The following is a 115,343-nucleotide window of genomic DNA, read 5'->3' as shown; positions in this document are numbered from 1 at the left end:
GCCTGCAGCCAGCGTCGGCCACGATCGCCTGGTTCGAGCAGGCGTCGCAGGCAGACCGGCTCTTGGCGCAGAACCGAGAGGTTCAACAGACCATGCAGGCGGTCTACGAAGACCCGGACGGGCCCGGACTCGACTTCCCCCGCCACTTCTAACGGCTCCGGCCGGTGCGGGAATCGTCCCGCAGCCTGTGGGACGAACCGGCTAACGGGCTGTTGACCGAGTGCGCAGCAGCGTGTTGCGCGATTGCCCGGAGCTGGCGGCTACAGCACGCCGATGGAGACGCCGGCGGCCTGCGCGACCCGCATCAGGGGGTCGGTGCGCGGCCACAGCTTGCCGTTGAGCAGCGGCCACAGCGTCGCCTGCCCGACCCCGGCCCGGCTGGCCAGTTCGCGCTTGGACACCGACGTCAGGTCGCCGTCGGTGAACTGCTCGAGCAGCGCGACGGCGACGTCCTGCACCAGCTCGCACGCCGCCCGCAGGCCTATGTCCTCGACGCCGGCGAAGGTCATGTGCGGCCACGTCCCGGCTCCGTGGGCTGCGGGACCGGGCACGGGCGGACGGTAGGAACACCCACTGCCTGCAGTCCCGCTCCGCGGTCTCGTCATGTCAGGGTGCGCTCCGCCGGCCGGAGCCGTCGGCGGAAGCGCGGCCCTGGTAGGTCGGGAAGGCTCTGTCGACGAAGCTGCGCACCGCGGCGGGCCCGGGAGAGGGTTCCCAGCCGACCCGGCACAGGTCCCGCAGCGCTTGCTCCACGCTCCGACGACCGAGCAGGGCGAACCCCGCCTCGTCCCCGTGCCGGACGCAGGCCCGGTCGGCCGCCTGGAAGGTGACGCTGCTCGCGGTCACGTCCGGCAGTTGAGCCAGACCGGCCTTCGCGAGCAGCCCGTCGAGGGTCTGCTGGACGAAGGCAGTGGCGTTCTGGCGGGGCCCGTCGATGACCAGCGGCTGCCGGCTGAGCCCGGCCGCGGTGCGCTGCTGAACCTGACCAGCGACGATGCGGCTCTGCCAGCTGTCGAGGGGGAGGAACCGGCGGTCCCGGTCGCGGTTGCCGGGCGCCCAGAAACCTGTGGGAAAGGTCGGGTTGTCCAGGTCGGCGGACGTCACGGTCGTGCTCTCCCCGGGCACGGCGCCGGCTTCAGGGAGCACGTAGCGGGTCGCCGCGAGCAGCGCCCGCGTGCCGCCCGTGAGCCACCGGTGGTGGACCAGGAGTCGGAGCAGCAGGCGTTCGTCGTCCTCCAGCGGCCGTCCGGGACGTAGCCAGGTCCGCCGGCCCAGGTGTGGCAGCGGCCGGAGTGCTGCGTCGGGGGCGCGGCCGCGTAGCAGCGCGTCGGTGGCGAGGAGGGATCCGGCGAGGTTGCGGTAGAGGTGCAGGTGGTGGGCGGCTGCGTCGTCGTGCTCGCCGGTGAGGCTGGTGGCGCCGGACAACGGTAGGAGCACCGGAGCGAGGCGGGCGCACAGGGCGTCGAGGTCCGGGACATCGCACCGGGAGGCCCGCTCGATGAGCAACTGCAGCGGCGGGAGGTAGGTGGGCAGCTCGTCTTCAGTGATCAGCCCTTCCCGCAGCCAGTACGAGATGGCCGCCCCCGGCAGGTCCGGTCGCGGCGTAGGAGGCGCACCGCGAGATCGCGGAGGCATGGGCGGCGAGTCACCGTCGTGGCGCCTGCCCCCGCTGGGAGGGCCGAGGGCGCCAGGGCTGCCAGGAGTCGGGGTGCCGTTGCCAGGTCTGCGCGTTGACGATCCGTGAAGCGGCGAGTTGGTCGAGGGTCTGAAGGTTCGGATCTAGGTGCGCGGCGCGGCCGTAGTGCGCCATCCGCGCCTTCGCCGAGTTGTTGCAGGCCTCCGCGGTGCTGCGGCGCCCGTGCTGCATCTGGAAGGGGTCACTGCCGCGGGGAGCGGGCCGCATGTGCGCGATCACGTTGCGGCCGCAGAGCTTGTCCTCGGACGCGTTCTGGCGCCCGGTGGGCGCCCACACCTTCTCGAGCACCCAGTCCCCGGACGGGCAGGGCACCCGCCACGAGGTGCGTCGCGCCCAGGTGCCGGCCGAGGTGCGTTCCCGTGTCGAGCGCATCGTCTCGCAGCGCGCGCCCTTACAGCCGTCGTCGTCGAGCAGGAACAGTGCCTCGTCGTCGAGGACGAGCCGCTCCGGGTGCAGGACCTGACCGTCGCACTTGTGGTCCTCGCGGATGCGGAGGGGCTCGCTGTCGATGACGTCGTATCCGCTCGAGGTCGGATAGATGCTGATCCCGGGCGGCAGGTGGCCGTCGTTGAGCAACTGCTCCGCCAGCCTCCTCACCGCCACCTGGAGCTCCGGCGCCGACAGCGGCTTGGGGTGGCGCGGGAAGGCCTCGGCCTGGGCCCGCTCCCTGAGTCGTCGCAGCGTGGACTTCTCCCCTTTGGGGCGGGCCACGGCCTTGTTGATCACTTCGATGCCGTACCGGGCCAGCAGATAGCCGAGGATCCAGCCCGTCACGGCACGGTCGTAGACGAGGGTGTGCAGCCCGTCGCCGGCCTCGGCCGCCACCGACTTCACCAGCGACCGTGCCACCGGGCCCTCCGCGCCCAGAGCGTGGTCGATGGCGAGCACGATGCACCCGCGCAACGTCCAGGTGTACAGGCTGACGAAGTTGATCCCGGGCGCCGGCTTGCCGTCGGCACCTCGCTGGCGCTGGGTCATCTGCACCCGGGCCCGGTTCGGGTCCCGGGCGCGGCTGCCCAGCCCCACGAGGATGCCGGTAGTCGGGTCCGGCACCATTCGGATGCTGCTGTAGGGGTCGAAGATCGACCCGTCACCGAACACGGTGTGCGCGGGGTCGGGATGGGCCCAGTCGGGTTCCACGCCCGGCAGCAGGTTGCCGTGCCAGCGGCTGTGCGCGACCTCGACGGCCACGAAACCGGTGCAGGATCTCGGTGATCGCGTCCTGGTCTTTGGCCAGCTGTAGGGGCACCGAGCGGATCTGCTCATAGCGTGGCGGGGTGCGGTTGACCGTGCGCCCTGTCATCGCCTTGTAGCAGTTGCGGAGCACTTGGTATAGGTCGTCGTCGTGTTCGAGGAGCTTGGCCTGCTCTGGCTCGGACCGCAGCACACGACTGCCCTGCCAGCAGACGAACAGGAAGTCGGTCGGGAACTCCTGCGGCCGGCGGTCCTTCTTCCCCTCGGTCCAGACCGAGTCGAGCACGTCCTTGTCCTCGTAGCAGCCGGGGTAGGCGGCGAGGTCGGCGATGATCTGCCGATCGAGCAGCTTCGGCGAGGGCTGCCCGCAACGCCAGGTCTCCGGTGCGTTGGGCATGCCTCCTCCTTGTTCAGCGCATGAAGTACTGACCCGCGCGTGCCCCGGGTCCGGGCACCGAGGGAGGCGCGGGTGGTCGCCTCTGTTGGACGACGGCGGCCGGCGGTCAGGTCGGCGCTGGGTGGAGTCGAGGGGGCGGCCGACCGGGACGGCCAGCGTCAGCGTGCGGCGGTATCCCCGTCGGCAGTGAGCAGCGCGGCGGCCTCCGCACTGAGCTCGTAGCGTCCGGGGGCGGTGTGCCGCACCCCGCCTAGCTGAGTGAGCCGGTTGAGTGCCTTCCGCACCGTCTCCTGATGGAGTGACTGACCGTTCCCCTGCAGCTGGTGTGCGAGGTCGGCCGCCGAGAAGTCGCGTGAAGCCCCGTTGCGCCGTGCTGAGGTGACGACGCAGTCCCAGACAGCTCGTTGCGCCGGTGCGCCGAGGTGGTCGGCGATGCGTTCTGGCGAAGGACGAGGGGGCGGCGCACTTGCTGCGGGCTTCCACGCCGCGCGCCTTGCCAGGAGGCCGTCGGCTGCGCCCGAGCCCAGCAGCTTGCGTCGCGTCTCGAGGACCAGCTCGGGGAGGAGCCCCCGGATGGTTTCGGCGGGCACCCCCAGGACGCGGAGCACCCCGATCAGGTGATCGATGAGTTCGCTCAGGGTGCGTTCGGCCCTACGGATCTCCTCGAGCCTCAGAGCCGCAACGCGCAGCCACTCCTTCACTCGGTCGACCTCGATCGGGCTCTCGTCGGCGGTCACGGCGTCCATGCGTTGCCACCCGCTACACCGCCTTGCGGAGTCGCCGCGCGGAGCGGCCGGGGCGTCGCCGAGTGCCGCACCGGAGTCCGGTTCTGAGTCGGTGGAGCAGATGCGCCAGACGGTCCGCGTGCAGGCACAGCAGAACCGGTCGAGCGGGAGCGCCCGTCGGCGCGCCGCGGCACCGACGCCGCGAACGTAGTCGGGGCTGCAGCCTTCGGCGGGGGCGGTCGTTGCCGGTTGATGAGGCCGGAGCCCCTGTCGGCTAGACCGCTTCTGGGTGAATGGACCGACCCGGTCGCGAACGCCGTGAGAGTGCACTGCAGCGCCATTTCTGGCCCTCCTTCGCGGCCAAGAATCGTGCGTCTACGTTGCCGCCGGTCCCGGGGAAGGCAGGTCCAGTGGTCGAACAGTGAGTCACGACGAGCCGGGCTTGTCAAGAGGAGTCAAATAGGGAATCGCGGCTGATCATCATCGTGCTGAGGTGTGTTCCACTACGGGGTCGCTGCGGCTGGCCACGGACTGCTGCTGCCATTCCTTCTGCACGACCTCATCGTCACAATGGCCGAGATGGGTGCACCCTGTCGTACCGGTGAACTTCCCTCTGATGGGGCCATAGCAAGGGGAGTTGATCGCGCTCCGGACGACGTCGGCGCACTGCGGGGACCGGGTGCGTGCGCGCTTGCGGGAGGCCTCGGTGGGGCGGTGCGGGACGGGGTGCGTGCGGGCTGCGGGCCTGGGTGCGTGCGCGCTGCGGGAGGCCTCGGTGGGGCGGTGCGGGACCGGGTGCGTGCGCGCTTGCGGGAGGCCTCCGTGGGGCGGTGCGGGACGGGGTGCGTGCGCGCTGCGGGCCGGGGTGCGTGCGCGCTGCGGGCCGGGGTGCGTGCGCGCTGCGGGAGGCCTCGATGGAGCGGTGCGGGACCGCCCTCCAATGCCACGCTGAGGCCCAATGAAACGTTCCCTGCGGCGCTTCGTGTCCCGCATTTCTCGCGCTGCGCGCAGCTCCCACCAGCACCTATTCGGGCAAGCGGAGAAGTGGCGATGTGTTGCCGCGCCGGGGTTGGAAGCGACCTCGTGCTCCGCCGAACCATGCCCCACAATCGTCAAGCGATGGCCGTGAGCCTTCCTCTCTGAGCGGCAATCTGCAGTAGCGCATTACGGCTTTCAGTGTGTTCCGCAGTGCGTGCGGGACGGCTCCGCAGTGCGTGTTGCGCGGTGTTCCGCAGTGCGTGCGGGACGGCTCCGCAGTGCGTGTTGCGCGGTGTTCCGCAGTGCGTGCGGGACGGCCCCGCAGCGCACGTGTGAGGGCTGATCCACGGGTCGGGACGCCAACTGCCCGTCTTCCTGTTCACCGGCACGCAGCCCGGCTCCCCGCTGTTCGTCCCCGCCGGCGACACCCCACCTGGACGCCGGAACCTCGCCGCGCTCAGCGGGGTTCAGCGGTCGCTCGCTTTGGCCGGCGTCGATACGACCAGCGTGTAGGAGCCGAGCGGTCCCGGTGTCCAACGCCGGCGGCGCGTTCGGCGCCGGCACGCCATTGCGCTGGCGAGCTCTGGTCGGACAGCGTGCCGTGCCGGTCTACGGCGGCGGCCTGCCGGTCCGGTGCATGCTCGCTCACCCGGCTCATCGACCAGCCCGGGTCCGGGACCGCCTCCTCCTGCCGCGACTTGGGCCCCAGGACGTTCCTGGCCGTGTTCTTGTCGGTGGCCGCTCGTAGCCTGCGCTGGTGACCGCCGAGCCGATCGAGCCTTGCCGGCGCTGGCGGCGGACCGGCGACCCGGTGGTGGTACTGGAGCAGCCGGGAGTGCTTACCGCGGGCGATCTGCATGACATAGGCGGCGCGGTCATGGTCTTCCACGGCGCCCGGCCCGCGCGGTGCCTGGTCTGCGGCGCGTCCGCCCGGTTCGGGCGCGTCCTGCTCAAGCACCCGCCGCCCTCCGTTCACCCCCTGCGGCTGACCCGGGGCGCCGCGAGCCACGCTGAGGTCGATGCGTCGACCGGCCGGGCCGGCGTCGCAGGCCGCTCGATCCGCGAAGCCGCGGACACCCGCGCCCTGACCGAGGCGGGGCGCGCCTACCTCCAGCACCTCCCCCGCGGGCTTTGGCAGGACAGCGACGGGCAGTCCGTCGCCGCGGCGACCCCGGGTGTCCTAGCCGACGACCAGGGAAGGCAACCATGACCGGCGCCGACCTGGACGCCCTGCGCCGCTACGCCTTCGACCGCCACGGGGTGGTCACCGGCGCCGCCGCTGCCGTCCTCGGCGTGTCCGCGGCCGAGATGTCCGACCTCGTGCGCCGTGGGTGGCTCGAGCACCTCGCCGGCGATGTCTACCGGCTGAGCGAGATGGTCACGCCGCTGACCGAGTACGCCGAGGCGGTCGCCCTGGCCGGACCCGGGGCGGTCCTCGTCGACGACGTGGTGCTCGCCCTGCACGACCTGGCGGGGGCGGACCCGCGGCGGATCCGCGTCGCCGTGCCCGCCCCGCTGCCCGCCGGCGCGCAGCTACCGGGCACCGTGGAGGTGGTCGTCCGTGAGTTGGCCGCCGGCGACGTCACCGAGGTCGAGGGGATGCCGACGATGACCGTCGCCGCCGCCCTGCGCGCCTGCCGGCACGGGCGGATGACCGGGCATCTGCTGCTCGGTGTCGAGCGGGCGCTGGAGGAGGGCCTCCTCGACGAGGCCACCGCCCAGGGCCTGCGGGCAGAGTTCGTGCCGCCGACCGGGACGCTCGAGGAGCTGATGGACGAGCTCGAGGAGGCCCGTCAGCCCTGGGCAGTGCTCCGGTCCGGCGGCTGGCTGTCGCTGAGCGAGCTGGCCGCGCGCCGCGGCGAGGCCGACACGGCCGCCATCGGCGCATGGGCGTACGCCCGGCGCCGGGAGCGGGCGCTGATCGTGGTGCAGGCCCCGGGGTCCCGGTCGATCGTGGTGCCCGCGTTCCAGCTCACCGCCGCCGGCGACCCCCGCCCTGACCTGCGTCCGCTGCTGCAGGTGCTGCTGGGCGCCGGCGGGCTCGACGGCTGGGCCATCTGGACCTGGCTGACCTCGGCCAACGGCAATCTCAACGGTGACAGCCCGGAGCGGGTCGCGGTCACCGACCCGGAGCGTGCGCTGCGGGCGGCCGCCCGATTCGCCGCAGCCACCGAGGAGCCCACCGCGTGACCGCCGTGATCTGCCTGCACCGCGCGGCCGGCCGATGACGCCCAGCCCCGGTTCCGGGGCCGGGACGCGAAACGACCACCCACGACACCTGTGGCCACACCCTGCCCGCTGAGCTGTCCGACCGTTCCGCTGGTGACCGGCCATGACGTCGGATCGGTGGCGCGAGCTACCCGCCGGTGTGCAGCGGGCATCACGGCTCGCGGGTAGCGACCTCGGCGCGGTACTCGTACCAGGTACGCCCGCGGCCATCGCGGGTCTCCTCCTGGCCGGTCACCGAGAGGGTGTCCCAGGCGGGCAGCTCACCATCCTCGGCCGCCAGACGCCGTAGCTCCCCGCGCAGGGCGGCCGTTGCCCGCTCCACGTGCGGGTACGGCAGCGCGGCGGTGGCCGCGTAGATGGGCACGGCGCCCATCGTGACCGGCGACGTGCCGGCCGACCGGCTCGCGGGCGTCGCCGTCATCCCACCGGGGAGCGCTGACCGGCACGCTTCAGGCAGCCTGCGGGTCTTCGCCGGCCGACAGAACGCGGTGCGCGGCCGCCGCGGCCTGCTGTTCGGCGGCCTTCTTGGTGCGGCCGCTGCCGGTGCCGTACACCGTGCCCGACAGCCGCACCGCGGCGGTGAAGGTCTTGGCGTGGTCGGGGCCGGCGTCCTCGGTGTCGTAGACGGGCGGACCCAGCCCGAGGGCGGCGCCCAGCTCCTGCAGGCTGGTCTTCCAGTCCAGGCCGGCGCCGCGGGTGGCAGCGCTAGCCAGCAGCGGGTCGCACAGCCGGTGCACGATCGCCGCCGCGGCGTCCAGCCCGACGCCGATGTGCACCGCACCGATGAGCGCCTCCAGCGTGTCAGCGAGGATCGAGTCCTTGTCCCGGCCGCCGGTGGTCTCCTCGCCCCGGCCGAGCAGCAGGCGCGGGCCGATGCCGCCGTCACCGAGGGACCGCGCCACGCCGGCCAGCGCGGTCATGTTGACCACCGAGGCCTTCAGCTTGGACAGCTTGCCCTCGGGCAGATCCGGGTGACCGCGGTAGAGCTGGTCGACAACCACGAGCTCGAGAACGGCATCACCGAGGAACTCCAGCCGCTCGTTGGTCGGCAGCCCGCCGTTCTCGTAGGCGTAGCTGCGGTGGGTCAGCGCCAGCGCCAGCAGTCCGCCGGGGAGTGCCACGCCGAGGGCGTCGAGCAGCCAGGCGGCCGCGCGCTCGGCGTGGGCGGGGCCGGCGGGTGAGCTCACCGGCGCCGGCTGAACGGCGCGGCTGACCTGCTGCTCGGCTACGTCGACGGGCCACTGCATGGGCACCTCCTGTACTTCGGGCCGCGTGGTTCGGCGACCGCGTCCAGGAGATCGGCAGCGCAGCGAGCGGGCCGTAGTGAAATCCCTCGGAGGAGCGGGCGAGGCGCGGCCACGGTGTGCGTCGGCGGCCGCGGCGGCGCGGTCGAGCGGATGGGTGGTCGGCCTTCCCGGCTGGAGCAACAAGGGCTGAGGTCTGCGCGGTGACGGGACCCAGCCCGAGGCTGGAACCGCTACCCGTCCTGCGGCGGCCGGTCGCGGAGAGCGGCGGCGCCGACCCGGTGACGCCGGATGCCGTGCTTATCCAAGACCCGGCGCACTGCGGTCTGGCTACGGTCGACCAGCTCGGCGATCTGGCGCAGCGATCTCCCCGCCCGATACGTCTCCACGATGAATGCCTCCAGGGCGGCCTGCACGTCGTTGGCGGCAGCGGTACCCGTCCGGGCGGTGCCGGCGAACTGCGGCAGGGCCCGCAGCTGCGGCCTGGGTGGATACGGCACGCCGTCGATCGTCTCCCCGCGTGCGATGCGGCGGCCCCGGCGCGCGGAGGAACTTCCCCCTTCCCGGTGACCCGATCGGGCTCGGTACCGGCTCACCGCGGATGGGCGCCTCCTTGCACGGTGATCGGTGGCGGCCTCCGCTGCTGCACGCCGTCACCCTCCGGCAGGCGCGCGGCCTACCTGCCCCGCCGCAGCCCGACGGCCGGTGCGGCAGCGAGGCCGCGACCGTCGCCCCGCCGCGGTCCGTCGACACGGTGCGGCGGCTCCGCGTCAGGCTCCAGCACCGGTGGGCGGGCGGGTGCGACGGCGTCCACGCCGTCGCGAGCTGGGGTCGCTCGTCGTGCGGGGCAGTGCCCCGAGGTGGTGCAGCAGCGCGCTCATGACCGTCTCGCCCATCCACCGGTCGCCGAGCAGGCAGCGGCTCCACACCGAGGAGGAGACCCCGAAGGCCGCGGCGTCCCGGGTACCCGACCGGGGAGGCTGGCGAGCTCGCCAGGCGAGCGCGAGGGCGTGCTGGACGTGCGCGATCCTTGCCGACACCTCGTCGCCGCCATCGGGCACGTGGAAGCGCGCGGTGACGCTCTGGCCGAAGCCGTTCGGGTCGATCGCGTAGTCGCGCGGCAGCAGGCGGCGTCGGCGGTCGGCGTGGTTGCCCCCAGGCCTGTTCATGGTCCCGGCGGTGCCGGGGCCTGCCGCGAGCGGCATTCGCCCGTCACCCCGGATCACTCCAACGGCTGAACTACCAGCGGATTTGCCCGGCGATGGCCGGGCAACCCCACCGGCTCCTGCTTGCTCGGGCGCGGTGTGTGCGCGCAGATCGGCGGCGGCGCCGCTGAACGGCAGCGGCCGAGTGAGAGGACAAGCGCATGCCGGACACCCCGCCGAGCGGCGGACCGACCGAGCAGCCGGGCGCGGCCGAGAAGGAGCCGACGGGAGCGGGCGACGCCGGCCCCGAGGAGCGCGTCGGGAAGGAGGCGCCGACCCCGGCCGAGGACGACCGCGTGCGGGACGAGCCCGCGCCGCAGGCGCCGACCACCCCCGCGCCGGCGCCGACCGCGGACACCGCGGTGGAGCGCGGTCAGCGGCGCATCACCCGCGAGACGCACACCACCACGACCCGCTCGCACAGCGAAACGACGACGCACGAGACCAGCACCACGGTGGAGGACATCGCCGTGGCGCCGCCGGTCTACGCCGCGCCGCCGGTCTACGCCGCGCCGGCGGGCGAGCACCCGCGGCCGGTCGGCTGATGGACACGCCGACGGCGGTCACCGCCCCCGCGCCCTGGTGCCGGGCGTACCCGGAGGTGTGGCGGGCCGAGACCGAGGCGCTGACCGCCGCCGGCGCGTCCTGGGCAATGCAGCCCGGCGGCGGCCCGGATGATCCCGCCGAGCAGGATCCCGGGGCGCCGGCGCCGTTGACGCTGCGGGTGGAGTGGCCGCACCCGGCCCCACGGCCGGGCGACCCGGCGGTGCTGACGCTGGTCGTCACGTTCAACGCACACCACCCGTGGTTCCCGCCGCGGGTCCAGCTGCCGAAGCCGCTGCCGGGCCTGCGGCGGCACCGCAACCCGATCGACGGCGGGCTGTGCCTGCTGGCCGGGGACGAGGACTGGCGGCCCGGCACGACGCTGACGCAGCTGCTGGAGCAGCAGCTGCCCCGCCTGCTGGCGGCCGGCCGGGCCGAAGGAGCCGATCCGGCGCTGATGGCGCTCGAGGCCGGCGCGGAGGCGGCCTGGACGCAGGTGCGCCTGTCTCCCGGCGGGCTGCTGGTCGACTCCTACTGCGTCCCGCCCGCCGACGTGCTGGGCGGCTGGGCCGACGTGATCCGGGTCCGCGGCGCGCTCTACCCGGTGTCCGCACTGGTCACGCTGCTCGACCCGGGCCACCGGCTGCTGTGGGAGAGCCGCGCGTTCGGTCTGCGGGAGGCCGCCCGCATCCGCTGGATACGCCTGCCCGCCACGCTCGGCGAGGAGCTCGACGCGACGCAGCTGTGGTATCGCGCCCTCGAACGGCACGCCGACCTCGTCGCCGCCGAACACCCGTTCGAGTCCGACGAGCCGAACGCCCTGGCCGTGCTGCTAGCGAGCGAGGGCGCCGACCGGCGCCCCTGCGAGGAGTGGCTGCTGCTCACCCGCGGTGCGCCCCGGCGGAAGCACGCCGACGCGACCGAGGGTCCGCGCGAGCTGACGCGGCCGGACGGCCCGGCCCCGGGCGCGGAGGCCGGCGAGCAGCTGGCGCTGTTCGACACCCCGGAGTCGCCGGTGTCCGCCCCGCCCGGCGGCAGCCCGCGTCCGGCGGCCGTCCCGGTGCGTGTGCGTCGGGGCTACCCGATCGGCCGCGACGACCTCATCGCCCGGCTGCCCGGCGACACCGTCGGCCTCGCGGATACCGCGGTCACCGTCGTGGGCGTCGGCGCCCTGGGCGGCGCCCTCGCGCTTGAGCTGGCGCGCGCCGGGGTGGGACGGCTGCACCTCATCGACGGGGACCTCCACGACCCGGCCACCGGATCCCGGCAGCTGCTGACCATCCGCGACGCCGGCAGCCCGAAGGCGCTCGCCCTCGCGCTGCGGATCCTCGACACCAACCCGCACGTGCAGCTCACCGTCGGGCTGCGGTACCTCGGCGCCCACGACGGCCGGGAGCTGCCCGGCCTCGCCGGCAGCACCCTGGTCGTCGACTGCACGGCCAACCCGGCCGCCACCCGCTACCTCGCCGCGCACCTGCGCGCCACCGGCACGCCGCTGCTGATCGCCGCGGCCACCGCCGGCGGCTGGGGCGGCACCATCACCACGCTGCCCGCGGCCGGTGGCGGCTGCTGGGAGTGCCTGCAGTGGCACCGCGCCGGCCGCACGGTGCCGTGGCCCCCGGCGCGCCCGAACGCTGCACTGACCCCGGTCGGGTGCTCGCATCCCACCTACGTCGGCGGCTGGTTCGACCTCGGCGCGGTCGCGCTGCAGGCCACCCGCACCGCACTGGCCCTGCTCACCGCCGACCCCACCGACACCCCAGGTGCAGGCTCGCCCTTCGGCGACGTGCAGGTGCTCAGCCAGTACCGGCGCGGCCGGCCGGTGCATCCGCGCTGGCAGGCCCGCGAGCTGACCGTCCATCCCGCCTGCCCACTGCACCAGCCCACCGACGACCGGCCGGCTGTCCACGCCGACCTCTCGGCAAGCCCCGATGCCTGACCGCACGCTCAGGACCGTCGCGACGGTCCTGAGCGTGCGCACCGCGAGCGGCACCACCTACCTGCTGGACGCGCTGACCCCCGACCGGCCGCGCCGGGCCCGCGCGAGATCCCCGCCGCGACCAGGCCCGGTGTCCGGTCTCCGGGGGCTGAACGCATGGGCACGCCGCTGGCGCGCCCTCGACGAGAGAGGAACCAGATGACGCTCAACTTCAACGGATTGCTCCTCGCGGGCACGCTGTGGATGCTCGCCGCCGTGCTGGCGTGGCCGCTCGCGCGGGCCAACGTCGCGGCCTGGCTGCTCATCGGGCAGGCCGTCGGGCACATCGCGCTCGCCCTCTGGGGTGACTGGCTGGCGTCCCGCCCCGCCGGGGGTCGCGATCCGCGGACCGGCCGATGGCGGCCCTGAGCCGTGCGCGCCGGGCCCCGGCCTCGTGGCGGGGACGCCCGGGCCCTGGCCGGGGGAGCGGTAGATGCCCCGCCGCGTAGCCCAGCTCAGCCGCACCAGCCCGCCCCGCGCCACCGCACTTCCCGTCGACGTCGCCCTGACCGCGGTGCTGGCCTCCTGGCACTCCGAGGGCCTGCACAGCGAGCAGACCATCGCCCGGGTCGGGGAGACCGCGGCCCGCTTCACCGCTCGGCTGCAGGCCAGCGGGGTGGCCACCTTCGCCGAGGTGACCCCGGCCGACGCCGTCGGCTTCATCGACGCCCGCACCCGCGCCGGTGCGCCGCCGGAGCTGGCCACCCGGCACGCCCGCCGTACCGCGGTGCGCATGCTGTTCCGGACCCTGCGCGCGCTGGGGCAGCCGGTCGGCGACCCGACCCTGGACCTGCGGCTGCCGCCGCGGGGGCTGCTCGCCGCGCGGCCGCTGACCGACGACGAGGTCATGCTCTGCCGCGCTACCGCGCAGTTGGGCTGGCCGGCCGCGGCCCGGCTGCGGGCGGTGGTGTGGGCGCTGGGGGAGACCGGCGCGGTCACCAGCGAGATCACGACGCTGGCCCTCGCCGACCTGGACGATCCGGCGGCCCCGGCGACCGTCCGGCTGCCCGGCACCGCCCGGCACGATCCCCGCTCCGGGAACCTCAGCCCGTGGGGCGCGCGGCTCCTCGCCCGGCACGCCGCGGACCTGACCGGCCGCGGCGCCACACCGGCCACGCCGCTGGCGTACGCCGGCGCCGCGCCCCCCGGTGGGGCGAAGGCGCAGGCCGCCGCCTGCAACGCCCTCCGCGTCGTGCTGGACCGGGCCGGCTTCGGCGACGACGCCGACGTGCGGCCGGCCAGCCTGCGCAACTGGGCCGGCCGCCGGCTCTACGACGCCGGCACTCCGCTGGAGCAGGTGGCCCGCGCCCTGGGGCACCGGTCGCTGGACGCCTGCGCCGAGGACATCGCGTTGGCCTGGCGGGAGGGCACCCGGTGAGCCGGCTGCGGGCGGTGCCCGCGCCGCGCCGGCTGTCCACCGCCGAGCAGATCGATGCGGTGTTCTCCCACCCCGCGCTGTACGAGCTGGCCCAGCTGATCCCCCGCCCGCCGGTGGGCCGGCCCCCGGCCAACCCGGCCTACGTGGTGCTCGGCTACGGGGTGCTGGCCCGGCTGTTCCGCTCCGGCATCCGGGTGCAGGCCGAACTGGCCCATCCCACGACCTGGCGGTTGGTGCGCGACACCGTCGCCCGCGCGGCCGAGCGGCTGCCCGCCGAGCTGGTGCCGCGGCTGCCCGGCGACCAGCCGGCGACGTTCGAGGCCTTCCGCAACGCCCGGGACCGCTACCTCACCGACCCCGACATCGCCGCCGAGATGCGGCAGCGGTTCATCGCCGCCGCGGTGCGGCAGGCCCGCGACCTCGGCCTGCTCGACCCCGCCGGGCCCGGCTCCCTGTCGCACCCGGACCGCTCCCGCACCATCTACGGCGACGGCACCGTCGTGCGGCCGCTGTACCGGCCGCCGGCCGCCCGCCGGGAGACCGACCCGGCCACCGGCGAGACCCGCGTGATCTACCTCGACACGGCGGGCGAGCCGATCGCCGCCCCCGCCCGCCGCTTCGACCCCGACGTCGCCGAGTACCACGGCCACACCGGCAGCGTCACGGGACAGAACTTCGTCGCCGTCTACGTCCGCGGCGATGCCCCACAGCAGCGGGTCGTGCTCGGGGTCGACCGTGTGCCCCGGCCCGGGCTGGAGGCCGACACCGCGGTCGAGCTGATCAAGCAGATCCACGCCGTCGCCGGCGGCGGCATCCAGGCCGTCGCCTACGACGGGGCGTTCCAGGGTCCGCAGATCGACGAGATCATGACCCGCACCGGCCTCATCGTGGTCAACAAGGTGGCCGCGGCACCCCAGAGCAGCGAGCAGAAGGAGCGCAGCGGCGGCGCGAAGGTCCCGCGCTGGTTCCCGCTCGGCGTGTGGGAGCACGACACCGACGCCGGCCCCTGCGGGCACACCCTCGCCGCCGTGAACGGCGCGGTCAGCGAGATCGGCCTCGATGAGGCCGGCGCACCCGTCGTACTCGCCCGGCTGGAGCGCACCCAGGTCAAGCGCTCACGCCGGTCGACGGGCCTGTACCACTTCAACGTGGCCTACCGGGTGCCCTGCACGGCCGGGGCGTTCACCGTGTGGGTCACCCCGCACGGCGAACCCGGCGACGCCGACCACCGCCGCGCCGGCCACGTCCGAGTCATCGCCGAAGGAGAACCCGCGTTCACCCGCCTGTACGGGCTGCGCAACGACGCGGAGAGCTGGAACTCGATGCTCAAGCGCAGCCTGCTCGTCGAGCGGGCCATGTCTCTGGGCGGGGCCCGGCAGTTGGTCGACGTCCTCTGCTTCGCGCTGCTGCACAACGCCGTGACCGCCTGCCAGGCCGCGGTGCGAGCCGACCGGATCGTGCGACCCCGCCGGACTTCGTCGTCCCGTGCGAAGCCGGTGCTCGTGTCCTGACCGTGCGCATCCGCTGGTGCTGCAGGAGAAGCCCCTGGTGCCGTCCACGGACACGCGCGCCGCTGTCCCGCGGCGGGCTGGCCTGGGGCGTCCTCGCCCACGCAGCGGGGGACGCCCGGCGGACGGTGGACGAGCCCCGGAGCGTGCCCTAGCCTTTGCTCAACGCGTGACCTAAACGAAAGCGATTAGTTCACGCGTTCACAGCTTGACAGGGTCTCGCGCGTGGTTCACGCTTTGCCCATGACGCAGACGCGGGCCCGAGCGGCCACCACCCGGGCGGCCGGCTCGCCGGTCCGCACCCTGCACGCGATCGACATCGAGAACCTCGCCGGCACCGGCCGCCCGACGCACGCTGCGGTGACGGCGCTGCGAGCCGCCTACATCGGCGCGGTCGCGGTGGCGCCGATGGACCAGATGGTCCTGGCGTGCAACCCCGGCTGCCTGGTCGACGTGGGGGTCGGCTGGGGTCCGGCCGGCGCCCGCTACCGGGTCGGCGCCGGCCATGACGGCGCCGACTGGGAGCTCCTCGACGTGCTCGAGCACGAGCGGGTGGCAGAGCGCTTCGGGCAGGTGGTGATCGCCTCCGGCGACGGCATCTTCGCGCCGATGGCCGCCCGGCTGGCCGCCACCGGCTGCGGGGTCACGGTCGTCAGCCGGCGGACCAGCCTCTCGGCGCGGCTGGCCCTCGCCGCGCACCGGGTCATCCACCTGCCCGAGTCCCTCGCAGCGGCCATGCCCGCGGCGACCCGGGGGAGCGCCGCGTGACCGAGGGTGGCGGTGCGGACCGGCCCGGCGAACTGCTGACGATGGGCGACATCGCTGAGCTGGCCGACGTCGGCCGCTCGGCGGTCAGCAACTGGCGCAAGCGCTCACCCGACTTTCCCAAGCCGGTCGCCGGCACGGCGGCGAGCCCGCTGTTCGATCCCCGGCAGGTCAAGGACTTCCTGCAGGGCAGGGGCCGCTCCGTGGGGCGTCCCGGCCTGGAGCGCCGGCTCGCCAGGGCGATGGATCTGCTCCGGGACGTCGCCCCCGTGACGGCCGCGGTGGAGGGCATCTGCTCGGCCGTCACCCTGCGCTATGTCGCGACGGTTCCGCAGCGGGCCCGCAACCTGGCCGAAAGCGTGCCCCGGCCCCGGCCGGACCTGTGGGCCGGGGCATGGGCGACCCCGAAGCAGCAGCGCGTCATGGCCCTGGCGCGGGCCGCCGGGACGATCGAGACGGAGATCCCCCGGCTGCAGGGGCTGCTCGAGCCCCCGCTCCGGGCGCTGCCGCCGGAGGCCTCCGCGCTGCTGGACGTCCTCGACGAGGCCTCGGTGAACGACACCGCGGAGCTGTTCGAGGCCACGATCGGCGCGCTGCGCCGCTCCACCGGGCGCGGCGGCGGCGAGCTGATCACCGCCGCGCCCCTGGTCGACCTGATGCTCGGCCTCGCGGCCCCGGTGACAGACACGGTGTACGACCCGGCGGCCGGGCTCGGAGGGACGCTGCTGGGGGCCGCCCGGATGGCGAAGCAGCCGGTGCAGCTGCGAGGGCAGGAAATCGGCGAGGCCGCCTGGCGCCTGGCCAACCAGCGGCTCATCGTCCACGGCCTGAACGGGTGGGTCTCCCGCGGCGACACACTCCTGGAAGACGCTGATCCCGGTCTGCTGGCCTCGGTGATCGTCCTCGACCCGCCGTACGGCCTGAAATGGCGGGGCGACCCGGTCGCGCACGACCTCCGGTGGCGTTTCGGGCCGCCGACGTCCGGCAGCGCGGACATGGCCTGGCTTCAGCACGCCGTCGCCCATCTCGCGCCGGGCGGCCGGGCGTTCGTCGTGCTGACGCCCGCGTCGTTGTTCCGCGCCGGGGCGGACGGACGAGTCCGGCACGAGCTGGTGCGATCGGGCGCGGTGGAAGCGGTAATCGGGCTGCCCGGCGGCCTTGCGCCTTATACGGGCATCCCGCTGGCCCTGTGGGTGCTGACCCGGCCGGGGGAGTCCGCCGGGGCCGACCGCGTCCTGCTCATCGACGCCGCGGCAGGGGACCGGAGCGAGTTCACCGCGCGGCTGCCCCAGGTGGCCGAGCTCTACCACCGGTGGCGGCGCACCGGGCAGCTGAGCGAAGTGGACTGGGCGGCCGCGCCCACCGTGCTCGACCTACTCGCCATCGACTCGACCCTCGTGCCGACCCACTGGCTGCCCAGCGCCCTGCACAAGACCGACGCCGACCAGCTCATCGGCGAACTCCGCGACGACGCCGACCGGCTCGCCGACGTGCTGCGCGGACTCGGCCGCGCCCGACCGGTGCGGGTCCACGAGGTGGCCGGCCGCGCCGATCACGACCTGCGCCGCCCGACCGTCGACCGGCTGGCCGCCGATGGACTGGTCCAGGTCCTGCGCGGCAGCCGGGTGCCCCGGGAGGAGCTGGACGAGGCGGACGGCGAGATCCCGGTGATCACCGCGCGGCACATCCGCGACGGCGCGGTGCCGGCGCCGGCCGACTGCCCGCGCGTTCCGGCCGACATGCTGGAGCGGCGGATCGAGCGCACCGAGGCCGGCGACGTCCTGGTGCTGTCCGAAGGAGAGCGCATCCGCACCGCCGTCGTCGAGGAGGGCGGCGCCGTCGCGGCCACCCCGCTGTGGATCCTGCGCCCACGGGATGCCTGGCTCGACCCCCAGTACCTGGCGGCCTGCCTGGCCAGCGAGTGGAACACCCGGCACACCCGCGGTACCACGATCCCGCGGGCCAACGTCCGCAACCTCGAAGTGCCCCTGCTACCCCTGGCCGAGCAACGGGCGCTCGCCGCGCGGGTGCAGCAGCTTCGAGAGCTTCGCCGCCAGGCCGACCGGGCCGCGGCGCTGGCTCGCGCGCTGTCCGACCGCCTGGTCGACGGCGTCGCGGCCGGCGTCCTGACCGTCGACGAGCTCACCGACACCTGACCACATCACAGACGAGATGTCCGCGCGACGGCGCACGCCCGATCGGGTGACGCCGCCCGGCCGGAGCCCCGTCCCTGGGCGGAACTGTCCGCCGCCGTCCCTACCGTCCCTGCGCCTGCCCCCGAACGAAGGAGTTCCGTGTCCATTCCGTCCGCCACTGACGGCATCCCTGCTGGCGGCGCCGCCGCCACGACCGGCGCGCCGTCCTCACCGGCACCGGTCGGCCGGGTCCTGGGCACCGAGGACGCCACCCCGCTGAAGTTCCACGTCGCCCTGCACGAGGACCACTACCTGCAGCTGGACGACGTAGTGATCACCACCCGGACGGTGCCGGGCCGGGAACCGGTCGCGGTCGCCGGCGTGGTGACCGAGGTCCGCGCCCGGCACGAGGGCGCCACCTTCGCCTCCGATGTCCACCTGATCAGCGACGGCATCCTGCCGGCGGCGGTGCAAGAGGTCGCCGAGGTGACCACCACCCGGATCGAGCCGGAGGTGTACGTGCCGCCGCGACCGGGGGAGTCCGTGCGCCGGGCGACCGGAATCGAGCGGGCGCAGGCCCTGTACTTCGACCGGATGGACCGGCGGGTGCCGGTCGGGCTGGGCCGCGACGGCCAGCTCGTCTACGTCAACCTGGACTTCGTCGACGGCACCCGCGGCGCGCACATCTCCATCTCCGGCATCTCGGGGGTGGCCACCAAGACCAGCTTCGCGCTGTTCCTGCTGCACTCGCTGTTCCGCTCCGGCGTTCTCGGTGCCGCCGCGCACAACGCGAAGGCGCTGGTCTTCAGCGTCAAGGGCGAGGACCTGCTCTTCCTCGACCACGCCAACACCCGCCTCGACGACCCGCGCAGCGGCCACGACCTGCGCGCCGCGTACGCCGAGCTCGGCCTGCCCGCCCGGCCGTTCGAGTCGGTCGGCTTCTACGCCCCGCCCACCCCGGGCGACACCAGCGGCCGCCCGCACATCGTCGGCCGCACCTCCGGCGTCGGGGCGTTCTGGTGGACGCTGGCCGAGTTCTGCGCCGGCGACCTGCTGCCCTACGTGTTCGCCGACGCCGAGGACGAACGCGCCCAGTACACGATGGTGATCCACCAGGTCGCCGCCCAGCTGCGCGCCCAGGCCACCCCCGCCGGCCGGGACGGGGCGGTGACCATCGACGGAGTCACCTGCCGCACCTACGCCGACCTGGTCGACCTCGTCGAGGACCGGCTCACCGACGACGCCACCCGCCCGGTCTGGGCCGGTCCGGTCGTCGGGCAGGGCACCGTGAACGCATTCCTGCGTCGGCTGCGGTCCTCGCTGCGCTCCCTCGGCGCGGTCATCCGCGGCGACCTGCCCGACCCCGGCGCCCCGCGGCGCATCTCCACGGCCAACCAGCAGGTGACCGTCGTCGACCTGCACAACCTGCCCGAGCGGGCGCAGCGGTTCGTCGTCGGCGTCGTGCTGGCCGCCGAGACCGCCCGCAAGGAGGCCGCCGGCCCCGGCAGCCTGCTGTTCACCATGATCGACGAGCTGAACAAGTACGCGCCGCGGGAGGGCAACAGCCCGATCAAGGACGTGCTGCTCGACATCGCCGAGCGCGGCCGCAGTCTCGGCATCATCCTCATCGGCGCCCAGCAGACCGCCAGCGAGGTCGAGCGGCGGATCGTGTCCAACTCCTCGATCCGCATCGTCGGCCGGCTCGACCCGGCCGAGGCGGGCCGGCCGGAGTACGGGTTCCTGCCGGCCAGCCAGCGCATCAGGGCCACGCTGGCCAAGCCCGGCACCATGTTCGTCTCCCAGCCGGAGATCCCCGTGCCGCTGGCGGTGGAGTTTCCCTTCCCGGCCTGGGCGACCCGGGCCAGCGAGTGCGGCAGCGCGCCGGCGCCGGCGTCCCGCCCCGCCGGCTCCCCGTTCGGCCGGCTGCCGTCCGCGCCCGCCGACGCTCTGGGCCCCGACGACGATCCGCCCCCGTTCTGATCACTGTCCCGGTGCGTGTGCCGCGGCCCTGCCGGCCCGCCCCCTCGTCGTCCCGCACCCCCCAGACACCACGCCCGCGCCCGCCGTCCACCCCTCTCCGTTGAGCCCGTCCGCCCTGGGAGCTGACCGACCGTGAAGCTGCTGCACACCTCCGACTGGCACGTCGGCAAGACCCTGCGGGGGCGCAACCGGCTGGAGGAACAGACCGCCGTCCTGCGCCAGATCGTCCGCATCGCCCGCGACGAGGCCGTCGACGCCGTCCTCATCGCCGGCGACCTGTGGGACACGACCACCCCCTCGGCCGAGGCACAGTCCCTGGTCGTCCGCACCCTCTTGGCCCTGCGCGACGACGGCGCGCACCTCGTCGCCATCGCCGGCAACCACGACCATCCCGGCAGCCTGGACGCGTGGCGGCCACTGGCCGACGTCGCCGGCATCACCCTGGTCGGCACCGTCCGCGACGCCGACCACGGCGGCGTAGTGCGGCTGACCAGCCGCGACGGGCGGGAGACGCTCAACGTCGCGGTGCTGCCGTTCCTCTCGCAGCGGTACGCCGTGCGAGCCGCGCAGCTGGTCGCCGCCAGCCCGGCGGAGAACTCCGGCGCCTACGACCAGATGGTCCGCGACGTGCTCGCCGCGCTGGCCGACGGGTTCACCGACGACGCGGTCAACGTGGTCATGGCCCACCTGACCGTCACCGGCGGGCAGCTCGGCGGCGGCGAGAGGGAAGCCCAGTCGATCTTCGAGTACTACGTGCCCGCCTCGGCGTTTCCGGCGCAGGCGCACTACGTGGCGCTCGGACACCTGCACCGCCGCCAGACGCTGCCCGCGCCGACCCAGGTCGTCTACTCCGGCGCCCCACTCGCCGTCGACTTCGGCGAACAGGACAACACCCCGGTCGTCTGCCTGGTCGAGGCCACCGCGACCACCCCGGCGCGGGTCACCGACGTGCCGATCACCGCCGCCCGCCGGCTGCGGACCGTCACCGGCACCGTCGCCGAGCTCCTCGCCCGGGCCGAGGAGTTCGGCGAGGACCTGCTGCGGGTGGTCGTCCGCGAGCCGGCCCGCGCCGGGCTGCGCGAGGACATCACCGACGCGCTGCCCAACGCCCTCGAGGTGCGCATCGACCCGGAGTTCGCCGCGCCGCTGCACGCCGGACGGGCGTCGATCGAGCGGATCGGCCGCTCACCGGCCGAGCTGTTCGCCGAGTTCTGCGCCAGCCACGGCGTCGCCGACGAGCGGGTGCAGAAGCTGTTCGACGAGCTGCACGACGAGCTCACCACCAACGGCCCGCAGGCCTGACCGGCCGCCCACGAGACAGGAGAACCCGCAATGCGCCCGGTCCGGCTGCACATGGACGGCTTCGGCAGCTTCCGCGAGCCGACCACCGTCGACTTCACCGACACCGACTACTTCGCCTTCCTCGGCCCGACCGGGGCGGGCAAGTCGACCGTGATCGACGCGATCACCTTCGCCCTCTACGGCACCGTGCCCCGCTGGGACGACCGGCGGGTGGTGCGCTGGGCCCTGTCCCCGAACGCGGCGCGCGGCGTCGTCCAGCTGGTCTTCGACGCCGACGGCGCCCGCCACGTCGTCGCCCGGGAGCTGCGCCGGACCGCTCAGGGAAACGTGCTGCAGCGCAACCAGCGGCTGGAGCGCTTCGCCGATCCCGCGGACGCGGGCGACCCGGACTCGGCGCTGCACGCAATCACCGAGTCGCTGGCCACCGACTCGGGGGTGACCCCGGCCGTGGAGGAGCTGCTCGGCCTGTCCTTCGAGCACTTCACCCAGTGCGTGGTGCTGCCGCAGGGCGAGTTCGCCCGGTTCCTGCGGGAGAACCCGGCCAAGCGTCGGGAGACCCTGCTCAAGCTGCTCGGCGCCGACCTGTACAAGGACATCGGGCAGAAGGCCAACGCCCGAGCCGCGGTCGCCGCCACCCGCGCGACCACCCTCGACGAACAGCTCACCGGCTTCAGCGACGCAACGGCAGAGGCGCAGGCCGCCGCCGAGGCGCGGGTCGCCGACCTCGAGGTCCTCGCCGGCGCGGTGACCGCCACGCTGCCCCGGCTGGCCGACGCCGACACCGCGCTCGTCGACGCCCGGTCCGCCGTCGCCCGGCTCACTTCCGAGGCCGACCAGCTGACCGCGCTCGCGCCGCCCGCCGGCCTGGACGGGCTCGACGCGCAGCTGCGCGCCGCCACCGCCGACGTCTCCGCCGCCGCCGGCGCCGAGGCCGCGGCGGAGGCCGCGGACGACGATGCCCGCAAGGCGCTGGCCGCCGCGCCGGCGAAGGCACCGCTGGAGCGGGCCCGCGCCGACCACGCCGAGCGCGACCGCCGCCGGGCCGCCCTGCCGACGGCCACCGAGCGGGCGCAGACGGCAGCGGCCGCCCTCGCCGACGCCCGCGCCGTGGTCACCACGGCCGAGACCGCCCTGGAGGCCGCCCGCACCGACCGCGCGGACGCCGACACCACCGCGCAGGCGGCCACCGCCGAGGCGACCCGGCTGGAGGAGGAGCACGCCCGGCTCGCCGCGGTCGCCGTCCCCGACGACCTGGCCGCCCACGACCGGCGCACCCGCGCCGCGGGCGAGCAGGCGGCCGCCACCGCCGAGCGCCTGGCCCGCGCCGAGGCAACCGAGACCGGGGCCCGCGCCGCCCTGGGCGCGGCCGGTCCGCGGACGCCGCTGGAGCGGGCGCAGGCTGCCTTCGATGAGCTCGACCGGGCTCGCGCCGCCCTCGATCCTCGCGAACGGCACCGGCACGTGGCAGAGGCCGACCTCGGCGAGGCCCGCGCCGGGCAGCAGCGAGCCGACGCCGCCGCCCGGTCCGCGCACGAGGCGCTGGAGGCGGCGGCGCTGGCCCACCGGGCCGCCGCGCTGCGCCCGCAGCTGGTCACCGGAGAGCCGTGCCCGGTGTGCGAGCAGCCGGTGACCGCCCTGCCGGCGCCGGCCGACGCGCCGGAGCTGGCGGCCGCCGAGCAGCGCTCCCAGGACGCCGCCGCCGCCCGCGACCGGGCCGCCGAGGAGGTGCGGGCCGCCGAGGCCCGCGCCGCGCACGCCGAGGCACAGCTGGCCGCGGCCACCGACACCGCCGACGCCCGCGCCGCGGCGCTGGCCGAGGCGCTCGCCGCCGCGGGCCTGCCCGGCGACGCCGACGCTCCGGCGGTCCGCGCGGCACTCGCCCGGCTCTCGGAGCTGGAGCAGGCGCTGGCCGAGGCGGCCACCGGTCTGCGGGAGGCCCGCGCCGCCGACACCGCCGCCCGCGAGCAGCTGCGCCGGGCCGAGGCCGCCGGCGGTGCGCTGCGCGCGCAGTTCACCGCCGAGCGTGACCCGCTGGTCGGCCTCGGCGCTCCGGCCGCCGCCGGTGACCTGCTCACCGCGTGGACCGAGCTGGCCGGCTGGGCCGGTGAGCAGGCCGCCACCCGCGCCGCCGCGCTCACCGGCACCCGCGCCCGGGCCGCCGAGGCGCAGACCACGCTGGCCGCCGCCGGCCGGGAGTTCACCGCCGCCGAGGCCCGGGCCGGCGAGGCGCACCAGCAGGCGTCGGCCGCCGCCGGCGACGCCGGGCGAGCCGCCGCCGAGCTCGAGCAGCTGCGCGCCCGCCTCGCCGAGCTCGACACGGCGCTGGCCGGCGCCCCCACCGACGCCGAGGCCGCCGCCGCGCTCGTCGAGGTCACCCGCCTGGAGGTGGGCGCGGCCGGCGCCGCCGAATGCCTCACCGCCACCCGGGCGGCCCACCGGCGGGCGAAGGCGGCGCTCGCGGAGCTGTCCGGCCGCGTCGACGCCGCGTGGCGGGACATGCGCGCCGCCCGCGACCGGCTGGTGCCCCTGGGCGCCCCGGAGCTGCCCGACGGCGACGTGCTCGCCGGATGGGCGGCGCTGGCCGGGTGGGCGACCGCCGAGGCCGACGCCCGGCGGACGGCGCTGCCGAACGCGCAGCAGGCGGTCGCGGTCGCCGCCGCCCACCGCGACGCCGTCGGCACGGAGATCACCCAGGCCCTCACCGCGGCCGACGTCAGGCTGCCACCCGCCGGCCTGCCGCTGTCCACCGCCGCCCCGGCCGCGCTCGCCGCCGCACACGCGCAGGCCGCCGGGGAGGTCCGGCGGATCGCCGAGCGGCGCGAGGAGGCCGCGGCGCTGACCGGCCGACACGCCGCCGCGGTCGAGGCGGAGCGGGTCGCCCGCACCCTGGGCAACCTGCTGCGCAGCAACCAGTTCCCCGCCTGGCTGGAGGCCGCCGCGCTGGACTCCCTCGTCCTCGCCGCCTCCGCCAGCCTCGCCCAGCTGTCCGGCGGGCAGTACGAGCTCACCCACGAGAACGGCGACTTCTACGTCGTCGACCACGCCGACGCCGACGCCACCCGCAGCGTCCGCACCCTCTCCGGCGGCGAGACGTTCCAGGCCTCCCTGGCACTCGCGCTAGCCCTGTCCGACCAGCTGTCCACGCTGGCCGCCTCCGGCACCGCCCGGCTGGACAGCCTCTTCCTCGACGAGGGCTTCGGCACCCTCGACGAAACCACGCTGGAGACGGTCGCGGCCACGCTGGAGAACCTCGCCACCAGCGGCGACCGGATGGTCGGCGTCATCACCCACGTCGCCGCCCTCGCCGAGCGGGTGCCGGTCCGCTACGCCGTCCGCCGCACTGCCCGCACCTCCACGATCACCCGGGAGACCACATGAGCAGCCCCACCGGCACCACAGCCGGCGACCCGACCGCCGAGCAGGCTCGGCCGCGGATGCGGTTCACGGTCGACCCCTGGGACCCCGGCTACGGCAGCTCCACCGAGTTCGACGCCGAGCTCGGCGAGTCCAGCGCCCGCATCGACGTCGACGTCGAGCAGCCGGCCGCCTCATGGGCGCCCATCCGGCCGGAGCAGGACCATCCGCGACCGGAGGCGGTCCTGTTCGTCGACGGGGTGCGCCGGATCGAGGCGCGGCTGTGGATCGACGAGGTCGCCATCGACGGCCCGGCGACGGACGCGACGCTAGGCCTGGCCGCGTCCTACGCGGCCGGGGTGGTGTGCTGCTGCCGGTCCGGCGCCCACCACCTGGTCAGCCAGACCCGTCGCGGCCTGTTCACCGTCGCCGCGCACGCCGTGGACGTGACCACGACCGCGGGGGTGTACACCGTCTGCCGGACCACGGCCAACCCGGCCGTGCCACAGCCGGCCACGCTGTCGTTGGCGCTGCAGCGCCGCCTGGCAGACCTGGAGCTGCAGGTGGCCGTCGACGCCCGCGCCGGTCTAGCCGACCACGGCGTCGGCGAGGACACCTTGCTGGTCATCGACGGCCCGCTGCGCGGGCGCACCCATCTGCCGCAGGCGCTCGGATACATCAAGTCGCACCGCACGACCTACCTCCCCCCGACGCTGCACGCGCTGGTCGGTCGGCTGGCCGCTGGGGAGCGCACCCCGGTGTTCCTGATGGGCACCAGCTGGGACCGGCACGCCTGGTACCTGCGGCTGCCGTGTCTCCCTGGCTCCCCGTGGGCGGGCGTGGTGCGGGTCGAGTGCTCGGCGGACCTGCCGGTCACCGAGGTCATCGCCCTGGCCAACGCCAGCCAGGTGACCCTCTGCCGGTACGCGACGGTGGAGTACAAGGACACCCGCGCGCCCCAGAACCTGCTGCCGATCGCCGGGCTGGAGCGGGAGCTGCGCCGCCGCCTGGGGGATCCCCGCCTGCTCGCCCGGGCGCTGAGGAAGGCCGCCCGATGAGGCGCACCCAACGTCCATGCGGCGCCCGTGACGGCAGCGCTAACCGTCGGTCGGCCAACAGCCCGACGCCACACCTCGCGGTCAGCTGACTGTTGCAACGGTCGCCGGCACCTGCGAGGGCGGGCTCCCATCGACGAGATGCTCGCCGCGGCCGGCTTGGTGGTGCAGAGCTTCCACGCCGGGCGGTGCTGGCATGCGGCGTCAGCGGCCACTCAGTCCCCGTCGGACAGCGGACAGATGGGTGGCATCTCCCGGCGTAGCCAAAGTCCTCGGCCTGCCCCTCGTGAGGGCCACCGCGAGGAGGACAAGTCCTGGGGAGCGACCACACCTTCAGGGCACCGGCGCATGTCCTCGCTACCGTGCAGAGGCATCCACTGAGGGTCAGCTCGGCCAGCAGGGTGATGATCGTCGCGTCCGCAAGAAGGAGCACCCTTGCCGTCTGTCCAGTCGAACGCCACGGCTCTTGCCGCGGCAATCCTCGAACTTGATCCCGATGGGCGGTACGTCCGGCTCGATCCGCTTACACAGCAGGTCTTCTACGCCGACGAGATCCATCAACACGAGCTCATACGGGACTACACCGGGGATGAGGAGCCAGTTCGGGCCTACCTCGTGGCCTGGCTGTGTACTCGAGGCAACTACGCACCCGAAGCCCTAACCCTTGAGCGTCGGTATAGCCACGGCCGTGAAGGCCACACGGAGGTGGACATCCGTGTGGCCCGCGAGAGCGCGCCGGACGACGCGTTCGCTTTGATCGAGGTCAAGGCGCCAGGGGACTTCGGCGGAGCCGAGGATGCCCGCATTGATGGACAGTTGTTCGCGCCCGCCGGGGATGAACCCGAGGCAACTGTCCTTGCGCTCGTGACGGTCGAGGTTGGGTCCGACGGCGCGCCGGCCATCAAGTCAGTGACGATCGCCTATGAGCCCACGCTGACCTATCGCCGGTGGGTACGCGAGGGGCGGCGGCACGTTGACGAGTTCCCGGTCAACTACAACATTCCTCGGCAAGAGCCCTTTAGTCCTGGCACAAGCCGTGACCTTCGCGTTGATGTAGACCGCTCCGAAATGGAACGGTTGCGGCGCCAACTCCACGACACGCTTTGGGGCGGGTCGCGGGACGACAATCAGATCTACGCCTGGCTAGTGCGCCTGTTCTTGACGAAGATTCATGATGAGTACGTCACGAACGAAGGGGAGCCGTTCAGCTTCCAGGTCATGCACGTCGGCAGCCGACGCGAAGCCCCAAGTGCTACGCTCGAAAGAATCAATCAGCGGTATCTCGATGCCTACCGCCGCTACGTGGTCGCGGACTCTGAACAGCGTGTGGAGCCGCTGGACACATCCCTATTTTCGGCACAGGAAACGCAATGGGTTGTGGAGCTCCTGCAGGGGATCTCGCTCACTGCAGCGGGTCGGCAGAGTGGGGACATCCTCGGGGCCTTCTTTGAGGGGATCACCCGCGAAGGATTCAAGCAGAGTAAGGGTCTTTTCTTCACTCACTACAACATTGCCGTCTTTATGCTGGAAGTCCTTGACATCGGCCAGTTGGCCGAGGCGAAGTTGCGAAGCAATGCGCATCCAAACGATCGGTTGCCGTACATCATTGACCCGTCATGCGGGAGCGGCAGCTTTCTGCTTGCCGCCATGCGCATGATCACCAACCATGTCCAATCCCACCGCGAGACTCTTGCGCGGAACCAGGATGTGCGCCAACAACTCGCTCTTCGGTTCCCAGAGGGGTCACCCAACAACTGGGCAAAGGACTTCATCTACGGCATCGAAAAGCGCGAAGACCTAACGATCTCCACGAAGGTCAACATGGTTCTTCATCGCGATGGCAATACGCACATCTACAATGATGACGGCTTGAAGCCCCTCGGGCAGTTGGCGACGAGTCACGGGGAGGAGAAGTTCCGTCCACAGGCTGACGCCGACGGTTCATACGACAAGCCGGTCGCAGAGACCTTCGACGTCGTCGTGACCAATCCCCCTTTCAGTATCAACTTGGATGGCTCCGTGCGATCTCAGCTCGGGGGGACCTTTCAACTAGCCTCTGATCGCAACTCAGAGAACCTCTTTCTCGAGCGTTGGTATCAGATGCTGAAGCCAGGCGGTCGACTGGCGGCAGTCCTGCCGGAGAGCTTCTTCTCCACGACAGAGAACCTTTCGGCCCGACTCTTCCTTTTCGAGCGCTTCAACGTGAGGGCCATCGTTAGCCTTCCATCGCACGCATTTCAGCCGTGGACACCGACGAGAACGAGCCTGCTGTTTGCTCAGAAGAAGACGGCGGAGGAGGAGCGCGCTTGGATATCAGAGTTCACCGCGCACAGGACGGAAGTCGCCCATGATCGCAGGGCCGTTCTTGAGGCCACGCGGAGGATCCTGAACCCGGGTAGGCGAACCACCTCCGAGCAGTTGGCCGCCCATGCGAAGATTGCCGCTGAGGCGCTCCATCGACTCTGCCTGGACACCCCGGTGGATTCGGCGGCCTCGGACTGGGCCCAGGTTGCGCGAGAAGCCGTTGAAGCCACGAATGAGGACGTCCTGGCATTTCAGCGCACCGTCGGCTCTGGCTTGGGCGAAGACTACATCGGCCTCGTTGTCGGAGAAGTGGGCTACAGACGTACCAAGCGAGCAGAGAACGCTGCGCGAAATGATCTCTTCCGGGCAGAGGCAACACTCGAGAACGGCACTGTAGTGCACTTGCGGAATCTGAACGACGCATCGGATCATTGGCGGATCGTGACGTTCGACGGCAACGAGGACGCCCTCTCCATGCTGAAGGTGGAGAGCCTGTGGCGGTGACCCAGGTTCGCGTCTCTTCAGCTGAGGTCGGCGCTTCCGGAACCCTACGGTTGGATCCTCGATTCCACTACCTGAGTGGTATCGCGGCACCCGTCTTTGATTCACTGGTCAAGCCGAGTTCGTTGGGGCGGGTTGCGACCTTCTCGAACGGCGTGAACCTTCCGCGAAGCGCGTATGCGGACGAACCTGATGGCGACTCTCCCCTATACGCATCTGTAGCTGCCATTGCGTCGTTCCTGCTTCGACCTGAATCCTGCGTTCCTCTGCTGCGCGATTCCCGCAATGCGGACAAGATTGCGGGCACCCGAATCTCCCTCGATCGGTCGAGGCTGCGGCCCGGGGAGGTGCTCATAACAAGGTCACGTGCGAACGCCCCGGGCGTTGCCTGGCCCGCTGACCTCGCGCCCGAAGGGGCGGAGGTGATTCCCGCAGGATTCCTCATCCGTGCAGCGCTCAGGGATCCTGCGATGCCGGCGGCATTCGTCGCCGCCATCTTGAACCATCCGGCGTGGAGGCTCCTGACAGCCGCCGTCGCTGCAGGTAAATCGCAGGACAACCTGAGTCAAGAGCTCCTGGCGCCCATCCCTATTCCCTCCGTGCGGACGGACGTCGCCACTCAGATAGCCGACGCCTACGCGGCCACACTTGACCAGATCGACCAGCTCTACCGCGAGGAGACTGCGTTCACGAACGTCTGTGACGGCGTGCTGTATAGCGTGCTGAACGTGCGCCCCCCGTTAGCGACGCATGGGCGAGTGCAGTTGACGCGGGTGCCCCTGGCAGCGGTCGCAGCAACGCGAAGCGTCCGTGCGGACAACCGCTGGCACGGTCAGGCAAATGTGGCGATCCTGCAAGCCTTGCGTGCTATGCGAGTGCGCCGGCTTGGTGAATACCTCAGTGGCCTGCCGGCGAAGGGTCGTCAGCCCAAGTGGGCGTCGGAGGAAGAAGTATCGGAGGAGACGCCCTACGCCATTGCAACCGTCAGTATCCAATCTGGCGCTGTGGCCTGGGACCGAGCAAAGCCCACCACAGAACTGTCGGTCCAGCGGTTCCCCGTTCAGCGCGGTGACCTGCTGGTTGCGATGGACGGCGACGGATCGTTGGGGAAGGCTGCGGTCTACGACGGTGACCGAGAGGGAACCGTCGATAGCCATGTGGCGCGTTGCCGTGTGACGGGCGGTGATGATCTCGCGTCTGCGCTTAGTTGTTATCTCAACAGCACCTGGGGGCGGATACAGACGACGAGTCTCATGACAGGGGCTACGGGACAGACGCAGTTGAGCCCTCACGACTTGTCGGACGTGCTGGTCCCTGCCGATGTGGCGGGCCGAGCACCGGACATTGCCGCGGCCTACCAAGCGGCCCTGCGTACGTTCGAGCCGGTATCCCACCGGGCCCGGCGGATCCTGTGCGTTGGCGCTGCTGGCGTCACTGCTGCTCTGATCGAGCACGGTGCGCTCTCGGAAAGCGAGATGCTGCGTTCCTTTGTTGACCCTAATGCGCTCTTCGCTCACCTCAACCGTCTCTACCCCATTACGCGGGTGAGATGACGACACCAACCGCCGGCATCAGGAGCCGTGGCACCTGTGTCGGGACCTTCAGCACACCGCGGCCAACCCATCGCGGGTTGGTGCCGTCGGCGCCGGTACGACTGACATGAGCGCCGCTCCGGCCGCCCGCAGTGCCGATCAACTCCCGCTGTCCGTGCTGCTTCCAGACAGCCCGACGGCGCCGGCGCTGCTGTACGACACCACCGCCGCCCTTGCGATGGCCGTGGTCGACCGCACTGCCGTCGGCGAGCTGACATTCGACTGGGATGCCCCAGGCGTCTACGTGCTGCTGGATAGGCACGAGTCCGACGGCACGTGGGGGTGCTACGTCGGCAAGGCGCCGGGTGGCGTCCGAACGCGCCTTGCACAGCACTTGAAGGGCAAGGATCACTGGACCCGCGCTCTGCTGATTCGCCGGGACACCACCTTTGGCTTCAACAGCGCGCACGTCGGGTGGCTCGAGGGCCGGCTTTTCGATCTGCTCGACGCTGCCGCCGACACGCAGTTGCACAACGGCAACCGGCCGCGGGACGAGACGCTGCCTCCTTATGAGCGCGCGGCGTTGGAAAGCACCATCCCCCCAATCCGGCGGGTACTGCGGTTGCTCGGCTACGACACCGAGACCCCCGACGACCCGAGCGCCGCTCGGCCGGCAGCGAGGACGCGCAGCAACCGGTTCTACGGCATAACCGTCAAGCAGCTGCTCGACGCGAAGCTGCTCACCGCGGGCGAGACCCTCGCCTCCACAAACGGCGTCTGGCCGGCCACCGCCGTACTGCTGGCCGGTGGTGAGGTCGAGTGGAACGGCACTCGCTATCCGAGCCTCAGCAAGGCTGCCGGCTCGGTGAAGGGAGGGCTGGCCGCGAACGGCTGGGACTTCTGGGCCGTCGACCGTCCCACTGGCCGGGTGACCCTGGCGACCCTGCGCGCTCGGTGGCTCAGCCAGACCCGAGAGGTGAACAGCGGTGGCCGATGAGCGACGAGGCCCGGCCGGGCCACCGACCATGCGATCCGTCCTCGCCAACCTGGTCGGCGCGATCGAGCCGTTTCGGCCCGGACCGAGGCTCACGACGCTCGCGGACTGGTTCATCACGCCGGACTTGCGCAAGCTCATCCTCGCCGTCCGGCCCGGGGCCAGTGCGGAAGAGGCGTCGACGGCCGTGGCGCATGCTGTGGCCTGGCAGCACGACCGCGAACTGCTTCTCCTGCTGCCACATGCCGTCGTGGAATCGGTCGCCGCCCGGCTTGCGTTCGTCGGCACCCGGATCAGCATCTGGTCAACCCGTGACGACCTCACGGTCGCCGAGGTTGTGATCCCGACAGTCGACGACGTTTTCGCCGCCGCACGCCAGCGACGGCTGCGTGGCGAGCCGCAGCACGACCTGGGCCCGGGCGCGGACTGGGTTGCCGACCTGACAGCCACCGCGAACGGGCACTGGGCCCTTGATGCGGCGCACCGGGGCAGCTACCTTGCCTGGCACTGCGCCGGCCGCCAGGTTCTCAAGCTGACCCGCACCGGCAGCGGTGTGCTCGTCCAGGCCGGCGTGCAGTACCGCACCCCGCCGCCGGACCGCCCGCCGGTGGCGTACACCGCCACCGCCCCGCTGACCGAGGCACAACGCGCGCAAGCCGAGGCGGCGATTTGCGTCGCCGTGGCGGATCGGCTTACCGGGCGTGACAACACCCATTTGGAGCACCAGTTGCAGGCAGCGCTCGGCCGCACCGGCCTGCGCCAGCTCGGCATGCGCCAGCTCGCTCGCGAGTACCCAGCGTGGCGCGGCGACGGGGCCCCCGGCTACATCGACTTCCTCGGTCTCGACTCCGCCGGACACCTCCACGTCGTCGAGACGAAGATTGCCCCGACGACATGCTGGTCTTCCAGTCGCTGGACTACCTGAGTTGGGTGACCGCTCACGCTGAAGCCATCCGGGCCGATCTGGGATGGCCGACCGGTGATAACACGGTGGTGCACATCGACTTCGTGGTCGCGCCGAAGACCGGAGACCGTCCCGCACCAGCCGTTGGCCCGTACACCGCCGGTCAACTCGCCGCCCTGCGGGTTGACGTCCCCTGGCGCATCCACCTGATCGACGACCCACGCGCGGAAGTTCCAACCATCACCTCGTTGCCCGCGGGACACCTGCCGCCGCCTCGACCGGGGCTCGTTGCGACACCTGTTGGGTGACAGCGGAGTCGAACGAAGTGCGTTGAAGCCCTCGGGCGCGGCGCTGCACATTTTCGGGAGCTGAAGTAGCCACGCAGTTCGCCGGGGCCTCGCGGCTCGAGGAGGCGACCGGGTAGATGAGGATCGCCCGATGGTTCCGTAGGCACTGCTGCGCCTCGGGTGCCGGCCGCCTCGGTTTGGGGTGCCGCTCCCGTGTCACGGTGAGGGCAGCGGCAGGATCTCGTGCTGGTCCCCGACGCCGGCCAGGCAGGGAGCGCAGGACAGGATCGAGTCGGCGCGGCCTGTTGATCGCACCGCGAACGCTGGTGGCCCGTGGCATTCCTTGCACCTCGGGATGGGTGGCGGGCATGGGACGCCGGCGTTGTCCGCGAGCAGCGACAACCCGAAGCGGCGCATCGCCTGCTCCAGCGTGTACGGGTCGCCCTGGCCGGCGTAGGCCAGGAGTTGCTCGCCGAGCCGGCGCTCGTCGGCGGTGAAGACTGTGAGGTCCTGGACCAGCTGCCAGGCCCGCTCGTCATCGTCGAGGCTGCCCTCTCGGGCCTGCCGGACGGCGGCTGTCGCCCACGCCGAGCCGGAGATGCTCCGCTCGCACCGCAGGTGGGCCACTCCCGCGCCGGCGAGGGCGACCATCACGTCGCCGCGCGAAGGACCGTCGACCCACTTGACCGTCACTTCACCGGCGGCGGGGCGCACGGCGAAGCGCGTGCGCGGGAACTGCCGACCCAGCTGGGCGCGAGCGAGATCTGCCTCGGGGACAGCTGTCCTGGGGTGGTCGTCGAGGACGCGAAGCACGTAGCTGTGCGGAGAGTCGGTCCAGACCGCGGCCCCGTCCGGGCGGGTCAGGCTCAGGATGACGCGCGACCGAGCCGGCTGGATCTGCTCGATCCTGCACCACTGCATGCTCGCCCGGCCCGCGGGGCGCAGGTACACGAACTGCCCCACACGCAGCTCGTCGACGCGAAGGAGTGTGCCGGCCGCATGAACCTCGGCCGGCGGAGAAGTTCCATCAGAGCGGGTCATGAGCAGGACTGGTGTCCGCGCTGTCCCTGGGGTCAATCGCCCGAGCGCCTCCACACCGTGCTCCGGCGCGCTCACCGGAGCGGAGCGTCGCGCCGACGAACGTGGCACCCGGATGTCCATTGACCCGGCGTCGCTCGAGGAGTGCCACCTCAGCATGTAGCGCGAGCATCTCTCCAGGTGACCGGCTACGACTGGCACCTTGCCTGGCGCGGCGACGAGTGCTTGTGGAGCCTCCTGCGAGCATCCGCGACGCTGTGGGCTGTCCAGCGCAGCCGCGGAGTCCCCCCGAGGGTGTTGAGCTGCCGTAGGCTCCGCGGTGGCGGATCCGAGGCCCAGCCGGCCGGGTGAGTTCCACGGAGGGAAACCCCGAGGACAACACCGATAGAAGTACGGATCCCCCCGGGCCTCTAGCTCAATTGGCAGAGCAGCGGACTTTTAATCCGCGGGTTGTGGGTTCGATCCCCACGGGGCCCACGCCTCTGACCTGCGCTTTTGCGCGTCTTCGACTCCTCCATCGGTGCCGGCGCCCACATGGTGCCCACACGCGCTTCCGCGGCCGCCCGCGCCGCCGCGTCCATCCGTGCGGCCAGATCGCCGAGATCGTCGTCGAAGAGACCGGAGTAGACGTCCAGAGTCATGGCCGCCGAGGCGTGGCCGAGCATCCGTTGGACGGCCTTCACGGTGGCGCCGCTGGAGACGGCGAGCGAGGCGGCGGTGTGGCGGAGGTCGTGCGGGGTGACGTCGACCAGGCCGGCCGATCGGACGGCGGGGTCGAACACGACCCGGCGCCAGTTCCGCAACCGAAGAGGCGTGCCGGCCGACGTCGTCATGAGGAGCTCGTCGGCGCCCTTGCCCTCGCAGCGTCGGGCCAGGCTCTCCCGGACGGCGGCGGGCAGCGGCACGGTCCGCTGCTGGTGGGTCTTGGGTGTGCCGAACTCGAGCTTGCCGGCCACCTCGGTAGCGGCCTCGGCGATGACCAGCCGCTGGCGGAGAAAGTCGACCCGGCGCACCCGCAGTGCGGCCATCTCGCCGAACCGAAGACCGGTGTAGGCGAGCAACCGGATCACGTCGCCGTCTTCGCCAGCTGCCTCGGCGAGCTGCTCGACCTGATCGTGGGTGAGGAACCTCGGCTCGTCGCGGCTCACCCGCGGCAACGGCACTCGCATGGCCGGGTTGCGGGGGATGCGGCCGTCTCGGACGGCGAGGTCCAGCAGGAGGGAGAAGACGCGGTGGGCCTGTCGGACGGTGGACGGCGCCGAGCCGTTCGAGCGGAGCGACGCGACCCACGCGGCGACCTCGGCGTGGGTGACGTCGGAGAGTCGGTAGCCGCCCCAGGAAGGCAGCACGTGCGCGCGCAGGAGGGAGCCGTACCGATACCGCGTACTGGGCTTGATGCCGGTCTGGGCGGCGAGCCACTGTTCCGACCAGGCGGCGACCGTCACGCGACCTCGCTCCGGCGCCGTCCAGGTCTGCGTCACGAGCGCCGACGTGGCCTCGTCGAGCCAATGTTGGGCGTCGACCTTCCGGGCGTAGCGCTTCTCGTGCTGCCGACCGCCCGGATCCCGGTACCGGGCGCGGTAGCGCCGGCTCCCGTCGCTCAGCTTGACGACGGTTATCGAGCCCGCCATGGCATCCCTCCGCACCGAGGCCGTTCTGCAGTGGACCCGGAACCCGAGTGTCGCGGGAGAGCTCACGTCGCACCGGCGGATTTCCCCAGACTTTCTCCAGTACGTGCGAAGCGCCTGGGGCTGGCGGTAGCCCCAGTTCGGCGGACGCAGGCCGGGGAGGCGTTGCGCGTGATCAGCCCTGCGGAGACACCTCCAGGCCGAGTTCTCCAGCGATCTTCGAAGCGACTTCGGGCAAGGGCAGCCGGAGGCGATCGGCCGCGGCCCGGCTGTAGAGGACGACCGCCGAGACGGCGTACGTCCACAGCCTCGGATCCCAGCCGCCGGCCTCCATCAGGAGGTCGGGATGCAGTCCACCGCGCATGCAGGCGGCCGCGTAGATGGCGTACTGCGTCCGGCGGCGCACGGTGCGGCTGGCGAGCATCAGGTCCGCGAGGTAGCGATCCGTCAGCCCCTCGTACTCCAGCCGCTCGCTTCCCGGCGGGCAGGCCAGCCCGAGCGCTGCCGCTGCTACCTCGAGCAGTGCGACGTCCGGCGTGAAGAGGCCTCGGACGTCGTACGGTCGGACCGACAGCATGAGCTCAAAGGCGTCGTCGTTGCCGCCGGCGAGGCCGGCCAAGATCGCAACCTGCGCATTGCGATGCAGGACGTCCGGATCCTCGCCCCGACGCTTGGCCACGGCGGGATCGTGCCCCGCCAGCGGGACGGCGACCACCCCTTGGCGTACCGCCAACTCGTCACAACGAATTGGCGAACCCCGGGTGCATGAGGTGTGATCCTTCGCGATCTTGATCGCAGCCCTTGGCGATCTTCATCGTCGATGATGGCCGCGGAGGGCGTTGACACGGCTGGCGACGATGATGGCGGCATCGGCAAATCGAGGACGGCTGGCTCTCTTGCGGCTTGGTGCCCGGGCCAGGCAGTGGTCGATACCAAAGGGATCCCCGGCCGCTCACCGCGACAGGCTGGATCACGGCCGCGCCAACCGTGACCGAGGCGCGCTGCGCGCCCAGATCAGCGTTGCGCGCAGCGGTCCGTCGGCCGGACCGGCGCACGTGCGTTCCCGCCCAACGTCCATGACCGCTGGCGACCGCGACGCCGGCGCCTGTTGCCACCTTCTAATTGCCAACACCAGTCAGTCGTTCCAATCACGTCACCCCGCCCACTGGGGCCGGATCGCTGAGAGCGTCGCCGGGACTACCGAGTCGGTAGCATGCGTGCCGATTCGCGTGAAGGCCTGATTGGCGCTATTGCGGGGCTGAATCCGGCGGATTGTTCGAGGTCCATGTGGCAGGCGGGTCCATCATCGGTATCGCCCACGGAAGTCAGTCAGTCTTGACTGCGCCTCCGTCCGCGCGGCGCTCTTCTCCAGTGGAGACAGGGCTCCGGGAAGGGTGTGCATGGCCCGAGTGGGTTCCTGCTCCTGTCGCGGCCTCGGGTCCCAGCGGCAGCTGGCGGCGAGGCTGCCGCTATTGGGCTGCCAGCAGTGCCCGTCGTGTCCATCAGCCTTGGCCCTGACCACTACCGGATCGCCTCGCGGCGCGGGCTCCCGAGCGGCGACTGCGCAGAGATCGCGATCCGGAGACGTCCCCACTCCGAACAGGGGAGACCGCGAAGGTGCTGTCCACTTCGGATGGACAGTCACGGTACGTTGCCGACACTGTGAAGTACAGTGTGAAGCACATGGAGGCGAGGAGCATGGCCGAGTTCAGCCTCACCCCTGTCGAAGAGGTGCATCTTCAGCACGCCCCGCTGGAGAAGGTTCTGACGCAGGTGCAGTTCAGTCGGACGCCTCAGCTGGTGAGTGACGCAGCCGAGAGCCAGATCGCCGAGGCCTTGGCGCGATATCCGGTCCGACGGCGTGCACTCCCCCCGACCGTGGTGATCAACGGGCAGCAGATGCCCATGCCACAGGCTCCTGCGGTCGTGGTCTCGCTCTCGGACCCGGCTGGGACATGGCAGGTGACCCTCACGGACACGGCGGTCGCACTCGAAACGAGCAAGTACGAGTCCCGCGACGACTTCTGCGAACGTGCGCTGGAGGTCTTCCGCGCCGTCGCCTCTGTCGCCTTACCGCCCGTTGTGGACCGGGTCGGGCTCCGGTACATCGACCGCCTGACTGGTGACGCGCTGGATCGAGTGCCCCGGTATGTCACTCCCGAGCTCCACGTCATGTTCGGACATGTCGCGGACGGGCTCGAACTGCAGCACAGCGTGACGGATTCTCTCGTGAAGATCTCAGGAGAGGATGTTCTGCAGATCCGCTCAGGCTTCCTCCCGCCCCAAGCGAGTTTCGACCCTGCGCTCTCACCACTGCCTGTGGCCTCGTGGGTTCTGGATATGGACGCCTACACCACAAACGCGGGCTTCCCGTTCGACCCGGACGCGCTCGTCGCGCGGTTGCGCAACTACAGCGAGGCCGTATACGCGTGTTTTCGCTGGGCTACCACGGACGAGTTCGAAGCCGATCACATCGGAGAGCCCGCGAGTGCTGAGGATCTCAGATGACCGCTACCACCAGCTTGGCCGAACCCGCGCCTCAGCCGATCTTCGGGACGCCCCCCGGGACGTCCGTGCCCACGGTGCGTCGCCAACCAGGGCGTTGCTTCGTCGTCGCGGGGCTCATCGCGGGCGCGTCGGTGTTCGGCACGCTGCCAGTGCCGACGCCCGCCGATGCCGAGGCTCTGCGCGCAGCCGTCTCGACTACTCGCCTTACCCCTGGAACGAGGCCCGGCGCCCCGGCGACCGTCGACGGACGCGGAGTCCCGAACCTGTTGCACCGACTTCGGCAGAGCGCCCAGTTGAACTGGGGCGATGTCGCCGACGCCCTGGGCGTCTCGCGCCGGACGATTCATAACTGGCTCACCGGCGCGCAGGTCGCAGGAACCCACCTGAGCCGGCTCCTCGAGCTCAAGTCGCTCATCGATGGGGCCGGAAGTGGCGACGCCGCTTCCACCCGGATCCGCCTGACGGAGCCTGGCCCATACGGCCGGAGCCTGCTCGACGATTTCGCATTGGCCTCACGTCCGCAACGGAAAGTGCCCCTTTCCACGGTCTCCGCGGCAGACCTCCTTGGTCTGAATGACTCCGACGCGCCAGCGCCTATCGAGATGCAGGCCCCGACCCGGCGTAGCTCGCTGAAGGGGCAACCCGTGTCCAGGAGGCGTCCGAACCGGTCATGAAGCAGGAGGTGGGATACGCCGGCGCGCTCGAGCGCGCCGCCGCCGTGGCGACGCTGATCCAGGGCGAGGTCCTGGCGGTCGCCGATGCCTGCGTCGTCATCGGCGATGCCGCCTCACCCCTGAGTGACGAGGTAGCGGCCGCGGTCGTCGACAGCGGCATGACGGAGGGCCTTGTGATTGCCCCACATGCGGTCGATGACATCGTGCTGCTGACTCAGACCTGCGACCTTCAGCGCACGACGTCCGAGGAGAACTCCTGCCTCGTCGCTCCGGTCCGGCGGGTTGATCCGGCAGTCGCGCGGATGGCACTACGTGGTCGCTTGCCGCGGCTTGCTGGTCTTCCGTGGCTGGATGATCAGAGCGTCGCCGACCTTTCGCTGATCACCACGGTAGAGCGGAGCGTCCTGGTTGACGCTGAGACCCGCGGCCGTCCTCACACGTCACAACAGAGACTGCACTTCGCCGACGCCGTGGGGCGGTACATCACCCGCCCTGCACTGCCTGACCACATCAACGATGTGCTCGTGCCGTTCCTTAAGCGAGTCAAGGACAAGCACGACAAGGAGTCGCCGGAGGGGCACTGCTTCGAGAAGGTGGCGGAGTTCCGCCTGGAGGCTTCGCCAGACATCGACTCCGAATCACCAGCTCTGACCATCCTCGTCCTGCTCGGGGAGGCAGATCTACCCTCCCTGCCGCGAGATGTGGACATGGACGACGAGCGGATCGACGCGTTGGTGGGACGGGGGCATGGCTCAGCGGCGGAAGCCGCTCTCGGAAACACCGATCCGCTCATGAAGCGCGAGGCATGGACGGCGCTGGCTGAACTGTGGATCCGGCCGGCGGTGGAGAAGGCAGCGGAGAGCGATGCACTCGGCTCTGTGGAGGTATGCGTCATCAACGGGGATGAACTGTCCTACGCGCGAAGCCGCAACACCTTCGTGTTGGACTTGCAGTACTTGTCGACCCGACCTATGTAGGAACCACGGAACAGGGCGGACGGTGGCGTGAAGATGGATTGGGAGTTGTGGATCCCGATCGCCATTTCTGTGGTGGCAGCTCTCTTCGCGTTGCCGCCAATCTTCATCGGGCGGCGAGCGAACCGCCTTGCTGAGTCCGCCGGCCAGGGTGGCGATGCGCGGGCGTGGACAGCGCTCGCCGCAGACTGGCGGCTGGCCCTACTCGCCGCCGGGCAGCCCACTGCTGCAACTGGCGACGAGGCCACGCGGTACCTCCGGGTCCTCGCCCGCTACCGGGACGCACGCATCGGCTTCCTCGACGCCATGGACAACGGTGGACGTGAGGCAAGTGGATCCGGAGAGCACGCGGAACTCGACCGCGCGATGGCCGAAGAGCGCGCGGCGGTAGGGGAGCTGGGCGTCTATCGCGCCGCCGTCGAGCGGGTCCTCGAGCACCTCGCTGAGGTCGCCGATCGGGTCGTGCGTGGCCGACTGAGCATCGCCGCGGCCTATGCCGCCCTCGGCCGCGATATCGTCCGGGCTCGGCCCGCACTGCGCCGCCTGCTCGCCATCAGCACGGACTCCGACGGCTGCCCAGGTTCGAGCTGGCCAGAGGTCCGTGGCTGGCTGTCGTTGAGCTTGGACGAGATCAGTTTGCGAGTCGGCTGGGGCGACGTTCTGGAACCGCATCGCGGTACGGCTGCGCGCATCTTCCTGCTCGACGACTTGCTCGCTGACTACGCCGTGCGCGTTGGGGACGCCGGGCACGTCGGGCACTTTCCGCTGACCAGGTACTGGGACGAGGGCCTCGCCGACCTCACGGCCCTGCCCGAAGTTTGGCGAGGGACCAGACCGGTGGGCCGTTGGACTGCCTTGCGGTGGACCTGGCGGGCAGCGGGGGCTGCCCGTCGTGCCATGCGACGGCTCGGACGGCCCCCAGGCCACCTGCGAGTCACGGAGACTTTGCTCGCTGCCTGGAACGCTCGTCGACCACAGCGCGATCCTCGCTGGCTCTCCCCACTTCCCGTGGGTGAGGCATCTGATTCGCCCACGATGACCCGCCACCCGTAGTCGGCGGTGTTTGGGCAGCAGCGAGCTCGCGCTCGAAGCGGAACTGATCAAGCATGCGGTAACGACGGCGCTGTCCTGCAGCTTTCCCATAACCAGCCTCCCTTCCGACTGCGCAGCGCCGGGGGAAGGGTGGGCCGAAGGCCCATCCCGGAGGGACGCGCAAGCGCCCTTCCGGCGGCCGGCGCAGTCGGACAGGCTCCGCGGATATGGGGCGGTTGCCGCCTCCCTGGGCACCGGCTGAGGGTTACCCAGTCCGCTGATTGTCCGCAAGACGTCCAGAAAGGATCGATACCGCCCGAGAGCGACCAACGCTGAAGGTGCTGCTCAGGATAGATTTTCAGTCACAGCCCACTGCGCCAAACCAGCCCTTGGTCGATTTTGCAATGCGGGTGCCGACCGACTGCAAGTAGACAGCCGCCTTCGGTGTCCGGATCGCTTCGGCCAGCCCACAGACCACGCAGGCGCTCCGAGCAGTTCAAGAAGGGCGTCGGCCGCCGCGTCAGCCACGCCGGACGAGCTCCACCGCGAGGACGTGCTTGCACGGCCCTCGGTTGTCCTGGTGACGGCCGTACCAGGGGCAGGAGCACCGGTGGCCGGTCGGCGCCCGGCGGACGACGTGCCGGGGCTCTTCCGTCCCGACGTAGGCCAATTCGCCGTCGAGGCGGACGGCCCGCTCCTCGATCAGGGCGCGTGCGTCGCGCAGCCGTGGGTGCATCGCCTCGAGCCCAGTGGCGTCGTACGGCAGCTCGCGGTGAAAGAAGGCACCCTCGCGCGCGTCATAGCCAACGCGGCCGGCGGCCCCAAGCCGTCCGAACGCGCGCAGGACTCGGCCCTCGTCGACGCCGGCCCGGCGGGCCAGGTCGGCGACGTCTAGCCGAGGCTCGAACGCGAGCAACGCGGAGATCAGGTCGCTGTCCCCCGTCGACGCCGGGTCGGCCAGGTCGCGTAGCACGCCACCCTCGCCGGAAAAGCCCCGGCTGACCTCGGGGCTGAGCGTCACGCTCAGCCGGGCGCCGCGCAGGTCGAGCTCCCACACGCTGGCGGACGGCGTCCCCGGGGTGGTGACCGCCGGGGCGTAGGCGCGGAGAGCGGAGCCGAACCGGAGGAGCGGATCGAGGACGTGCAGCCGCTCCGGACCGGCGAGGCAGACGGCACCGGGGCCGGCGCGGCCGGTGAGGCGCAGTCCGCGGCCGGCGGGCACGGCCCAGAGCATGGCGGTGCGGGCACCGGTCGCCCGGGGCAGCGACTGGACGAAACGGCGGGCCTCGACCGCGGGGACCTCCAGCACCGGGACCATGGTCGAGGCGGCCACCTGTACTTCGGCGAACCCCTTGAGCCACCGCTCGGGCAGGGGCACTCGCTTCTCGGTCACGGACTCCTCGAGGGTGGTCAACGTGACGTCCTCGCCGACGGACAGGTGCAGCGGGTCGAGCCCGCCGATCCCGGCGAGCGCCTGGCGCATCGGCGGGTTGAAGTCGACGTTCGTCGTCCCGGTGTCCAGCGCCGGCCCGTCGAGCGCCTCCGGCAGCACGTCCAGCCGCGCGTAGACCCCGCAGCACGCCGAGAAGCTCTCGAACCGCAGCCGGTCGCCATTGCTGGTCACCACCGGATCGGCGGCCCGCAGGACGGCGGCGAGCATCCCCGGCGGCACGTAGTACCGGGTCCGGGCGACTCGGGCGACGGCGAGCAGCGCCGCGGCCATCTGCTCGGCGTGGCCGAGGAAGCCGTCGAAGAACCTCGGGTGCTGAGCCAGGCCACGCGCCGTGACGCCACCGCTGGTGGCCAGGCGCACATCCGGGCGCCCCTCCAGCACACCGACAGACGAGGGCTGGGCATAGCGGTACACCTGCTCCGCCCCCGCTGACATGCGCGCCAGGCTAGGACACCGCCTGCGCGACATGCGGCACCTTCGAGTAAGGCCAGCCCGAAGGGGTGGCACCCTGCGGCGGTGGCCCGCGCGACCTCCTCCCCCGCCTTCCACGAGCTCGACCCCGCGGTTGTCTGCGGGCTGGTCCACGAGCGCGGCGAGGCGGCCCGCAGCGCGACGTACGACGCGGCCTGGGAGCGTGACATCGAGACGTGGCGCCAGGTCCAGAAGGCGCTGGACGACGCCCGGGAAGGCATCCGCCCCGCCTCCGCAGTCGACGATGCCCCGCGCTGGCTCGACCGGCTGGTGCGCAACCGGCTGGCCGATCTAGCTGAGCGGTGGTCGTGGGACAACTCGTTCGAGACGATCCGGACCCTGGAGCGGCTCGGGCTCGTGGACCTGGAGGTCGACGACACCTACGTGTTGGCCGTCGTGTCCACCAACGGCGACCGCTTCGCACCCCAGCGCGCCGACTACCTGCGCGCGGACCCGGAGATCCGGGAGAACGTCGTCTGGCGGATGTTCGAGGTCGAGGGCGGCGGCGAGATCAGCCTGGCCAACGTCGACAAGTACAGCCACGGGAAGAACGGCTGGAAGCGGGCCTTCCTCGACCTGACGGCCGACGGCACCCTCCCCCGCGCCCGCGTCCTCACCGCCGCGCTGGACGCACTGAACCGCGACTTCAGCGCCTACCGCGCCGGCTGGTACGCCCGCCTCTACGACGCCCTCTCCCCCACGGCCGAGGAGCAGGCCAGCCATCAGGACCGATTCCGCCGGCTGCTGCGCAGCGAGGTCGCGGCCACCGTGAAGCTCGCGGTCACCAGGCTGCACGCCGTCTCGAAGGCCGGCTTGCTCGACGACGCGGCGACGGTGCCGGCGCTGCCGCCCGCGCTGCTCACACCGGTGAAGGGCACCGCCGTCGCGGCGGTCCAGCTGCTCGGCGGAATCGCCAGCCGCACCCCGGCCCTCGCCGGGCAGGTCGCGGAGGCCGCGGCAACCGCGCTCGGTCATCCACACGCCGACGTGCAGAAGGCGGCGGCGAAGCTCCTCTCCCGGCTCGGCGCAGACCACGTGGTCACCGCTGCGGCAGAGGACCTTGAACCCAGCGTGCGCGCCGAGCTCGGCCATCCGGTGCAGCGGTCCGACGAGAGTGCCGCGCCCGTGACGACCCCGGCCGCCCCGCCTCGCGCACTGATGCCCGCCGGGCGGGAGGACGTCCTCGACCGGTTCGCGGCCCTGCTCGAGGACGCCAGCGACCCGGTCGAACTGGAGCTGGTGCTCGCCGGGCTCGCCGCGTCCGAGGCCCCCGCGGTGCTGCGCCCCCTGCTCAAGCGGGCCAGGAACGTGCTCAGCCGCGGGCCACGCGACACCGTGTTCCAAGGCTGGCTCCGCGGCCACCTGGCCGGGCTCGTGCTGCGCTCCGCCGGCGAGGAGGAACCGCCCACCCTTCCGATGCCCAACCACTCAATCGGCTTCCTCGTCCGGCGGCTCGACGAAGTCGCAGCGGTGCTCGCGGGGAAGGCGCCTCCACGTCACCTGCTGGCCACCCCCGACGACCCGGCCGGCTGGGTGCCGCCCGCCGAACTGGTGGAGGGGCTCACCACGAGCACCACCGCCCCGGGGCGCTACGACCTCCTTGCCGCAATGCTCCGTCTCCACCCCGACGGTCGGTCGACTGCGCTGAAGCAGACACCCGCGCTCGCAGGGCGGCTGCCGGAGGAGATGCACGCCGCCGTCCGCTACGCCCTCGGCGGACCGCCTCCGGCCGAAGGCCTGGGACGCACTTCCGACACCGCCATGTGGGTGGCGGCAAGCCGGTCCCGAGCACCGCTGGCCGACGACGACTGGCTGCAGGACCAGGGCATCCACGGCGCCGGTCGCTCACGAACCATCGCGGCCGCGCTGGACCTCGTCCCCGAGGCCACCGGATGGACGGACGACCGAGGCGTCATGCACCCGCTCTTCTCATGGCACTGGTCCGTCACGGTGGAGAACCCCGCCCCCGGCCGGCCCGACGACGAGCCGACCGCCACGACAGGGCACGGGCGGAGACCGGACTTCGAGGCTGGCTGGGAGGACGTCGAGGACTTCGTGGGCTGGCAGGCGCTCATCTGGCCGCACGACGCGGAACGCTTCCTCATCGACGCCGTCCACCCCGTGCTCGAGACGGCCACCACCCACGAGGTCCGGCACGACGCCGTCCGCGTGCTCGATGCCCTCTACGGGCATCCCGGCCGGCTCGGGGCGCTGTCGTGGATCACGCTCGCGGCGGGCCTCACTGCAACCCGGGCCGACGAGCGGGCCCGGGCGGTCGACGCCGTGCTGCACTTCGCCGACGCCGGGCGCCTCACCGTCACCGAACTCGCCCGGGGCCTCGCTGAATTGGCCGGGCTTGGAACGCCGACGCGGTGGGCCGGATCCTTGAAGGACGTCGCCGCGGCAGGACCAGCGGGCCGGCGGCTTGTCATCGACACCCTGGGTGCTGCCCTGCCCGGGTTCGACCCGGCGAGGCGCGGGCTGCACGCCCTCCTGGAATTGCTCCGCGAGGAGCTGTTGCGCGAACAGGCATCGACACCGGATCCGCTCCGCCCTTGGCTGACCCGGTTCTCCGGCTCCTCACGCTCCGCCACGGTCGCGCGGGCTCTGCTCGAGGGACGGTAAGGCGGCGCCACGCCAACCGGTGCACGTCCTATGGATGACCACCTCCGCATTGGCCACCTGGGAGCTCAGGCCGGCACAGGCGCCCGGGGACCATCGGCGCGTCGAAGGAAACCTGCGTGACGCGGGCCTGGAACACCGCCTACCGTGCGCGTCGCAGTGCATGGAGTAGATCAGCGGCAGATCACCCGGCTTCGGACCGGGAGGGCGCAGGTTCGAGTCCTGCCTCCATGTCTGACGATCCGTCCTGAAGTAGATCAGTGGTAGATCACCCGGCTGTCACCCGGGAGGGCGCGAGTTCGATCCTCGCCTTCAGGTCCACCCCGAAGTAGAGGAACCATGCACGAGGAGCCCCGGGCCGAAGCCTCACCGTTCTACGCGGTGGGGCGGCTGTGGGACGCACTGCACACCGCCGCCACGTCCGGGGACGAAGCCACGCGTGCACGCGCAGCGGCGAAGGTCGGCCGCTGGCGGGCGGTGCTCGACGGCATGGCGAGTGGCGAGCTGACGATCGGCGCCCGCACGCCGGTGGCGGATACACCGGCCTGGGTGACCCTCGAGGTGGTCACAGGTGGCTTTACGACCGGGCGGTACCTGGCCGAGCAGCCCCTCGACGACGACGAACGCGCCCGACTGGCCCAACTGCCCCCGGGCCCCGGTTCGACGCCACGCGAGCGGCTGAATCTCTGGTACCTCGGCGACGCCGGGCAGGCAGAGCTGCTGGCCGCGCTGAACAGCGAGCGGTACCGGATTGACCTGCCCGAGCACGCCGCGCTCGCCGTCGTTGCCCTACTCGTCGACCGCGGGCACGCCGAGGCGGCGCTCGACCTCGTCACGACGCTGCGTCCGTACCTGCACCGGCTGCGGTTCACCCCGCGGCTGAGTGACCGTCCGGTGCCAACCGGCACGGCGGTCCACCTGGAGCCGGTCGGCGCGGTCGCCGCGACGCTACGGGCTGCCACGCCCCCGGCCCAGCTGCTCGCGATGCGCGAGGCGCTCGCGCTGTGGCACCCCCTCTACGACGACCTCGTCGCACTGTGGGCGGAGACCGTCGACGGCGAGCTGCCGCACCTCGTCGCCGATGAGGACGCTGTGAGTGTCGAGGGCGGCTGGCCCGCCCGCCGCTTCCCGGACGGCTGGGCCGCGCGGCGCGCCGAGTGGCTGAGCCGCTTCGCGGCCACCGTGGAGCAGGCCACCACGTCCAGCCGGCACCAGCACGCCAAGAGCAACTTCACCCGGCTCCGGCGCGCACTGGAGTCGGCCGGGGACGACGGCGCGGGCCTGTCCGGCCGTGACGTGGGCTGGGTCCGGCGGGCGCTGGCGAACTCGGTGACCAGGCACGGTGCCCCGGGCAGCGAGGCCCGGGCCGCCTTCCGCGCCGTGCAGGCCGTGATCGCGGGCCGGCCGACGCATGCCGCGCTGGCGCACCTCGTCGCCGGCCGGCTCGACCGCTTTCCCGCCGAGGGCGGCCTGCCGGCCCTCGATCCGGTCGTCGCGGACACAACGGGCGCGGAGGCACCGGCAATCGGTGACGGCGTGGGCGTGCCCGCGTCCGTGGTCCGGACGGTGAGCCGTGCCCTCGAGGCGCCGGTAGAGGAGCTGATCGAGCGGGGCGTGATCGGCTCCGGCGAGGTCCTCGCCAGGGTGCTGCCGCAGGTCACCGCACAGTACGTCTCGGCGAGCATCGACGACGCGGTGGTCGCCGGCCTGCACGCCCGCACCTACACGGCCTTCCGGCGCCGGCGCAGCCTGCTGCTGCTCAACCTCGAGCACCAGGTGCGATTCGAGGAGCTGCCGTGGGTAGCGGCCCTGTCCGGCTTCCGCACCCCGGGGCGGTCGCCGGAGGCGGCGCGGCAGGCGCTGCACCGAGCTGTCCTGCTGGCCCTCGACTCGTTCCCGGAGCGGATCTTCCCGAACCCGCTGGTGCGCGAACTCGGTGCCCTCGCCGCCGCGGCGGACGTGCGGCTGCCCCTGGTCGAGGAGGTGGCTGCGGACATCTTCATGGGCACCTTCACGACGAAGTGGCGCACCGCCGCGCACGTGGCCAGCGAGAGCCTGCAAGGCTCGCTGTACGCCCGCTACTACGACCTGCCCAGCCCGGAGTTCTGGTCCACCAGGCCCGAGGCGAACGGCTGGGCGCGGCGGCTGCAGCGGCGATGGGGCAAGGAGACGGCGACCGACTTCACCGCGCTGTGCAACACCCGCGCGGGGGAGGCCGGCCAGCCCGGGCGCTTCCGGAGCGTGGCGGCCAACGGCGCCGTGCTCGAGCAGAGTCAGATCCTCACGACGCAGAACCTGGCGGTTCTGGCTGTCGGCCTGGACCTGGAGCCCGCCTTCCGAGAGCGAGCGGCGGAGCTGGTCGAGCGGATCTCGACCTGGGTGCTGCAGACCCATGCCCACCTGCCGAGCCAGAAGCACGCGGCGCTTCCCGCCATCAAAAACATCTCCTACGCATGGCGGCAGGCGATCTACCTCCTCAGCTTCTGCGACCAGGAATGGCAGACAGCCGCAGTTCGTCGCCTCCTTGAGGCCACGGCCACCGGGACGGCCGTGCGGCTTCGGCCGGTCGTCGATGGACTGGCTCATGTCGTGGCCGGTGGCCGCTTCGATCTGCGCGGCTTCGCCGACGGTGGATCCGGACGACGCCTGCTGGGCTGGTCGGTGGGAGAGCATTGGCTCCTAGCACCGGTCGATTCCCCGCGGTAATTCGGTCATGGCACTCGAGATGCCGGTGACGTGCCAGCTGTCCGGGGAGAACGAGCTGGCGGGCGCCTGGGGTGGTTGCACGGGCGCGGACCCGCTCTCTCGTCCGTCCCCATAGCTGCTCCCTTCCGGCGGCTCCGGTCGGGGGAAGGGTGGGCCGTAGGCCCATCCCGTAGGGACGCGATAGCGCCCTTCCGGCGGCCGGAGACGTCGGACAAGATTCGATGGGTCGGGGGACGGACCTGGATTGCCGGGGCACATCGGGGGCACACGATCTGGTGATTGGCACTGATCGGCAGAAGTTGACCGGGATGTGTTTCTGCAGGTCAACCGACGATGTCCAGAGTCCTGGCTGCTCCAGACACCCCACGCACCCGTACTGGGACTACACCCAGCTGCCCCTCCCCAACCGCGAGGGCATGCGGATCGACTTCCAGCTCTGCGTCCCGCGTCGACGAGCCCAGCCGCCACCAGGGCATAGCCCGCGTCAGGGCCAGGCTACGCCGACCCGAAGCTGGAAGCGGGTTGGCATTGGGCGCGGACGGCCGGCTGGCACGCCCACAAGACGCCCACAAACCAGCCGAAAACACTCGTTCGCGGCCATGAATGACCAACGGAGAATCCGCTGGTCACGGGCCAAATCGACTGCGAATGAGCTGCTCAGAAAAGCGTGTCGTCCGAGCTTTTAATCCGCGGGTTGTGGGTTCGATCCCCACGGGGCCCACCTCGCTGACCTGGACGCCTGCCGGGGCAACGATGTGCGCTGGGGCCGGATTTCAGGCGATCGAACCCGGCCTGAGCGCACACCGTTCGGCTGTCGCCTACACGCGGCAACCGATGACTCCGGGCCGCCGTCGCAGTCGTTCCTGTACTGGGCGGCCGGCGGACAGGCTGCCTGCCGGCGACGACGGACGGGTTCTGACATGGCAGTGATCGACGACGTCCGGCCGCTGGGCGCCGAACTGGAGCGCTCGTACCAGGTGTACGTCCGCGGCAGGTTGAAGTTCCGCGTCAAGCAGATCGTCTACGTGGCGTTCTCCCTGGACGAGAGCGTGATGGGCTTCGCGTTCCCCAAGGAGGAGCGGGAGGCGCTGGTCCTGGGCGAGCCGCACAAGTTCCAGCTGCCGGCAGCGTCGGACATGCGCTTCCACTGGGTGCACGCCGACCTTGCTGCCTTGGACCCGACCGAGGCTCGCGAGCTCGTCGTCGACGCCTGGCGCATGGTCGTCCCCAAGAAGCTGTCCGACGCCTACGACGTCGTCCACCCCGTCGGCCCGGGCTGAAGCCCCCCGCGCACTCCGTGTCAGGTGTTCAGCGGCACCCGCAGGCGCAGGGCGGTGCCGTGTCCGGGCGCGGTGGCCAGATCGAGCGTGGCACCGGCGCTTTCGGCGAGGTCGCTCAGCACGCGGATCCCGAAGTGCCCGGTCTGCGTGTTCGCCGCGCCCGGGGAGAAGTCGAACCCGGTGCCGTCGTCGCGGACCTCCATCGTGACCGCGTCGTCCTCCCGGCTCAGGGTGAGCTCGACGGTGCCGGCGTGCGCGTGCTTGGCGGCGTTGAGCAGGGCCTCCTGGGCCACCCGGAACAGCAGGCGGTCGATCTCCGGCGGCAGGTCCAGGTCGTCCGGGATGTCCAGGCGGGTCCGGATGCCCCGGGACTGGACCCGGGCGGCCAGGTCGGCCAGGGCTGCGGGCAGGCCGGCCCGCTCCAGGTTCGGCGGGTAGATCTCGATCAGCAACGAACGGAGGGACGCCACCGAGCGCCGCACGGCAGTGGCGGCCAGGTCGAGACCATCCGCCGCCTGGCGGTCCTCGGTGTCCGCGTCCGGCCGGCCGGCCAGCCGGTCGGAGGCCCGCGACATGAACAGCGGTGCCGCGGCGAGGTCCTGTACCACGCCGTCATGGAGGCCGCCGGCGATGCGCCGCCGTTCCTCCGCCGAGGCGCTCTCGGCCCGGGCGTGCAGGCGCAGCCGTTCTTCGTCCCCCTGCCGGACCTGGCGGATCAGCCGTCGCGCCAGCGGCAGCTGGGCGAGCAGCATGGCGAGCAGCACCGACGCCGAGATCGGCGCGAAGGTCAGCCAGATCCCGACCTGACGACTGATGACCTGGCGGTACTCGAAGTACGTCTCCAGCAGCAGCCGGTTCCCGCTGGGGGTGCTGACCCGCCGGTAGACCTCCAGCAGCCGCTCGTCCTGCCGGCGCTCGAACACGTTCTCTTCCTCGCGCAGGCTGGTCAGTTCGGCCAGCGTCCCGCCGGTGCGGAGGACGTCCTGCTTCTCGTCGGTGAGCGGGAAGCTGCGGCCGATCAGCCGCGGGTCGTCGGAGTACAGGACCTGCGAGGCCGAGTCCCAGATCTTGATCCGCACCACGCCCGCCTGCCGGAGCTCCCTCTCGACGACGTTGTCGAGCAGGGCCAGGGCCCGGGGCTCGCCGGTGAGCACCCCGTCGCTCAGGTTCGGCTCGACCACCAGCGTGGCCAGCAGGTCGGTGGTCGCGCGGGCGTCGTTCAGCGACTCGGTGCGCGCCGCCCGGTTGCCGGCCCACACGCTTCCGGTGAGCAGCACCGCCGCGACGACGAGGTTCGCTGCCACGAACCGGGCCAGCACGCGGCGGACACTCGGGGGACGGCGTCGCGCGCCCGAACCGCCGTCGGAGTTCCCCCGTGGACCAGTCGCGTCCACCGTGGTGCCGACTCGCGGTGCGTGGTGGGCACGCCCAGGGCAGACCGATGCGCGGGCACGTCGCCTCCCCCGGCCACGGCTCCCGACGGTCCCCGATGACTCGATGCGAATCGAGCACACCGCGAGGGCTGGATGAATTCTCATGTTCCGAGCCGTGGCCGCTGTCCTCAACCCCCATTCAGGGGTCTTGTGGCCTGCATGGGTGCTCATCCGAGCGGTCCGGTCACCCGTCCTGTGAGAGCCTGAGCGCCGTGGGGCAGTACCGGCACGAGACGAAGTACGGGCCCGTCGACATCGTCACGAAGTCGATCGACGACGGCTGGGTCGCCTACGTCAGCCCGGCGCAGCTCGACGTCGAGCTGCCTTCGGACGACGGCCCGGTTCCCCTCCTCGAGGACGAGGCGGTCGACCGGCTGCTGCAGCGGATCGAGCGCAGCTAGGGCAGAACACGCGGCACGAACGGTGTCATCGACGCCGAGAAGTGCCGTCGCACGCTCAGGAACCGCCGTGCCTGTCGACATGTGGGCGGCGCAGGAGGCGGGTCGTCGTCCCTCATCGGCAGTCCCGCAACGATTCGGGAACGCGGCCGCCGGGAGGTGTCCCGGGAGGTCGGTTGCGGGCCGGCCCGGCCCTACGTTTCCTGCCACCCCGCGCTTCCTCGCGGGAGCCTTTCTCGGGAGTGGTGAACTGGCGTGAGCGGTCTTTCCAGCAGCCAGGTCGTCGTCGACGACGTGGCGCGCCACGGATGGTGGCTGGTGGTCGACGAGCAGGACGGGCCGGGGCGGATCGTCGCCGGTCCCTTCCCGGACCGGGCGGACGCCGGCTGGGCGGCCGGTACCGCCGCGGAGGAGGACGCCCGGCCGGTCTACGGGGTCCGCCGTCCGGACGGCGGACTCAACCGGCGGCCGTCGCCGCAGGACTGGGCGTGGCTGGCGCACCTCGGGGAGCAGCTCGAGCGCCTGCCGGAGGACTGGGACGGGCGGATCAGCGACGACGACCCGCTGACCACCCTCGTCGTCGAGGTCACCGCGGCGCTGTGCGAGGCCGGGCTGCCGTTGCACGACGCCGGCGCCGGTGCCGAGCTCGGCGGCGCCTGCCTGACCCCCGAGCCCGGGCTGGGCGGCATCGTCGTCGCCTGGCGCCAGCACGACCGGATGAGCGTCGACCGCGTCCACGGCGCCGGTCCCGACGTCCTCGTCCAGCAGGTCATGAACCGCGCGCTGGCCGACGTGCTGGCGGCCCGCGGGTTCGCGGTGGAGCCCTTCGCCGGCGGTCACGTGGTCCGGGCGGCCGGCTGATCCTGCTGCGGCTCGGGCAGCGTCCGCGGGGCGCCGAGCAGGTGGGTCAGCACCACGACGGTGATCGACTCGGCGCACAGCAGGCCCACCAGGACGACGATCTGGAAGCGGGCGGCCTCCACCGCCCCGGCGCCGCCGAGCAGCGCCCCGACGAAGGCGCCGGGCAGCGTGACGAGCCCGACGGTCCGCGTCTGGTCGAGCGCCGGCACCAGGGCCTCGGCAGCCGCGTCGCGGGCGATGGCGACGACGGCGCGGCGCGGGGTGGCGCCGAGGGCCAGCCACGCCTCCACTTCCTCCCGTCGCCGCCGCAGGCCGTCGAGCAGCCGCCGGCCGGCGAGCGTCGCCGCCGTCATGGTGCCGCCGATGACGATCCCGGAGACGGCGACGAGGGTCCGCACGGAGCGGTCCAGGACCGGCAGGCCGCAGATCAGCCCGATGGTCACCGCGGCGCCGGCGCCGCAGGCCAGCACCACGGCCCGCGCCGCGCCGGGCATGCCGCGCAGCCGGCGCGCCGCGGTCCACGTGGCCACGCCGAACATGACGGCCACGACGAGGACGACGAACCCCGGCGCGGCGAACACCCCGCGCAGGGCCAGGGCGACGACGGTCAGCTGGACCACCGCGCGGCCCGAGGCGACCAGGACGGCGCGCCGCTGGGCCACCCCGGCGAGGGTGAGCACGAGGACGGCGATCCCCGCGAGGACGACCAGCCCGATCCCCAGGCGGACCGCGGCACTCACGCCCGCAACGTAACCGCTCCCGCGAGGTGCCCCGCGGGCACACGATGGGACGCCAGCACCGCGCCGATCGGGGAGGTGCCGTGGGAGGCCGCTACTCCGCCGAGTTCTTCAGCACCGTCGCGACCGTGGGCACGGTCCTGATCCCGGCCAAGATCGTCGCGCACCGCACCCGGACTCCGCGCGCCTGGGGCCGGCTGGAGAAGCCCCTCGTGATGACCGGGCACTGGCTGTGCGTGGTGCTGGCCGCGCTCGCCGTCTTCTTCTCGCTGCTCGCGACCCGCGCGCAGGCCTCGTCGTGGGAGGACGACGCCGCGTGGTGGACGGTGCTGGTCGCGGGCGCGATCCTCGTCGTCGACGTCCTCGCCGAGGACCTCGCGGGGCCGGGGCGGGCCGGCCGCCGGCGCCGCACGGGCAGTGGGAGCGCCCCCTAGGCTCGGCGGGACCCACGACTGGAGGACCGTTGGCCGAACCGCGCCCGATCGACGAGAAGGACCTGCTGCTGACGTTCCTGCGCGGCCAGCGCGAGCACGTCCTCGGCATCCTCGACGGCCTGTCGGACGCCGACCTGCGCCGGCCGCTCCTGCCGTCCGGGTGGTCCTGCCTCGGGCTGGTGCACCACCTCGCGGTCGACGTCGAGCGGTTCTGGTTCCGCGCCGTCCTGGCCGGCGAGCAGGTCGAGCTGCACGAGGGGGACGGCGGCTGGCGGGTGCCCGACGGCCTGCCGGCCGACGCCGTCCTCGCGCTCTACCGCGACGAGACCGAGCGCGCGGACGCGGTGATCGCGGCGCACGACCTCGACGCCGGGCCCGCCTGGTGGCCGGCCGAGCTCTTCCCCGGCCTGCCGGTCCGGGACCTGCGTCGGCTGCTGCTCGCCGTGATCACCGAGACCGCCACCCACGCCGGCCACCTCGACGCCGTGCGCGAGCTCATCGACGGCCGGACCTGGCTGGTGCTGACCGGGTGAGAGTGGTCGAGCGGCTGCGGGCCGCCGGCTGCGTGTTCGCCGAGGAGGAGGCGCGGCTGCTCGTGGACGGGGCCGCCACACCGGCGGAGCTCGAGGCGCGGGTGGCCCGCCGGGTGGCGGGGGAGCCGCTGGAGCACGTCCTGGGCTGGGCGGAGTTCCGCGGGCTGCGCGTCGCCGTCGACCCCGGCGTCTTCGTCCCCCGGCGGCGCACCGAGTTCCTGGTCGAGCAGGCGGTCGCGCTCACCGGGCCCGGCGCCGTCGTCCTGGACCTCTGCTGCGGTTCCGGCGCGCTGGGCGTCGCGCTGGCCGCCGAGCGGCCGGGGATCGAGCTGGTCGCCGCCGACGTCGACCCCGCCGCCGTGCGCTGCGCCCGCCGCAACGTCGAGCCGGCCGGCGGCCGGGTGGTCGAGGGGGACCTGTTCGCGCCGGTGCCGGGGGCGCTGCGCGGGCGGGTCGACGTCCTGCTGGCCAACGTCCCGTACGTGCCGACCGGCGAGATCGCGCTGATGCCCCCGGAGGCCCGGCTGCACGAGGCGCCGGTCGCGCTCGACGGCGGCGGCGACGGGCTGGACCTGCTGCGCCGGGTGGCGGACGAGGCGGCCGGCTGGCTGCGCCCCGGCGGCGCGCTGCTCACCGAGACCGGCGGGCGGCAGGCCGCGGCGGCGGCCGCCGTCCTCGCCGGCGGGGGTCTGCGGACAAGGGTCGTCACCGACGACGAGGACGACGCCACCGTGGTCATCGGCACCCGAGAGGGGTGACACGGGGGGCCATCGCATTGACGCCGTGGTGCTGACCCGGCACCTTCGGCCACCGTGCCGATCCGCCGCACCGGCCCGGCGACGCTGGTGGCCTGCGCCCTGCTGGCCTGCGCCCTGCTGGCCGGCTGCACCTCGGTCGTCGCCGGCACGGCGTCCCCCGTCGACGGGCTGCGCAGCGACGTGAGCGACAGCGAGTTCCCTGTCCACCTGGCCGGGGACGGCGAGACCGACCGGCTCGCCCGCAACGCCCTCGCCGACGTCCTGGACTACTGGGAGCAGACCTTCCCCGAGGTCTTCGGCGAGGAGTTCGGCACCGTCGAGGGCGGCTACTGGTCCATCGACCCCGACCGGACCAGCGACGCCGACCTGCCCGCCGACAGCGGCTGCTTCCGGCAGGACGCCGACGACCTGGCCGGCAACGCCTTCTACTGCCCGCCGGACGACGCCGTCTACTACGACCGCGCCTGGATGACCGACCTCGCCGAGGAGTACGGCCCCTTCGTGATCGCCGAGATCATGGCGCACGAGATGGGCCACGCCGTCCAGGATCACGCCGGCATCGAGGACGACTCGATCGTCGTCGAGACGCAGGCCGAGTGCTTCGCCGGCGCCTGGACCCGCTGGGTGGTCGACGGCCACTCGCGGCACTTCACCGTGCGCCCGCCCGCGCTGGACCCGTACCTGCTGGGCTACCTGTACTTCGGCGACCCGGCCGGCAGCGACCCGACCATGGACGGCGCGCACGGCTCGCTGTTCGACCAGCTGTCGGCCTTCCAGGAGGGCTACGCCGACGGGCCGCGGGCGTGCGTCGCGTTCGACTCGACCCGGGTCTACACCGAGCAGGAGTTCGACCCGGACGACGCCGACGGCGACCTGCCCTTCGACGAGAGCGTGGACGTCGTCGACGACACCCTCGCTGCCTTCTGGACCCAGGCGTTCGGCGCCGGGTTCGACGACACCCCGGCCCTGGGCGGCCGGTTCACGGCGCCGGAGATCCGGGCCGCGGACGGCGACGGGATGGTCTGCGGCGGCGGGGACGAGGAGCTGGATCTGGAGTTCTGCGCCGCGGACGGCTCGGTGCGCTACGACGCCGGCGACCTGCTCGAGCCGGCGCACGACGACGTCGGCGACTTCGCCGTCGACACGCTGATCGGCCTGCCGTACGGGATGGCCGTGCGGCAGCAGCGCGGCCTGTCGACCGACGACCCGGAGGCGGTGACCAGCGTCGTCTGCGCCGCCGGCTGGTACGCCCGCGAGCTCTACCTCGGGGCGGTCGCGGGCAGCCCGGTGGTGATCTCGCCCGGCGACGTCGACGAGGCGGCCGTCGTCCTGCTGACCTACGCCACGCGGCGCAGCGTGCTGCCCGACACCGGGCTGTCCGGCTTCGAGCTGGCCGACTACTTCCGGCAGGGCTTCGTCGGCGGCGGCGCCGCCTGCGGCCTCTGACCGGTCAGCGGTCCAGGAACTCCTCCACGACCGGCACCAGGTCCTTCGCCTCGGTGATCAGCGCCAGGTGGCCGCCCCGGTAGAGGTGCAGCTCCGCGTGCGGGATCAGCCGCGCCATCATCCGTGGGTTGATCGACGGGATGATCGGGTCGTCGTCGCCGGCGACGATCAGCGTCGGCTGCCGGATCAGCCGCAGGAACGGCAGGCTGCTCCACCCGGCGGCCGCGGCCAGCTGGTAGTAGTAGCCGCGCCGGGGCCCCAGCCGCGTGTAGGCGTGCAGCACCTGGGCGGCCCGCTCCGGGTCGAGGCGCGTCGACCCGCCGTAGATCTCGCCGGCGATCTTGCGCGCGTAGTCGGGGTCGCGGTGCCGGCGCGGCGTCAGCATGTGCGACAGCACCCGCGGGTGCGCCGGCACCATGATCGAGCCGGTGCCGGTCGCCGCCAGCACGAGCCGCCGGACCCGGCGACGGTGCTGCACGGCGAAGTGCTGCGCCAGCCCACCGCCCCACGAGAGCCCCAGCACGTCGATCTCGTCGTCGTGCCCGAGCTGGTCGAGCAGTGAGGCGACCACCGGCGTGAACGTGGCCAGCACGTAGGGCACCACGGGCCGGGGCGAGCCGCCGACCCCGGGGACGTCGAAGCGGATCACCGTGCGCCGCTCGTCCACCTCGTCGACGAACGGCTGCAGCACCTCCAGGCTGGCACCGATCCCGTTCATGAGCAGCAACGCCGGCGTGGCGGGGTCGGTACCGGCACGGACCGAGACCCGCAACGTCCGGCCGGCCGCGGTGAGCGACCGCACGGTCTCGCGCGGGTGCGGGGTCTGGCTGCTGCTCGGGGACACGGGTTCGGCGGGGGAGGACACGGGCCTACTTGTCGAAGACATACGTGCCCGGTGCGTCGCCGAGCACCTCGAGGTCACCCCCGAGGGACTGCGGTGCCGGGATCTCCTCCCCGGAGCGCTCGCCGAGCCAGGACATGAAGTCCGGCCACCACGAGCCCTTGACCGTCTCCGCCTGCGCCAGCCAGTCCTGCGGATCGGGCGGCGTGGATTCCGCGACCTGGAACGTCGACTTCGGGTTGTTCGGCGGGTTGACCAGCGAGGCGATGTGCCCGTTGGTGGACAGGATGAACCGGCTCTCGCCGCCCAGCAGCTGGGTGGTCCGGTAGCAGGCCTGCCAGGGGCAGATGTGGTCGGCGACGCCGGCGGTCACGTAGGCGTCGACGTCGATGGTCGCCAGGTCCACGGGGGTGCCCAGCATCGTCGCCGTCCCCGGGGTGTTGAGCGCGTTCTGCAGGGCGACCTCGATGAAGTCGCGGTGCAGCCCGGCGCTCATCCGGGTCGTGTCGGCGTTCCAGTACAGGATGTCGAAGGCCGCGGGCGGCTTGCCCTGCAGGTAGTTGTTGACCCAGTAGTTCCACACCAGGTCGTTGGGCCGCAGCCACGCGAAGACCTCGGCCAGCGAGGCGCCGTCGAGGTAGCCCTTCTTCCGCGACTTCTCCGTGGCGTCCTTGACCGCCTCGGGGTCCATCAGCGCACCGACGGTGCCGGCCTTCGTCCAGTCGAGCACGGTCACGGCGAAGCTGGCCGCGGCCACCCGGTCCAGGCGGTCCGTCGCGGCCAGGTGGGCGAGCAGCATCGCGGTGATGATGCCGCCGGAGCAGAACGCCTGCAGGGCCACCTGCCGGCTGCCGGTCACCTGCTCGACGGCGTCCATCGCGTCGAGGATCGTCTGCCCGTAGGTGTCCAGACCCCAGTCGGCGTGCCGCTCGTCGGGGTTGCGCCACGAGATCATGAAGACCTGCTGGCCGCTGCTCACGTAGTGCTCGGCGATGCTGCGACCGGGGGCGAGGTCGGCGATGTAGTACTTGTTGATCGTCGGCGGCACCATGAGCAGCGGGACGGCGCGGACCTTCGGCGTCGTCGGCTTGTACTGGATCAGCTCGAACACGTCGGTCCGGAAGACGACGGCGCCCGGCGTGACGGCGAGGTCCTCGCCGACGGTGAACGCGTCCGGCTCCACCATCGCCGGGACCCGCGGTGGGCTGGTCAGGTCGCGGACCATCCGGCGGGCCCCGCGAACGGCGTTCCTGCCGCCGGTGTCGATGACCGCCTTCCACAGCAGCGGGTTGAGCGGGCTGTTGCTGGGGGCCAGCGCGTCCACGACGTTGGTCAGCGTGAACCGGATCCGCTCCTCGTCGCGCCAGTCGAGGTCGGCGTCGTCGACGAGCTTGGCGGCGGTCTGGGCCGTGGCGATGTGCGCCTGCATGACCCGCTTGAGCAGCGGGTTCCCGCTCCACGCGGGATCGGCGAAGCGCCGGTCCTTCTTGTGCGGCGCGACCTCCGAGCGCCCGACACCGATCCGGCCCAGCTCGCGGGCGAGGTAGCGAGCCCGCTTGCCGACGACGTCCGGCCTGCGGCCCAGCGCCTTGGCGAAGTTCAGGGTGGTGCGGGCCGGCGGGACGAAGCGGCGCAGCGGGCCCCGGGCGCCGTCGACCAGCACCATGTCCAGCCCGGTGACGGACTCGGCGGCCTCCGGCTCGACCTCGGGCGACCCGGCGGGAGCCGGCTGCGCCTTCGGCGCCTCGCGGCCCTCGGTGGTGGTGGCGTCGGTGGTGCCCGGCGTGGACTCGGCGGCCTGCTTCGCCGTGGCCTGGGCGCCGCTGCGGCCGCCGCGGCTGCTCGTGCTCCGGCCGCCGCGCTTCCTCGGCGCGACCTGCGTCATCGCGGGCCTCCTCCTGGGCTGGGGCGAGGGGACGCGCGGGGCGCCGTCCCCCCGGACGCCGGTACTTCAGCCACTCAACCACACCGACGGCGGCCCGGCATGGCAGCGCAGGTCAGACGGTCTCGGGCACCAGGTCGGTCCGCGGGGCGCTGTTCGGGGCCCGCCGCCACGACTTGTTGCGCTGCCAGAACAGGTAGGTCAGCACGCCGATGGGGATCGGCAGCACGTAGGTGAGCAAACGGTAGACGAGCACGCCGGCCGTGACGGCGGACCGCACGCCGCCGGCCGCGGACAGCCCGGTGATCAGCGCGAGCTCGATGACGCCCAGCCCGCCCGGGGTGAACGGGATCGCGGTGAGCAGCCGGGCGAAGGCGAAGACGGCGAGGATCTCCGGCCACGGCACCTGCTCGGCGGTCACCCCGCAGAACCGCAGCGCCAGGAGCAGGACGAGGAACAGCGACAGGTGGCTGACCACCGTGGCCAGCGTCAGCCAGTGCCACCGGGCCCGCAGCAGGAGCACGGTGCGGTCGCGGAACTTGCTCATGGCCCGGTCCCAGCCGGTCACCGGCCCGCGGTGCAGGGGACGCAGCAGCGCCGAGACGAAGCGGGCCAGCCCGTTCCCGACCCGGATGGCGCTCTCCCGGCTGCGCAGCGCGAGCCAGAGCAGGACGACGGCCGCGACGAGGCCGGCGAGGCCCAGCGCACCGGCCAGCAGCCGGCCCGGCGTCGGCGGCCCCGTGAACGCGAGCAGCACGAGGGCGAGCACCGGCAGGCCCAGCTTGGCGAAGTTGTTCCACAGGCCGGACAGCAGCAGCGACACCGACGTCCGCGAGCGGGAGAAGCCCCAGGAGGAGTTCATCGTGTAGGTCAGGCCCACGGCGATCGCCGCCCCGCCGATGAGCAGGTTGGACACCGCCGTCGTCGTCTCGGTGGAGACCGTCGCCTGCCGCACCGTCATGCCCGGCATGGTCGTGACCATGACGAACTGGTAGGTCAACAGGTTCCAGATCGCCGCGACCACCAGCACGGTCACCTGCCACCAGGTCATCGCCTGCACGGCGGCCCAGACGTCGGAGAGGCTGGTGAACTGCGGGAGGAACCAGACGTAGACCGCGCCGACGAGCACCAGCGAGAAGATCGGGCCGATCAACCGCCGCCACAGCGGCTTGCGGCGCGGCTGCGCGGGGGTCTCGGACTCGAGAGTGGTCACGGCGCCTCCCCTCCGGGGGGATCGAGGTCGAGCCGGCCGCCGCTCTCCTCGTGCACCTGCTCCTGCAGGTCGGCGCGAGAGACCACGCCGACGACCTGGGAGGCAAGGGCCAGCGCCTCCCCGGGGCTGCTGCCGAGCAGCCGGAAGGAGACGGTGAGGCAGCCGCCCTCGAACAGGTAGAGGCGGTCACCGACGTAGGTCGGGCTCATCCGGGTGATCCGCTCCAGGCGGACCATGCCCTCCCGCTCGCTGGGGGTCTGGGTCGTCCCCGAGGTGTCGCACGAGGCCGTGAGGCGGACCTCGACCGCCTTGTCCCCGTCGCGGTTCGAGTCGAGCCAGAACGTGGCCTCGCCGTTCTCGGCCTCCAGGTGGTGGAACTTCCAGCCCAGAGGGATGGCGGTGCGGATGCAGGGCACCCAGGTCGCCGACGGCACGGACTGCGCCATGAGCAGGACGGCGTTGCCCGCGCCGTGCTCCCCGGTCGAGCACAGCGGCGTCCGGGTGATCGCGCTGTTGGGATCCGGGCTGGCGCAGCCGGTCAGCGCGGTCGCCACCAGTGCGCCGCCCGCGAGGAGGCTCGCCGGCCCCCGCCTCATAGCGGGGTCTCGACGATCATCTGGACGGCGATGTAGGTCCCGAGCACCAGGGCGAACAGCGTGGCCACGGTCAGGACCACCCGCCGCCAGCTCCACCGCTGGATCCGCACCGGCGGCAGCCGGTAGGGCAGCAGCCCGAGGAACTCGGCGTGCAGGTCGCGCCCCTGCTGGCGCAGCATCCGGCGCAGCTGGGTGGGCATGGTGAGCCCGCGGGTGGCGGCGAACGCCTCGGCGATCTCCTCGTCGGTGAACTGCCGGACCGCGCGGCGGTAGACCCGTTCGGCGTCGGTGCGCAGCCCGAGGACCAGCATCATGTTCGCCAGGTCGACCGCCTGCCGCCACGGGCTGGGCCGGACCTCGGCGAACGCGGTGTCGATCACCACCAGGTTCCCGTCGCGGACCAGCAGGTTCGCCGGCTTGATGTCCCGGTGGGCGAGCCCGACCTCCCACATCCGGCGGACGATGCCGAGCCCCTGGTCGATGACCGCGTCGTCCACCTCGGCCTCGCCGATCTCCGAGCCGCGCACGAACTCGGTGACCAGCAGGTACTCCCGCTCGGGGGTCATCTCGGCGATGCCGAGCGGGCGCGGGACGGGCAGTCCGGCGTCGTCCAGCAGGCGCAGGACGTAGTCCTCGTACTGCACCAGCCGGCGGACGCTGTGGTAAGGCTGCTCGTCCTCCAGCCGGCCGTAGAGCAGCGTGCGGCCGAGCTTGTACCAGCGGTCGGAGCGCACGTGCGTGGCCGCGTAGAGCTTGCCGAACACCTCGCTCTCACCCTCGTCGGACTTGACGGCGATCTTCAGCGGGGTGGAGCCACCCGAGCCGGACAGCCCGAAGGGCTTCACCGCGGTGGCCAGCAGGCCCAGCTGGTCCTGCAGCGCGCGGACGATCGCCTCCCCCCGCAGGCCCGTGACGTCGAGGTGCGCCGCCCGTCCGCGGCTGAAGCGGACCGGGAAGACGTCGTTCGGGGTCAGCAGCCGGAAGGCCGCGAGCGACAGCGCCACACCGAGGATGACCGCCGCCGCGACGTCGGTGGGGTGGTCCTGGGCGAGGTAGAGCCGGGACAGCGCGGTGAGGAGCAGCAGGCCGCACGCGACCCACTTGCCGATCGTCCGCTTCCGGCCGGCCGGCAGCTGGCAGTACAGGATGCTCACCAGGACGCCGGAGGCGAGGGCCATCGGCAGGGACGGCATGGAGAAGCCGGCCCACCTGCCGAGGATCTCCACCTCGTAGGGGCGGGGGCGCTGGAGGGCGCCGGCCATGCCGGCGACCACCGCGGTGACCACGAGGCCGACGCCCAGCGCCACGAACAGGTGCCGCCACCGCCGGAACACCGCCAGCGCCGCCAGGTTGGTCACCCACAGCACCTGGAGTGCCACCGCGGTCGCGAGCACGCCCGCGACCCTGGCCACCGGGGTGAGCGCCGGGGAGCGGATCGCCTCGAAGGCCTGGAGCACCCGCGTGTCGAGGACGTCGAAGTGCGACACGCTGTCGGTCAGCCACACCACGATCCAGGCGACCACCACGGCGCCGGAGGCCGCGAGCCACCACTTGCCGGACTTGGCCAGGTGCCGCGGGAGCGGGGGCGGTTCACCGGAGGGGCGACGACGGCGGCGGACACGGCGCAGGGCCGGTGGGTCGGGGCGGTCGACCGTCCCCGTCGCGGTCACCGCCGGGGGCAGTGTCGCCATGCCGAGGGATCGTCCTCCCCGGAGCGGGACGCGAACACCCCCTTTCGTCGTGACCGTCCGGGCTACCCTGGCCGCCTCCCCACCGGAGGGAGGCGCCGTGCGTGCTCGCCGGGCCGCCCGAGCCGTGCTCGTGCTCGCCCTCAGCGCGCTCACCGCCTGCTCGACCGTCGCCGCGCTGCCGCCGGCGCCGACGCTGCTCGAGGGGACGATCCGGTTCGCCGCCTACGACTTCTCCGAGAACCAGATCCTGGTCGAGGTCTACGCCGAGGCCGCGCGGCGGGCCGGGCTGCCCGTCGTCGTCCAGCCCGGGGGCGCCACCCGCGAGGTCCTGGAGCCGGCGCTGGAGCAGGGCAAGGTCGACGTCGTCATCGACTACCTGGGGACGGTGGAGGGGTTCGTCCGCCGCGGCCGGCCCGCCTCCGACCGGACGCCGGAGGAGCTGCACGCCGCCCTGACCCAGGAGCTGGGCCCGCGCGGCATCGGCGTCCTGACCGCCGCCGAGGCCGAGGACCAGAACGGCTTCGCCGTCACCGCCGCCTTCGCGGCCGAGCACGGGGTGCGCCGGCTCTCGGAGCTGGCCCCGCTGGCCGGGGACCTGGTCTTCGGGGGGCCGCCGGAGTGCCCCGACCGGCCGCTGTGCCTGCCCGGCCTGCGGGAGGTCTACGGCCTGGAGTTCGGCCAGGTGCTGGCGATGTCCTCGCGCGAGGCCACGGTGGAGAACCTGGTGGCCGGCGGGATCGACGTGGGGCTGCTGGAGACCACCGACGCCCGGCTGACCGGCGCCTCGGTGCTGCTGCTCGCCGACGACCGGTCGCTGCAGCCGCACGAGAACGTCGTCCCGCTGGTGCGCTCCGCCGTCCTGGACCGGTGGGGCGACCGGCTCCAGCGCGCGCTGGACGAGGCCAGCGCGAAGCTGACCACCCTGGACCTGATGGCGCTCAACCGGGCGGTCGAGGTCCGGGGGCTGACGCCGCAGCAGGCCGCCGCCGAGTGGCTCGACCGCCGCTGAGGGATCCGGTCCTCAGACGATGGCGCCGCGGCCGGTGATGGCGCGGCCGACGATCAGGCTGTTGACCTCGCGGGTGCCCTCGTAGGAGTAGATCGCCTCGGCGTCGGCGACGTAGCGGCCCACGTGGTTCTCCAGCAGGATCCCGTTGCCGCCCATGAGCTCGCGCGCCCACCCGACCGTCTCGCGCATCCGCATCGTGCTGAACGCCTTGGCCAGCGAGGCGTGCTCGTCGACGAGGCGGCCCTCGTCCTGCAGCTGCGAGACGCGGGTGCACATCGTCGCCGACGCGGTGATGTTGCCGAGCATCCGCACCAGCAGGTCCTGGACCAGCTGGAACTCGGCGATCGGCTTGCCGAACTGGGTGCGCTCGGTGGCGTAGGCCAGGGCGTGCTCGTAGGCGCCGCGGGCGCAGCCGACCGCCGACCAGGCGACGCTGGCGCGGGTCATCCGCAGCACGTTGGCGGTGTCGCGGAAGCTGTTGGCCTCCTGCAGCCGGTTCTCCTCCGGCACGCGGACGCCGTCCAGGGTGATCAGCGCGTTCTGCACGGCCCGCAGCGCGATCTTGTCCTCGAGGTCGACGGTGCTGAAGCCGGGGGTGTCCTTCTCCACCACGAAGCCGAGAACCCGGTCGGTCTCCACGTCGCGGGCCCAGATGACGATCAGGTCGGCGAAGCTGGCGTTGCCGATCCACTTCTTCTGCCCGTCGAGCACCCAGCCGTCGCCGTCGCGGCGGCAGGTGGTCTTCAGGCCCCGGGCGACGTCGGAGCCGGACTGCGGCTCGGTGAGCCCGAACGCGCCGATCAGCTCCATGCGCGCCATCGGCGGCAGCCAGCGCTGCTTCTGCTCCTCCGAGCCGCAGAGGTAGACGGTGCCCATCGCCAGGCCGCCGTGGACGCCGAAGAAGGTGGCGGTCGACGGGTCGCCGCGGGAGAGCTCCATCGCCACCATGCCGTCGACCAGGAACGACCGGCCGGGGCAGCCGTAGCCGTGGTAGGGGTTGCCCGCGATGCCCAGCTCGGCCATCTCGGGGATGAGGTGGCGCGGGAACTTGCCGCGCGTCCACCACTCGTTGATGCACGGCTCGACCCGCTCGTTCATGAACGTCCGCACCCGCTGCAGCAGCGCGCGGCCGTCGTCGTCGAGCAGTCCGGCGAGGTCGTAGAAGTCCGACGTGCTGATCAGGTCCACGGGGCGTCTCCTCTGGCGCACTGAAGATCAGCTCGGGTCAGGCGGTGCCTCGCCGTCCGGGAGGCACCGCTCGACCCGGGCTGATCATGGTCCCGCCGGGCGCGGACCGCTACGTCGTCTGCTGGTCCTTCGGGTTGGCGCGCGCGTCGAGCTGGATCTCCTTGTCCGCCCGCGGGACGCCCTCCTTGAGCTCCTTGGAGCGCTCGATCTCGGAGTCGAGCTCGATGCCGAACAGCAGGGCCACGTTGGTCAGCCAGAACCAGACCAGGAAGATGATCATCCCGGCCAGGGCGCCGTAGGTCTTGTTGTAGCTGCCGAAGTTGGCGACGTAGAACGCGAACGCGGCCGAGGCGACCGCCCAGATCAGGAGCGCCGCGGCGGCGCCGGGGCTGACCCACTTGAAGCCGCGCAGCCGGACGTTCGGCGTCGCGTAGTAGAGAACCGCGATCATCAGCGCGACGAGGACGACGATCACCGGCCACTTGACCACGTTCCAGACGGTCACCGCGGTGTCGCTCACGCCGATCGCCTCGCCGATCGCCCTCACCACCGGGCCGCTGAGCACGACCATGGCGAGGATCACGGCCGCGAAGAGCACGCCGATCAGCGTCACCAGCAGCTGGAGCGGCTTGAGCTTCCAGACCTTGCGACCCTCGGGCGTCTCGTAGACGACGTTGGCCGCGCGGGTGAAGGCGCCCACGTAGCCGGACGCGGACCAGATGGCGCCGATCAGACCGAAGACCAGGCCGAAGCCGGCGGCGGTGTTGCCGGCGATCTGGTTGACCACCGGCTCGATCGTGCGCGCGGCGCCGCCCGGGATCACGGCGGTGATCGCGTCGCTGATCGTCCGCGGATCGGCCACCAGTCCGATGATCGACAGCAGCGCCAGCAGCGCGGGGAACAGGGCCAGGACGCCGTAGTAGGTGAGCGATGCGGCCCAGTCGGTGAGGTTGTCCTCGCTGAACTCCTTGGCGGTGCGCTTCAGCGTGGCGAGGAAGGAGGGGCGGGCGTCAGCGCCGGTGGGTGCGTAATCAGCGCGGGTGCCGCTGATCGTGTCGTCGTCGGGTGCCGGGTCGCCGGCACGGTTGTCGGCGAAGCGGGTCTCCGACTTGGTGCGGCTCGAGCCGGTTGTTCGGGCCATGGTGGTCCTCCGGTCACTGGATCGTGTGCCACCCTGTCGTGCCCCGGTCGATCCGGTTCCATTCCCACCCGCGCCGTCCCGGGCGCGTCACAGCCTCAGCGCAGCCCGGACACCGGCGACCACTCGCCGGCTCGGGCGGTCGCCTCCTCGAGGTCGGCCCGCTCGTCCGGACGACGCCCCGCCCCAGACCGCAGCCCGATCAGGCTGACCGCCGCCACCGCCGCGGCGCTGCCCAGCCCGACCAGCCCGATGTGCGCGTACGCCGACTCCCGCGGCAGGCCGGTCGCCGGGTCCAGCCCCGCCGCGAGGAGGGCGACCGCCACGGTGCTGCCCAGCGCCTGGCCGCTGGCGCGGAAGATCGAGTTGACCGCGTTGGCCACGCCGGTCTCGTCGCGCCGGACCGCCTGCACCACCAGCGTGGGCAGCCCGGCGTAGGCGACCGTGACGAACAGCTGGGTGAGCAGGCCGGCGGCGACCCACAGCCAGGGCGTGGAGGGGAGCAGCGCCAGGACCGCGAAGCCGGCGATCCCGCAGCCGGCGCCGATCAGGAGCGTGGCCAGCGCGCCGATCCGGTTCACCACGCGCCCGGCCAGCGGCGCGACCACGATGCCGGCCACGCCGCCGGGCAGCAGGTAGACGACCGCGGCCTCCAGCACGCCGGCGCCGAATCCGTACCCGGCCACCTCGGGCGGGGTCTGCACGTACTGCAGCACCGCGAGGAACGAGGTGAAGATGGCGACGCCGGTGAGCAGTCCGGCGACGTTGGGCAGCACCATGCGCCGGTCGGTCAGCAGCGCCGGGCGCACCAGCGGCGCGGTCAGCCGGCGCTGCAGCAGCACCCACCCGGTCAGGACGACGACGGCGCCGGCCAGGCAGCCGAGCACGGCGGGGGAGGCCCAGCCCCAGTCATCGGCCTGCGAGAGCGGCAGCAGGAACAGCACCAGGCCGGCGCCCAGGAGCACGGCGCCCCACCAGTCGACCCGCCCGGAGGCCGTCGGCGGGCGGGCCGGCAGCACCCGGACGGCGAGCACCAGCGCCAGCACCGTGACGGCGAGGCCGAGCCAGAAGGAGCGGTGGTAGTCGCCGTCGTCCCCGGTCAGCAGGCCGGTGGCCACCAGCCCGACGACCCCTCCGACCGCCAGCGTGCTGCTGGCCACCGACATCGCGACGCTGAGCCGCTCCCGCGGCAGCTCCCGTCGCAGCACGCTCATCGACAGCGGGAACAGCCCGTACGAGGCGCCCTGCAGCACCCGCGCGACGATCAGCAGCGGCAGCGTGGCGGTGAGCGCGGCCAGCAGGGTGCCCAGCGCGACGGTGGTCAGGATGCCGAGGATCACCGGCCGCTCGCCGCGGGTGTCGCCGAGCCGCCCGAGGACCGGGGTGAGGACGGCGGCGGCGAGCAGGTTCGCGGTCAGCACCCAGCCGGCCGCGGCGGTCGAGACGTCCAGCTCGGCGGCGATGGTGGGCAGCACCGGGACGACGAGGCTCTGCAGCATCGACAGCGTGGTGACGCCCACGGAGAGCGCCAGGACGAGCACGGCGGGCTTCGGCGCGCGTGACCCCTGCGACGTGCCGGTACCGGAAGCTTTCCCGGCGCCCGGCGACACATCAGGATCAGACCACGCACCCTGATGGTCCGCGCCGTGGCGGCGGGCGTGCGGTGCATGACGATCGTCACACCCGGTCGGGGGATTCCGGCCACCGACGATTGGAACGACGTCGGCCCGGGGAAGAAGCTCAGCACGTGACCGTGCTGTCCGGGCCCCGAGCCCAGGCGGCGACGACCGCTGACATGGGGGAGAACTGATGGTGCTGTGGCCGGCCGTGAGCCTGATCGGGTTCCTCGTGCTGACCGCCCTGGTGATCGCGATGGGCACCCGCTCCACCGCTCGCTACGAGCGCGAGCAGCGGGGCGCCGTCTTCGCCGAGAACACCGCCACCGAGCCGGTCGGGGTGACCGCCGCGTAGTCGTTCAGAAGCAGCGCTCGTCGGCGTCGAGGACGGTGCGGTCGAGCGACTCCAGCAGGTCCAGCTGCACGTGGACCTTGGGCAGCTCCCAGCGGTGGAAGTACCGTGCCGCGACCCGCTTGCCCTCGTGGAACGCGCTGTCCGCGGACCCCGTGGCCAGCGCCTGCTCCAGCCACAGCCACGCGACGACGATGTGCCCGGCCGCCTCGAGGTAGGCGCTGGCGTTGGCCAGCGTGAGCTCGGCGTCCCCGGTGCCCCACAGCGTCGCCGTCACCGAGCCCAGCCGGGCCACCGCCGCGTCGAGGTCGGCCGCGAAGCCTGACCAGTCCGTCCCCGCCGCCCGCGCCGTCGTCGCGCCGATCGTCTCGCCCAGCAGCCGGAGCCCCGCGCCGCCCTGCGCCACCACCTTGCGGCCGAGCAGGTCGAGCGCCTGGATGCCGTTGGTGCCCTCGTGGATCGGGTTGAGCCGGTTGTCCCGGTAGAACTGCTCGACCGGGTAGTCGCGGGTGTAGCCGTAGCCGCCGTGCACCTGGATGGCCAGGTCGTCGGCGACCGGCCCCCACTGCGACGGCCACGCCTTCGCGATCGGCGTCAGCGTCTCCAGCAGCAGGTGCGCCCGCGCGCGGTCGGCCTCGCTCTCGGCCGTCTGCTCCTCGTCGACCAGCCGCGCGCAGTACAGCCCGAGGGCCAGGCCGCCCTCGGCGTAGGACTTCGCGGCCAGCAGCATCCGGCGGACGTCGGGGTGCTCGACGATCCGCACCGGCGGCGAGGCGGGGTCCTTGGCCGCCGCCGGCCGGCCCTGGGTGCGGGTCCGCGCGTACTCCAGGGCGTGCAGGTAGCCGGTGTAGCCGAGCACGGTCGCGCCCATGCCGACGCCGATCCGCGCCTCGTTCATCATGTGGAACATGTAGGTCAGGCCGCGGTGCCGCTCGCCCACGAGGTAGCCCACGGCGCCGGCCCGCCCGCCCGGCGTGTGCACGCCCTCGCCGAAGTTGAGCAGCGTGTTCGTCGTCCCCCGGTAGCCCATCTTGTGGTTCAGCCCGGCGAGGACGACATCGTTGCGCTCGCCCAGCGAGCCGTCCTCGTTCACCAGGAACTTCGGCACGATGAACAGCGAGATGCCCTTCACCCCGGGCGGCCCGCCGGGGATCTTGGCCAGGACCAGGTGGACGATGTTCTCGGTCAGCTCGTGGTCGCCGCCGGAGATCCACATCTTGTTGCCGGTCAGCCGGTAGGTGCCGTCGTCCTGGGGCTCGGCCCGCGTGGTGATGTCGGCCAACGACGAGCCGGCCTGGGGCTCGGAGAGCGCCATCGTCCCGAACCAGCGGCCCTCGACCTCGGGCCGCACGTAGGTGGCGATCTGCTCCGGGGAGCCGTGCGCGATGAGCAGCCGCGCGTTGGCCATCGTGAGGAACGGGTAGGCCGAGGTGCCGACGTTGGCCGCCTTGAACCAGGCGAAGACCGCCTGCCCCACGGTGTGCGGCAGCTGCAGGCCGCCGTACTGCTCGTCGAACTCGCTCGACATCAGGCCGGCCTCGGCGAACACCCGCAGCGCCTGCGCCACCTCGGGGATCATCTCCACCCTGCCGTCGACGAACCGCGGCTCGTTCTCGTCGGCGGTGCGGTTGTGCGGCGCGAAGTGCTCGGTGGCGATCTGCTCGGCCAGCTCGAGGACGGCGTCGAAGGTCTCCCGCGAGTGCTCGGCGTAGCGCGGCCGCTTGGTGAGGGACTCCACGTCGAGCCACTCGTGCAGGAGGAACTCGAGGTCGCGGCGGGACAGGATCAACGACGAGCGCACCCCCTCACGGTATGCCCCGGTCAGGCGAGGAACGGCTCCAGGAGGGCGAGCGTCTCGGCCGGTCGCTCCTCCACGAGGAAGTGCCCGGCGTCCACCGGGCCGCCCCGGACGTCGGTGGCCCGCTCGCCCCAGACCATCAGCGGGTCGTCCGGACCGGTGCCGACGACGCTGCGGGATCCCCACACGACCAGCAGTGGCACCGACACCTGCCGGCCGGCCGCGGCGTCCGCCGCGTCGAGGTCGAGGTCGACGGTCGCGCCCGCCCGGTAGTCCTCGAGCATGGCGTGGCGGGCCGCCGGGTCGGCGTAGCTGCGCTCGTACTCGGCGAGGGCGGCGGGGGCGAACGCGTCCAGGTCGCTGCCCCAGCCGCCGAGCAGGCTGTGCAGGTAGCCGAGGGGGTCGCCGGCGATCAGCCGCTCCGGGACCGGCTCGGGCTGGATGTAGAGGAACCAGTGGTAGTAGGCCGTGGCCAGCCGCCGGTCCACGTGCCCGTAGACGTGCGCGGTCGGGAGGATGTCCAGCACCGCGGCGCGGGTCACCGCCTCGGGTTCGTCGAGGGCCAGCCGGTGCGTCACGCGGGCGCCGCGGTCGTGCCCGACGACGGCGTAGCGCTCGTGGCCGAGCGAGCGCATGAGCGCCGCCTGGTCGGCGGCCATGGCCCGGAACGAGTAGCCGGCGTGGTCCGGGCCGGCGTCCGGGCGGCCGGAGTCGCCGTAGCCGCGCAGGTCGGCGGCGACGACGGTGTGCCGCTGCGCCAGCCCCGGCGCCACCTCGTGCCACATGGTCGAGGTCTCCGGATACCCGTGCAGCAGGAGCACCGGCGGGCCGGACCCGCCGGTCACCGCGTGCACCCGGCAGCCGCCGCCGTGCGGGGACGACACCTCGACGTCGACGGTCTCGAACCCCTCGAACACGCAGGTCACCGTGTCAGCTCCGGCCCGCGACGGCTACTCCCGGACGCGACGAGGGCCCCCCACCGCCGGTGCGGTGAGGGGCCCTCGTGGGAGCGGAGCGGCTACTCCCTGGGCTTGCCGGCGGGCGGCGGCGTCGACGTCGGCGCGGCGGCGCCGGCGGCGTTGAGGGTCTTCTCCTCCGGCGTCCGCTCGACGGCCGGCGGGACGGCGTCCGGCTCGGCGGCCTCACCGGCAGCGGCCGCCTGCTGGGCCTGGATGCCCGACTGGTTGCGCAGCGGCACCTGCGGCAGGAACAGCAGCACGAAGAAGCCGATCGCCACGACGAGCGCGGCCACCAGGAACACCAGGTCGAGGGTGTTGGAGAACCCGACGCGGAACGGCGCGACGAGTGCCGGGAACGCGTTGATGCCGGTCGTGTCGGCGAGCACGCTGTCCGCTCCCGCCTGCTGCAGCGCCGCCGCCTGCTGCGCCGCCTCGCCGCCCGACGCGGCTGCCTGGCGGATCTGGTCGCCGATCTCGGTGGGGAGCCGGGAGAACATGATCGAGAGGAAGGCCGCCGTCCCGATCGTGCCGCCCATCTGGCGGAAGAAGGTGACCGACGAGGTCGCCACGCCGATCTCGCGCGGCGAGACGGCGTTCTGCACCGCCAGGATGATCGGCTGCATGTTGAAGCCCAGGCCGAGGCCCAGCAGCAGCATGAACGGCACCAGCGTCCAGACCGAGGTGTCGGCCTCGACGACGAACGACAGCGACGCCAGGGCGACGACCATGAACACGACGCCGACCAGCGGGAAGATCTTGTACTTGCCGGTCCGGGCGATGATCTGACCGGCGGACATGGCCCCGGTCATGATGCCGAGCACCAGGGGGAGCATCTGCAGCCCGGCGACGGTCGGGCTCGAGCCGTGCACGACCTGCAGGTACTGCGGCAGGAGCAGGATGCCGCCGAACATGCCGGCGCCGAGCACCACGCTGCTGATGCTGCTCACCGAGAACGTCCGGTTGGCGAACATCCGCAGCGGGAGGATCGCGTCGTCCTTGTACGCCCGCTCGGCCAGGACGAACATCAGCAGGCCGAGGGCGCCGACGGCGTAGCAGAGGACGGCGCGGCCCGAGCTCCAGCCCCAGGTGCGGCCCTGCTCGGCCACGATCAGCAGCGGGACCAGCGCGATGACCAGCCCGAGCGCGCCGGGCCAGTCGATCCGGTGGTCGCGGCGGGTGTGCGGCAGGTGCAGCACGCGCATGACGACGGCGAAGGCGGCGACGCCCAGCGGCACGTTGATCCAGAAGATCCAGCGCCAACCCTCGAGGCCGAGGATGGAGGACTGGCCGGCCAGGAAGCCGCCGATGACCGGGCCGAGCACGCTGGACGTGCCCCACACCGCCATGAAGTAGCCCTGGTACTTCGAGCGCTCCCTGGGCGGGACGATGTCGGCGATGATCGCCAGGGCCAGCGACATCAGGCCACCGGCGCCGATGCCCTGCAGCGCCCGGAAGGCCGCCAGCTCGTACATCGACGTCGCGATGCCGCAGAGCGCCGAGCCGACGACGAAGACGGCGATGGCGAACAGGTAGAAGCCCCGCCGACCGTAGATGTCGGAGAGCTTGCCGTAGAGGGGGGTGGCGATGGTCGAGGTGATCAGGAACGCCGTCGTCGCCCAGGCCTGCAGGTCGTAGCCCCGCAGGTCGTCGGCGATCGTGCGGATCGCGGTCGACACGACGGTCTGGTCGAGCGCGGCGAGGAACATGCCGAGCATCAGGCCGGACAGGATCGTGAGGATCTGCCGGTGGGTGAAGACGCCGCTGGCGTCCGGTGCCGCGGCCGCCGCGCGGGCGCCCCTGCGGTCGGCCGCGCTGCTGCGGGTGGAGGTCTGGCTCATCGCTTCTCTCTCGGGGCGGGAACGTCGTTGGTGGCGGAGGGGGCGTCGCTGCCCGGGCCGCAGGGATAGCCGGGGAGCCCGGCGGTGAGGTCGTCGAGCAGGCGGGTGAACAGGGTCGTGAGCGTGGCCAGCTCGTCCTCGCTCCACCCGGCGGTGACCCGCTCGAGGTGGGCCTCCCGCTCGCGGCGCAGCTGCTCGAGCTGCGCGCGCCCGGCGTCGGTGACGACCAGCCGGCTGGCCCGCCCGTCGGTCTCGTCGGCGACGCGGGTCACGAGCCCGCGCTCCACCAGGGAGGTCACGTGGCGGCTGACGGTGGAGGGGTCGGCGTGCACGAGCTCGGCCAGCGCTCCCTGGCGCAGGGACCCGAGGCGCACCAGCGGGAAGAGCAGGACCAGTGCGGCGCGGTCACGGCCCTCGGCGGCCTGCTGCGCCTTGAGCGCATGCACGAGCCGCCCGAAGCGGGGCAGCTGCTCGGAGAGCGCCCGCAGGTGGTCGAGCCGCTGGGCGGCGTCGACCGGCGGAACGGACGAGGTGGTCAACCGGAACTCCAGACAGGGGAGCTGAGGAACATGTGCACGCTACAACCTGTTGCTCCGTACACGCAATCAGTTGCGTCGTGCAAGGAGATGTGACCTGGCCGACGGCGGCGCGGGCCGTGGCGGTGGGATCCTCGGATCGGGGTACCCCACGTCGCGCGCCGGTATCCGCAGGTCCGCCGACCCCCAGGACGAAGGAGGCTGCGCCGTGAGCGCCCCCGACGACGCCCCCGCGCGCAGCGGCTCCGGCCCCGACGAGCTCCGGGCCCGGCTCGCCGGTCTGACGATCGAGGACGAGCACCGGCTGCGCCGCCGGCTGGACGGGCTGCGCCGGACCCGCGACGCGGAGGCCCGGGCGCGCCAGCGTGAGCGGATCGTCGCGGATGTGGCCGCCGCCGAGGCGCGGATCGCCCGCCGGCGGGCCGCCGTCCCCGCGCTGAGCTACCCCGACGAGCTGCCGGTGAGCGCCCGCCGCGACGACATCGCCGCGGCGCTCCGGGACAACCAGGTGGTCGTCGTCGCCGGGGAGACCGGCTCGGGCAAGACGACGCAGTTACCGAAGATCGCCCTCGAGCTGGGCCGCGGCGTGCGCGGGCGGATCGGGCACACCCAGCCGCGCCGGATCGCCGCGCGCAGCGTCGCCGAGCGGATCGCCGAGGAGCTGGACAGCCCGCTGGGCGAGGCCGTGGGCTTCAAGATGCGCTTCACCGACCACGTCAGCGACACGACGGTGGTCAAGCTGATGACCGACGGCGTCCTGCTGGCCGAGATCGTCCGCGACCGGCTGCTGCGCCAGTACGACACGATCATCCTCGACGAGGCGCACGAGCGGAGCCTCAACATCGACTTCCTGCTGGGCTACCTCGCCCAGCTGCTGCCGCGGCGGCCGGACCTGAAGCTGGTCATCACCTCGGCGACCATCGACGTCGAGCGCGTGGCCAAGCACTTCGGTGACGCGCCGATCGTCGAGGTCAGCGGCCGCACCTACCCGGTCGAGGTGCGCTACCGGCCGGTCGTCGACCCCGACGACGCCGACGCCGACCCGGACCGTGACCAGGTCAGCGCGATCCTCGACGCCGTCGACGAGCTGGTCGCCGAGGGGCCGGGCGACATCCTGGTCTTCCTGGCCGGCGAGCGGGAGATCCGCGACACCCAGGACGCGCTCGAGGAACGGAACCTGCCGAACACCGAGATCACCCCGCTGTACTCGCGGCTGTCGGCCGCCGACCAGCACAAGGTCTTCGCGCCGCACACCGGCCGGCGGATCGTGCTGGCCACCAACGTCGCCGAGACCTCGCTGACCGTGCCGGGCATCCGCTACGTGATCGACCCGGGCACCGCCCGCATCTCGCGGTACAGCCATCGCACCAAGGTGCAGCGGCTGCCGATCGAGCCGGTCAGCCAGGCCTCGGCGCGCCAGCGGGCCGGCCGCTGCGGGCGCACGTCCGACGGCGTCGCGATCCGGCTCTACACCGAGGAGGGCTTCCTCGCCCGGCCCGAGTACACCGACCCGGAGATCCTGCGCACCAACCTGGCGTCGGTGCTGCTGCAGATGGCCGCGCTGGACCTGGGCGACGTCCTCGAGTTCCCGTTCGTCGACCCGCCGGACCGCCGCGCGGTCGCCGACGGCCTGGCCCTGCTGGAGGAGCTCGGCGCGCTGGAGGACGGCCGCCTCACCGATGTCGGGCGCTCGCTGGCCGCGCTGCCGCTGGACCCGCGGCTGGCCCGCATGGTGGTCGAGGCCGACCGGCGCGGCGTGCTGGAGGAGGTCCTGGTCATCGCGGCCGGGCTGACCATCCAGGATCCGCGCGAGCGGCCGGCCGAGCACCAGCAGGCCGCCGACGAGGCGCACGCCCGGTTCGCCGACGAGCACTCCGACTTCCTCGCGCTGCTCAACCTGTGGCGCTACCTGGCCGAGCAGCAGGAGGCGCTGTCCGGCAACCAGTTCCGCCGCACGGTCAAGCGGGAGTTCCTGCACTACCTGCGCATCCGCGAGTGGCAGGACCTCCACGGCCAGCTGCGCGGCACCGCCCGCCGGCTCGGGATGACCGTCGGCGACCCGGCGGCCGAACCCGACGAGCGGGGCATCACCGCGGCGCTGCTCGCCGGTCTGCTCTCGCACGTCGGACTGCAGATGGAGAGCCCCTCGAAGGGCCAAAATGGCCATTTTGGCCCCTCCGGACGCCGGCCGAGCCGGGAGTACCTGGGGGCCCGGGGCACGCGATTCGTGATCGCGCCGGGCACCCCGCTGGCCAAGAAGCCGCCGCGCTGGGTGGTCGCCGCGGAGATCGTGGAGACCAGCCGGCTGTTCGCCCGCACCGTGGCCCGCGTGGACCCCGACGTGGTGGAGCGGGTGGCCGCGCACCTGGTCGAGCGGCAGTACGCCGAGCCGCGCTGGGACGCCAAGCGCGGCTCCGTCGTCGCGAGCGAGCGCGTGACCCTCTACGGCATCCCGCTCGTCGTCGGGCGCCGGGTGCAGTACGGCTCGATCGACCCGGTCGTGTCCCGCGAGCTGTTCATCCGGCACGCGCTCGTGCAGGGCGAGTGGACGACGCACCACCGGTTCTGGGCCGAGAACCAGCGGGCGATCGAGCAGGTGGCCGCCCTCGAGGAGCGGGCGCGCCGGCGCGACATCCGCGTGGACGAGGAGACGCTGTTCGAGCTCTACGACGCCCGCGTCCCCGCCGACGTCGTCTCCACCCGGCACTTCGACCGCTGGTGGAAGACCGCCCGCCGCCAGACCCCCGACCTGCTCACCTTCACCCCGGAGATGCTCACCAACGCCGCGGCCGCCGGGCAGGTGCGCGTCGAGGACTTCCCCGACCGGGTCGCACTCACGCAGGGCCTGACCCTGCCGCTGTCGTACGCGTTCGCCCCGGGATCTCCCCAGGACGGCGTCACCGTCGACGTCCCGCTCGGCGTGCTGGACACCGTGGCCGCGCGGACCTCGGGGGAGTCCCTGGCGTTCACCGTCCCCGGCATGCGGGAGGAGCTGGTCACCGCGCTGCTGCGCACGCTGCCCAAGCAGACGCGCCGGGCCCTGGTGCCCATCCCGGACCGCGTGCGCGAGGTGCTGCCGCACATCGATCCGGGCGAGCCGCTGCTGCCGGCGCTGGAGCGGGAGCTCCAGCGGGCCGTCGGCGTCCCCATCCCGCCGGACGCCTGGCAGCCGGCGCAGGTGCCCGACCACCTGCGGGCCACCTTCCGGGTGCTGGACGACGCCCAGCGCCCCCTGGCCACGGGCAAGGACCTCGCCGCGCTCCAGGCGCAGGTCGCCCCCCAGGCCCGCGCCGGCCTGGCCCGGGCGGCCTCGGACCTCGAGCGCACCGGCCTGACCACGTGGGAGCTCGGCACGCTGCCGCGCACGGTCGAGGTGCGCCGCGGCGCCCACGTGGTGACGGCGTACCCCGCGCTCGTCGACGAGGGGACGACGGTCGGCGTCCGCGTGGTCGCCACCGAGGCGGAGGCGACCCGGCTGACCTGGGCCGGGGCGCGCCGGCTGCTCGTGCTGGCCGCCGGATCCCCCGCCCGCCAGGTGGTCAAGGGCCTCTCGCCGCGCACCCGGCTGGCCCTGCAGTTCAACCCCGACGGCGAGATCCCGGCCCTGGTGGACGACGTCGTCGACGCGGCCGCCGGCGAGCTGATCGCCGCCGCCGGCGGGCCGCCGCGGGACGAGGCCGCGTTCGCCGCGCTGGTCGAGCGGGCGCGGGCCGAGCTGTCGCCGCTGACCACCGAGGGCATCCGCCGCGTGGAGGCCGTCCTGACCCAGGCCCGGGAGGTCGCGGTCGCGATCGGCGCGGCGCCGGGCCGGCGGGTTCCCGAGGCGGCGATCGCGGATCTGCGCCGGCAGATGGGCGGGCTGCTGCACCAGCGGTTCACGGAGACGGGGCTGCGCCGGCTGCCCGACGTCGTCCGCTATCTGCGGGCGATGGCCCACCGGCTGGAGAAGCTGCCCGCCAACGCCGCCCGCGACGCGGTCTGGATGGAGCAGGTCGCGGCCGTGACCGCGGAGTACGAGCAGCTGCGCGCGCGGGTGCCGGCGACGGGCGCGCCGGACGACCCGGTGACCCGGATCCGCTGGATGGTCGAGGAGCTGCGCGTCGGGCTGTTCGCCCAGGGGATCGGCACGCCGCGGCCGATCTCCGAGCAGCGCGTGTACAAGGCGATCGACGCGCTCCACCCGTGAGCGCAGACCGAGGGCCCGCCACCCACCGGTGACGGGCCCTCGGTCTGTTCAGTTGTGGTGCTGCGCCGGATCAGCCGGCGTTCCGGTCGGTCCCGCGGTCAGCTGAACGTGACGGGAACGGTGACGCCGGTCGCGCCGGGCGAGCTGACCGACACGTTCGTCGGCTGGGTCGTCGCCAGGGCGCCGGCCCTCACCCGGAACCGGTACTCGTTCGCCCCGCCCGCGGCGGCCGGGGCCGTCACCTGCGTGGTGGTGGTCGCGACCACGCCGTTGACCGTGCCCCTCAGCGTGAGGACCGTGCCGACCGGCGCGCTCGTCGTGCCCTCGACGCGGACGTCGCCGGCCTTCCACTGCGCCCGGGCGACACTGATCGTGTCGACCACACCGGTCACCGTCCCGTCGACCTTGTTCGACTCGGTGCTGCCGGCCGAGTTGGTCGCCGTGACGCTGAAGGTGTACGTGCCCTTCGCCAGGTTGCTGACGACGAACGGCGACGTCTGGGCGCCGGTCGGCTGCGGGGTGATCTTGGTGACGCCGCCCTGCTGGTAGACGTTCACCTGGTAGGTCTCACCCGCGACCGGGACCCACGACACCGTGGCCGAGGTCTGGCCACCGGTGACCTTCGCGACCGGGGCCGTCGGCGCCACGGCCTGCCCCGGCTGGAAGGTGCCACTGGCGGTCTCGACCAGGTCCTGGTCGTTGAGCGCCGCGACGTGGACCGTCACCTTCTTGTCGATCGTGAGTCCGTCGGCCGGGAACGGCAGCGCGGCATCGGTGATCGAGCCACCCGCGTAGACCGGGTTCGGGGTGGCCGGGTCCGTCTCGAGCGTGTACCAGATCGTGGAACCGGCGCTGGTCGTCGCGGTCAGCTTGTTCGCCGTCACGGCGACCGTCGGGTCGGCGTCGGGCGCCGGGGTCAGCGTCAGCTGCGGCAGGACCCCCGGCGTCTGCGGCGCCGTCCCGGCGCTGGTACCGATCGTGAACGGCGTGCTCGACTTGCCGTCCGCGGTGATGGCGCGAACCTGGAAGTCGTACGTCGCCGCCGGGTCCAGCCCGTCCACGGTGCCCTGGCTCACGCCCTGCGGGTACTGCGCACCGACCAGCGCCTGCCGACCGGAGACAGCGGTCTTGTTGACCGCGATCACGCTGTAGCTCAGCACCGGGGAGGCGGTCGGCACGCTGTCGGCCGGCGTCCACTTCACGGTCGCCGACTTCTTGTCGTCGGCCAGGGTGACGAACGCCGATCCGGCGGCCGGGGTGGCGTCCGACGGGCCGAGCGGGCAGCCGCCCATGCCGGGACCGCCGGCCTCGCCGAACTCGGCGATGGTCAGACCCTGCCGGTTGGCGTCGGCGTCCTCGACCTGCCAGGACAGCACCCGCTCACCGAGCTCGGCGTCCGCGGCCTGCGCGGCCGCAGCCGCGTCGTCGAACACGTAGGTGGCGAGGTACGAGCCGGGCGAGCCCGCGACGGGCTCCAGGCTGGAGGTGTAGCCGCCCTTGGGCGCGGGGGTCGCCGGGCCGGGCAGCGCGCGGACGTCACGCTTGCCGACGAGGTCGACGAGGGCCGGCTCGACGATGCGCTGCTCGATCTGGGCCGGGTTGACGTCGGGGCCCAGCGTGACCGCGACCGTCACCGTCTTGCCGTCCGCGCCGAGGACGGCGTCAGCGGCGTGCCCGCTCGAGGTGGTGGTGGTCCCACCCGACCCGTCCGGGAACGTGACGGTCACCTTGTCCCCGGCCTTGATGTCCGGGGTGACGTTGAGGCCGGTGCCCGCGCCCCAGCAGAAGCCGCCGGGGTGGTTGATCTCGAACGCGACACCACCGCCGTCGACGAGGGCCTTGGCGGAGCCGATGACCTGCGAGCCACGGGTCACCTCGATCGTGGCGGTCTCGCCGGCGTGGTCGGCATAGCCCTCGACCGAGACGAAGTCGCGGTCGGGGAAGACGACGATGTTGTCGGGGAAGGTCGGCACGTCGGTCACGGCCGCTCCGGCCGTCTGGGCGACGAGGATGCCGCCGGTCGCCGAGGCGATGGCGAGCGAGCCGGCCACCAGCGCGCGGCCCGTCCGGCGGCTCAGGCGGGAGGATCGCATTCCTGCAGGCGGGGCCGGGAGCCGGCTGCGGTGGCGGCCACCGGGAGCCGTGCGTGAGGTTCTCGACATGCTGGTCTCCGCTGTGAGGGGGTCCTCCGCTCGGGCGAGCGGATCCATGCAGAGACGGTCGCCGGTGATCGTGACGAGGGTCAGCCATCCAGGGGGGGTCCAGTGGACCCCCAATTCAGGTGGGCGCGCGGGTCGATCCGGCCGGAACCCGTGCGTTCGGGTACCGCTCACTCACCGAGCGCAACCGATCCACCCGTTCGGGGCCCGCCGCCGGACGGTGACGGGCCCCGAGGGTCAGCGGATCACGAGACCGGGGAGGTCGCGTATCCGCCGCGCGAGGTGACGACCACGACGTTGCGTGGCGGGTTGCTGGCGATCGACGCAGGGATCGGGTTGCGGAGCCGGACCGACCAGGCACCCGTGGTGTCCACCTGGGCCGTGCCGAGCAGCGCGCCGCTCGCCGCGTCGTAGACCGCCGCCGTGGTGGCCGGGTTCAGGATGAGTGAACCACCCGGCACCGTGGAGGTGCCGTCCACCCGGAACTCGGAGCCGGCCTTGTAGCGTGCGGTCGTCACCGCAGCGGCGTCGGTCTTGACCGGGATCGTGACCGTCACCGGCGCGCTCCGGGTCGTCCCGTTGACCGCGACCACCTGGACGACCGCGGCCGTGGCCTGGGCGGCCTTCGGCAGCGTGGCCGACGTGTACTTCGTGACGTCGTACGGCTGCAGCCGCACCGAGGGCTTCGCCGTGGTGCCGTTGGTGAACGTGACCTGGGGACCGCTCACCCGCGACCACTCGAAGCTCGTTGCGTTCTTCGATGCGCTCGCGTCGAGGGTCACCGAGTCACCGAGGGCCACCGGGGCGGCGACGGTGGCGACCGCGGCGGTCGGCGCCGACGGTGTGGCACCGGCCGGGCAGGGCCCGACCACGCCGTTGATGTCGCACACGGGGTCCGTGCTGGTCGACGGCGGGACCACCGGCTGGGCTGCCGGTGTCACGCTGCCCGCGGTGATCTGCACGGGTGCCGTGGCGGACCCGCCGGACGGGTCGGTGACCGTGACCTTGGCCGGGGGCGCCGGCGTGGTGATGTCGACGGCGCCGGTGGCACCGATCGCGCCGGCCGTGCCGTAGCCGGAGACCGTCAGCGCGGCGCCGGCGGCGGACGTCGCGTCGACGTGCAGGTTCGTGCCGTCGAAGGTCGCGGCGCTGATCACGATGCCGCTCGCCTTGGTGACGGGCACCTGGCTGGTGCTCGCCGGGGAGTCGCCGAGGTTCTTCACCGTGACCGAAACCGGCGCGGTGCCGCTCACCGGGACGCGGGCGTAGAAGGACTTCGGCCCCTTGGCCGTGCCGCTGGCGAGCATCGGGGTCTCCGGGACGGACGCGTCGCCCACGACCTCCAGCTCGCCGGCGTCGGCCTCGCTGGTGGCGAAGACGTCGATGACCGGCTTGCCGGCGCTGTCGGTGGTCGCGACGGCGGCGTCGGCCGTGACGCCCGTGTTCGTCGCGATCTTGCCCTGCAGGTTGAACTGATCGGTCGACTGGCTCTGGGCGCCGGTGGCGTCGGTCCAGTCCACCGCGAACAGGTTGCCGTTCGGGCCGCCGTCCACCGCGTGGAGCACCGCCGGGTCGCCCAGGTACTGGGACTTCCCCGTCGGGTCGTTCGGGTCGGTGATCGGGCCGCCCGTCCAGGTGAGGAACGGGCCGATGTTGCCCTTGAGCGCCGGGGTGAAGTTGCCGACAGAGGGCGCGATGTCCTCGGTGATCCGCCCGTCGCCGTTCGCGTCGGTGTCGACGTCGATGTCGCCGTACGGCTCGTGGAAGTGCAGCGTCGTGTTGGCGGGACCGCCCTTCACGAAGATCCGCTGGCGGGCGAAGGTGATCTGGTCACCGTTCTGGACCTGGTTCGTGAAGGCCGCCTCGAGCGCCAGGGTCAGGGTCGCCTTGCCCCCGTTGGGCCAGGTGAGCTGCGAGCCGGCGAGCATGTAGAACTGCTCGTCCGGGAAGTTGGTCGGGAAGACGGCGGGCTGCGTGCTGTCGAAGCCGGCCACGGGTGCGCCCACGAATCCGCAGAGCGGGTTGTTGCCGTCCAGGCAGAGTTCGACACGCCTGCCCGACTTGTCCTCGTACCAGGACGGGAAGCCGTACTCGCCGTTGACCGGCCCCACCGTGGCGAGGCCGCCCGTGGAGTTCGTCTTGACGACGGCGGTCGCGGCGAGGGCGCCGGTCGCCACGGTCAGCGGCAGGGCGATGACGGCCGCGACGGCGACGGTGCGACGGGACAAGCGGCCGCGCCGCCCGGACGAGGGCGCGTCCGGCGGTCCCGCTGTGCCCGCGTGCCGGCCGCCTGGGGAGGGGGGTGGTGCTGTTCTGGTCATGTGGATCTCCGCGGGGATGCGTGACTCCGGCCGGGGTGAACGGAGTCGTGCGAAGACCGTCGTCCGGAAGACCGTGGCGGAACAGCCAACGAGAAGGGGGGTCATTTCCCCCCAATTCGGGAGGCAACAGACAATGCACAGGAATGGCACAGGGAGGTGAAGTGCCAGCTCAGGACGACGTTAGTTGCATCCTGTAACCATCTGGAGTGAATACTGAAATGGTCGATCCATGGTCATTCACAGTTGTCTCGCAGAATGTTCCCAGCCAACTCCCCGGTCCGCTCTGGGCTCCGCGACGTCGGCGGGCGGCCTCATCAGTCGGCGAGAGCCGCCTCGCCGTCGACGGGGTCGCGGTCGCGGAGCAGGGCGGAGATGCGCTGGCGGGTGACGCCGAACAACGCGGCGATCCGGTTGATGCTCACCCGCTCGGCCTGCAGTGCGTACGCCTGCTCGCGGCGGAACGTGCTGCCGGCGCGGGCCAGCGTGGCCAGCACCGTGCTGACCGACTCGACGACGAGGGGTCGGTCCTGCGACGTGACGAGCTCGAGCCAGCTCCTGCCCTCGGCGCGCGCCGCGAGCAGCTCCTCCGCCCGCCCGCGGGCCGCCGAGAGCCGCTCGATGCAGTCGTCGATCGAGGTGGCCAGGTCGGCGAGCGCACGCGTCGCGGCGTCGGGTGCGGGGGGACGGTGCGTCACGGCGACTCCTGGCCTTGCTGGCAACTGGATTGCACGCTACCAAGATGAAACGGCTGTTGCCTGGGACCCCGTGTCCCCCGCGGGGGTCGCTCGGGGCGCCGTGGTTTGCCGCCCCCCGTGGCCGGGGACGCAGCGGGGCGACGATGTCCGCCGGATCGAAGGAGACCGCGAGATGAGCGAGCCCAGCAGCCGGACCCAGGCCGCGGGTGAGGGCCTGTCCGACGAGGAGATGGCCCGGAAGGTCGCCGAGCAGACCGCCAGCGACCTGCCGGAGAACGCCGACAAGGCCGGCAAGGACTGGAACGGCGATCCCGGCAGCGCCCCCGCCCCGACCGAGTAGCGCGCCGGACGGCGCCGCTCACCAGGGCGGCGCCGTCGGTGTTTCCTGCCAGACTGCGGCGGTGACCCGCGCACCCGCCGCTGCCCCGAGGGCCGCTGCCGTCGTCCCCCGGACGGCCCGGACCGACTCGCGCACGGTGGTCCGCTGGGCGGTGCGCCACGGCCTGCCCGCCGTCTACCTGTCCCGGGCCGCGCGGCGCGGTGACCTGGTCGGCCGGCTGCTCCGCGACCCGGCGGTGCGCGAGGACCCCTACGAGCTCTACGAGCAGCTGCGGGCGTCCGGGCCGCTGACTCCCGGCAGTCTCGGGCTGACCACCACCTCCCACGCCCTGGCGCAGGAGGCGCTGCGCTCGGAGTCGCTGGGCGTCGGCTGGGACCGGTCGGCGGCGCCCCGCGCGATCCGCTGGGCGCTGGAGTACGGCGACGACCTCGACGCGACCGGTGTCGCCGAGCCGCCGTCCATGCTGGTCGTCGATCCGCCCGACCACACCCGCTACCGGCGGCTGGTCAGCCGCGCCTTCACCCCGCGCGCGACCGCGGCCTTCGAGCCGATGATCCAGCGGACGGCGGACACCCTGCTCGACGCCCTCGAGGCCGGTGCCGCGGCCGACGGCGGGCCGGTCGACCTCGTCGACGCCTACGCCGCGCAGCTCCCCGTGCTGGTCATCGCCGAGCTGCTCGGCGTCCCGACCGACCGGCGGGAGGACTTCCTGCGCTGGGGGGAGGCCGCCGCGGCGACCCTCGACCCCGGCCTGCCGTTCCGCCGTTACGCGGCCGCGGAGAAGGCGCTGCGCGCCATGCACGCGTTCCTGCGCGGCCACTTCGAGCGGCTGCGCGAGGACCCCGGCGACGACCTGGTCAGCCGCCTGGTGGGGCTGCCGGGGGAGGAGGCGCTCAGCGAGCGGGAGCTGCACGCCACCGTGATGCTGCTGCTCGGCGCCGGGTTCGAGACGACGGTCAACCTGCTCGGCAACGCGGTCGTGCTGCTCGACGCCCACCGGGACCAGTGGGACGCCCTCCGCGCGGCGCCCGGCGGCTGGGCGAACGCGGTCGAGGAGGTCCTCCGCCACGACAGCCCGGTGCAGATCACCGGCCGGACCGTGCAGGCCGACGTCGAGCTGGCCGGCCGCCGGCTGCGGGCCGGCACGCGGCTGTCGCTGCTGCTCGGCGCCGCCAACCGCGACCCCGGCGTGTTCGCCGACCCGGCGCGCTTCGACGTCACCCGCGCCAACGCGCGCGACCACCTGGCGTTCTCCGGCGGCATCCACTACTGCCTCGGCGCGGGGCTGGCCCGGCTGGAGGGCGTCGTCGGGCTGCGGGCGCTCACCGACCGGTTCCCGGACCTCCGCGTCACCGGCCGGCCGGTCCGCCGCGACCTGCAGACGCTGCGCGGCTTCGAGCACCTGCCGGTGCGGCTGCGCTAGCGGGTCGCGGCGGGCTCGGCGGCCCGCTCGTCGGTGGTGAGGACGGCGTCGCGCGCGGCGCCCCAGCCGGCCCAGAGCATCGGCACGAGCATGGTCAGCAGCAGCGCCAGCGGCCAGGTCCAGCCGCCGGTGAGGTCGTGCAGCCCGCCGAGCACGAGCGGGCCGCCGGCGGCGAGCAGGTAGCCCAGGCACTGGGCGACCCCGCCGAGCCGGGCCGCGGTCAGCGGCGTCGGGCTGCGCAGCACGATCAGCGTGAGCGCGAGGGCGAACCCGGAGCCCTGGGCGATGCCGAACGCGCAGACCCACAGCAGCGTCCAGGAGTCGGCGGCGACGAGCAGCCCGCCCAGCCCGACGGCGTAGAAGGCGATGACGGTGGCGACGAGCGGCCGCTGGGTGCGCATCCGGCCGGCCAGCGCGGGCGCGACCAGCGCCCCGGCCGCGCCGATCACGTTGGCCACCCCGAGCAGCAGGCCGCCCTCCCGCACGGGCACCCCGCTGTCGGCGAGCAGCGTCGGCAGCCAGGCGGAGACCGCGTAGAACTGCACGCTCTGCAGCCCCAGGTACGCCGTCACCTGACCGGCCAGCGGCTGGCGCAGCAGCGACCAGGAGCCGGAGCTCACCACCGACGGCGCGGCGGCACGGCGCCGGCCGGTGCCGGCGACCGGCAGCCAGAGCGCCAGCGCGGCGAGGGCGAGGACCAGCCACAGCCCTAGCCCCGCCCGCCAGTCGAGGCCGAGCGCCGCGGCCAGCGGCACCGTGACCGCCGCCCCCGCGCCCGCGCCGACGTTGAGGGCCGCCGAGTACAGCCCCATCACCGGGCCGGGCCGGAGGAACTCGCGCTTGACGTAGGCGGGCAGCAGCACGTTGGCGACGGCGATGGCGGCCCCGGCGATGAAGCTGCCCGCGTAGAGCAGGGCGACCGGCGGCAGCAGCCGCAGCGCGATGCCGGCCGCGAGGAGCAGCAGGGACAGCGCGACCGCCGTCTCCAGGCCGATCCGGCGGGCCAGCCGCGGGGCGAGCGGCGCGAACGCGCCGAAGCAGAGCACCGGCACCGTGGTGAGCAGGCCGGCCATGGCCGCCGACAGCCCCGTGTCGGCCCGCAGGTCGCCGAGCACGGGGGCGACCGCGACCACGGCGGGCCGCTGGTTGAGCGCCACCGCGACGATCGCCAGCAGGAGCGCCACGGTGGCCGTCCGCGACCGCGCCGTCCGGGCCTCGTTCATCGCTCCCACTCCACCACACCGGGCCTTCCGCCTGGGAGGACCCATATGTGCGCAGGCTCACGTCCGTCTGACAGAGTGCCCGAGAGCACCCGCCTGAGACGAAGGAGCCGCATGAGCATCCTGGGCACTCGCGTGGTCCGCACCGAGGATCCGCTGTTCCTCACGCGCGGCGCGACCTACACCGACGACCTGGTCGACGAGCGGCTCAGCGGGGCCGTCTACGCGACGTTCGTCCGGTCGCAGGTCGCCCACGGCCGCATCGAGTCGGTCGACGCCTCCGCCGCCCGCGAGGCGCCCGGCGTCGTCGCCGTCTACACGGCCGACGACATCGACCTGGATCCGATCCCCGCCGGCCTGCCCATGGTGCCGCCGGCGATGACCCGGCCCTGGTTGGCGAAGGACACCGTCCGGTTCGTGGGCGACATCATCGCCGTGGTGCTCACCGAGGAGCGCTACCAGGGCGAGGACGCCGCCGAGCTGGTCGCCGTCGACATCGACCCCCTCCCCGCGGTCGTCACGATGGCCGACGCCGCCAAGGGGGACGTGCTCCTGTTCCCCGAGGCCGGCACCAACGTGACCGCGACCTTCGGCGAGGCCGCGCCGGCCAACTTCTTCGCCGACTGCGAGGTCGTCGTCACCCAGCGGGTGGTCAACCAGCGGGTGGCCCCCGTCCCGCTCGAGACCCGCGCCACCGCGGCGGCGTGGGGCGAGGACGGCCGGGTGACGATCTGGTGCACCAACCAGGGCGCGCAGCAGGCCAAGGGCGAGATCGCCGGCTGGCTCGGCCTGGACCCGAAGGACGTGCGCCTGGTCACCCCCGACGTGGGCGGCGGCTTCGGCGCGAAGATCGGCGCCGACCCCGAGTACGCCTTCGTCGCGTGGCTGGCCAAGCAGGTCGGCCGGCCGGTGCGCTGGACGGAGAACCGGTCGGAGAACCTGGTCGGGATGCTGCACGGCCGCGGCCAGGACCAGATCGTGACCATCGGCGGCAGCCGGGACGGCACGGTGCACGCCTACAGCCTGGTCGTCGACCAGGACGCCGGCGCCTACCCGCGGATCGGCATCGTCCTGCCCACGCTCACGATGCTCATGGCCTCGGCCGTGTACGGCTTCCCGAAGGTGCACGCGCAGGCCCGGGTCCTGGCCACCAACACGACCTCGATCGGCGCCTACCGCGGGGCGGGCCGCCCCGAGGCCACCGCCGCGGCCGAGCGGGCGATCGACCTGTTCGCCGCCGAGATCGGCATGGACCCCGCCGACGTCCGCCGCAAGAACCTGCTGCCGCCGTTCCACGAGCCGCACACCACCCCGAGCGGCGCCACCTACGACAGCGGGGAGTACGTCAAGGCGCTGGACACGGCGCTGGAGGCGGCCGGCTACGCGGAGCTGCGGGCCGAGCAGGCCCGGCGCCGCGAGCGTGGCGACGTCCGGCAGCTGGGCATCGGCATGTCGGTGTACGTGGAGATCACCGGCGCGGACACCGGTCTGGGCGCGGCCGAGTCGGCGTCCCTGGAGGTCCACCCCGACGGGACGGCGACCGTGCTGACCGGCACGTCGCCGCACGGGCAGGGGCACGCCACCGCCTGGGCGATGCTGGCCAGCGAGCAGACCGGCATCCCGATCGAGAAGATCACCGTTCTCCACGGCGACACCGACCGCATCCCCCGCGGCGGCGGCACGATGGGCTCGCGCAGCCTCCAGCAGGGCGGCGCCGCCGTCCACCAGGCCGCGGTGGAGCTCGTCGAGGTGGCCAAGCAGCGCGCCGCGGAGATCCTCGAGGCCGACCCGGCCGACCTGGAGGTCGACCTCGGCGCGGCCGGGCTGCGGGTCAAGGGCAGCCCCGGCTCCGGGGTGAGCCTGGCCGAGCTCGCCGAGAAGGAGCAGCTGCGGGTCGACACCCGGTTCGCCGCCGCCGGCCCGACCTTCCCGTTCGGCGCGCACGTCGTCGTCACCGAGGTCGACGTCGAGTCGGGCAAGGCCGAGGTCGTGCGGGTGGTGACCGTCGATGACGCCGGCACGATCGTGAATCCGCTGCTGGCCGAGGGGCAGCGCCACGGCGGGATCGCGCAGGGCGTGGCGCAGGCGCTGCTCGAGGAGGTCCTCTACGACACCGACGGCAACCCGCAGACCTCGACGCTGGCCGACTACCCGTTCGTCTCGGCGACCGAGCTGCCGAGCTTCGAGCTGGTGGACATGGCCACGCCGACGCCGATGAACCCGCTCGGCGCCAAGGGGATCGGGGAGGCCGGGACGATCGGCGCCACCCCGGCGGTGCAGAACTCCGTCATCGACGCCGTCTCGTACCTCGGCGTCCGGCACGTCGACATGCCCTGCACGCCCATGCGGGTGTGGCGGGCCATCCAGGAAGCCCAGCAGGGAGGCAGCAACTGATGCAGGTGTCCATGACGGTCAACGGCCGCCAGCGCACGGACGACGTGGAGCCCCGGCTGCTGCTCGCCCACTACCTGCGCGAGGTCTGCGGGCTCAAGGCCACGAACATCGGCTGCGACACCACCTCGTGCGGGGCCTGCACGGTGATCGTGGACGGGCTGTCGGTGAAGTCGTGCACCGTCCTGGCCGCGCAGGCGGAGGGCGCGCAGGTCACCACCCTGGAGGGGCTGGCCGGGCCGGACGGCGAGCTGCACCCGATGCAGCAGGCGTTCCGCGAGGAGCACGGCCTGCAGTGCGGCTTCTGCACCCCCGGCATGGTGATGGCCGGGATCGGCCTGCTCGCCGCCAACCCGGACCCGAGCGACCGCGAGGTGCGCGAGGGCCTGGAGGGCAACCTCTGCCGGTGCACCGGCTACCACAACATCGTGCGGGCGGTGCGGGCCGCCGCGCAGGCCGGCCCCGCCGCCGGTCAGGTGCCGACCTCGGAGGTGACCGCGTGATCCCTGGGCCGTTCGAATACGTCCGGGCCGGCTCGGTCGAGGAGGCGATCGCCGCGCTCGGCGAGCACGGGGACGACGCCAAGCTGATCGCCGGCGGCCACTCGCTGCTGCCGCTGATGAAGCTGCGGCTGGCGATGCCCGCCGTCCTGGTCGACATCAGCTCGATCCCGGACCTGTCCTACGTCCGCGTCGACGACGGCGAGGTGGCCATCGGCGCGGGCACCCGGCACCACGAGCTCGAGCGCTCGGACGTCGCCCTGGCCGAGGTGCCGCTGCTGCCGCACGTCGCCTCCCGCGTCGGTGACCCGCAGGTCCGCCACCGCGGCACGCTCGGCGGCACGGTCGCGCACAGCGACCCGGCGTCCGACCTGCCCACGGCGCTGCTGGCGCTGGGCGGCACCGTCGTCGTCCAGGGGCCGGGCGGGCGGCGGTCGATCCCGGTCACCGAGTTCTGGCTGGGCTTCTTCGAGACCGCGCTGGAGCCCGACGAGGTGATCGTCGAGCTGCGGGTGCCGCGCACCGGGGCGGCCGGCTGGGGCTACGAGAAGTTCACCCGGCGGGAGAACGACTGGCCGATCGTGGCGGCCGCCGCCGTCCAGGGGCGGGTGGCGCTGGCCAACATGGCCGGTTCCGTCGTCCGGGCGACCGCGACGGAGGAGGCGCTGGCCGGGGGCGCGTCGATCGCCGACGCTGCCGCGCTGGCCGACCAGGGCCTCGAGCCGTCGTCGGACATGCACGCCGACGCCGAGTACCGCCGCCACCTCGCCCGGCTGCTCACCCGCCGCGCCCTGGAGACCGCGGCCGCCTGAAGACGCGCTTTGTCGCGACAAAGCACGCGTGCCTTGTCGCGACAAAGCGCGGGTCAGCTGGCGGGGGTGAGCATCCCGGCGCCGACGGTGGCGTTGGTGGCCTCGTCGACGAGGATGAACCGGCCGGTCACGCGGTTGCGGCTGTAGTCGTCGACGAACAGCGGCTGGGTGGTGCGCAGCTTCACCCGGCCGATGTCGTTGAGGCCCAGCTCGCTCGCCTCGCGGTCGCGGTGCAGCGTGTTGACGTCGAGCCGGTAGCTGAGCTCCTTGACCATCGCGCGCACCGAGCGGGTGGTGTGCTTGATCGCGATCCGCTGGCGGGCGCGCAGCGGCTCGTCGGTCATCCAGCAGACCAGCGCGTCGAGGTCCTGGGTCGAGTGGGGCGCGTTCGCCGGCCGGCAGATCAGGTCGCCGCGGGAGACGTCGAGGTCGTCGGTGAGCCGGACGGTCACCGACATGGGCGCGAAGGCCTCTTCGACCGGGCCGCGGGGGCCGTCGATCGCGGCGATCGTCGTCGTCAGGCCGCTGGGCAGCACCTGCACCTCGTCCCCGGGGCGCAGCACGCCGCTCGCGACGGTGCCCGCGTACCCCCGGTAGTCGTGGAAGGCGTCGGACTGCGGCCGGATCACGTACTGGACCGGGAACCGGGTGTCGACCAGGTTGCGGTCGCTGGCCACGTGCACGTGCTCGAGGTGGTGCAGCAGGGACGGCCCCTCGTACCAGGGGTGTTCGCCGAGCGGGTGACGACGTTGTCGCCGTGCAGCGCCGAGATCGGGACGACGGTCAGGTCCGGCACGTTCAGCTTCGCCGCGAACGAGGTGAACTCGTCGCGGATGCGCTCGTAGACCTCCTCCGACCAGTCGACGAGGTCCATCTTGTTGATGGCGACGACGAGGTGCGGCACCCGCAGCAGAGAGGCGAGGAAGGCGTGCCGGCGGCTCTGCTCGAGGATGCCCTTGCGGGCGTCGACCAGCACGATCGCCAGGTCGGCCGTCGAGGCGCCGGTGACCATGTTGCGCGTGTACTGCACGTGGCCGGGGGTGTCGGCCAGGATGAACGTCCGCCGCGGGGTCGCGAAGTACCGGTAGGCGACGTCGATGGTGATGCCCTGCTCGCGCTCGGCCCGCAGGCCGTCGGTGAGCAGCGCCAGGTTCACGTAGTCGCCGCCGGCCGACGCCCGCTCGACCGCCTCGTACTGGTCCTCGAACACGGCCTTGCTGTCGAACAGCAGCCGGCCGATCAGCGTGCTCTTGCCGTCGTCCACCGAGCCGGCGGTGGCGATGCGCAGGATGTCCTTGCGGGCGACGGCGATGTCGTGGGCCTGCTCCGCGGCGGCCGAGTGCACGTCGACGGGGCTGCCCATCAGAAGTACCCCTCCTTCTTCCGGTCCTCCATGGCGGCGTCGCTGACCTTGTCGTCGCCGCGGGTGGCGCCGCGCTCGGTCAGCCGGGTCACCGCGATCTCGGCGATGACCTCCTCGACCGTGGTCGCCTCCGAGCGGACCGCGGCGGTGAGGTTGGCGTCGCCGACGGTGCGGTAGCGGACCTTCTCCCGGCGGACCTGCTCGCCTTCGCGCGGGGTGATGAACTCGTTGACCGCGTAGAGCATCCCCTGGCGCTCCACGACGTCGCGCTCCTGCGCGAGGTAGAGCGGCGGGATCTCGATCTCCTCGCGGGCGATGTACTGCCAGACGTCGAGCTCGGTCCAGTTCGACAGCGGGAACACCCGGATGGACTCGCCGAGGTGGATCCGGCCGTTGTAGAGGTCCCACAGCTCGGGCCGCTGGTTCTTCGGGTCCCACTGGCCGAACTCGTCGCGAAAGCTGAACATCCGCTCCTTGGCCCGCGCCTTGTCCTCGTCGCGGCGGGCGCCGCCGAAGAGGGCGGTGAAGCCGTGCTTCTCGACCGCGTCGAGCAGCACGGGGGTCTGGATCCGGTTGCGCGAGCCGTTGGGCTCCTCGCGCACCAGGCCGGCCGCGATCGCCTCGGGCACCGAGGCCACGATGAGGTGCACGCCCAGCTCGGCGACCCGCTTGTCGCGGAACTCGAGGACGTCGGGGAAGTTCAGCCCGGTGTCCACGTGCATCACCGGGAACGGGATGCGGGCCGGGGCGAACGCCTTGCGGGCGAGCTCCAGCATCACGATCGAGTCCTTGCCGCCGGAGAACAGCAGCACGGGCCGCTCCAGCTCGGCGGCGACCTCGCGGATCACGTGGATGGACTCGGCCTCCAGCGTCTCCAGCTGGGTCAGCCGGTAGTCAGGGGTGGTCACGCGCAGGGGCTCCGGAGCTCGACATCAGGGGGTCGAAGACATCCCAACCGCATCGAGGCGATGGGGATTCCCGCCCCCAGTGTCCCTGATCACCCGGCGGCCACCGCCGTGAGAATCGTCTCGGCCAGTTCCGGCCGGCACACGATCAGGTCCGGCAGCCACGGATCGGGTCCGTTGTAGCGCAGCGGCGAGCCGTCCAGCCGGACGGCGACCAGGCCGGCCGCGTGCGCGACGGCCACCGGCGCCGCGGAGTCCCACTGGTACATGCCGCCGGCGTGCACGTAGGCGTCCACCTCCCCACGCACCACCGCGGTCATCTTGTAGCCGGCCGATCCCATCGGCACGAGCTCGGCGCCGAGCGCCCGGGCCACGGTGTCCGCCTCGGCGGGCGGGCGGGTCCGGCTCACCGCGATCCGCAGCGCGCCGTCCCCGGCCGGGGGGACGGCGGACGGCGGATCGGTCACCAGGACCGTGTCGATGCCGGGCAGGGCGACGGCGGCCGCGGTCAGCTCCCCGGCCGACCAGAGCGCCACGTGCACCGCCCAGTCGGGGCGGCCCTCGCCGTACTCGCGGGTGCCGTCGAGCGGGTCGACGATCCACACCCGGTCGGCGGTCAGGCGCCGGCGGTCGTCGCGCGCCTCCTCGCTGAACACCACGTCGTCCGGCCGCTGCGCGCCGAGGACGCCGAGGATGGCGGCCTGGGCGTCGGCGTCGCCGCGGTCGCCGAGCGCCCGGCCCTCGAGCCCGCCGTACGCCCGGAGCGCGAGGAGCACCGACGCGGCGGCCTCCGCGGCGGCACGGGCGACGTCGACGTCGCTCATGCCGGGTCCCCGGGCTCGGCGACCGCGGTGGCGTCGGTGGGCCGGCCGGGTGGCGCGTGCCGGCCGGCGGCGTCGGTGACCGCGCCGAAGTAGTCGGCGACCTTCTCCGGACGCGGGGCGACGAAGATCCCGCGCGCCTCGACCAGCACGCCGTCGGGCGCGTCGGCGCGGGTGATCGTGCCGGCGGCGACGGTCTTGCGCCCGGCGTCCTCGACGACCCGGCCGCGCAGCACCAGGGGGACGTCGAGCGGCACCGGACCGCGGTAGTCCAGCTCCAGCCGGGCGGTCATCCCCCAGAGGCCGGCGGCGATCACGGCCGCGCCGAGCATCTGGTCCATGAGCAGCCCGCTCATCCCGCCGTGCAGGAACCCCGGCGGGCCCTCGTAGGCCAGGCCCAGGACGGTCCGGGCGACGACCTCGTCGCCCTCGTGGCGGATGCGCAGCGGCGGGGCGAGCGCGCTGCCGACGCCGGTCACCGGGTTGTAGACGCGGCGGAAGGCCACGGGGTCGTCGAGCGACGGCAGCCGGCCCGCCGGGCGCCGCTCGGTGGCGAGCCGGGCGGTGAGCTCGCGGGCCTGCTCGGCGGCCGCGACGAGCTCGCCGGCGTCGAGCGCCGTCCGCACGGAGGCGTCGACGAGCCCGCGCAACGCCTCCCCGAGGTCGGTGACGGCCGCCATCAGCACGGGGTCGAAGGGCGTCTCGACGGGTCGCTCGGGCACGCCCCGACGCTAGGGCATGTCCGGCAGGTCGCCAGTCGCGCCCGGGTACGCGGCGGGCGGGCCCGAGCGGTGCAGCCGCACGCTGAAGGCGGCGCCCTTGCCCGGGGCGGTCAGCAGGTCGACCGTGCCGCCGTGCGCGGCGACGAGCGAGGCGACGATGGCCAGGCCCAGCCCCGTGCCGCCGGCCTCGCGCGTCCGCGAGGTGTCGGCCCGGTAGAAGCGCTCGAAGACCCGCTCGGCGTCGGTCTCGGCCATGCCGGGCCCCTCGTCGGCGATCCGCAGCACGAGCACGTCCGGATCGGCGTCCTCGGCCACGGTGACGGTCACCTTCGCCGTCGGCGGTGTGTGGGTGAGCGCGTTGGTCACCAGGTTGCCGACCACCTGGCGCAGCCGGGCCTCGTCCCCGAGGACGACGGGGACGTCGGTGAGCGACTCGTGCAGGTGCAGGGAGATCGGGCGGTCCGGCTGCACCGCGCGGGCGTCGTGCACCGCGTCGCCGGCGATCTCGGCCAGGTCGACGGGGGTGATGGTCAGCGGCCGCTGCTGGTCCAGGCGGGCCAGGTGCAGCAGGTCCTCGACCAGCAGGCCCATGCGCGCGCCCTCGGCCTCGATGCGCTGCATCAGCCGCCGGGTCTCCTCGGGACTGCTGGCGGCGCCCTGCCGGTAGAGCTCGGCGAAGCCGCGGATCGACGTGAGCGGCGTGCGCAGCTCGTGGCTGGCGTCGGCGACGAAGCGGCGCATCCGGTCCTCGGACGCGCGGGCCTGGGACTCGGAGGCCTGCTGCGCGCGGAAGGAGCTCTCGATCCGGGCGAGCATGCCGTTGAGCGCGGTCGACAGCCGGCCGACCTCGGTGCGCTCGGAGCCCTCGGGCACCCGCTGCGAGAGGTCGCCCGCGGCGATGGCGCGGGCCGTGGACTCCACCTCGGCGAGCGGCCGCAGGCTGTTGCGCACGAGCAGGTACCCGGCGGCGGCCAGGACCACGAGGACGATCAGTCCGACGACCACCTCGATCGCGACCAGCCGGTCGATAGCCGCCTGGTCGCCGGCCAGGTCCGCGCCGATGACGACGGTCCAGCCGTCGCGCACGAAGCTGACCACGCGCCAGTCGGTCGAGCCGTCCTCGGCGCTCACCGTGACCGGCGCGGTCACCGACGCCTGGTCCGGCACCGCCCGCTCCAGGTCCGGCAGCTCGCCGAGGTCGTCCGACGGCCCCTGGACGGCGACCAGTTCGTCGTCCCCGGGCGCCGCGCACGCCACGTAGATGGGCCCGGGGCTCTGCCGGTAGGTGCCCGCGGAGCAGAGGTCGAGGACGACGGGGCCGTGCTGGGCCTGCCGGACGGTGGCCGCGAGCTGGGCGTCCTGCTGCTCCAGCAGGTAGCCGCGCAGCAGCGACGTCGCCGTGACGCCCGTGGCGCCCAGCCCGACGGCGACGAGCACCGCCATCAGCGCGACGAGGGTGATGCGCAGCGGCACCCGGGGGACCTGGGGGACCCGGACATCGCGGGAGGCCGACGCATCGCTGTCGATCAGCCCGGTCGTCACCGCGCTCCGGATCGGCTCCCCCGGGGCCTGGGCGCTCACGTCCCGCGCGGCAGCCGCAGGGTGTAGCCCACGCCGCGGATGGTGTGCAGCAGCCGCGGCTCGGTGGTGTCGACCTTGCGGCGCAGGTAGGAGATGTAGGACTCGACGACATTGGCCTCGCCGTTGAAGTCGTAGTTCCACACGTGGTCCAGGATCTGCGCCTTCGACAGAACCCGCCCGGCGTTGGCCATCAGGTAGCGCAGCAGCTTGAACTCGGTCGGCGAGAGGCTGATCACCTGGCCGGCCTTGATGACCTCGTGCGACTCCTCGTCGAGCTCGATGTCGGCGAAGGTCAGCCGGGGCGCGTCGACCGCCCGCTGCGGGCCGCTGCTGCGCCGCAGCACCGCCCGGATGCGGGCGAGCACTTCGTCGAGGCTGAACGGTTTGGTGACGTAGTCGTCGCCGCCGAGGGTCAGCCCGGAGACCTTGTCCTCCGCCGCGTCGCGGGCGGTGAGGAACAGCACGGGGGTGTGCCGGCCGCTCTGCCGCAGCCGGCGGACGACACCGAACCCGTCGAGGCCGGGCATCATCACGTCGAGCACGAGCAGGTCGGGGCGGAACGAGGCCGCCAGCGCCAGCGCCTGCTGGCCGTCGGCGGCGGTGGCGACCTCGAAGCCGGCGTAGCGCAGGCTGGCCGAGAGCAGCTCGCGGATGTTCGGCTCGTCGTCCACCACCAGGAGGCGCGCCTCGGGTGCCGGGCGGCCGTTCGGCTGGGTGCCGGTCACAGCTCCTCCCACGGGGCGTGCGGATGCCGTCGTCATGCCTGGGAGCCTCCTGGCACCGGCTTCGGCTGCCCTGGACGCTACCTGTGAATTGACTGAGGGAGTCCTAGCCGGCGGGGGCCATGGCGCGCCCGCGGCGCCAGTAGCCGATCGCGTGGTGCTGCGCCCGGCCCAGCCCCCAGCGTCCCCGCAGATCCGCCCGGACGGTCCGGACGGCAGCGGACTCGGCCGCGACCCAGGCGAACAGCTCCTCGCCGGCCGGCCGGTCGAGGGCGGCGACCGCGTCGGCCAGCAGCGTGCTCTCACCGGGCGGCGTGCCCTTCCGGTGCAGCCAGCGGACCTCGACCGCGCCGGGCGCCGGCAGCGGCTGCTCCTCCTCGGGTCCGGCCACCTCCACCAGCGCCAGTCCGCGCGTGGACGGCGGCGCCGCGGCGAGGATGCGGCTGATCGCCGGCAGCGCCGTCTCGTCGCCGGCCATCAGCAGCTCGGCCGCCGGCCGGTCGCCGAGGGGCGCGCCACCGGCGACGGCGAGCGCCGCACCCGGGCGCGCCGCGGCCGCCCAGGCGGCGGCCGGGCCGGTGCCGTGCAGGACGAAGTCGATCTCGACGGTGCCCGCGCCGGCGTCCTGCCGCCGGGCGGTGTAGCTGCGCAGGCTCACCCCGTGGCTGCCCTGCGGCCAGACGATCCGCCCGTCGCGGGCGATCGACGGCCAACTCGGGTCCTCGTCCCCGACGCGGGGGACGAGCAGGTGCACGGTGGGCCCGGCGGCGGCCACCGCGGACGGGCTCCCGCGCAGCAGCACGCGGCGCACGGTCGGCGTCACGTCCGAGACCGTGTCGACGGTGAGGACGTCGACCGGCCGCGCATCGGGAGCTGTCACGGAACCTCCTCGCTGGCGCTCGTCGGCCCCGTGACAGCCAGTGCTGTGTCCTTGCGCGACCTCGCGAGCTCGGTCGCGATGTGGCCAGCGTAGAAGTGGGCCGACCCGGCCGACCCCGGGGGAATGGGGTCGACCGGGCCGGCGATCGAGGACGGGGCGCCGCTCTCACGATGCGTAGTCGCCATACCCGCTCGGACCAGCGCGGTCGGGCGACGATCTTCCGTCGGTGACCACGCTACGTCACCGATCGCAGGGCGCCAGTGCCCGCACGGGTGAGACCGCGTTCCTTTCGGGTGATGTGTGCCCGGAGCCGAGCAGGGGCAGGGGCAGGGGGAGTGCCCGCGGCGAGCGAGGAGGAGCGATGACCGACGACCTGCACAGGGGTGACCACGTCGCCTGGAACAGCCACGGGGGACAGGCCGAGGGGACCGTCCGCCGGAAGATCACCGCGGACACCGAGGCCGCCGGGCGCACCGTCCGGGCGAGCGAGGACGACCCGCAGTACGAGGTCGTGAGCGGGAAGAGCGGCGGGGCGGCGGTCCACCGGCCCGGCGCCCTGCGCAAGAAGTGACCGGACCGACGACCAGGCACCAGGAGGAACCGTGACCGAGAGCGGCGATCAGTTCGCCGGCACGTCCGCGCGCAGCACCAAGCACAGCCCCCGCGTCGACGAGGAGCTGGAGCACGAGATGCAGGGGATGCTCCGGGCCGAGCGCACCACCCGCGCCGAGGAATGGCGCGAGGTGGAGCCCACGGCCGAGGGCGACCCGGACGTCGACGCCGACCCGGCCGGGACCCTGGTCGGCGGCACCCCGGTGGGCATGGATGCCGACGCGGTGGTCCGCCGGGCCGAGCTCGCCCGGTGGCTGGACCGTGCCGACTTCCCGAGCGACGGCCCGACCCTGGTCGAGGCCGCGCGCGACCACCGCGCGCCCGACGCCGTGGTCGCCGAGCTCGAGCGGCTGCCCGAGGGGGAGACCTACGAGCGGATCGGCGACGTCGTCCGCGCGCTGGGCTACCCGACCGAGACCTGACCGGGCGGGCAGGCCGCCGGTCACGAGCCGGCGGCCTGCTCGTCCTCGTCCTGCGCGATCTCCTCGGCGCCGCGCCGGCGGAACAGCCGGGAGCCGGGGAATCCCTTCACGACCTGCCGCACGTCCTGCATCGTGTCGAGCAGGTCGTGCACGTCGTCGGCCACGTTGTCCATCGACGCCAGCACCGGGAGCACGTTCTCGTCCAGGCGCACGACCAGCTCCGGCAGCCGGTCGACCAGCGTCACCAGCGCCTCGACCTCGTGCGGCTCGAACGTCTCCGCCAGCCGGCGGATCGACGGCGCGAGCAGCCGCAGCGGCTCGGCGTAGTCAGCCGTCATCGGCTCCACCCGCTCGACCAGGCCCGCGGCCCGGGTGAGCGTGTCGTCGGCGCGCGACGTCGTCCGCCCGACGGCGGTGATCGCCTCGTCGGCCCGGGCCTGCGTCGCGCCGACCGCGGCGATCGCGTCGTCCGCCTTGCGCTGGGTGGCGCCGACCCGCTCGATCGCCTCGTCGGCCCTGCGCTGGGTGTCGCCCATGCGCTCGATGGCGTCGTCTGCCTTGCGCCGGGTCCCGCCGACGGCGTCGATCGCCTCGTCCGCCCGGGCGCGGGTGGTCTCGAGCCCGCTCAGCGCGGTCTCCGCGCGGCCGACCGCGTCCTCGGCGCGGCCGACGACGGTGTCCACCCGGTCGAGCAGCGTCTCCACCCGTCCCACCACGGCACCGATGCGCGGCACGAGGGCGAGGGCGTCCGAGACGCCCTCGCGCAGGCCTTCCACCGCGGAGAGGACATCGGACGGTCCGGGTATGGACGGCAGCCTCACCGGGCAGACGGTACGTGCGGGACCGGTCCGCCGCCCGTCGGTGCCCGCGCGTCGAGCCGGTCCCGGGCGATGTTTCCGTATCGTGGGAGAACCGCCGCACGGGTGCGCGGGCACCGGCGTGTGCGCCGGAAACGGACGACGGCGCAGCCGACGATGATGGGAAGTCGACACCGGTGGGGGATCAGCCGACACGGGGGAACGCGGGCGAGCGCCGCGTCCCCGGCCGATCCCGGGCACGCGCCGACCAGCCCGGCGCCCAGCCGCTCACCGTCGAGCAGCTCCTGGCCCGCCAGGGCGGCCCGGCCACCGGCCGCCGCCGCGCGGTGCGCCGGGGTGAGCCGGAGACGCCGCGGCTGACGGCGCCGGACGCCCCGCCCGCCGGCACCCGCGGTGGGATGCCCCCCGTCCCGGGCGCACCGGCCTCGCCCCCGCCTCCGCCTCCGCCTCCGCCGCCGTCCTCGTCGTCGTCCACCACGCCGCCGCCGGGCCGCCGCAGCGGCCTGCCGCCCGTGCCCGACGGCCGGTCGCGCCCCTCCGGGCCCGTCCCGCCGCTGCCGCCGGCCCGGCCGACCGCCGCCCCGGCCGAGTTCCCGCCGTCGGACCTCCCGCCCGGCGTGCGTCCCTCGCGCCCGGTCGCCCCGCTGCCTCCGCTGCCCGGCCGTCGCCCGCCGAAGCAGGAGGCGCCGAAGCGCGACCGGCCGGTCGCCGGCTTCGCCCACCGGGCAGCGCAGCGGGCCACCGCCACCCCGCGCCGCCGCCGCACCACGCGGGTGGTGCTCGCGGTCGTCGCGGTCGTCGCGCTGGTCGCCCTGTACCACCTGGGCCTGTACGTCTACGTCGACCGCAGCATCGGCCGGGTCGACGCCCTGGCGACCGACGGCCCCGAGGTCCTCGCCCCGCAACTGCAGGCCGACACCGAGAACTACCTGGTCGTGGGCACCGGCGTGCCCGGTGAGGACGGGCCGGCATCGGTCGCCACGCTCATCGCCTCGGTCTCCGGCGACGAGGAGCGCGCCGTCCTGGTGAGCGTTCCGCCGACCGCGCTGGTCGACACCCCGGCCTGCCGCACGGCCGACGGCGAGCTGCGCCAGCCGACGTCGGAGGCGTTCGCGGCCTCCCTGCTCGACGGGGGGCCGGCGTGCCTGGTCCGCGCCGTGCAGCAGCTGTCCGGCCTGCGGGTCGACCACTACCTGGCGGTGGACCTCGCCCGGCTGCCCGCGATGGTGGACGCCCTCGGCGGCATCTCGATGTGCGTGCCGGACTCACCTGCCGTCGCCGCGGCCGCGACACCGCTGCCGGCCGGGGCCAACGACCTCACCGACGCGCAGATCACCGGCTACCTGACCCCGGGGGACGCCGGGTCCGACGTCACCGGCGCCGCCGTCGCCGAGCGTGCGCAGCTGCTGCTCACCGCGACCCTGCGCAGCGCGATGTCGAGCGGCACCCTGCTCAACACGGTCACGCTCACCCGCTTCCTGTCGCGGGCGGCCGACGCGCTCACCGTCGACGAGCAGACGACGCTGGGCGACCTGCGCGGCCTGGCCGGTGCCCTCGGCAGCCTCCCCGACGGCGCCGTGCAGCGCGCGGGGCTGCCGGTGTCGCAGGTCGGCTACGTCCCGGCCGGCACCGACCAGGCGTACGTGCTGCTGGACGCCGAGGGCACCCGCAACCTCTTCGACACCGTCATCGACCGCACCGAGCTCCCCGAGGGCGTCGGGGACGACGCCGCCGCGGCCGCCGACCCCGCCGGCGAGTCCCAGGAGACGGCCGCTCCGGCCGCGTCCGCGGAGGCGCAGGCCCCCGCCGCCGCCCCCGGCACCGAGCCGCTCACCGCCGCGCCGAACACCATCACCGTCGACGTCCTCAACGGCACCGGCACGACCGGGCTGGCCGCGCAGGTGGCCGACCTCGTCCGCGCCCAGGGCTTCGGCGTCGGGACCGTCGGCAACGAGCCGGGCACGGTCAGCCAGACCCTGGTGCGCTTCGGCCCGGCCGCGCAGGAGCAGGCGCGCACGGTCGCGGCGGCCGTGCCGGGCGCGGTGCTGCAGCCCAGTGACACGATCGGCAACGCCGTCCAGCTCGTGCTCGGCCCCGGCTACACCGGCGTGGTGCCGGTCCAGATCGGCGCGCCCGCGGCGCCCGAGACGCCGGCCGCGGAAACGACGGAGCCGGCCCAGCCGACGGCGACCGCGCCGCCCTGCAGCTGAGCCGGCCCCGTTCGGGCCGAGCGGCCGATCACCCGAAGCGGCCGGAGATGTAGTCCTCGGTCGCCTTCTGGTCGGGGTTGCTGAAGATCTTCTCGGTCGGGTTGAACTCGACCAGCCGGCCCGGCTGGCCCACCCCGTTGAGGTTGAAGAAGCCGGTGAACTCGCTCACCCGCGCCGCCTGCTGCATGTTGTGCGTGACGATCACGATGGTGAAGCGCTCCTTGAGCTCGGTCATCAGGTCCTCGATCGCCAGCGTGGAGATCGGGTCCAGCGCCGAGCAGGGCTCGTCCATCAGCAGCACGTCGGGCTCGACGGCGATCGCGCGGGCGATGCACAGCCGCTGCTGCTGGCCGCCGGACAGGCCCGCGCCGGGCCGGCCGAGCCGGTCCTTGACCTCGTCCCACAGGTTGGCGCTCCGCAGCGACCGCTCGACGAGCGCGTCGAGGTCGGCCTTCTTCGTCTTCTTGCTGTTCAACCGCACGCCGGCGACCACGTTGTCGTAGATCGACATCGTCGGGAACGGGTTGGGCCGCTGGAAGACCATGCCGATCTGCCGCCGGACGTCGACCGGGTCGGTGTCGGCGGCGTAGAGGTCCTGGCCGTCCATGACGACCTTGCCCTCGACGTGCGCGCCGGGGATGACCTCGTGCATCCGGTTGAGCGAGCGCAGGAAGGTCGACTTCCCGCAGCCGGACGGGCCGATCAGCGCGGTGACCGCGCGGGGTTCGATGGAGACGTTGACGTCCTGAACGGCCCGGAAGTTGCCGTAGAAGATGTTCAGGTCCGAGACGTCGATGCGCTTGGCCACGGGTCCTCCGAAATGGGTGGCGGGTCGGTCAGCGACCGGTCTTGGGGGCGAAGAAGCGGCTGATCAGCCGGGCGACGAGGTTGAGCACCAGAACGATGACGATGAGCACGAACGCGGCCGTCCACGCCCGGTTGATCCCGTACTCCGGGGGGACGCCGGGCTGGGTGAGCTGGTAGTACGCGTACACCGGCAGGGTGGCCATGCGGCCGTCGAACGGGTTGACGTTCGTGGCGTTCGTGATGCCGACGGTGACCAGCAGCGGCGCGGTCTCGCCGATGACCCGGGCGATCGCCAGGGTCACGGCGGTGCCCAGACCGGCGAGGGCAGTCGGCAGCACCACCTTGACGATGGTCCGCCACTTCGGCACGCCGAGCGCGTAGGACGCCTCGCGCAGCTCGTTCGGCACGAGCTTGAGGACCTCCTCCGAGGAGCGGACGACGACCGGGATCATGAGCACCGACAGGGCGACCGCCCCGGCGAACCCCATCCGGACACCGGGGCCGAAGAAGATCACGAACAGCGCGTAGGCGAACAGGCCGGCGACGATCGACGGGATGCCGGTCATCACGTCGACGAGGAAGGTGATCCACCGCGCGAGCCGGCCCCGGCCGTACTCGACCAGGTAGATCGCGGTCAGCAGCCCGACCGGCACCGACATCACCGCGGTGATGGCGGTGATGATCAGGGTCCCCATGATGGCGTGGTACGCGCCACCGCCGGGGCCGACGACCCCGAGCATCGAGGAGCTGAAGAACTCGCCGTCGAGGCGGGCGATGCCCTTGCTGAGCACCGTCCAGATGAGGCTGACCAGCGGGACCATGGCGAGCAGGAACGCGCCGTAGACCAGGGAGGTGACGAACCGGTCGGTGGCCTTCCGCGCGCCCTCGCGGGCCCGGGAGGTGCCCACCACGACGACCGTGCCCAGCAGCGCGGCCAGCAGCACCACGAGGACGACGCCCAGGTCCATGGCGAGGCCGAGCAGCACGGCGACGACGGTCGCGGTGGCGAAGACGGAGGGGGTGAACCACCGGGGCAGCGGCGTCCGCCCGCTGCGGACGGAGGCCCGCGGTGTGGCGGAGGTTTCCGGGGTTCGGGTCGGGGTGCTCATCGGTTCACTCCGAGAACTCGGCCCGGCGGTTGACGACCGCCCGGGCGAAGAAGTTGACCGCGAAGGTGATCACGAACAGCGCCAGGCCGCTGGCGATGAGGGCGTTGACGGCCAGGCCCGTGGAGTCGGGGAAGTTCAGGGCGACGTTCGCGGCGATCGTCGACGGGTTGGTGCTGCTGATCAGGTTGAACGTGACGACGCCCGGCGACACGGAGAGCACGATGGCGACCGCCAGCGTCTCGCCCAGGGCGCGGCCAAGGCCCAGCATGGCGCCGCCGATGGCACCCGACCGGCCGTACGGCAGCACCGCCACGCGGATCATCTCCCAGCGTGTCGCCCCGAGGGCGAGCGCTGCCTCGCGGTGCAGGGCCGGTGCCTGGCTGAACACCTCGCGGGAGATCGCGCTGGCGATCGGCAGGATCATGACGGCCAGCACGAGACCGGCGGTGAACATCGTCCGGCCGGTGGGGGAGGCCGGCCCCGCGAACAGCGGGAACCAGCCCGCGTGCACCTCGAGCCAGTCGTAGAACGGGACGAGCCGGGGAGCGAGCCAGGAGATGCCCCAGAAGCCGAACACGATGCTCGGGATCGCGGCCAGCAGGTCGACGATGTAGCCGAGGACCGCAGCGACGCGGCGGGGCGCGTAGTAGGTCAGGAAGAGCGCGATGCCGATCGCGAGGGGGGTGGCCACCAGCAGTGCGATGACCGCCGCGAGCAGGGTGCCGAAGAGCAGCGGCCAGATGTAGGCGACGATGCTCTGCTCACGGGGCAGGTCGGCGGCGTTCGCGGTGATCGCGGGCACCGACTGGGCGACGAGGAAGGTCGCGACCCCGGCGAGGACGACGAGGATGAGGATGCCGGCGCCCGTGGCGCTGCCGGCGAAGAGTCGGTCGCCCAGCCGGCGGACGGGCCGGCGTGCGGGGGCTTGCTCTGTGGTCGTCACTCCTGCTCCGCGGGTTCGGAACGGCTCGGTCGGAAGGGGGTGCCGCCCGGTCCCGGGCGGCCGGACGGCCCGGGGCGTCCGCAGACGCCCCGGGCCGGCCGGAGGTGGAGCAGGGTCACTTCGCGGAGATCGCGTCGACCGCCTTCTGGGCCTGCTCGCGCAGGGCGTCGGAGATCGGCGACGAGCCGGCCTGGTCGGCCGCGGCCTTCTGGCCGGCCTCGCTGATCACGTAGCCCTCGAAGGCCTGGACCAGGCCGGCCTGCGTCTGGTCGTCGTACTGGACGCAGCCGATGTGGTAGCTGACCAGCACGACCGGGTACTCGTCCGGGTTCGTGGTCGTCCGGTTGATGTCGTAGGCGAAGTCGAACTCGCCCCGGCCGGAGACGAGCTCCGAGCCCTCGACGACCTTGGCGGCCGCCTCGGAGGACGGAGCCACGAACGAGTCGCCGACCTTGATGTTGGCGATGCCGAGGTCACCGGCCTGGCTCTCGTCGGCGTAGCCGATCGCGCCCTCGCCGGCCTGGATGGCGCTGATCACGCCGGAGGTGCCGTTGGCGGCCTCCCCGCCCTGGGTCGGCCACTCGTCGACCGAACCGGCGGTCCAGGAGTCGGCCGCGGCCTTCGACAGGTAGTCGGTGAAGTTCTTCGTGGTGCCCGACTTGTCACCGCGGTGGACCGGGGTGATGGTCGTGGCCGGCAGCTGCGCGTCGGGGTTCTCGGCGGCGATCGCCGGGTCGTTCCACGTGGTGATCGCGCCGGAGAAGATCTTCGCGGTGGTGTCCGCCGACAGGTTCAGGTCGTCGACGCCCGGGAGGTTGTAGACGACGGCGATAGCGGAGATGTAGGCCGGGATCTCGAAGACGCCCTGGTCGCCGCAGCGGTCCGCGGCCTGGGTGAGCTCGTCGTCGCTGAGCGCGGCGTCGGAGCCGGCGAAGTCCACGCCACCCGACAGGAACTGCTCACGGCCACCGCCGGAGCCGACCGGGTCGTAGTTGACGGTGACGTCGGGCTGCTCGGCGTTGAAACCGGCGGTCCACCCCTGCATCGCCGCCTGCTGGGCGCTGGAGCCTGCTCCGTTGAGGGTGCCGCTCAGCTGCTCGGCGCTGCCGCTGGCCTCGCTGCCGCCGCCGCTGCCGCTCTCGTTGGAGGCGCCGCACGCGGTGAGCGCGAGGGAGCCGGCGAGCGCCACCGCCAGGGGCAGGGCACGCGTCTTGGTGCTGAGCTTCAACTGGATGCCTCTCGACATGGCCCGGACGTCGGAGCCGGGCGCACTGGACCAACGGAGGCGAAGTTAGGGAGCGGAGGTGGCCTGCTTCGGGTCGCTCGGTGAACGGCGAATGAACGGCCGTCGAGCCTTGTCCGACGGGGTGAGAAAGAGATCACAACCGTCCGGTGAACGAGCGCGTGTCCGCTACCGCGGATAACGAAACGGTCTCAGGTCGCTTCCGGTCGGCGCCACAGGACGTCGACGGAGAACCGCCGGAAGCCGGTGTGCTCATACAGCGCCACGGCGGCGGTGTTGTCCTCCTCGGTGTAGAGGAGCACCTCGCCGAGGCCGCGGCCGCGCAGGTGCGCGAGGCCCAGGTCGGTGAGCGCGCGGCCCAGCCGCATCCCCTGCGCGTCCGGGTCGATGCCGAGCACGTAGATCTCGCCGACGGCCTCGGGCGCGGCGTCGCCGGGTGGGTGCACCTTCGTCCAGTGCGAGCCGAGCAGGACGCCGCCGTCGTCGGGATCCCCCCGCCAGGCCATCAGGAACCCGGCCGGGTCGAACCAGGGCTCGTCCTCGCGCAGCTGCAGGTCCGCGGGTGTCCAGCGGCCCTGCTCGGGGTGGTGCGCGAAGGCCCGCGCGTTCACGCCCAGCCAGGCCGACTCGTCGCGGCCGGGGCGGAACGGCAGTACCCGCACGTCCTCGGGCAGCCCGGGGCGGGGATCGGGGTCGACGCCGGCGAGGTCCCGGCGCATCTGCAGCAGCACGCGGGCGCGCCCGTAGCCGCGCCGGCCGGCCAGCGCGCTCGCCCCGGGCAGGTCGCCGTGCGCCCACACCGCGAGCGGGCGCTCCCCGGCCCGCTCCTCCAGACGGTCGAGCAGCGCCGCGCCGACCCCGTGCCGCCGGGCGGCCGGCGCGACGACGACCTCGGCCACGGCCTCGGGATCGGTCTCGAGCCGCGCGTAACCGAGCAGCGCGCCGTCCGGCCCCTCGGCGAGGACGTCACGCCCACCGGGCGGGCCGCCGTGCTGCAGCCGCAGCTCGGTCTCCTCGGAGACCGGCCGGACGCCGTCCGCCTCGTGCGCCGCGGACAGCAGCGCGAGGACGGCGGCGACGTCGTCCGGGGCGAGCCGGTCGACGTCGCGGAGAGAGGCTGCGGCGGTCAGGGCCGGCTCAGACCAGGGGTGCGGGGGAGTTCTCGGCCTCGGCCTTCGCCGCGGCCGCGGCGGCGTCGGCCACCTGCTGGTCGAGCTTGTAGCCGACGTTGCGCACGGTGCCGATCAGCGCCTCGTGCTCGGTGCCGAGCTTGGCGCGCAGCCGGCGGACGTGGACGTCGACGGTGCGGGTGCCACCGAAGTAGTCGTAGCCCCAGATCTCCTGCAGCAGCTGCGCGCGGGAGAAGACGCGGCCCGGGTGCTGCGCCAGGTACTTCAGGAGCTCGAACTCCTTGTAGGTCAGGTCGAGCGGTCGGCCGCGGAGCTTGGCGGAGTAGCTGTGCTCGTCGATGACCAGCTCGCCGGCCTTGGTGACGCCGCCGTCGGCCCCGTCGACCGGCGTCGCGGCGGCCAGCCGCCGGGCGGTGGCCCACTTCAGCCGGGCGTCGACCTCGGCCGGGCCGGCGGTGTCGAGCAGGACGTCGTCGATGCCCCAGTCGGCCGACAGCGCCACCAGCCCGCCCTCGGAGAGGACGGCGACCAGCGCGGAGGCCACGCCGGTGGAGGAGAGCAGGCTGCACAGGGTGCGGGCCTGGATGAGGTCGTGGCGGGCGTCGACGAGCACGACGTCGCCGGAGTCGCCGTCGAGCAGGCTGGACAGCTCGGGGGCCACCACGCGCACCTGGTGGGCCAGCAGCCCCAGGGCGGGCAGGACCTCCGTCGTGGCCTGGCGCGCCGCGGTCATGAGCACGAGTCGCATGCAGTCTCCTCAGGGGGGAGGCCCCGACGGCGCTGTCGAGCGTGAGCACGCAGGATAGCTGACGTGCTGTTAGCGCGCCCATCACTCACCGGCAGCAGGATGGTGCGCGTCCGCACCGAGGACGGCGTGACGTTGTCCGGGATCGCGGTCCCGGCCGTCGCGCCGGCCCGCCCCGGGACGCGTCCGCTGACGTTCGTGGTGGCGCACGGCTTCACCAACTCGGTGGCCCGCGCGCCGTTCCTGCGGCTGGCCGGCTGGCTGCGCCGCTTCGGCGAGGTGCGGGCGCTGGACTTCCGCGGGCACGGCCGTTCCGGCGGCGCGTCCGGGGCCGGCGGCGACCCGGAGCTGGCCGACGTCGACGCCGCCGTGGCCGCGGCCCGCGCCGACGGCGCCGACGCGGTGGTCACCCTGGGGCTGTCCATGGGCGGCGGCGCGGCGCTGCGCCAGGCGGCGCTCGGCCGGCACCGGCCCGACGCCGTCGTGAGCGTCAGCGCGGTGAGCCGCTGGTACGTGCGGGACACCCGGCCGATGCGCCGCGTGCACTGGCTGCTCGAGACGACCGCCGGGCGCTCGCTCGTCTCGCGGCTGGTGCGGCTGCGGCTCGACGAGCCGTGGCTGACGCCCCCGCCCGCGCCGCTGCAGGTGGTCAGCCGGATCGCGCCCACCCCGCTGCTGCTCGTGCACGGCGACCGCGACGAGTACTTCCCGCTCGAGCACTTCCGCACGCTGGCCCAGGCGGCGGGGCCGACGGCGACGGCCTGGGTGGTCCCCGGCTTCGGGCACGCGGAGAGCGGCGCGACCGCTCCGCTCGTCGAGCGGATCGGGCGATGGGCGTCTGCGACGATCAACCCATGACCTACTCGGAGGTGGAGGCGGAGGTCTCCCCCCGCGCGCACCACCTCCCCGCCGCCGCGTTCGCCCTCGTCGCCGTCGCGCTGCTGATCGCCGCCCCGGAGCTGGCCGGCGACACCGGGCTGCTGGGGGCGGTCGCGCTCCTGCAGCTGGCCCTCGTGGCTGCCTGGGTGGCGGCCACGGGCACCGGCGGCGCCGTCGGGACGGCGGTCGTCGGCGTCCTCGCCGCGGCCGGCGCCGACGCCGCGCTCGTGCTCCCCGACCGGCCGGAGCTGGGCGGGCTGCTCGTGGTGCTGGGGCCGGCGTTCCTGGTCGTCGTCCTCGCCCAGATGTTCCGCCGGCGCCGGGAGGACATGGTCGCCGGGCTCTCCGGCGGGGTGCTGCTGGTCTGCGCCGTCTCGTCGCTGGCCGTGCTGCTGCTCGTCGGCCGCTCCGCGTCGGGGTTGGCCACCTCGGCGCTGCTCGCGGTGGGCGCCGCGCTCGTCGTCGGGCACCTGGTCGACCTCGTCCTGCCCCGGCCGCAGCTGGCCCCGGGGGTCCCGCGCGGCCTGATCGGCCTGGTCCTCGCCGTCGCGGCGGGCGCGGCGGTCGGGTTCGCCCGCCGCGGCAACGGCGACCTGGCCGACAGCGTCTCCGCGGTCACCTTCGGCGCGGTGCTGGGTGCGGTCGCCGCCCTCGTCGCGGTGGCGGCCAGCTACGTCGCCGCCGAGACCGATCCGGAAGGTGGCCACGGGCGCGCCGCGGCGCTGTGGGTGCTCCAGGCCGTGCTGCCGATCGCCGCCTGCGCGCCGGTCGCCCTGGGCCTGCAGACGGCGCTGTGAAGGCCCTGCTCATCGCGCTCGTCGTCCTGCTGGGGCTGGCGGTCGCGGCCGACCGGATCGCGGTCGGCATCGCCGAGGACCGGGTGGGCGAGCAACTCGCGGCGAAGGGGGGCCTGGAGGGGACGCCGTCGGTGGACATCAACGGCTTCCCCTTCCTCACCCAGGCGATCGCCGGCGACTACGAGGACGTCCGGATCGCCCTGACCGCGGCCGACCTCGGCCAGCCGGAGGGCACCCGTGCCGACGTCGCCCTGCACGGGGTGCACGTGCCGCTGTCCGACGTGCTGTCCGGATCGGTGCGCGAGGTGCCGGTCGACCGCGTCGACGGCACCGCGACGCTGTCCTACGCGCTGCTGTCCGCGCAGCTCGGCGGGGACACCACGCTGCGCCGGGAGGGCGACGGCCTGCGGATCACCCGGACGGTCGAGATCGCCGGGTTCACCCTGCCGCTCACCGCGGCCGGGACGGTCACCCTGGACGGCGACGACCTGGTCGTGGACGTCGAGGAGGCCTCCGGCGCCGGGGTCGACGTCCCCGCCTTCCTGGTCGGCCGGGTCAGCGACCTGCTCGACATCCGCTACACGATCCCGGCGCTGCCGTTCGGCCTGCAGCTCACCAGCGTGCGCCCGGCCGACGACGGCGTCGTCGTCACCGTCCAGGCGCGGGACACGGTGCTGCGCGGCTGATCGCGGTTCGGGAATGCGGCCGGCGCCGGGCCGGTTGCGTGCGGGGATGAGTCCGATCGGAGCAGTCGTGCTGGCCGCCGCCCTGGTGCTGACGGCGGCCGCCGCCTGGTGGCTGCGCGCACGCAACGGCGCCGTCCGGACGCCGGCGGGCGGAGGGGACGACGTGGCGGGCGGTCCGCAGGCGGTGCTCGCGCGGCTCGGCGTCCGCCCGGAGGACGCCGACCTCACCGTCGTCCAGTTCTCGACCGCCTTCTGCGCGCCGTGCCGGGCGACCCGGGCGCGGCTGGCGCACCTGCAGGCGACCCGCCCGGGGCTGGCCTACGTCGACATCGACGCCGAGCAGGAGCTCGACGTGGTCCGCGAGCTCGACGTCCGGCGGACGCCGACCCTGTTCTACCTGCGCCGCGACGGGAGCCTGATCGGCCGCAGCAGCGGGGCCCCGCGGCCGGACGAGCTGACCGCTCTGATCGACGCGCATGTCGGGAGTTCCGTGTGATCGGTTACTCTCGCCCCGTGGGCACCCTGCTGACCTCGCGCCGCACAGTGGACCTGTGCCGCGTCGGCAGCTGCCTCTGTCCGACCTGCTGAGGTCGGTTGCCGACCGTCCCGACGTGCCCTGTCCGCCGTCCGAAGGTCTCCTCTGTCATGACTGCACCGTCGCGCGAGGTCGACGTGCGTGGTCCGCGCTTCGCCGCGTGGGTCACCGCCGCTGTCCTCGCCGTCGCCCTGCTCACCGCCACCGGCTGGCTGGTCGCCGTCCAGGCGGTCGTCTTCGCGGTGGGCGCCTTCGCCGGCCTGCGGTACGCGCCCTACGGGCTGCTCTTCCGGGTCCTGGTCGCGCCGCGGCTGGGTCCGGTCCGCGAGCGGGAGCCCGAGGCGCCGCCGCGGTTCGCGCAGCTCGTCGGCTTCGTCTTCGCGACGGTCGGCGCGCTCGGCTACCTGCTCTCCGCGCCGCTGGTCGGCGCCATCGCCACCGGCCTGGCGCTGGTGGCGGCCCTGCTCAACGCGGCCACCGGCTTCTGCCTCGGCTGCGAGATGTACCTGCTCATCCGGCGGGCTGTGGGTGGACGACGCGTGTCCCCCCGTACGACCGCCGCCTGACCCGCCCTCCACCAGGAAGGAACCACCCATGAGCCGCAATGACGTGCTCGTCACCGCCGACTGGGCCCAGGAGAACCTGAACAGTCCCGGCATCGTCTTCGTCGAGGTCGACGAGGACACCAGCGCCTACGACGGCGGCCACCTCGAGGGTGCGGTGAAGCTGGACTGGAGGAACGACCTCCAGGACCCGCTGCGGCGCGACTTCGTCGACAAGGCCGGCTTCGAGAAGCTGCTCTCGGAGCGGGGCATCGGCAACGACGACACCGTGGTCCTGTACGGCGGCAACAACAACTGGTTCGCCGCCTACGCCTACTGGTACTTCAAGCTGTACGGCCACCGCGAGGTCAAGCTGGTCGACGGCGGCCGCAAGAAGTGGGAGCTCGACGGCCGCCCCCTGTCCAAGGACGCCGTGGAGCGCCCGACGACCCAGTACACGGCCAGTGACCCCGACCTCTCGATCCGCGCCTTCCGCGACGAGGTCGTCGCCGCGATCGGCAACAAGAACCTCGTCGACGTCCGCTCGCCCGACGAGTTCTCCGGCAAGATCCTCGCCCCGGCCCACCTGCCGCAGGAGATGGCGCAGAAGGCCGGTCACGTCCCCACGGCGATCAACATCCCGTGGAGCAAGGCGGCCAACGAGGACGGCACCTTCAAGAGCGACGAGGAGCTCGCCGCCCTCTACGACGAGCAGGGCTACGACGACAGCAAGGCCACCATCGCCTACTGCCGGATCGGCGAGCGGTCGAGCCACACCTGGTTCGTGCTGCACGAGCTGCTCGGCAAGCCCGATGTCAAGAACTACGACGGCAGCTGGGTCGAGTACGGCTCGCTCGTCGGCGTCCCGATCGAGAAGTGAGCTGAGATCATGTGCGGAGCTCCCAAGCAGGGCGGCAGCCTGGCCGGCATCGACCTGGACACCCAGACGGTGATCCAGGGCTCGGTGTGGCACGAGGGCGCGCCGGTGGCCGGCGCCTACGTCCGGCTCCTCGACGCGACCGACGAGTTCACCGCGGAGGTGGTGACCAGTCCGGAGGGTGAGTTCCGGTTCTTCGCCGCCCCCGGTCAGTGGAAGGTCCGCTCGCTGGCGCCGGTCGGCAGGGGCGAGCGCGTCCTCTCCGCCGACGTCGGCCTCAACGAGACGACCGTCGCGCTCGACTAGAAGGACCCCCCTGCCCCGCCGCTCGCAGGCTCGCGGCGGGACCCTGCAGCGGGGCCGGTCCATCGCGTCACGTGCGCCCGCCCCGGCTCCGGCCGGGGCGGGCGCTGCGCGTTTCGGGGCAGGATCGGCCCATGACCGGCTCGTACGTGGTGACCGGCGGCGGCCGCGGGGTGGGGCGGGCGATCGTCGAGCGACTGGTGGCCGACGGCGGCACGGTGGTCGTCCTCGAGCGCGATCCCACCGCGGTCGCCTGGCTGGCGGCGCACCCGGAGGGGCGGCGACTGGTCCCGGTCAGCGGCGACGCCGCCGACGAGGCGGTCACCGAGGAGGCCGCCGACCGGGCCGCGGCGGCCGGGCCGCTGCGCGGCTGGGTGAACAACGCCGCCGTCTTCCGGGACGCCGGCGTCGACGTCACCCCGCCGGCCGAGGTGCTGGCCCTGATCGCGGCGAACCTGGCGCCGGTGGTCACCGGCTGCACGACCGCCGTCCGGCGGTTCCTGGCCGCGGGAGGCGGCGGGGCGATCGTCAACGTCTCCAGCCACCAGGCCCAGCGGCCGGTCCGCGGCGCGCTGCCGTACGCGACGGCGAAGGCGGCCGTCGAGGGGCTCACCCGGGCGCTGGCCGTCGACCACGGCCCGGACGGGATCCGGGTCAACGCCGTGGCGCTGGGCTCGGTCGACACCGAGCGCTACCAGGAGCTGCTGCGCGCGCAGGGGCCCGAGGCCGCGGCCCGCACCTCGGAGCAGATGGCCGTCCTGCACCCGCTCGGCCGGGTCGCCACCCCCGACGAGGTGGCCGCCACCGTCGCCTTCCTGCTCTCGGACGCCGCCGCCTTCGTCACCGGCGCCGTGCTCCCCGTGGACGGCGGCCGCGCCGCGCGCGGACCGGATCCCGAGGAGGCCTGAGCGCCTTGTCCTGGCCCCCCGGCCGGGACGACGATGACCCGCCGTGGACATCGGCATCCTGGGCAGCGGGGTCGTCGGCCGGGCGCTGGCCACCGGATACGCCCGGCACGGGCACCGGGTGCGGATCGGCACCCGGCAGGCGGAGGTCGAGGGCGTGCCCACCGCGTCGCCGGCCGAGGTCGCGCGCGTCGCGGAGCTCGTCGTCCTGGCGGTGCAGGGCCAGGTCGCCGTCGAGCTGGCGCGCTCGGTGGCCGACGAGCTCGAGGGCAAGGTGCTGGTCGACGCGACCAACCCGCTGGACATGTCCTCCGGGGGCCCGGCCCTGTTCGTCGGGACGACGGACTCCCTGGGCGAGCAGGTGCAGCGCGCGGTGCCGGGGGCGCGGGTGGTCAAGGCGTACAACACGGTCGGCAACGCGCTGATGGTCGATCCGGAGCTGCCCGGCGGCCCGCCCACGATGTTCATCGCCGGGGACGACGCCGACGCCAAGGCCACGGTGAGCGGGCTGCTGGAGGAGACCGGCTGGGACGTCGCCGACCTCGGCGGGATCGAGGCCAGCCGCTGGCTCGAGGCGATGTGCATGGCCTGGGTCACCTACGGTGCGCGGACCGGCTCCTGGACGCACGCCTTCCGGCTGCTCCGGAGCTGAGTGTGCGCGTCCTGACTCAGCGCCGGACGTGAGGGAGGACGCGCTGCGGTGAGCTAGGACGACCGGCGCGGTCGGCGGGCGTGGTGCCAGCCGAGGGCCAGCACCACGCCGGCGACGAGGACGGCGCCACCGGCCCACCGCGCGCCGGGGAAGACGGCGTCGTCGAGGCTGGCCGCCCTCGCCGCGGCCGCCGCGCCGAACGCGGCCCCGACGGCGAGCAGCCCCGGCCAGACCCAGCGGATGACCGGCCGCGGCTCGACGTCCACCGGCGGGGTGCGCCGCCACCACCGGACGAACCAGACCAGCAGGACGACGCCGCCGATCAGGCTGCTGGCGTACTGGATCCACCGGTAGCCGGGCATGGGACCCCAGGTCGCGGCCAGCGCCGGCAGGTGCTCGGTGCCCCAGCGGCGGGGGTGCGTGAACTCGTCCCAGAGCACGTGCGTGGCCGCGCCGAGCACGAGCGCGCCGGCGAGCAGCACGGCCCGGCGCACCGAGGCGGCCCCGGTGAGGCCGAGACGGACCCGATCATCGAGCCGCGCCCGCAGCGGCGCCGGGGCCGTGGCCAGCGCCGGCGCGGCCAGCAGCCCGTGCCACAGCACCCAGGCCAGCCCGCCCAGCAGCAGGTCGGTCGTGACGACGGCGAGCGCGGTGTGCGTCGCGTACCACTGGGGCAGCGGCAGGTAGTACGGGAGATCCGGCGCCATGCTGCCGATGACCAGCGCCGACGCGGGCAGCGGCGTGCGCAGGAACGGCAGCACGGCCGCCGGGTGGCTACCGGTGAACGGCACGGCGTCCCCTCACGACGTCGCGGCGAGCCACCGGCGCAGCTGCTCCTGCTGGCAGGTCAGCGTGCGCCGGTTGCCGCCCAGCCCCGGAGGCGAACCGCCCCGCGGCTGGGCGCACGTCCTCGACCTCCGAACGCGCGAACGTCCTCGTCCGCAGCTGATTGCGCACGAGGAGCCGGTCGTCAGGCGTGCTGAGCACTGCCCATCCCGGAGGTGCGCACGGCGATCGCCACCCACGCGATGAGGAACGCGCCCACAGCAGGATCGCCCGCAGGTCGCCCGTCCGGAGCGCATCGAGCAGCAACGGCCGGAGGAAGAGGACGATGCCGAACCCGGCGACCAACCAGGGGAGAACCCGCGCGATCATGGGCGGACGGATCTCCACCCGTGGCCGCTCAGCCGGTGGGGTCACCCGCGGCCGAGGCCGACGAGGCCGGCGAGCTCGTCCATCGCGCGGTCGAAGTAGCGATCGGCGTCCTCCACCGATCCGACGAAATGGCCGAACAGCTCGAAGCTGATCGTCCCGTAGATCGAGCTCCAGGCCAGCAGTGCCCGCACGCGGACGTCCTCGTCGATCGACGGATGTGCGCCGCCCAGGACCTCGACGGCGGCGTCGCTGATCAGCAGGGCGTCGCGGCCGCCCGAGGTCTTCGGCAGCAGGCCGGCTCGGGCGGCGTCCCCCAGGATCGTGCCGAGCAGGACGCCGACGCGCGCGGCCGCGGGCACGGTGTCCTGCGGCGCCCGGTAGCCGGGCACCGGCGAGCCGTAGAGCAGCGCGTACTCGTGCGGGTGTGCCTTCGCCCAGGTCCGGACCGCCCGGCACACGGCCAGCCAGCGCTCCCCGGGCGGCGCCGACGGGTCGTCGGCCTTCTCGGCCGCCGCCCCGAGCGCGTCGTAGCTGTCGATGATCAGCCGGGTCAGCAGGTCGTCGCGGCTGGGGAAGTACCGGTAGAGCGCGGACGACGCCATGCCCAGCTCGCGCGCCACCGCCCGCAGCGACAGCGCGGCGGCGCCCACCTCGGCGAGCTGCCGGCGGGCGGCGTCGGTGATCTCGGCGGTCAGCTCCGCGCGGACGCGTTCACGGGCGGTGGTCGGCATCGGTCCATGCTCGCCGACAAGAACAGTGAACGCAAGTGCGAGCACCGCTCTTGACAAGCCGGGGACGAGTCGCGAGCATTGGCCACATTCGAGAGCACCGCTCACAGAGATCGGGAGAGCGTCATGTCACTGCACGTCATCGTCGGCAAGGGCCCCGTCGGATCGACCACCGCCGAGGAGCTCGTCGCCCGCGGCCACCAGGTGCGCATCCTGTCCCGCAGCGGGGGGCGCTCGACGGGGACCGTGGAGCACCGGCAGGTGGACGCCGCCGACCCCGACGCGGTCGCCGCCGCCGCACAGGGCGCCGCCGCGCTCTACAACGCGGTCAACCCGTCGTACCACCGCTGGGCCACCGACTGGCCGCCGGTCGCCGCTGCGCTGCTGTCCGCGGCCGAGCGCACCGGCGCCGTCCTGGTCACCATGGGCAACCTCTACGGCTACGGCCGCCCGTCCGGGCCCATGGCGCCGGACTCGCCGCTGGCGGCGACCGACACCAAGGGCCGCGTCCGCGCGCGGATGTGGGCCGACGCGCTCGCCGCGCACGAGGCCGGCCGCGTCCGAGTGACCGAGGCGCGCGCCGCGGACTTCGTCGGCCCCCAGGTGCCGGGCAGCCACTCGCACCTCATGCGCCAGCTGCCGGCGCTGGAGAAGGGCCGGCGCGCCTGGGTCGTCGGCGACCCCGACGTCCCGCGCGGCTGGTCGTACCTGCCCGACGTCGCGGCGACCCTGGTGACCCTCGCGACCGACGAGCGCGCGTACGGCCGGCCCTGGCACGTGCCGAGCGCGATCCGCTCCCAGCGCGAGGCGCTCACCGACCTCGCCCGTGCCCTCGGCCGGCCGGCGCCCCGGGTCAGCGGGATCCCGTGGAGCGTGCTGCGGGCCATCGGCGTGGTCTCGCCGATGATGCGCGAGGTGGTCGACGTGAAGCACCAGTTCGACCAGCCCTACGTGATCGACGCCTCCGTCACCACGGCCACCTTCGGCCTGGCGGCCACCCCCTGGGACGAGGTCGTCGCCGCCTCGACCGGCCGGCTGCGCACGGCCGCCTGAGGACCGGCTCCGGCGCCGTCCTACGGTGGGGGCCATGGTCTCTGCCTGGGTCCTGGTCACCCTGGCGGCGCTGGCCGCGCTGTGCAGCGCGTACGGCGCCTACCGGGTGGCGCGCCGGCCGCGGGGCGTTCGCCGGTGAGCGCCCCGACCGAGCTGCCGGTGCCCGACACCGCCGACGTCCGCACCGGCCCGGAGGTCGACGACGGCCTCCTGGCCCTCCTGCCGCTGCTCGGCGAGTGGCACGGCGAGGGCCAGGCGGCCGGTGGAGGCGGCGACCACCGCTTCGGCCAGTGGATCCGGTTCGCCCATGACGGGCGCGGGTTCCTGAGCTACGAGGCCCGCTCCTGGCGGCTCACCGACGACGGGCAGATCGTCGGTCCGGACTCGCGCGAGTCCGGGTTCTGGCGGCCCCGCGGCCGCGACGACGTGGAGCTGCTGGTGGCCAGCCCCGACGGCTGGGTGGAGATCTACCTGGGCCGGGCCCGGACGACGACCAGCTGGGAGCTCGCCACCGACGTCCTGGCCCGCACCCCGGACGCCCCCGACGTCGTCTCCGCCGTCCGGCTCTACGGCATCGTCGAGGGCGCGCTGATGTACGCCATCGACCGCGCCGGGCCCGATCAGCAGCTGCGACCCACCATGTCCGCCCGACTCGAACGGATCCGATGACCGCCGCCGCAACACCCGCCACCCCCCGTCAGGTCGCCGACGCCTACGTGGAGGCGGTCAGCGACCTCGACCCCATCGTCGCCACCGCGCTGGGCAACCGGCCCGGCGACGACCGGTTGCCGGACCTGAGCCCGGAGGGGCTCGCGGCCGAGGCGGCCCTGGTCCGCGACACCCTGGCCGACCTGGATCGCGTCCTCGCCGAGAACCACGCCCTCGAGGACGACCCGATCGAGCGGCGCTGCGCCCGGCTGCTGCGCGAGCGGCTCGAGGCCGACCTCGCGTCCCACGAGCTCGGTGACGGCTTCCGCTCGCTGAACAACCTGTTCAGCCCGCTGCACTCGACCCGCCAGGTCTTCTCGCTCATGCCGACGCAGTCGGAGGAGGACTGGGCGGTCCTCGCCCGCCGCCTCGCCCGGGTGCCCGAGGCCTACGACGGCTACCGGCAGACGCTGGAGGAGGGCTCCCGGCGCCGGCTCTTCCTCGCCCCCCGGCAGGTCGAGACGGTCGTGGGCCAGCTCGGGGAGTGGCTGCAGGGCCCGTACTTCGCCACGTTCGTGCAGGCCGGCCCCGAGTCGCTGCGCGGGGAGCTGGAGACGGCGGCGCGCGCGGCCGACGAGGCCGTCGCCGGGGTCCGCGACTACCTGCGCGACA

At 73.3% G+C, this 115,343-nt stretch carries 102 protein-coding genes, 3 tRNA genes and 1 pseudogene (2 of these 106 only partly in view); 57 read left to right on the top strand and 49 right to left on the bottom strand.

Features of this window, described 5'->3' with window-relative positions; translation table 11 throughout:
* Nucleotides 1–152: the 3' end of a DUF4365 domain-containing protein gene (locus tag AB3388_RS25225; protein ID WP_495408065.1), read on the top strand. 865 nt of this gene lie to the left of the window's left edge; the window shows 152 of its 1,017 coding nt (coding positions 866–1,017); the start codon falls outside the window, past its left edge; its stop codon occupies nt 150–152.
* A 108-nt stretch (nt 153–260) separates the two neighbouring features.
* Here AB3388_RS25225 and AB3388_RS25220 read toward each other — a convergent pair whose 3' ends face one another.
* The 5 genes from AB3388_RS25220 to AB3388_RS25200 all read right to left on the bottom strand — a co-directional run bounded on the left by AB3388_RS25220 (nt 261) and on the right by AB3388_RS25200 (nt 4,033).
* On the bottom strand, nt 261–551 hold the full coding sequence (locus AB3388_RS25220) for a helix-turn-helix domain-containing protein (protein ID WP_495408064.1): 291 nt from the start codon (nt 549–551) through the stop codon (nt 261–263).
* Nucleotides 552–606: 55 nt separating this feature from the next.
* On the bottom strand, nt 607–1,635 hold the full coding sequence (locus tag AB3388_RS25215; protein WP_495408063.1) for a hypothetical protein: 1,029 nt from the start codon (nt 1,633–1,635) through the stop codon (nt 607–609).
* Between the two features lie 10 nt (nt 1,636–1,645).
* Nucleotides 1,646–2,887: a hypothetical protein gene (locus tag AB3388_RS25210; protein WP_495408062.1), complete on the bottom strand. Its 1,242-nt coding sequence runs from the start codon at nt 2,885–2,887 to the stop codon at nt 1,646–1,648.
* Nucleotides 2,787–3,287 carry a hypothetical protein gene (locus AB3388_RS25205; RefSeq protein ID WP_495408061.1) on the bottom strand — a complete coding sequence of 167 codons (501 nt, stop codon included), beginning with the start codon at nt 3,285–3,287 and terminating at the stop codon, nt 2,787–2,789. Before AB3388_RS25205 ends, AB3388_RS25210 begins: the two co-directional genes overlap by 101 nt.
* Before the next feature lie 158 nt (nt 3,288–3,445).
* Nucleotides 3,446–4,033: a hypothetical protein gene (locus AB3388_RS25200; protein ID WP_495408060.1), complete on the bottom strand. Its 588-nt coding sequence runs from the start codon at nt 4,031–4,033 to the stop codon at nt 3,446–3,448.
* A 1,714-nt stretch (nt 4,034–5,747) separates the two neighbouring features.
* Here AB3388_RS25200 and AB3388_RS25195 point away from each other — a divergent pair.
* Both AB3388_RS25195 and AB3388_RS25190 read left to right on the top strand, forming a co-directional pair.
* Nucleotides 5,748–6,200 carry a hypothetical protein gene (locus tag AB3388_RS25195; protein WP_495408059.1) on the top strand — a complete coding sequence of 151 codons (453 nt, stop codon included), beginning with the start codon at nt 5,748–5,750 and terminating at the stop codon, nt 6,198–6,200.
* Nucleotides 6,197–7,180, top strand: a complete 984-nt coding sequence (locus AB3388_RS25190; RefSeq protein WP_495408058.1) for a hypothetical protein — start codon at nt 6,197–6,199, stop codon at nt 7,178–7,180. The genes AB3388_RS25195 and AB3388_RS25190 overlap by 4 nt, the downstream gene beginning before the upstream one ends.
* Nucleotides 7,181–7,370: 190 nt before the next feature.
* Here the strand turns inward: AB3388_RS25190 and AB3388_RS25185 are convergent, their stop codons facing one another.
* The 4 genes from AB3388_RS25185 to AB3388_RS25170 form a co-directional block, all read right to left on the bottom strand.
* Nucleotides 7,371–7,583 (bottom strand): hypothetical protein, encoded by a 213-nt coding sequence (locus AB3388_RS25185; protein ID WP_495408057.1) that lies wholly within the window; start codon nt 7,581–7,583, stop codon nt 7,371–7,373.
* Nucleotides 7,584–7,668: 85 nt separating this feature from the next.
* Entirely contained in the window at nt 7,669–8,466 is a 798-nt protein-coding gene (gene rnc / locus AB3388_RS25180; protein ID WP_495408056.1) for a ribonuclease III, read from the bottom strand.
* Nucleotides 8,467–8,696: 230 nt separating this feature from the next.
* The gene (locus AB3388_RS25175; protein ID WP_495408054.1) at nt 8,697–8,963 is read right to left on the bottom strand and encodes a helix-turn-helix domain-containing protein; all 267 of its coding nucleotides are present in this window, start codon (nt 8,961–8,963) and stop codon (nt 8,697–8,699) included.
* 270 nt (nt 8,964–9,233) lie between these two features.
* Entirely contained in the window at nt 9,234–9,632 is a 399-nt protein-coding gene (locus AB3388_RS25170; protein WP_495408053.1) for a hypothetical protein, read from the bottom strand.
* A 197-nt stretch (nt 9,633–9,829) separates the two neighbouring features.
* Here AB3388_RS25170 and AB3388_RS25165 point away from each other — a divergent pair, with 197 nt between their 5' ends.
* From AB3388_RS25165 to AB3388_RS25090, 16 genes are all read left to right on the top strand, one after another.
* The gene (locus tag AB3388_RS25165; protein WP_495408052.1) at nt 9,830–10,213 is read left to right on the top strand and encodes a hypothetical protein; all 384 of its coding nucleotides are present in this window, start codon (nt 9,830–9,832) and stop codon (nt 10,211–10,213) included.
* Nucleotides 10,213–12,150, top strand: coding sequence for a ThiF family adenylyltransferase (locus AB3388_RS25160; protein WP_495408051.1), 1,938 nt, complete (start codon nt 10,213–10,215; stop codon nt 12,148–12,150). Before AB3388_RS25165 ends, AB3388_RS25160 begins: the two co-directional genes overlap by 1 nt.
* 198 nt (nt 12,151–12,348) lie before the next feature.
* On the top strand, nt 12,349–12,558 hold the full coding sequence (locus AB3388_RS25155; protein ID WP_495408050.1) for a hypothetical protein: 210 nt from the start codon (nt 12,349–12,351) through the stop codon (nt 12,556–12,558).
* A 64-nt stretch (nt 12,559–12,622) separates the two neighbouring features.
* Nucleotides 12,623–13,567 (top strand): tyrosine-type recombinase/integrase, encoded by a 945-nt coding sequence (locus AB3388_RS25150; protein WP_495408049.1) that lies wholly within the window; start codon nt 12,623–12,625, stop codon nt 13,565–13,567.
* Nucleotides 13,564–15,078, top strand: coding sequence for a hypothetical protein (locus AB3388_RS25145; protein ID WP_495408048.1), 1,515 nt, complete (start codon nt 13,564–13,566; stop codon nt 15,076–15,078). The genes AB3388_RS25150 and AB3388_RS25145 overlap by 4 nt, the downstream gene beginning before the upstream one ends.
* A 240-nt stretch (nt 15,079–15,318) precedes the next feature.
* Nucleotides 15,319–15,843 (top strand): PIN domain-containing protein, encoded by a 525-nt coding sequence (locus AB3388_RS25140; protein WP_495408047.1) that lies wholly within the window; start codon nt 15,319–15,321, stop codon nt 15,841–15,843.
* A complete protein-coding gene (locus tag AB3388_RS25135; protein ID WP_495408046.1) occupies nt 15,840–17,996 on the top strand; it encodes an N-6 DNA methylase in 2,157 nt (718 codons plus the stop codon). Before AB3388_RS25140 ends, AB3388_RS25135 begins: the two co-directional genes overlap by 4 nt.
* Nucleotides 17,997–18,134: 138 nt before the next feature.
* Nucleotides 18,135–19,955 carry an ATP-binding protein gene (locus tag AB3388_RS25130; protein ID WP_495408045.1) on the top strand — a complete coding sequence of 607 codons (1,821 nt, stop codon included), beginning with the start codon at nt 18,135–18,137 and terminating at the stop codon, nt 19,953–19,955.
* A 132-nt stretch (nt 19,956–20,087) separates the two neighbouring features.
* Nucleotides 20,088–21,257 (top strand): exonuclease SbcCD subunit D, encoded by a 1,170-nt coding sequence (locus tag AB3388_RS25125; protein ID WP_495408044.1) that lies wholly within the window; start codon nt 20,088–20,090, stop codon nt 21,255–21,257.
* A 30-nt stretch (nt 21,258–21,287) separates the two neighbouring features.
* Nucleotides 21,288–24,635: an AAA family ATPase gene (locus tag AB3388_RS25120; protein ID WP_495408043.1), complete on the top strand. Its 3,348-nt coding sequence runs from the start codon at nt 21,288–21,290 to the stop codon at nt 24,633–24,635.
* Nucleotides 24,632–25,669 (top strand): hypothetical protein, encoded by a 1,038-nt coding sequence (locus AB3388_RS25115; RefSeq protein ID WP_495408042.1) that lies wholly within the window; start codon nt 24,632–24,634, stop codon nt 25,667–25,669. Before AB3388_RS25120 ends, AB3388_RS25115 begins: the two co-directional genes overlap by 4 nt.
* 432 nt (nt 25,670–26,101) lie before the next feature.
* Complete coding sequence (locus tag AB3388_RS25110; RefSeq protein WP_495408041.1) at nt 26,102–28,474, top strand: HsdM family class I SAM-dependent methyltransferase; 2,373 nt, start codon at nt 26,102–26,104, stop codon at nt 28,472–28,474.
* On the top strand, nt 28,471–30,024 hold the full coding sequence (locus tag AB3388_RS25105; protein ID WP_495408040.1) for a restriction endonuclease subunit S domain-containing protein: 1,554 nt from the start codon (nt 28,471–28,473) through the stop codon (nt 30,022–30,024). The genes AB3388_RS25110 and AB3388_RS25105 overlap by 4 nt, the downstream gene beginning before the upstream one ends.
* 106 nt (nt 30,025–30,130) lie before the next feature.
* Entirely contained in the window at nt 30,131–31,000 is an 870-nt protein-coding gene (locus tag AB3388_RS25100; RefSeq protein ID WP_495408039.1) for a restriction system modified-DNA reader domain-containing protein, read from the top strand.
* Complete coding sequence (locus AB3388_RS25095) at nt 30,990–31,922, top strand: hypothetical protein (RefSeq protein WP_495408038.1); 933 nt, start codon at nt 30,990–30,992, stop codon at nt 31,920–31,922. The genes AB3388_RS25100 and AB3388_RS25095 overlap by 11 nt, the downstream gene beginning before the upstream one ends.
* Nucleotides 31,892–32,209, top strand: coding sequence for a hypothetical protein (locus tag AB3388_RS25090; protein ID WP_495408037.1), 318 nt, complete (start codon nt 31,892–31,894; stop codon nt 32,207–32,209). Before AB3388_RS25095 ends, AB3388_RS25090 begins: the two co-directional genes overlap by 31 nt.
* Before the next feature lie 195 nt (nt 32,210–32,404).
* Here the strand turns inward: AB3388_RS25090 and AB3388_RS25085 are convergent, their stop codons facing one another.
* Nucleotides 32,405–33,151 (bottom strand): LPD29 domain-containing protein, encoded by a 747-nt coding sequence (locus AB3388_RS25085; protein ID WP_495408036.1) that lies wholly within the window; start codon nt 33,149–33,151, stop codon nt 32,405–32,407.
* Between the two features lie 479 nt (nt 33,152–33,630).
* Here AB3388_RS25085 and AB3388_RS25080 point away from each other — a divergent pair.
* Nucleotides 33,631–33,703, top strand: a tRNA-Lys gene (locus tag AB3388_RS25080).
* A 155-nt stretch (nt 33,704–33,858) separates the two neighbouring features.
* Here AB3388_RS25080 and AB3388_RS25075 read toward each other — a convergent pair.
* A pseudogene (locus AB3388_RS25075) lies at nt 33,859–34,857 on the bottom strand (tyrosine-type recombinase/integrase); the annotation flags it as partial.
* A gap of 172 nt (nt 34,858–35,029) precedes the next feature.
* Entirely contained in the window at nt 35,030–35,533 is a 504-nt protein-coding gene (locus tag AB3388_RS25070; protein ID WP_495408035.1) for a hypothetical protein, read from the bottom strand.
* Nucleotides 35,534–36,516: 983 nt separating this feature from the next.
* On the opposite strand from AB3388_RS25070, the gene AB3388_RS25065 reads away from it, so the two are divergent.
* From AB3388_RS25065 to AB3388_RS25055, 3 genes are read left to right on the top strand one after another with little or no spacing between them, the layout of a single operon-like run.
* On the top strand, nt 36,517–37,362 hold the full coding sequence (locus AB3388_RS25065; RefSeq protein WP_495408034.1) for a TIGR04255 family protein: 846 nt from the start codon (nt 36,517–36,519) through the stop codon (nt 37,360–37,362).
* A complete protein-coding gene (locus tag AB3388_RS25060; RefSeq protein ID WP_495408033.1) occupies nt 37,359–38,036 on the top strand; it encodes a hypothetical protein in 678 nt (225 codons plus the stop codon). The genes AB3388_RS25065 and AB3388_RS25060 overlap by 4 nt, the downstream gene beginning before the upstream one ends.
* Nucleotides 38,033–39,013 (top strand): hypothetical protein, encoded by a 981-nt coding sequence (locus AB3388_RS25055; RefSeq protein ID WP_495408032.1) that lies wholly within the window; start codon nt 38,033–38,035, stop codon nt 39,011–39,013. The genes AB3388_RS25060 and AB3388_RS25055 overlap by 4 nt, the downstream gene beginning before the upstream one ends.
* A gap of 198 nt (nt 39,014–39,211) precedes the next feature.
* Here the strand turns inward: AB3388_RS25055 and AB3388_RS25050 are convergent, their stop codons facing one another.
* Complete coding sequence (locus tag AB3388_RS25050) at nt 39,212–39,760, bottom strand: hypothetical protein (protein WP_495408031.1); 549 nt, start codon at nt 39,758–39,760, stop codon at nt 39,212–39,214.
* A gap of 802 nt (nt 39,761–40,562) precedes the next feature.
* Nucleotides 40,563–41,930, bottom strand: coding sequence for an SWIM zinc finger family protein (locus tag AB3388_RS25045; RefSeq protein WP_495408030.1), 1,368 nt, complete (start codon nt 41,928–41,930; stop codon nt 40,563–40,565).
* An 81-nt stretch (nt 41,931–42,011) separates the two neighbouring features.
* Between AB3388_RS25045 and AB3388_RS25040 the strand changes: the two genes are divergently transcribed.
* The 5 genes from AB3388_RS25040 (at nt 42,012) to AB3388_RS25020 (ending at nt 48,574) form a co-directional block, all read left to right on the top strand.
* Nucleotides 42,012–44,591 carry a DUF6493 family protein gene (locus AB3388_RS25040; protein ID WP_495408029.1) on the top strand — a complete coding sequence of 860 codons (2,580 nt, stop codon included), beginning with the start codon at nt 42,012–42,014 and terminating at the stop codon, nt 44,589–44,591.
* A gap of 159 nt (nt 44,592–44,750) precedes the next feature.
* A tRNA-Arg gene (locus AB3388_RS25035) sits at nt 44,751–44,822 on the top strand.
* 12 nt (nt 44,823–44,834) lie between these two features.
* Nucleotides 44,835–44,909 (top strand) — tRNA-Asp (locus AB3388_RS25030).
* Nucleotides 44,910–44,927: 18 nt separating this feature from the next.
* Nucleotides 44,928–47,294: a hypothetical protein gene (locus AB3388_RS25025; protein WP_495408028.1), complete on the top strand. Its 2,367-nt coding sequence runs from the start codon at nt 44,928–44,930 to the stop codon at nt 47,292–47,294.
* Between the two features lie 920 nt (nt 47,295–48,214).
* Nucleotides 48,215–48,574: an MmcQ/YjbR family DNA-binding protein gene (locus tag AB3388_RS25020; protein ID WP_495408027.1), complete on the top strand. Its 360-nt coding sequence runs from the start codon at nt 48,215–48,217 to the stop codon at nt 48,572–48,574.
* Between the two features lie 20 nt (nt 48,575–48,594).
* Here the strand turns inward: AB3388_RS25020 and AB3388_RS25015 are convergent, their stop codons facing one another.
* Nucleotides 48,595–49,893, bottom strand: coding sequence for a sensor histidine kinase (locus AB3388_RS25015; protein ID WP_495408026.1), 1,299 nt, complete (start codon nt 49,891–49,893; stop codon nt 48,595–48,597).
* Nucleotides 49,894–50,219: 326 nt separating this feature from the next.
* Here AB3388_RS25015 and AB3388_RS25010 point away from each other — a divergent pair, with 326 nt between their 5' ends.
* Together AB3388_RS25010 and AB3388_RS25005 are read left to right on the top strand one after the other, a co-directional pair.
* Nucleotides 50,220–50,408: a hypothetical protein gene (locus AB3388_RS25010; RefSeq protein ID WP_495408025.1), complete on the top strand. Its 189-nt coding sequence runs from the start codon at nt 50,220–50,222 to the stop codon at nt 50,406–50,408.
* Between the two features lie 252 nt (nt 50,409–50,660).
* Nucleotides 50,661–51,266, top strand: coding sequence for a hypothetical protein (locus AB3388_RS25005; RefSeq protein WP_495408024.1), 606 nt, complete (start codon nt 50,661–50,663; stop codon nt 51,264–51,266).
* Here AB3388_RS25005 and AB3388_RS25000 read toward each other — a convergent pair.
* Complete coding sequence (locus AB3388_RS25000; protein ID WP_495408023.1) at nt 51,242–52,006, bottom strand: ABC transporter permease; 765 nt, start codon at nt 52,004–52,006, stop codon at nt 51,242–51,244. The genes AB3388_RS25005 and AB3388_RS25000 overlap by 25 nt on opposite strands.
* An 80-nt stretch (nt 52,007–52,086) precedes the next feature.
* Between AB3388_RS25000 and AB3388_RS24995 the strand changes: the two genes are divergently transcribed.
* The 4 genes from AB3388_RS24995 to AB3388_RS24980 are packed head-to-tail and all read left to right on the top strand — an operon-like array spanning nt 52,087 to nt 55,174.
* Nucleotides 52,087–52,437, top strand: a complete 351-nt coding sequence (locus AB3388_RS24995; RefSeq protein WP_495408021.1) for a hypothetical protein — start codon at nt 52,087–52,089, stop codon at nt 52,435–52,437.
* A gap of 29 nt (nt 52,438–52,466) precedes the next feature.
* Nucleotides 52,467–52,970, top strand: coding sequence for a DinB family protein (locus AB3388_RS24990; RefSeq protein WP_495408020.1), 504 nt, complete (start codon nt 52,467–52,469; stop codon nt 52,968–52,970).
* Entirely contained in the window at nt 52,967–53,728 is a 762-nt protein-coding gene (locus AB3388_RS24985) for a putative protein N(5)-glutamine methyltransferase (protein WP_495408019.1), read from the top strand. The genes AB3388_RS24990 and AB3388_RS24985 overlap by 4 nt, the downstream gene beginning before the upstream one ends.
* Nucleotides 53,729–53,782: 54 nt before the next feature.
* The gene (locus AB3388_RS24980; protein ID WP_495408018.1) at nt 53,783–55,174 is read left to right on the top strand and encodes a neutral zinc metallopeptidase; all 1,392 of its coding nucleotides are present in this window, start codon (nt 53,783–53,785) and stop codon (nt 55,172–55,174) included.
* 4 nt (nt 55,175–55,178) lie between these two features.
* On the opposite strand, the gene phaZ is transcribed toward AB3388_RS24980, so the two are convergent.
* The 5 genes from phaZ to AB3388_RS24955 form a co-directional block, all read right to left on the bottom strand.
* Nucleotides 55,179–56,039: a poly(3-hydroxyalkanoate) depolymerase gene (gene phaZ, locus AB3388_RS24975; RefSeq protein ID WP_495408017.1), complete on the bottom strand. Its 861-nt coding sequence runs from the start codon at nt 56,037–56,039 to the stop codon at nt 55,179–55,181.
* 4 nt (nt 56,040–56,043) lie between these two features.
* A complete protein-coding gene (locus tag AB3388_RS24970) occupies nt 56,044–57,900 on the bottom strand; it encodes a PHA/PHB synthase family protein (protein ID WP_495408016.1) in 1,857 nt (618 codons plus the stop codon).
* A gap of 112 nt (nt 57,901–58,012) precedes the next feature.
* Nucleotides 58,013–59,110, bottom strand: coding sequence for a lysylphosphatidylglycerol synthase domain-containing protein (locus AB3388_RS24965; protein ID WP_495408015.1), 1,098 nt, complete (start codon nt 59,108–59,110; stop codon nt 58,013–58,015).
* Nucleotides 59,107–59,664: a hypothetical protein gene (locus AB3388_RS24960; protein ID WP_495408014.1), complete on the bottom strand. Its 558-nt coding sequence runs from the start codon at nt 59,662–59,664 to the stop codon at nt 59,107–59,109. Before AB3388_RS24960 ends, AB3388_RS24965 begins: the two co-directional genes overlap by 4 nt.
* Before the next feature lie 38 nt (nt 59,665–59,702).
* On the bottom strand, nt 59,703–61,397 hold the full coding sequence (locus tag AB3388_RS24955; RefSeq protein ID WP_495408013.1) for a phosphatase PAP2 family protein: 1,695 nt from the start codon (nt 61,395–61,397) through the stop codon (nt 59,703–59,705).
* Nucleotides 61,398–61,494: 97 nt separating this feature from the next.
* On the opposite strand from AB3388_RS24955, the gene AB3388_RS24950 reads away from it, so the two are divergent.
* On the top strand, nt 61,495–62,406 hold the full coding sequence (locus AB3388_RS24950) for an ABC transporter substrate-binding protein (protein WP_495408012.1): 912 nt from the start codon (nt 61,495–61,497) through the stop codon (nt 62,404–62,406).
* Between the two features lie 12 nt (nt 62,407–62,418).
* Here AB3388_RS24950 and AB3388_RS24945 read toward each other — a convergent pair whose 3' ends face one another.
* The 3 genes from AB3388_RS24945 to AB3388_RS24935 all read right to left on the bottom strand — a co-directional run bounded on the left by AB3388_RS24945 (nt 62,419) and on the right by AB3388_RS24935 (nt 66,273).
* On the bottom strand, nt 62,419–63,594 hold the full coding sequence (locus AB3388_RS24945; protein WP_495408011.1) for an acyl-CoA dehydrogenase family protein: 1,176 nt from the start codon (nt 63,592–63,594) through the stop codon (nt 62,419–62,421).
* A gap of 109 nt (nt 63,595–63,703) precedes the next feature.
* Nucleotides 63,704–64,735 carry a YihY/virulence factor BrkB family protein gene (locus tag AB3388_RS24940; protein ID WP_495408010.1) on the bottom strand — a complete coding sequence of 344 codons (1,032 nt, stop codon included), beginning with the start codon at nt 64,733–64,735 and terminating at the stop codon, nt 63,704–63,706.
* Nucleotides 64,736–64,830: 95 nt separating this feature from the next.
* Entirely contained in the window at nt 64,831–66,273 is a 1,443-nt protein-coding gene (locus AB3388_RS24935) for an MFS transporter (protein ID WP_495408009.1), read from the bottom strand.
* Nucleotides 66,274–66,541: 268 nt separating this feature from the next.
* On the opposite strand from AB3388_RS24935, the gene AB3388_RS24930 reads away from it, so the two are divergent.
* The gene (locus AB3388_RS24930) at nt 66,542–66,703 is read left to right on the top strand and encodes a hypothetical protein (protein ID WP_495408008.1); all 162 of its coding nucleotides are present in this window, start codon (nt 66,542–66,544) and stop codon (nt 66,701–66,703) included.
* A 4-nt stretch (nt 66,704–66,707) separates the two neighbouring features.
* On the opposite strand, the gene AB3388_RS24925 is transcribed toward AB3388_RS24930, so the two are convergent.
* The 4 genes from AB3388_RS24925 to AB3388_RS24910 all read right to left on the bottom strand — a co-directional run bounded on the left by AB3388_RS24925 (nt 66,708) and on the right by AB3388_RS24910 (nt 71,834).
* A complete protein-coding gene (locus AB3388_RS24925; RefSeq protein ID WP_495408007.1) occupies nt 66,708–68,501 on the bottom strand; it encodes an acyl-CoA dehydrogenase in 1,794 nt (597 codons plus the stop codon).
* Between the two features lie 20 nt (nt 68,502–68,521).
* Nucleotides 68,522–69,415: an alpha/beta fold hydrolase gene (locus AB3388_RS24920; RefSeq protein WP_495408006.1), complete on the bottom strand. Its 894-nt coding sequence runs from the start codon at nt 69,413–69,415 to the stop codon at nt 68,522–68,524.
* 101 nt (nt 69,416–69,516) lie between these two features.
* Nucleotides 69,517–71,295, bottom strand: a complete 1,779-nt coding sequence (locus AB3388_RS24915; protein ID WP_495408005.1) for an MDR family MFS transporter — start codon at nt 71,293–71,295, stop codon at nt 69,517–69,519.
* Entirely contained in the window at nt 71,292–71,834 is a 543-nt protein-coding gene (locus AB3388_RS24910; RefSeq protein ID WP_495408004.1) for a MarR family winged helix-turn-helix transcriptional regulator, read from the bottom strand. Before AB3388_RS24910 ends, AB3388_RS24915 begins: the two co-directional genes overlap by 4 nt.
* A gap of 205 nt (nt 71,835–72,039) precedes the next feature.
* Between AB3388_RS24910 and hrpA the strand changes: the two genes are divergently transcribed.
* Nucleotides 72,040–76,017 (top strand): ATP-dependent RNA helicase HrpA, encoded by a 3,978-nt coding sequence (gene hrpA / locus AB3388_RS24905; protein WP_495408003.1) that lies wholly within the window; start codon nt 72,040–72,042, stop codon nt 76,015–76,017.
* A 98-nt stretch (nt 76,018–76,115) separates the two neighbouring features.
* Here the strand turns inward: hrpA and AB3388_RS24900 are convergent, their stop codons facing one another.
* The 3 genes from AB3388_RS24900 to AB3388_RS24890 all read right to left on the bottom strand — a co-directional run bounded on the left by AB3388_RS24900 (nt 76,116) and on the right by AB3388_RS24890 (nt 81,192).
* Nucleotides 76,116–78,110: a fibronectin type III domain-containing protein gene (locus AB3388_RS24900; RefSeq protein WP_495408002.1), complete on the bottom strand. Its 1,995-nt coding sequence runs from the start codon at nt 78,108–78,110 to the stop codon at nt 76,116–76,118.
* A gap of 311 nt (nt 78,111–78,421) precedes the next feature.
* On the bottom strand, nt 78,422–80,404 hold the full coding sequence (locus tag AB3388_RS24895) for a hypothetical protein (protein WP_495408001.1): 1,983 nt from the start codon (nt 80,402–80,404) through the stop codon (nt 78,422–78,424).
* A gap of 407 nt (nt 80,405–80,811) precedes the next feature.
* Entirely contained in the window at nt 80,812–81,192 is a 381-nt protein-coding gene (locus AB3388_RS24890) for a hypothetical protein (protein WP_495407999.1), read from the bottom strand.
* A 172-nt stretch (nt 81,193–81,364) separates the two neighbouring features.
* Here AB3388_RS24890 and AB3388_RS24885 point away from each other — a divergent pair, with 172 nt between their 5' ends.
* Together AB3388_RS24885 and AB3388_RS24880 are read left to right on the top strand one after the other, a co-directional pair.
* Nucleotides 81,365–81,532: a hypothetical protein gene (locus tag AB3388_RS24885; protein ID WP_495407998.1), complete on the top strand. Its 168-nt coding sequence runs from the start codon at nt 81,365–81,367 to the stop codon at nt 81,530–81,532.
* Between the two features lie 61 nt (nt 81,533–81,593).
* Nucleotides 81,594–82,955, top strand: coding sequence for a cytochrome P450 (locus AB3388_RS24880; protein ID WP_495407997.1), 1,362 nt, complete (start codon nt 81,594–81,596; stop codon nt 82,953–82,955).
* On the opposite strand, the gene AB3388_RS24875 is transcribed toward AB3388_RS24880, so the two are convergent.
* Complete coding sequence (locus tag AB3388_RS24875; protein ID WP_495407996.1) at nt 82,952–84,178, bottom strand: MFS transporter; 1,227 nt, start codon at nt 84,176–84,178, stop codon at nt 82,952–82,954. The two genes, AB3388_RS24880 and AB3388_RS24875, sit on opposite strands and share 4 nt — an antisense overlap.
* 111 nt (nt 84,179–84,289) lie before the next feature.
* On the opposite strand from AB3388_RS24875, the gene AB3388_RS24870 reads away from it, so the two are divergent.
* From AB3388_RS24870 to AB3388_RS24860, 3 genes are read left to right on the top strand one after another with little or no spacing between them, the layout of a single operon-like run.
* The gene (locus AB3388_RS24870; RefSeq protein ID WP_495407995.1) at nt 84,290–86,569 is read left to right on the top strand and encodes a xanthine dehydrogenase family protein molybdopterin-binding subunit; all 2,280 of its coding nucleotides are present in this window, start codon (nt 84,290–84,292) and stop codon (nt 86,567–86,569) included.
* Nucleotides 86,569–87,069 carry a (2Fe-2S)-binding protein gene (locus AB3388_RS24865; RefSeq protein ID WP_495407994.1) on the top strand — a complete coding sequence of 167 codons (501 nt, stop codon included), beginning with the start codon at nt 86,569–86,571 and terminating at the stop codon, nt 87,067–87,069. The genes AB3388_RS24870 and AB3388_RS24865 overlap by 1 nt, the downstream gene beginning before the upstream one ends.
* Nucleotides 87,066–87,878 (top strand): FAD binding domain-containing protein, encoded by an 813-nt coding sequence (locus tag AB3388_RS24860; RefSeq protein ID WP_495407993.1) that lies wholly within the window; start codon nt 87,066–87,068, stop codon nt 87,876–87,878. The genes AB3388_RS24865 and AB3388_RS24860 overlap by 4 nt, the downstream gene beginning before the upstream one ends.
* A gap of 53 nt (nt 87,879–87,931) precedes the next feature.
* On the opposite strand, the gene AB3388_RS24855 is transcribed toward AB3388_RS24860, so the two are convergent.
* The 8 genes from AB3388_RS24855 to AB3388_RS24820 all read right to left on the bottom strand — a co-directional run bounded on the left by AB3388_RS24855 (nt 87,932) and on the right by AB3388_RS24820 (nt 94,872).
* Entirely contained in the window at nt 87,932–88,555 is a 624-nt protein-coding gene (locus tag AB3388_RS24855; protein ID WP_495407992.1) for an elongation factor 1-alpha C-terminal domain-related protein, read from the bottom strand.
* The gene (locus AB3388_RS24850; protein WP_495407991.1) at nt 88,504–89,241 is read right to left on the bottom strand and encodes a GTP-binding protein; all 738 of its coding nucleotides are present in this window, start codon (nt 89,239–89,241) and stop codon (nt 88,504–88,506) included. Before AB3388_RS24850 ends, AB3388_RS24855 begins: the two co-directional genes overlap by 52 nt.
* Nucleotides 89,241–90,149, bottom strand: coding sequence for a sulfate adenylyltransferase subunit CysD (gene cysD, locus AB3388_RS24845; RefSeq protein ID WP_448626674.1), 909 nt, complete (start codon nt 90,147–90,149; stop codon nt 89,241–89,243). Before cysD ends, AB3388_RS24850 begins: the two co-directional genes overlap by 1 nt.
* An 89-nt stretch (nt 90,150–90,238) precedes the next feature.
* On the bottom strand, nt 90,239–90,970 hold the full coding sequence (locus AB3388_RS24840; RefSeq protein WP_495407990.1) for a 3'(2'),5'-bisphosphate nucleotidase CysQ: 732 nt from the start codon (nt 90,968–90,970) through the stop codon (nt 90,239–90,241).
* Nucleotides 90,967–91,689, bottom strand: coding sequence for a PaaI family thioesterase (locus AB3388_RS24835; RefSeq protein WP_495407989.1), 723 nt, complete (start codon nt 91,687–91,689; stop codon nt 90,967–90,969). The genes AB3388_RS24840 and AB3388_RS24835 overlap by 4 nt, the downstream gene beginning before the upstream one ends.
* Before the next feature lie 9 nt (nt 91,690–91,698).
* Complete coding sequence (locus tag AB3388_RS24830) at nt 91,699–93,270, bottom strand: sensor histidine kinase (protein WP_495407988.1); 1,572 nt, start codon at nt 93,268–93,270, stop codon at nt 91,699–91,701.
* On the bottom strand, nt 93,267–93,995 hold the full coding sequence (locus AB3388_RS24825; RefSeq protein ID WP_495407987.1) for a response regulator transcription factor: 729 nt from the start codon (nt 93,993–93,995) through the stop codon (nt 93,267–93,269). Before AB3388_RS24825 ends, AB3388_RS24830 begins: the two co-directional genes overlap by 4 nt.
* Nucleotides 93,996–94,098: 103 nt before the next feature.
* Nucleotides 94,099–94,872 (bottom strand): siderophore-interacting protein, encoded by a 774-nt coding sequence (locus AB3388_RS24820; RefSeq protein ID WP_495407986.1) that lies wholly within the window; start codon nt 94,870–94,872, stop codon nt 94,099–94,101.
* A 361-nt stretch (nt 94,873–95,233) separates the two neighbouring features.
* Between AB3388_RS24820 and AB3388_RS24815 the strand changes: the two genes are divergently transcribed.
* Nucleotides 95,234–95,443, top strand: coding sequence for a hypervirulence associated TUDOR domain-containing protein (locus AB3388_RS24815; protein WP_495407985.1), 210 nt, complete (start codon nt 95,234–95,236; stop codon nt 95,441–95,443).
* Nucleotides 95,444–95,474: 31 nt separating this feature from the next.
* A complete protein-coding gene (locus AB3388_RS24810; protein ID WP_495407984.1) occupies nt 95,475–95,906 on the top strand; it encodes a DUF2795 domain-containing protein in 432 nt (143 codons plus the stop codon).
* A gap of 20 nt (nt 95,907–95,926) precedes the next feature.
* Here the strand turns inward: AB3388_RS24810 and AB3388_RS24805 are convergent, their stop codons facing one another.
* On the bottom strand, nt 95,927–96,727 hold the full coding sequence (locus AB3388_RS24805) for a hypothetical protein (protein ID WP_495407983.1): 801 nt from the start codon (nt 96,725–96,727) through the stop codon (nt 95,927–95,929).
* Nucleotides 96,728–96,900: 173 nt separating this feature from the next.
* Between AB3388_RS24805 and AB3388_RS24800 the strand changes: the two genes are divergently transcribed.
* Nucleotides 96,901–98,934, top strand: a complete 2,034-nt coding sequence (locus AB3388_RS24800) for an LCP family protein (protein WP_495407982.1) — start codon at nt 96,901–96,903, stop codon at nt 98,932–98,934.
* Between the two features lie 28 nt (nt 98,935–98,962).
* Here AB3388_RS24800 and pstB read toward each other — a convergent pair whose 3' ends face one another.
* From pstB to AB3388_RS24770, 6 genes are all read right to left on the bottom strand, one after another.
* Nucleotides 98,963–99,742, bottom strand: coding sequence for a phosphate ABC transporter ATP-binding protein PstB (pstB, locus tag AB3388_RS24795; RefSeq protein WP_495407981.1), 780 nt, complete (start codon nt 99,740–99,742; stop codon nt 98,963–98,965).
* 28 nt (nt 99,743–99,770) lie between these two features.
* Nucleotides 99,771–100,850 (bottom strand): phosphate ABC transporter permease PstA, encoded by a 1,080-nt coding sequence (pstA, locus tag AB3388_RS24790; RefSeq protein WP_495407980.1) that lies wholly within the window; start codon nt 100,848–100,850, stop codon nt 99,771–99,773.
* A gap of 4 nt (nt 100,851–100,854) precedes the next feature.
* A complete protein-coding gene (gene pstC, locus AB3388_RS24785) occupies nt 100,855–101,793 on the bottom strand; it encodes a phosphate ABC transporter permease subunit PstC (RefSeq protein ID WP_495407979.1) in 939 nt (312 codons plus the stop codon).
* A gap of 115 nt (nt 101,794–101,908) precedes the next feature.
* Complete coding sequence (gene pstS / locus AB3388_RS24780) at nt 101,909–103,039, bottom strand: phosphate ABC transporter substrate-binding protein PstS (protein ID WP_495407978.1); 1,131 nt, start codon at nt 103,037–103,039, stop codon at nt 101,909–101,911.
* Between the two features lie 188 nt (nt 103,040–103,227).
* Entirely contained in the window at nt 103,228–104,166 is a 939-nt protein-coding gene (gene mshD, locus AB3388_RS24775; protein ID WP_495411482.1) for a mycothiol synthase, read from the bottom strand.
* Between the two features lie 7 nt (nt 104,167–104,173).
* Nucleotides 104,174–104,914: a winged helix-turn-helix domain-containing protein gene (locus AB3388_RS24770; protein ID WP_495407977.1), complete on the bottom strand. Its 741-nt coding sequence runs from the start codon at nt 104,912–104,914 to the stop codon at nt 104,174–104,176.
* Between the two features lie 99 nt (nt 104,915–105,013).
* Here AB3388_RS24770 and AB3388_RS24765 point away from each other — a divergent pair, with 99 nt between their 5' ends.
* The 9 genes from AB3388_RS24765 to AB3388_RS24725 all read left to right on the top strand — a co-directional run bounded on the left by AB3388_RS24765 (nt 105,014) and on the right by AB3388_RS24725 (nt 111,087).
* Nucleotides 105,014–105,769, top strand: coding sequence for an alpha/beta hydrolase (locus tag AB3388_RS24765; protein WP_495407976.1), 756 nt, complete (start codon nt 105,014–105,016; stop codon nt 105,767–105,769).
* On the top strand, nt 105,766–106,587 hold the full coding sequence (locus AB3388_RS24760) for a hypothetical protein (protein ID WP_495407975.1): 822 nt from the start codon (nt 105,766–105,768) through the stop codon (nt 106,585–106,587). Before AB3388_RS24765 ends, AB3388_RS24760 begins: the two co-directional genes overlap by 4 nt.
* Nucleotides 106,584–107,273, top strand: a complete 690-nt coding sequence (locus AB3388_RS24755; protein ID WP_495407974.1) for an LmeA family phospholipid-binding protein — start codon at nt 106,584–106,586, stop codon at nt 107,271–107,273. Before AB3388_RS24760 ends, AB3388_RS24755 begins: the two co-directional genes overlap by 4 nt.
* 46 nt (nt 107,274–107,319) lie before the next feature.
* The gene (locus AB3388_RS24750; protein ID WP_495407973.1) at nt 107,320–107,769 is read left to right on the top strand and encodes a thioredoxin family protein; all 450 of its coding nucleotides are present in this window, start codon (nt 107,320–107,322) and stop codon (nt 107,767–107,769) included.
* 149 nt (nt 107,770–107,918) lie between these two features.
* Nucleotides 107,919–108,374, top strand: coding sequence for a DUF4395 domain-containing protein (locus AB3388_RS24745; protein ID WP_495407972.1), 456 nt, complete (start codon nt 107,919–107,921; stop codon nt 108,372–108,374).
* Nucleotides 108,375–108,402: 28 nt separating this feature from the next.
* Nucleotides 108,403–109,230, top strand: a complete 828-nt coding sequence (locus AB3388_RS24740) for a sulfurtransferase (protein ID WP_495407971.1) — start codon at nt 108,403–108,405, stop codon at nt 109,228–109,230.
* A 9-nt stretch (nt 109,231–109,239) separates the two neighbouring features.
* A complete protein-coding gene (locus tag AB3388_RS24735; RefSeq protein ID WP_495407970.1) occupies nt 109,240–109,533 on the top strand; it encodes a DUF1416 domain-containing protein in 294 nt (97 codons plus the stop codon).
* A 131-nt stretch (nt 109,534–109,664) separates the two neighbouring features.
* Complete coding sequence (locus AB3388_RS24730) at nt 109,665–110,438, top strand: SDR family NAD(P)-dependent oxidoreductase (RefSeq protein WP_495407969.1); 774 nt, start codon at nt 109,665–109,667, stop codon at nt 110,436–110,438.
* A gap of 43 nt (nt 110,439–110,481) precedes the next feature.
* Entirely contained in the window at nt 110,482–111,087 is a 606-nt protein-coding gene (locus AB3388_RS24725) for an NADPH-dependent F420 reductase (protein WP_495407968.1), read from the top strand.
* Between the two features lie 53 nt (nt 111,088–111,140).
* Here the strand turns inward: AB3388_RS24725 and AB3388_RS24720 are convergent, their stop codons facing one another.
* Together AB3388_RS24720 and AB3388_RS24715 are read right to left on the bottom strand one after the other, a co-directional pair.
* The gene (locus AB3388_RS24720) at nt 111,141–111,878 is read right to left on the bottom strand and encodes a DUF4184 family protein (protein ID WP_495407967.1); all 738 of its coding nucleotides are present in this window, start codon (nt 111,876–111,878) and stop codon (nt 111,141–111,143) included.
* Nucleotides 111,879–112,283: 405 nt separating this feature from the next.
* Nucleotides 112,284–112,973, bottom strand: coding sequence for a TetR/AcrR family transcriptional regulator (locus AB3388_RS24715; RefSeq protein ID WP_495407966.1), 690 nt, complete (start codon nt 112,971–112,973; stop codon nt 112,284–112,286).
* A gap of 123 nt (nt 112,974–113,096) precedes the next feature.
* On the opposite strand from AB3388_RS24715, the gene AB3388_RS24710 reads away from it, so the two are divergent.
* The 3 genes from AB3388_RS24710 to AB3388_RS24700 form a co-directional block, all read left to right on the top strand.
* The gene (locus tag AB3388_RS24710) at nt 113,097–114,023 is read left to right on the top strand and encodes an NAD-dependent epimerase/dehydratase family protein (RefSeq protein WP_495407965.1); all 927 of its coding nucleotides are present in this window, start codon (nt 113,097–113,099) and stop codon (nt 114,021–114,023) included.
* A gap of 135 nt (nt 114,024–114,158) precedes the next feature.
* On the top strand, nt 114,159–114,692 hold the full coding sequence (locus tag AB3388_RS24705; protein WP_495407964.1) for a heme-binding beta-barrel domain-containing protein: 534 nt from the start codon (nt 114,159–114,161) through the stop codon (nt 114,690–114,692).
* Nucleotides 114,689–115,343: the 5' portion of a DUF885 domain-containing protein gene (locus tag AB3388_RS24700; protein WP_495407963.1), read on the top strand. The gene runs 1,052 nt beyond the window's last position; 655 of the gene's 1,707 nt are visible here — the first part of the coding sequence; its start codon is at nt 114,689–114,691; its stop codon lies off the right edge, out of view. Before AB3388_RS24705 ends, AB3388_RS24700 begins: the two co-directional genes overlap by 4 nt.

The organism is Geodermatophilus sp. SMS 5-13, from assembly GCF_059428245.1.
Note: the sequence above shows the minus strand (reverse complement) of the source record. Positions and strands in the feature narration are given on the sequence as shown.

What these genes read in the sequence shown, in the direction of transcription:
- AB3388_RS25215 (WP_495408063.1), bottom strand. Translation starts at nt 1,635, where the DNA reads ATGCCTCCGCGATCTCGCGGTGCGCCTCCTACGCCGCGACCGGACCTG.
- AB3388_RS25205 (WP_495408061.1), bottom strand. Translation starts at nt 3,287, where the DNA reads ATGCCCAACGCACCGGAGACCTGGCGTTGCGGGCAGCCCTCGCCGAAG.
- AB3388_RS25200 (WP_495408060.1), bottom strand. Translation starts at nt 4,033, where the DNA reads ATGGACGCCGTGACCGCCGACGAGAGCCCGATCGAGGTCGACCGAGTG.
- AB3388_RS25190 (WP_495408058.1), top strand. Translation starts at nt 6,197, where the DNA reads ATGACCGGCGCCGACCTGGACGCCCTGCGCCGCTACGCCTTCGACCGC.
- rnc (WP_495408056.1), bottom strand. Translation starts at nt 8,466, where the DNA reads ATGCAGTGGCCCGTCGACGTAGCCGAGCAGCAGGTCAGCCGCGCCGTT.
- AB3388_RS25170 (WP_495408053.1), bottom strand. Translation starts at nt 9,632, where the DNA reads ATGAACAGGCCTGGGGGCAACCACGCCGACCGCCGACGCCGCCTGCTG.
- AB3388_RS25165 (WP_495408052.1), top strand. Translation starts at nt 9,830, where the DNA reads ATGCCGGACACCCCGCCGAGCGGCGGACCGACCGAGCAGCCGGGCGCG.
- AB3388_RS25160 (WP_495408051.1), top strand. Translation starts at nt 10,213, where the DNA reads ATGGACACGCCGACGGCGGTCACCGCCCCCGCGCCCTGGTGCCGGGCG.
- AB3388_RS25155 (WP_495408050.1), top strand. Translation starts at nt 12,349, where the DNA reads ATGACGCTCAACTTCAACGGATTGCTCCTCGCGGGCACGCTGTGGATG.
- AB3388_RS25150 (WP_495408049.1), top strand. Translation starts at nt 12,623, where the DNA reads ATGCCCCGCCGCGTAGCCCAGCTCAGCCGCACCAGCCCGCCCCGCGCC.
- AB3388_RS25140 (WP_495408047.1), top strand. Translation starts at nt 15,319, where the DNA reads ATGACGCAGACGCGGGCCCGAGCGGCCACCACCCGGGCGGCCGGCTCG.
- AB3388_RS25120 (WP_495408043.1), top strand. Translation starts at nt 21,288, where the DNA reads ATGCGCCCGGTCCGGCTGCACATGGACGGCTTCGGCAGCTTCCGCGAG.
- AB3388_RS25115 (WP_495408042.1), top strand. Translation starts at nt 24,632, where the DNA reads ATGAGCAGCCCCACCGGCACCACAGCCGGCGACCCGACCGCCGAGCAG.
- AB3388_RS25100 (WP_495408039.1), top strand. Translation starts at nt 30,131, where the DNA reads ATGAGCGCCGCTCCGGCCGCCCGCAGTGCCGATCAACTCCCGCTGTCC.
- AB3388_RS25090 (WP_495408037.1), top strand. Translation starts at nt 31,892, where the DNA reads ATGCTGGTCTTCCAGTCGCTGGACTACCTGAGTTGGGTGACCGCTCAC.
- AB3388_RS25060 (WP_495408033.1), top strand. Translation starts at nt 37,359, where the DNA reads ATGACCGCTACCACCAGCTTGGCCGAACCCGCGCCTCAGCCGATCTTC.
- AB3388_RS25055 (WP_495408032.1), top strand. Translation starts at nt 38,033, where the DNA reads ATGAAGCAGGAGGTGGGATACGCCGGCGCGCTCGAGCGCGCCGCCGCC.
- AB3388_RS25045 (WP_495408030.1), bottom strand. Translation starts at nt 41,930, where the DNA reads ATGTCAGCGGGGGCGGAGCAGGTGTACCGCTATGCCCAGCCCTCGTCT.
- AB3388_RS25025 (WP_495408028.1), top strand. Translation starts at nt 44,928, where the DNA reads ATGCACGAGGAGCCCCGGGCCGAAGCCTCACCGTTCTACGCGGTGGGG.
- AB3388_RS25020 (WP_495408027.1), top strand. Translation starts at nt 48,215, where the DNA reads ATGGCAGTGATCGACGACGTCCGGCCGCTGGGCGCCGAACTGGAGCGC.
- AB3388_RS24970 (WP_495408016.1), bottom strand. Translation starts at nt 57,900, where the DNA reads ATGACGCAGGTCGCGCCGAGGAAGCGCGGCGGCCGGAGCACGAGCAGC.
- AB3388_RS24955 (WP_495408013.1), bottom strand. Translation starts at nt 61,397, where the DNA reads ATGGCGACACTGCCCCCGGCGGTGACCGCGACGGGGACGGTCGACCGC.
- AB3388_RS24940 (WP_495408010.1), bottom strand. Translation starts at nt 64,735, where the DNA reads ATGGCCCGAACAACCGGCTCGAGCCGCACCAAGTCGGAGACCCGCTTC.
- AB3388_RS24930 (WP_495408008.1), top strand. Translation starts at nt 66,542, where the DNA reads ATGGTGCTGTGGCCGGCCGTGAGCCTGATCGGGTTCCTCGTGCTGACC.
- AB3388_RS24915 (WP_495408005.1), bottom strand. Translation starts at nt 71,295, where the DNA reads ATGAGCCAGACCTCCACCCGCAGCAGCGCGGCCGACCGCAGGGGCGCC.
- AB3388_RS24900 (WP_495408002.1), bottom strand. Translation starts at nt 78,110, where the DNA reads ATGCGATCCTCCCGCCTGAGCCGCCGGACGGGCCGCGCGCTGGTGGCC.
- AB3388_RS24885 (WP_495407998.1), top strand. Translation starts at nt 81,365, where the DNA reads ATGAGCGAGCCCAGCAGCCGGACCCAGGCCGCGGGTGAGGGCCTGTCC.
- AB3388_RS24875 (WP_495407996.1), bottom strand. Translation starts at nt 84,178, where the DNA reads ATGAACGAGGCCCGGACGGCGCGGTCGCGGACGGCCACCGTGGCGCTC.
- AB3388_RS24870 (WP_495407995.1), top strand. Translation starts at nt 84,290, where the DNA reads ATGAGCATCCTGGGCACTCGCGTGGTCCGCACCGAGGATCCGCTGTTC.
- AB3388_RS24865 (WP_495407994.1), top strand. Translation starts at nt 86,569, where the DNA reads ATGCAGGTGTCCATGACGGTCAACGGCCGCCAGCGCACGGACGACGTG.
- AB3388_RS24850 (WP_495407991.1), bottom strand. Translation starts at nt 89,241, where the DNA reads ATGGGCAGCCCCGTCGACGTGCACTCGGCCGCCGCGGAGCAGGCCCAC.
- AB3388_RS24840 (WP_495407990.1), bottom strand. Translation starts at nt 90,970, where the DNA reads ATGAGCGACGTCGACGTCGCCCGTGCCGCCGCGGAGGCCGCCGCGTCG.
- AB3388_RS24815 (WP_495407985.1), top strand. Translation starts at nt 95,234, where the DNA reads ATGACCGACGACCTGCACAGGGGTGACCACGTCGCCTGGAACAGCCAC.
- pstA (WP_495407980.1), bottom strand. Translation starts at nt 100,850, where the DNA reads ATGAGCACCCCGACCCGAACCCCGGAAACCTCCGCCACACCGCGGGCC.
- pstS (WP_495407978.1), bottom strand. Translation starts at nt 103,039, where the DNA reads ATGTCGAGAGGCATCCAGTTGAAGCTCAGCACCAAGACGCGTGCCCTG.
- AB3388_RS24770 (WP_495407977.1), bottom strand. Translation starts at nt 104,914, where the DNA reads ATGCGACTCGTGCTCATGACCGCGGCGCGCCAGGCCACGACGGAGGTC.
- AB3388_RS24765 (WP_495407976.1), top strand. Translation starts at nt 105,014, where the DNA reads ATGGTGCGCGTCCGCACCGAGGACGGCGTGACGTTGTCCGGGATCGCG.
- AB3388_RS24760 (WP_495407975.1), top strand. Translation starts at nt 105,766, where the DNA reads ATGACCTACTCGGAGGTGGAGGCGGAGGTCTCCCCCCGCGCGCACCAC.
- AB3388_RS24750 (WP_495407973.1), top strand. Translation starts at nt 107,320, where the DNA reads ATGAGTCCGATCGGAGCAGTCGTGCTGGCCGCCGCCCTGGTGCTGACG.
- AB3388_RS24745 (WP_495407972.1), top strand. Translation starts at nt 107,919, where the DNA reads ATGACTGCACCGTCGCGCGAGGTCGACGTGCGTGGTCCGCGCTTCGCC.
- AB3388_RS24740 (WP_495407971.1), top strand. Translation starts at nt 108,403, where the DNA reads ATGAGCCGCAATGACGTGCTCGTCACCGCCGACTGGGCCCAGGAGAAC.
- AB3388_RS24735 (WP_495407970.1), top strand. Translation starts at nt 109,240, where the DNA reads ATGTGCGGAGCTCCCAAGCAGGGCGGCAGCCTGGCCGGCATCGACCTG.
- AB3388_RS24730 (WP_495407969.1), top strand. Translation starts at nt 109,665, where the DNA reads ATGACCGGCTCGTACGTGGTGACCGGCGGCGGCCGCGGGGTGGGGCGG.
- AB3388_RS24715 (WP_495407966.1), bottom strand. Translation starts at nt 112,973, where the DNA reads ATGCCGACCACCGCCCGTGAACGCGTCCGCGCGGAGCTGACCGCCGAG.
- AB3388_RS24710 (WP_495407965.1), top strand. Translation starts at nt 113,097, where the DNA reads ATGTCACTGCACGTCATCGTCGGCAAGGGCCCCGTCGGATCGACCACC.